At 37.9% G+C, this 115343-nt stretch carries 111 protein-coding genes and 7 tRNA genes (2 of these 118 cut by a window edge); 59 read left to right on the forward strand and 59 right to left on the reverse strand.

Annotated features, from left to right (window positions below; translation table 11 throughout):
- On the reverse strand, positions 1-488 hold the 5' end (the start) of the coding sequence (locus tag G8E00_RS13815) for a lytic transglycosylase domain-containing protein (RefSeq protein WP_406741471.1). Its footprint begins 1417 nt before the window's first position; the window shows 488 of its 1905 coding nt (coding positions 1-488); it begins with the start codon at positions 486-488; its stop codon lies beyond the left edge, outside the window.
- Positions 489-875: 387 nt separating this feature from the next.
- Here G8E00_RS13815 and miaB point away from each other — a divergent pair, with 387 nt between their 5' ends.
- From miaB to G8E00_RS13840, 5 genes are all read left to right on the forward strand, one after another.
- Positions 876-2330 (forward strand): tRNA (N6-isopentenyl adenosine(37)-C2)-methylthiotransferase MiaB, encoded by a 1455-nt coding sequence (gene miaB / locus G8E00_RS13820; protein ID WP_166225487.1) that lies wholly within the window; start codon positions 876-878, stop codon positions 2328-2330.
- A gap of 39 nt (positions 2331-2369) precedes the next feature.
- Positions 2370-3464, forward strand: a complete 1095-nt coding sequence (locus G8E00_RS13825; protein WP_166010999.1) for a PhoH family protein — start codon at positions 2370-2372, stop codon at positions 3462-3464.
- 60 nt (positions 3465-3524) lie between these two features.
- A complete protein-coding gene (ybeY, locus tag G8E00_RS13830; RefSeq protein WP_166225490.1) occupies positions 3525-4007 on the forward strand; it encodes an rRNA maturation RNase YbeY in 483 nt (160 codons plus the stop codon).
- A gap of 194 nt (positions 4008-4201) precedes the next feature.
- Positions 4202-5314 (forward strand): mechanosensitive ion channel family protein, encoded by a 1113-nt coding sequence (locus tag G8E00_RS13835; protein ID WP_166225493.1) that lies wholly within the window; start codon positions 4202-4204, stop codon positions 5312-5314.
- 1 nt (position 5315) lies between these two features.
- Positions 5316-5612 carry an antibiotic biosynthesis monooxygenase family protein gene (locus tag G8E00_RS13840; RefSeq protein WP_166225496.1) on the forward strand — a complete coding sequence of 99 codons (297 nt, stop codon included), beginning with the start codon at positions 5316-5318 and terminating at the stop codon, positions 5610-5612.
- A gap of 24 nt (positions 5613-5636) precedes the next feature.
- Here G8E00_RS13840 and G8E00_RS13845 read toward each other — a convergent pair whose 3' ends face one another.
- Complete coding sequence (locus G8E00_RS13845) at positions 5637-6521, reverse strand: energy transducer TonB (protein ID WP_166225499.1); 885 nt, start codon at positions 6519-6521, stop codon at positions 5637-5639.
- A gap of 231 nt (positions 6522-6752) precedes the next feature.
- Here G8E00_RS13845 and G8E00_RS13850 point away from each other — a divergent pair, with 231 nt between their 5' ends.
- The 3 genes from G8E00_RS13850 (at position 6753) to G8E00_RS13860 (ending at position 8960) form a co-directional block, all read left to right on the forward strand.
- Positions 6753-7427, forward strand: coding sequence for a hypothetical protein (locus G8E00_RS13850; RefSeq protein ID WP_166225502.1), 675 nt, complete (start codon positions 6753-6755; stop codon positions 7425-7427).
- Between the two features lie 147 nt (positions 7428-7574).
- Positions 7575-8291: a DUF3108 domain-containing protein gene (locus tag G8E00_RS13855; protein WP_166225505.1), complete on the forward strand. Its 717-nt coding sequence runs from the start codon at positions 7575-7577 to the stop codon at positions 8289-8291.
- Between the two features lie 93 nt (positions 8292-8384).
- Entirely contained in the window at positions 8385-8960 is a 576-nt protein-coding gene (locus tag G8E00_RS13860; protein ID WP_166225508.1) for a xanthine phosphoribosyltransferase, read from the forward strand.
- Positions 8961-9018: 58 nt separating this feature from the next.
- On the opposite strand, the gene G8E00_RS13865 is transcribed toward G8E00_RS13860, so the two are convergent.
- On the reverse strand, positions 9019-10002 hold the full coding sequence (locus G8E00_RS13865; RefSeq protein WP_166225511.1) for an aliphatic sulfonate ABC transporter substrate-binding protein: 984 nt from the start codon (positions 10000-10002) through the stop codon (positions 9019-9021).
- Positions 10003-10363: 361 nt separating this feature from the next.
- Between G8E00_RS13865 and G8E00_RS13870 the strand changes: the two genes are divergently transcribed.
- Positions 10364-10777, forward strand: a complete 414-nt coding sequence (locus G8E00_RS13870) for a hypothetical protein (RefSeq protein WP_166225514.1) — start codon at positions 10364-10366, stop codon at positions 10775-10777.
- A gap of 48 nt (positions 10778-10825) precedes the next feature.
- Here G8E00_RS13870 and wrbA read toward each other — a convergent pair whose 3' ends face one another.
- Positions 10826-11425: an NAD(P)H:quinone oxidoreductase gene (gene wrbA, locus G8E00_RS13875; protein WP_166225517.1), complete on the reverse strand. Its 600-nt coding sequence runs from the start codon at positions 11423-11425 to the stop codon at positions 10826-10828.
- A 113-nt stretch (positions 11426-11538) separates the two neighbouring features.
- Here wrbA and G8E00_RS13880 point away from each other — a divergent pair, with 113 nt between their 5' ends.
- A complete protein-coding gene (locus tag G8E00_RS13880) occupies positions 11539-12783 on the forward strand; it encodes a YihY family inner membrane protein (RefSeq protein WP_166225520.1) in 1245 nt (414 codons plus the stop codon).
- A 48-nt stretch (positions 12784-12831) separates the two neighbouring features.
- Here G8E00_RS13880 and G8E00_RS13885 read toward each other — a convergent pair whose 3' ends face one another.
- A complete protein-coding gene (locus tag G8E00_RS13885) occupies positions 12832-13470 on the reverse strand; it encodes a fumarylacetoacetate hydrolase family protein (protein ID WP_166225523.1) in 639 nt (212 codons plus the stop codon).
- Positions 13471-13524: 54 nt separating this feature from the next.
- Complete coding sequence (locus G8E00_RS13890; protein ID WP_166225526.1) at positions 13525-14025, reverse strand: YcxB family protein; 501 nt, start codon at positions 14023-14025, stop codon at positions 13525-13527.
- A gap of 259 nt (positions 14026-14284) precedes the next feature.
- Between G8E00_RS13890 and G8E00_RS13895 the strand changes: the two genes are divergently transcribed.
- A complete protein-coding gene (locus G8E00_RS13895; RefSeq protein ID WP_406741440.1) occupies positions 14285-15613 on the forward strand; it encodes an SRPBCC family protein in 1329 nt (442 codons plus the stop codon).
- Positions 15614-15660: 47 nt separating this feature from the next.
- Here G8E00_RS13895 and G8E00_RS13900 read toward each other — a convergent pair whose 3' ends face one another.
- The 6 genes from G8E00_RS13900 to G8E00_RS13925 all read right to left on the reverse strand — a co-directional run bounded on the left by G8E00_RS13900 (position 15661) and on the right by G8E00_RS13925 (position 17590).
- On the reverse strand, positions 15661-16392 hold the full coding sequence (locus G8E00_RS13900) for a hypothetical protein (protein WP_166225529.1): 732 nt from the start codon (positions 16390-16392) through the stop codon (positions 15661-15663).
- Between the two features lie 150 nt (positions 16393-16542).
- Positions 16543-16619 (reverse strand) — tRNA-Arg (locus G8E00_RS13905).
- Positions 16620-16829: 210 nt separating this feature from the next.
- A complete protein-coding gene (locus G8E00_RS13910; RefSeq protein ID WP_166011028.1) occupies positions 16830-17027 on the reverse strand; it encodes a hypothetical protein in 198 nt (65 codons plus the stop codon).
- A 256-nt stretch (positions 17028-17283) separates the two neighbouring features.
- A tRNA-Arg gene (locus G8E00_RS13915) sits at positions 17284-17360 on the reverse strand.
- Positions 17361-17405: 45 nt separating this feature from the next.
- A tRNA-Arg gene (locus G8E00_RS13920) sits at positions 17406-17482 on the reverse strand.
- Positions 17483-17498: 16 nt separating this feature from the next.
- Positions 17499-17590: transfer RNA gene (locus G8E00_RS13925), tRNA-Ser, on the reverse strand.
- A 267-nt stretch (positions 17591-17857) separates the two neighbouring features.
- Here G8E00_RS13925 and rnr point away from each other — a divergent pair.
- The gene (rnr, locus tag G8E00_RS13930) at positions 17858-20380 is read left to right on the forward strand and encodes a ribonuclease R (RefSeq protein WP_166225532.1); all 2523 of its coding nucleotides are present in this window, start codon (positions 17858-17860) and stop codon (positions 20378-20380) included.
- Between the two features lie 85 nt (positions 20381-20465).
- Here the strand turns inward: rnr and G8E00_RS13935 are convergent, their stop codons facing one another.
- Positions 20466-20768: a hypothetical protein gene (locus tag G8E00_RS13935; protein ID WP_166225535.1), complete on the reverse strand. Its 303-nt coding sequence runs from the start codon at positions 20766-20768 to the stop codon at positions 20466-20468.
- Between the two features lie 314 nt (positions 20769-21082).
- On the opposite strand from G8E00_RS13935, the gene G8E00_RS13940 reads away from it, so the two are divergent.
- From G8E00_RS13940 to G8E00_RS13950, 3 genes are read left to right on the forward strand one after another with little or no spacing between them, the layout of a single operon-like run.
- On the forward strand, positions 21083-23137 hold the full coding sequence (locus G8E00_RS13940; protein WP_171522928.1) for a M3 family metallopeptidase: 2055 nt from the start codon (positions 21083-21085) through the stop codon (positions 23135-23137).
- Positions 23138-23176: 39 nt separating this feature from the next.
- A complete protein-coding gene (locus G8E00_RS13945; RefSeq protein WP_166011318.1) occupies positions 23177-23377 on the forward strand; it encodes a YheV family putative zinc ribbon protein in 201 nt (66 codons plus the stop codon).
- A gap of 25 nt (positions 23378-23402) precedes the next feature.
- Positions 23403-23846, forward strand: a complete 444-nt coding sequence (locus G8E00_RS13950; RefSeq protein WP_166225541.1) for a hypothetical protein — start codon at positions 23403-23405, stop codon at positions 23844-23846.
- Between the two features lie 227 nt (positions 23847-24073).
- On the opposite strand, the gene G8E00_RS13955 is transcribed toward G8E00_RS13950, so the two are convergent.
- From G8E00_RS13955 to G8E00_RS13975, 5 genes are all read right to left on the reverse strand, one after another.
- Positions 24074-26269: a TRAP transporter large permease subunit gene (locus tag G8E00_RS13955; RefSeq protein WP_166011039.1), complete on the reverse strand. Its 2196-nt coding sequence runs from the start codon at positions 26267-26269 to the stop codon at positions 24074-24076.
- Between the two features lie 247 nt (positions 26270-26516).
- The gene (gene rrtA / locus G8E00_RS13960; protein WP_166011041.1) at positions 26517-27125 is read right to left on the reverse strand and encodes a rhombosortase; all 609 of its coding nucleotides are present in this window, start codon (positions 27123-27125) and stop codon (positions 26517-26519) included.
- A 91-nt stretch (positions 27126-27216) separates the two neighbouring features.
- Positions 27217-28275 carry a hypothetical protein gene (locus tag G8E00_RS13965; RefSeq protein WP_166225544.1) on the reverse strand — a complete coding sequence of 353 codons (1059 nt, stop codon included), beginning with the start codon at positions 28273-28275 and terminating at the stop codon, positions 27217-27219.
- A gap of 516 nt (positions 28276-28791) precedes the next feature.
- On the reverse strand, positions 28792-29181 hold the full coding sequence (locus G8E00_RS13970; protein WP_166011045.1) for a hypothetical protein: 390 nt from the start codon (positions 29179-29181) through the stop codon (positions 28792-28794).
- Positions 29181-29441 (reverse strand): FAD assembly factor SdhE, encoded by a 261-nt coding sequence (locus G8E00_RS13975; protein WP_166011047.1) that lies wholly within the window; start codon positions 29439-29441, stop codon positions 29181-29183. Before G8E00_RS13975 ends, G8E00_RS13970 begins: the two co-directional genes overlap by 1 nt.
- A gap of 182 nt (positions 29442-29623) precedes the next feature.
- On the opposite strand from G8E00_RS13975, the gene G8E00_RS13980 reads away from it, so the two are divergent.
- Entirely contained in the window at positions 29624-30796 is a 1173-nt protein-coding gene (locus tag G8E00_RS13980; protein WP_166225547.1) for an acyl-CoA dehydrogenase family protein, read from the forward strand.
- Between the two features lie 115 nt (positions 30797-30911).
- Here G8E00_RS13980 and G8E00_RS13985 read toward each other — a convergent pair whose 3' ends face one another.
- The gene (locus G8E00_RS13985; RefSeq protein WP_166225551.1) at positions 30912-31580 is read right to left on the reverse strand and encodes an HAD family hydrolase; all 669 of its coding nucleotides are present in this window, start codon (positions 31578-31580) and stop codon (positions 30912-30914) included.
- Positions 31581-31845: 265 nt separating this feature from the next.
- Positions 31846-32796: an RluA family pseudouridine synthase gene (locus G8E00_RS13990; RefSeq protein WP_166011320.1), complete on the reverse strand. Its 951-nt coding sequence runs from the start codon at positions 32794-32796 to the stop codon at positions 31846-31848.
- 755 nt (positions 32797-33551) lie between these two features.
- Here G8E00_RS13990 and G8E00_RS13995 point away from each other — a divergent pair.
- The 5 genes from G8E00_RS13995 to G8E00_RS14015 all read left to right on the forward strand — a co-directional run bounded on the left by G8E00_RS13995 (position 33552) and on the right by G8E00_RS14015 (position 39694).
- Entirely contained in the window at positions 33552-37034 is a 3483-nt protein-coding gene (locus G8E00_RS13995) for an Rne/Rng family ribonuclease (protein ID WP_166225554.1), read from the forward strand.
- 211 nt (positions 37035-37245) lie between these two features.
- Positions 37246-39087, forward strand: coding sequence for a long-chain-acyl-CoA synthetase (locus G8E00_RS14000; protein WP_166225557.1), 1842 nt, complete (start codon positions 37246-37248; stop codon positions 39085-39087).
- A gap of 130 nt (positions 39088-39217) precedes the next feature.
- A tRNA-Lys gene (locus G8E00_RS14005) sits at positions 39218-39293 on the forward strand.
- 19 nt (positions 39294-39312) lie between these two features.
- Positions 39313-39388, forward strand: a tRNA-Lys gene (locus tag G8E00_RS14010).
- Between the two features lie 230 nt (positions 39389-39618).
- Positions 39619-39694: transfer RNA gene (locus tag G8E00_RS14015), tRNA-Lys, on the forward strand.
- Positions 39695-39792: 98 nt separating this feature from the next.
- Here G8E00_RS14015 and G8E00_RS14020 read toward each other — a convergent pair.
- On the reverse strand, positions 39793-40434 hold the full coding sequence (locus G8E00_RS14020) for a hypothetical protein (protein ID WP_227591374.1): 642 nt from the start codon (positions 40432-40434) through the stop codon (positions 39793-39795).
- Between the two features lie 291 nt (positions 40435-40725).
- Here G8E00_RS14020 and G8E00_RS14025 point away from each other — a divergent pair, with 291 nt between their 5' ends.
- The gene (locus G8E00_RS14025) at positions 40726-40980 is read left to right on the forward strand and encodes a PspC domain-containing protein (RefSeq protein ID WP_166011059.1); all 255 of its coding nucleotides are present in this window, start codon (positions 40726-40728) and stop codon (positions 40978-40980) included.
- Between the two features lie 128 nt (positions 40981-41108).
- On the opposite strand, the gene G8E00_RS14030 is transcribed toward G8E00_RS14025, so the two are convergent.
- Both G8E00_RS14030 and G8E00_RS14035 read right to left on the reverse strand, forming a co-directional pair.
- Positions 41109-41528 (reverse strand): lysozyme inhibitor LprI family protein, encoded by a 420-nt coding sequence (locus G8E00_RS14030; protein ID WP_166011061.1) that lies wholly within the window; start codon positions 41526-41528, stop codon positions 41109-41111.
- A gap of 234 nt (positions 41529-41762) precedes the next feature.
- On the reverse strand, positions 41763-42875 hold the full coding sequence (locus G8E00_RS14035; protein ID WP_406741441.1) for an HPP family protein: 1113 nt from the start codon (positions 42873-42875) through the stop codon (positions 41763-41765).
- Positions 42876-43026: 151 nt separating this feature from the next.
- On the opposite strand from G8E00_RS14035, the gene G8E00_RS14040 reads away from it, so the two are divergent.
- A complete protein-coding gene (locus G8E00_RS14040; RefSeq protein WP_166225562.1) occupies positions 43027-43809 on the forward strand; it encodes a sulfite exporter TauE/SafE family protein in 783 nt (260 codons plus the stop codon).
- A gap of 81 nt (positions 43810-43890) precedes the next feature.
- The gene (locus tag G8E00_RS14045) at positions 43891-45300 is read left to right on the forward strand and encodes an SLC13 family permease (RefSeq protein ID WP_166225565.1); all 1410 of its coding nucleotides are present in this window, start codon (positions 43891-43893) and stop codon (positions 45298-45300) included.
- A 57-nt stretch (positions 45301-45357) separates the two neighbouring features.
- On the opposite strand, the gene G8E00_RS14050 is transcribed toward G8E00_RS14045, so the two are convergent.
- Positions 45358-46605: a glutaminyl-peptide cyclotransferase gene (locus tag G8E00_RS14050; protein WP_166225568.1), complete on the reverse strand. Its 1248-nt coding sequence runs from the start codon at positions 46603-46605 to the stop codon at positions 45358-45360.
- A 283-nt stretch (positions 46606-46888) separates the two neighbouring features.
- On the opposite strand from G8E00_RS14050, the gene G8E00_RS14055 reads away from it, so the two are divergent.
- The gene (locus G8E00_RS14055; RefSeq protein WP_166225571.1) at positions 46889-47179 is read left to right on the forward strand and encodes a hypothetical protein; all 291 of its coding nucleotides are present in this window, start codon (positions 46889-46891) and stop codon (positions 47177-47179) included.
- Positions 47180-47253: 74 nt separating this feature from the next.
- Here the strand turns inward: G8E00_RS14055 and G8E00_RS14060 are convergent, their stop codons facing one another.
- Positions 47254-48033 (reverse strand): tetratricopeptide repeat protein, encoded by a 780-nt coding sequence (locus tag G8E00_RS14060; protein WP_166225574.1) that lies wholly within the window; start codon positions 48031-48033, stop codon positions 47254-47256.
- 1262 nt (positions 48034-49295) lie between these two features.
- Here G8E00_RS14060 and glyQ point away from each other — a divergent pair.
- The 9 genes from glyQ to G8E00_RS14105 all read left to right on the forward strand — a co-directional run bounded on the left by glyQ (position 49296) and on the right by G8E00_RS14105 (position 58709).
- Complete coding sequence (gene glyQ / locus G8E00_RS14065; protein WP_166011077.1) at positions 49296-50279, forward strand: glycine--tRNA ligase subunit alpha; 984 nt, start codon at positions 49296-49298, stop codon at positions 50277-50279.
- The gene (gene glyS, locus G8E00_RS14070) at positions 50279-52378 is read left to right on the forward strand and encodes a glycine--tRNA ligase subunit beta (protein ID WP_166225577.1); all 2100 of its coding nucleotides are present in this window, start codon (positions 50279-50281) and stop codon (positions 52376-52378) included. Before glyQ ends, glyS begins: the two co-directional genes overlap by 1 nt.
- 428 nt (positions 52379-52806) lie before the next feature.
- Complete coding sequence (locus tag G8E00_RS14075) at positions 52807-53472, forward strand: serine acetyltransferase (RefSeq protein WP_166011080.1); 666 nt, start codon at positions 52807-52809, stop codon at positions 53470-53472.
- Positions 53472-54200, forward strand: coding sequence for an alanine--tRNA ligase-related protein (locus G8E00_RS14080; protein ID WP_166225580.1), 729 nt, complete (start codon positions 53472-53474; stop codon positions 54198-54200). The genes G8E00_RS14075 and G8E00_RS14080 overlap by 1 nt, the downstream gene beginning before the upstream one ends.
- Complete coding sequence (locus G8E00_RS14085) at positions 54184-55380, forward strand: MFS transporter (protein WP_166225583.1); 1197 nt, start codon at positions 54184-54186, stop codon at positions 55378-55380. Before G8E00_RS14080 ends, G8E00_RS14085 begins: the two co-directional genes overlap by 17 nt.
- The gene (locus G8E00_RS14090) at positions 55367-56236 is read left to right on the forward strand and encodes a pyridoxal-phosphate dependent enzyme (RefSeq protein ID WP_166225586.1); all 870 of its coding nucleotides are present in this window, start codon (positions 55367-55369) and stop codon (positions 56234-56236) included. The genes G8E00_RS14085 and G8E00_RS14090 overlap by 14 nt, the downstream gene beginning before the upstream one ends.
- Positions 56237-56491: 255 nt before the next feature.
- Entirely contained in the window at positions 56492-56890 is a 399-nt protein-coding gene (locus G8E00_RS14095) for a hypothetical protein (protein ID WP_166225589.1), read from the forward strand.
- 325 nt (positions 56891-57215) lie between these two features.
- On the forward strand, positions 57216-57755 hold the full coding sequence (locus G8E00_RS14100; protein WP_166011090.1) for a hypothetical protein: 540 nt from the start codon (positions 57216-57218) through the stop codon (positions 57753-57755).
- Positions 57756-58103: 348 nt separating this feature from the next.
- Entirely contained in the window at positions 58104-58709 is a 606-nt protein-coding gene (locus G8E00_RS14105) for a hypothetical protein (RefSeq protein ID WP_166221145.1), read from the forward strand.
- Between the two features lie 215 nt (positions 58710-58924).
- Here G8E00_RS14105 and G8E00_RS14110 read toward each other — a convergent pair whose 3' ends face one another.
- The gene (locus G8E00_RS14110; protein WP_166225592.1) at positions 58925-59878 is read right to left on the reverse strand and encodes a 2-hydroxyacid dehydrogenase; all 954 of its coding nucleotides are present in this window, start codon (positions 59876-59878) and stop codon (positions 58925-58927) included.
- Positions 59879-60053: 175 nt separating this feature from the next.
- Positions 60054-60770 (reverse strand): TetR/AcrR family transcriptional regulator, encoded by a 717-nt coding sequence (locus G8E00_RS14115; protein ID WP_227591226.1) that lies wholly within the window; start codon positions 60768-60770, stop codon positions 60054-60056.
- Between the two features lie 80 nt (positions 60771-60850).
- On the opposite strand from G8E00_RS14115, the gene G8E00_RS14120 reads away from it, so the two are divergent.
- Entirely contained in the window at positions 60851-61963 is a 1113-nt protein-coding gene (locus G8E00_RS14120) for a fatty acid desaturase (protein ID WP_166011094.1), read from the forward strand.
- 558 nt (positions 61964-62521) lie between these two features.
- Here the strand turns inward: G8E00_RS14120 and G8E00_RS14125 are convergent.
- A complete protein-coding gene (locus G8E00_RS14125) occupies positions 62522-63784 on the reverse strand; it encodes a hypothetical protein (RefSeq protein ID WP_166225595.1) in 1263 nt (420 codons plus the stop codon).
- Between the two features lie 121 nt (positions 63785-63905).
- Between G8E00_RS14125 and G8E00_RS14130 the strand changes: the two genes are divergently transcribed.
- Together G8E00_RS14130 and G8E00_RS14135 are read left to right on the forward strand one after the other, a co-directional pair.
- Positions 63906-64679, forward strand: a complete 774-nt coding sequence (locus G8E00_RS14130) for a class I SAM-dependent methyltransferase (RefSeq protein ID WP_166225598.1) — start codon at positions 63906-63908, stop codon at positions 64677-64679.
- Positions 64680-64822: 143 nt separating this feature from the next.
- Positions 64823-65377 (forward strand): hypothetical protein, encoded by a 555-nt coding sequence (locus G8E00_RS14135; RefSeq protein WP_166225601.1) that lies wholly within the window; start codon positions 64823-64825, stop codon positions 65375-65377.
- A 73-nt stretch (positions 65378-65450) separates the two neighbouring features.
- On the opposite strand, the gene G8E00_RS14140 is transcribed toward G8E00_RS14135, so the two are convergent.
- The 3 genes from G8E00_RS14140 to G8E00_RS14150 all read right to left on the reverse strand — a co-directional run bounded on the left by G8E00_RS14140 (position 65451) and on the right by G8E00_RS14150 (position 67828).
- Positions 65451-65858: a protease inhibitor I42 family protein gene (locus G8E00_RS14140; protein ID WP_166011103.1), complete on the reverse strand. Its 408-nt coding sequence runs from the start codon at positions 65856-65858 to the stop codon at positions 65451-65453.
- Positions 65859-66311: 453 nt separating this feature from the next.
- Positions 66312-66902: a hypothetical protein gene (locus tag G8E00_RS14145; RefSeq protein ID WP_166011326.1), complete on the reverse strand. Its 591-nt coding sequence runs from the start codon at positions 66900-66902 to the stop codon at positions 66312-66314.
- Between the two features lie 452 nt (positions 66903-67354).
- Positions 67355-67828 (reverse strand): Holliday junction resolvase-like protein, encoded by a 474-nt coding sequence (locus G8E00_RS14150; protein ID WP_166011105.1) that lies wholly within the window; start codon positions 67826-67828, stop codon positions 67355-67357.
- Between the two features lie 158 nt (positions 67829-67986).
- Here G8E00_RS14150 and G8E00_RS14155 point away from each other — a divergent pair, with 158 nt between their 5' ends.
- From G8E00_RS14155 to G8E00_RS14180, 6 genes are all read left to right on the forward strand, one after another.
- On the forward strand, positions 67987-68631 hold the full coding sequence (locus tag G8E00_RS14155) for a ParA family protein (protein WP_166011107.1): 645 nt from the start codon (positions 67987-67989) through the stop codon (positions 68629-68631).
- A gap of 120 nt (positions 68632-68751) precedes the next feature.
- Entirely contained in the window at positions 68752-69876 is a 1125-nt protein-coding gene (locus tag G8E00_RS14160; RefSeq protein WP_166225604.1) for an AI-2E family transporter, read from the forward strand.
- Between the two features lie 112 nt (positions 69877-69988).
- Entirely contained in the window at positions 69989-70552 is a 564-nt protein-coding gene (gene sodC / locus G8E00_RS14165) for a superoxide dismutase family protein (RefSeq protein ID WP_166225608.1), read from the forward strand.
- Between the two features lie 220 nt (positions 70553-70772).
- Positions 70773-71081 (forward strand): DUF3817 domain-containing protein, encoded by a 309-nt coding sequence (locus G8E00_RS14170; protein ID WP_166225611.1) that lies wholly within the window; start codon positions 70773-70775, stop codon positions 71079-71081.
- A 135-nt stretch (positions 71082-71216) separates the two neighbouring features.
- Positions 71217-71741 carry a hypothetical protein gene (locus G8E00_RS14175; RefSeq protein ID WP_166225614.1) on the forward strand — a complete coding sequence of 175 codons (525 nt, stop codon included), beginning with the start codon at positions 71217-71219 and terminating at the stop codon, positions 71739-71741.
- Between the two features lie 67 nt (positions 71742-71808).
- A complete protein-coding gene (locus G8E00_RS14180) occupies positions 71809-72351 on the forward strand; it encodes a hypothetical protein (protein WP_166225617.1) in 543 nt (180 codons plus the stop codon).
- A 111-nt stretch (positions 72352-72462) separates the two neighbouring features.
- Here G8E00_RS14180 and craA read toward each other — a convergent pair whose 3' ends face one another.
- The 3 genes from craA to G8E00_RS14195 form a co-directional block, all read right to left on the reverse strand.
- Positions 72463-73692, reverse strand: a complete 1230-nt coding sequence (gene craA / locus G8E00_RS14185; protein WP_166225620.1) for a chloramphenicol efflux MFS transporter CraA — start codon at positions 73690-73692, stop codon at positions 72463-72465.
- A 129-nt stretch (positions 73693-73821) separates the two neighbouring features.
- Positions 73822-74727, reverse strand: coding sequence for a pirin family protein (locus G8E00_RS14190; protein WP_166225623.1), 906 nt, complete (start codon positions 74725-74727; stop codon positions 73822-73824).
- 88 nt (positions 74728-74815) lie between these two features.
- The gene (locus G8E00_RS14195; protein ID WP_166225626.1) at positions 74816-76081 is read right to left on the reverse strand and encodes an AbiH family protein; all 1266 of its coding nucleotides are present in this window, start codon (positions 76079-76081) and stop codon (positions 74816-74818) included.
- 527 nt (positions 76082-76608) lie between these two features.
- Between G8E00_RS14195 and G8E00_RS14200 the strand changes: the two genes are divergently transcribed.
- Positions 76609-76821 carry a hypothetical protein gene (locus G8E00_RS14200; RefSeq protein WP_166225629.1) on the forward strand — a complete coding sequence of 71 codons (213 nt, stop codon included), beginning with the start codon at positions 76609-76611 and terminating at the stop codon, positions 76819-76821.
- Between the two features lie 303 nt (positions 76822-77124).
- Here G8E00_RS14200 and G8E00_RS14205 read toward each other — a convergent pair whose 3' ends face one another.
- From G8E00_RS14205 to G8E00_RS14215, 3 genes are all read right to left on the reverse strand, one after another.
- Positions 77125-77499, reverse strand: a complete 375-nt coding sequence (locus tag G8E00_RS14205) for a hypothetical protein (protein ID WP_166225632.1) — start codon at positions 77497-77499, stop codon at positions 77125-77127.
- A gap of 108 nt (positions 77500-77607) precedes the next feature.
- Complete coding sequence (locus tag G8E00_RS14210; RefSeq protein ID WP_166225635.1) at positions 77608-78060, reverse strand: hypothetical protein; 453 nt, start codon at positions 78058-78060, stop codon at positions 77608-77610.
- Between the two features lie 103 nt (positions 78061-78163).
- The gene (locus tag G8E00_RS14215) at positions 78164-79576 is read right to left on the reverse strand and encodes an FAD-binding oxidoreductase (protein WP_166225638.1); all 1413 of its coding nucleotides are present in this window, start codon (positions 79574-79576) and stop codon (positions 78164-78166) included.
- Positions 79577-79928: 352 nt separating this feature from the next.
- Here G8E00_RS14215 and serA point away from each other — a divergent pair, with 352 nt between their 5' ends.
- The 3 genes from serA (at position 79929) to G8E00_RS14230 (ending at position 83271) form a co-directional block, all read left to right on the forward strand.
- The gene (serA, locus tag G8E00_RS14220; protein ID WP_166225641.1) at positions 79929-81161 is read left to right on the forward strand and encodes a phosphoglycerate dehydrogenase; all 1233 of its coding nucleotides are present in this window, start codon (positions 79929-79931) and stop codon (positions 81159-81161) included.
- Between the two features lie 142 nt (positions 81162-81303).
- Complete coding sequence (locus G8E00_RS14225; protein WP_166225644.1) at positions 81304-82200, forward strand: EamA family transporter; 897 nt, start codon at positions 81304-81306, stop codon at positions 82198-82200.
- Between the two features lie 192 nt (positions 82201-82392).
- A complete protein-coding gene (locus G8E00_RS14230; RefSeq protein WP_166225647.1) occupies positions 82393-83271 on the forward strand; it encodes an EamA family transporter in 879 nt (292 codons plus the stop codon).
- 85 nt (positions 83272-83356) lie between these two features.
- On the opposite strand, the gene G8E00_RS14235 is transcribed toward G8E00_RS14230, so the two are convergent.
- The 3 genes from G8E00_RS14235 to truB form a co-directional block, all read right to left on the reverse strand.
- Complete coding sequence (locus G8E00_RS14235) at positions 83357-83818, reverse strand: hemerythrin domain-containing protein (protein WP_166011142.1); 462 nt, start codon at positions 83816-83818, stop codon at positions 83357-83359.
- Positions 83819-84000: 182 nt separating this feature from the next.
- Positions 84001-84768, reverse strand: coding sequence for a sulfite exporter TauE/SafE family protein (locus tag G8E00_RS14240; RefSeq protein ID WP_166225650.1), 768 nt, complete (start codon positions 84766-84768; stop codon positions 84001-84003).
- 12 nt (positions 84769-84780) lie between these two features.
- Positions 84781-85686, reverse strand: a complete 906-nt coding sequence (truB, locus tag G8E00_RS14245) for a tRNA pseudouridine(55) synthase TruB (RefSeq protein WP_166225653.1) — start codon at positions 85684-85686, stop codon at positions 84781-84783.
- 144 nt (positions 85687-85830) lie between these two features.
- Here truB and G8E00_RS14250 point away from each other — a divergent pair, with 144 nt between their 5' ends.
- From G8E00_RS14250 to G8E00_RS14275, 6 genes are all read left to right on the forward strand, one after another.
- A complete protein-coding gene (locus tag G8E00_RS14250; RefSeq protein ID WP_166225656.1) occupies positions 85831-86862 on the forward strand; it encodes a lipase secretion chaperone in 1032 nt (343 codons plus the stop codon).
- Between the two features lie 103 nt (positions 86863-86965).
- On the forward strand, positions 86966-87952 hold the full coding sequence (locus G8E00_RS14255) for an esterase/lipase family protein (RefSeq protein WP_166225659.1): 987 nt from the start codon (positions 86966-86968) through the stop codon (positions 87950-87952).
- Between the two features lie 129 nt (positions 87953-88081).
- Positions 88082-89071, forward strand: coding sequence for a lipase family alpha/beta hydrolase (locus tag G8E00_RS14260; RefSeq protein WP_166225662.1), 990 nt, complete (start codon positions 88082-88084; stop codon positions 89069-89071).
- 189 nt (positions 89072-89260) lie between these two features.
- Positions 89261-90232: an esterase/lipase family protein gene (locus G8E00_RS14265; protein WP_166225665.1), complete on the forward strand. Its 972-nt coding sequence runs from the start codon at positions 89261-89263 to the stop codon at positions 90230-90232.
- 197 nt (positions 90233-90429) lie between these two features.
- Positions 90430-91392, forward strand: a complete 963-nt coding sequence (locus G8E00_RS14270; protein ID WP_166011155.1) for a lipase family alpha/beta hydrolase — start codon at positions 90430-90432, stop codon at positions 91390-91392.
- 237 nt (positions 91393-91629) lie between these two features.
- On the forward strand, positions 91630-92613 hold the full coding sequence (locus tag G8E00_RS14275) for an esterase/lipase family protein (RefSeq protein WP_166225668.1): 984 nt from the start codon (positions 91630-91632) through the stop codon (positions 92611-92613).
- 82 nt (positions 92614-92695) lie between these two features.
- On the opposite strand, the gene rplS is transcribed toward G8E00_RS14275, so the two are convergent.
- The 12 genes from rplS to ispH all read right to left on the reverse strand — a co-directional run bounded on the left by rplS (position 92696) and on the right by ispH (position 103696).
- Positions 92696-93070, reverse strand: coding sequence for a 50S ribosomal protein L19 (rplS, locus tag G8E00_RS14280; RefSeq protein WP_166011159.1), 375 nt, complete (start codon positions 93068-93070; stop codon positions 92696-92698).
- Between the two features lie 145 nt (positions 93071-93215).
- Complete coding sequence (trmD, locus tag G8E00_RS14285) at positions 93216-93956, reverse strand: tRNA (guanosine(37)-N1)-methyltransferase TrmD (RefSeq protein WP_166225672.1); 741 nt, start codon at positions 93954-93956, stop codon at positions 93216-93218.
- A gap of 44 nt (positions 93957-94000) precedes the next feature.
- A complete protein-coding gene (gene rimM / locus G8E00_RS14290; RefSeq protein ID WP_166011163.1) occupies positions 94001-94549 on the reverse strand; it encodes a ribosome maturation factor RimM in 549 nt (182 codons plus the stop codon).
- 24 nt (positions 94550-94573) lie between these two features.
- Positions 94574-94831: a 30S ribosomal protein S16 gene (gene rpsP, locus G8E00_RS14295; protein WP_068912833.1), complete on the reverse strand. Its 258-nt coding sequence runs from the start codon at positions 94829-94831 to the stop codon at positions 94574-94576.
- Positions 94832-94979: 148 nt separating this feature from the next.
- On the reverse strand, positions 94980-95429 hold the full coding sequence (locus tag G8E00_RS14300) for a type IV pilin protein (protein ID WP_166225675.1): 450 nt from the start codon (positions 95427-95429) through the stop codon (positions 94980-94982).
- A complete protein-coding gene (locus G8E00_RS14305; RefSeq protein ID WP_166225678.1) occupies positions 95423-95950 on the reverse strand; it encodes a type IV pilin protein in 528 nt (175 codons plus the stop codon). The genes G8E00_RS14300 and G8E00_RS14305 overlap by 7 nt, the downstream gene beginning before the upstream one ends.
- Positions 95934-99872: a PilC/PilY family type IV pilus protein gene (locus G8E00_RS14310; protein WP_166225681.1), complete on the reverse strand. Its 3939-nt coding sequence runs from the start codon at positions 99870-99872 to the stop codon at positions 95934-95936. Before G8E00_RS14310 ends, G8E00_RS14305 begins: the two co-directional genes overlap by 17 nt.
- A 15-nt stretch (positions 99873-99887) precedes the next feature.
- Positions 99888-100682, reverse strand: coding sequence for a PilX N-terminal domain-containing pilus assembly protein (locus tag G8E00_RS14315; protein ID WP_166225684.1), 795 nt, complete (start codon positions 100680-100682; stop codon positions 99888-99890).
- The gene (locus G8E00_RS14320; RefSeq protein ID WP_166225687.1) at positions 100679-101602 is read right to left on the reverse strand and encodes a PilW family protein; all 924 of its coding nucleotides are present in this window, start codon (positions 101600-101602) and stop codon (positions 100679-100681) included. Before G8E00_RS14320 ends, G8E00_RS14315 begins: the two co-directional genes overlap by 4 nt.
- 1 nt (position 101603) lies before the next feature.
- Positions 101604-102116, reverse strand: coding sequence for a type IV pilus modification protein PilV (pilV, locus tag G8E00_RS14325; RefSeq protein WP_320077573.1), 513 nt, complete (start codon positions 102114-102116; stop codon positions 101604-101606).
- Positions 102116-102604 carry a pilus assembly FimT family protein gene (locus tag G8E00_RS14330; protein ID WP_166225693.1) on the reverse strand — a complete coding sequence of 163 codons (489 nt, stop codon included), beginning with the start codon at positions 102602-102604 and terminating at the stop codon, positions 102116-102118. Before G8E00_RS14330 ends, pilV begins: the two co-directional genes overlap by 1 nt.
- A gap of 138 nt (positions 102605-102742) precedes the next feature.
- Positions 102743-103696, reverse strand: a complete 954-nt coding sequence (gene ispH, locus G8E00_RS14335) for a 4-hydroxy-3-methylbut-2-enyl diphosphate reductase (protein WP_166225696.1) — start codon at positions 103694-103696, stop codon at positions 102743-102745.
- A 133-nt stretch (positions 103697-103829) separates the two neighbouring features.
- Between ispH and gmk the strand changes: the two genes are divergently transcribed.
- From gmk to bfr, 6 genes are all read left to right on the forward strand, one after another.
- The gene (gene gmk / locus G8E00_RS14340; protein WP_166011179.1) at positions 103830-104450 is read left to right on the forward strand and encodes a guanylate kinase; all 621 of its coding nucleotides are present in this window, start codon (positions 103830-103832) and stop codon (positions 104448-104450) included.
- Between the two features lie 75 nt (positions 104451-104525).
- On the forward strand, positions 104526-104807 hold the full coding sequence (rpoZ, locus tag G8E00_RS14345; protein WP_166011181.1) for a DNA-directed RNA polymerase subunit omega: 282 nt from the start codon (positions 104526-104528) through the stop codon (positions 104805-104807).
- A gap of 202 nt (positions 104808-105009) precedes the next feature.
- Positions 105010-107112 (forward strand): RelA/SpoT family protein, encoded by a 2103-nt coding sequence (locus G8E00_RS14350; protein WP_166011183.1) that lies wholly within the window; start codon positions 105010-105012, stop codon positions 107110-107112.
- A 73-nt stretch (positions 107113-107185) separates the two neighbouring features.
- Positions 107186-107569 carry a RidA family protein gene (locus G8E00_RS14355; protein ID WP_166011185.1) on the forward strand — a complete coding sequence of 128 codons (384 nt, stop codon included), beginning with the start codon at positions 107186-107188 and terminating at the stop codon, positions 107567-107569.
- A 171-nt stretch (positions 107570-107740) separates the two neighbouring features.
- Positions 107741-107935: a bacterioferritin-associated ferredoxin gene (locus tag G8E00_RS14360; RefSeq protein ID WP_166011187.1), complete on the forward strand. Its 195-nt coding sequence runs from the start codon at positions 107741-107743 to the stop codon at positions 107933-107935.
- A gap of 232 nt (positions 107936-108167) precedes the next feature.
- A complete protein-coding gene (gene bfr / locus G8E00_RS14365) occupies positions 108168-108632 on the forward strand; it encodes a heteropolymeric bacterioferritin subunit Bfr (protein ID WP_166011189.1) in 465 nt (154 codons plus the stop codon).
- Positions 108633-108697: 65 nt separating this feature from the next.
- On the opposite strand, the gene G8E00_RS14370 is transcribed toward bfr, so the two are convergent.
- The 7 genes from G8E00_RS14370 to G8E00_RS14400 all read right to left on the reverse strand — a co-directional run.
- Complete coding sequence (locus G8E00_RS14370) at positions 108698-110350, reverse strand: PglL family O-oligosaccharyltransferase (RefSeq protein WP_166225699.1); 1653 nt, start codon at positions 110348-110350, stop codon at positions 108698-108700.
- Positions 110351-110488: 138 nt separating this feature from the next.
- A complete protein-coding gene (locus G8E00_RS14375) occupies positions 110489-112135 on the reverse strand; it encodes a PglL family O-oligosaccharyltransferase (protein WP_166225702.1) in 1647 nt (548 codons plus the stop codon).
- Positions 112136-112200: 65 nt separating this feature from the next.
- Positions 112201-112551 carry a prepilin-type N-terminal cleavage/methylation domain-containing protein gene (locus tag G8E00_RS16505; RefSeq protein WP_166225705.1) on the reverse strand — a complete coding sequence of 117 codons (351 nt, stop codon included), beginning with the start codon at positions 112549-112551 and terminating at the stop codon, positions 112201-112203.
- 204 nt (positions 112552-112755) lie between these two features.
- Complete coding sequence (locus G8E00_RS14385) at positions 112756-113316, reverse strand: TPM domain-containing protein (RefSeq protein WP_166225708.1); 561 nt, start codon at positions 113314-113316, stop codon at positions 112756-112758.
- Positions 113310-114374 (reverse strand): TPM domain-containing protein, encoded by a 1065-nt coding sequence (locus tag G8E00_RS14390; protein WP_227591430.1) that lies wholly within the window; start codon positions 114372-114374, stop codon positions 113310-113312. Before G8E00_RS14390 ends, G8E00_RS14385 begins: the two co-directional genes overlap by 7 nt.
- 96 nt (positions 114375-114470) lie before the next feature.
- Positions 114471-115061, reverse strand: coding sequence for a LemA family protein (locus tag G8E00_RS14395; RefSeq protein ID WP_166011206.1), 591 nt, complete (start codon positions 115059-115061; stop codon positions 114471-114473).
- 146 nt (positions 115062-115207) lie between these two features.
- Positions 115208-115343: the end of a tetratricopeptide repeat protein gene (locus G8E00_RS14400; protein ID WP_227591375.1), read on the reverse strand. The gene runs 644 nt beyond the window's last position; the window shows 136 of its 780 coding nt (coding positions 645-780); the start codon falls outside the window, past its right edge; the stop codon is at positions 115208-115210.

The following is a 115343-nucleotide window of genomic DNA, read 5'->3' on the forward strand; positions in this document are numbered from 1 at the left end:
CGATCTGCGGTGGTCATCAGCGGACTCGACAACATCATACGTGCTAAACCTGAACACGATTCAGGCTGCGAATCAGTTTTTAACCAAATATCTTTAAACTCAGCGTATACAAGTGGATCGCCAGACTTGGCACGTACTTGTGCGACTGCACAAATTTCTGCTTGGTCAGGATTGGTGACATAAGGCAAAACAGATTGCGCATTGGCAAAATCACCTTGTTTCACCTTTACCTCCACAAAATCTGCAGCCAATTTTTCAGCCATAGCAGATTGAGGATAACGCTGTGCAAAGTTGACAATACTATTCGGTGATTGAAAGGCTAAATTGCTATTTAGAATCCAGTATTCTGGATAGTACCCAAGCGCATCGTTTTGCATAGATGCACGATACTGCTGTAAAAGTGCTGTGTTGCCCGAATTTGCAGCACGTAAAGCATCATTGAATTGCTCCTCTGATGCTTGTGCATGATTCGAGAGGGCTAAAGCCATAAACCCCAACAAATAAGATGTTACGTTTTTTTGCTTCATTAATTTGTCCAACACGCTTTTACTCTCAACTCTAATTCTGTCTTTTACATTAGCTAAAATATGCAGCGTGCATATTTATCTTTTTTTTGTGCAGTTGCAATAATAACTTATAGTTTAAATGACTCTGGTACATACGTCCTGTTCTGTTATGTAACTATATGATTAAACTTCATTAATTTAATGCAATATTTATACACATTTCTAGTTTATCTGTTCTGTATTATTTTTTTCATTATTATTGGTTAAATACTGTAAAATATCGAGCTTTTGTTAAATCTAATGCGCTTAAATGAGCAAATTAGACAGATTACCCGAATTTATTTTCCCTAAAATAGGATAAACGCCTTCATGACGGTTGAAACCTTCATCCCCAATAGTGCCCAAGCTGCCTCAGAAAACACTGTTACCCAGCCACAGCACACCCCAGCCAACGGATCAGTCAAAAAACTGTATATCGAAACGCAAGGGTGTCAGATGAATGAGTATGACAGTCATCGTATGGCAGACTTATTAGGCGACTCTCATGGTTACGTCTTAACCACCGACCCTAAAGAAGCAGATATTCTGCTCATGAATACTTGCTCAATCCGTGAAAAAGCACAAGAAAAAGTGTTTTCTGAGCTGGGTCGCTGGCGCAAACTGAAAGAAAAAAATCCTGACCTCATCATTGGTGTAGGTGGATGTGTTGCCTCTCAAGAAGGTGACAACATTCAAAAACGTGCCAATTATGTTGACATGATTTTTGGTCCTCAAACCTTACATCGTTTACCACAAATGCTCGATCAGCATTTTGATCAAGTGGAAAAACCCAAAAAAGACAAAATCAAACTGGTGGATATTTCTTTCCCAGATATTGAAAAATTTGACTTTTTACCCGAACCCCGTGTTGAAGGCTATAAAGCTTTCGTTTCAATTATGGAAGGGTGTTCAAAGTATTGTTCTTTCTGCGTTGTACCCTACACACGTGGTGAAGAAGTCTCTCGCCCATTGGATGATGTCTTGGCAGAAATTGCAGGGCTTGCTGAAAAAGGCGTGCGTGAAATTTCTTTACTCGGTCAAAACGTGAATGGTTACCGTGGTGAAACCTTTGAGGGCAAAATCTGTACTTTTGCAGATTTACTCCGTTTAGTGGCTGAAATTCCAGGGATTGGTCGTATACGCTACACGACTTCACATCCGCTTGAATTTAACGATGACTTGATCGAATGCTATCGTGACTTGCCACAAATGGTCTCACACCTGCATTTACCTGTTCAAAGTGGTTCAAACGATGTGCTTCAAGCCATGAAGCGTAACCATACCATTGATGTGTATATCGAAAAAATTAAGAAACTTCGTAAGGTGCGTCCTGACATGCATTTATCAAGTGACTTTATCATCGGGTTTCCAGGAGAAACGGATCAACACTTTGAAGAAACCTATCAGTTTATTCAAGATTTAGACTTCGATCATTCATATAGCTTTATCTATTCTAAACGTCCAGGTACGCCTGCATCACTTCTGGAAGATACAACGCCAGAAGACGTGAAAAAAGAGCGTCTTGCCAAAGTTCAACAATGGATTAAGCGTTCAAGTATCGATAAGACAGATGCAATGCTCGGCACAATTCAACGTGTACTGATTGAGAGCGTATCTAAAAACGATCCTAATTTATTGGTTGGAACAGCGGACAATACACGTTTAGTTACATTTGTAGGAGACGTGTCTTGGGTCGGACGCTTTGCAGAGATTGAGATTACAGAGATTAAGACCCTAAATTTAGTTTATGGAGAACTCTTGAATCTTGAGCCTGACGTGGCGTAATGTAAGGGTATAGATTTAACTTACACAAAAGGATATCTCTTGACTGCAGCGATTCGACGTACAGTGGCTTTCCCGGGGATTTCAATGGAGCGTTTAAAAAGCATGCTCGGTGCTTATAACGGTCACTTGAAACAAATCGAACAAGGTATAGATGTCAAAATAGCGCACCGTGGAGATAGTTTTTATCTCGACGGTGGAATTGAAGAAGTCGAGAGAGCTGAAAGTTTATTGCAGCGCCTGCACGCAGAAGCAGAGATCTCTCAACAGATCACAGCCGATGTCATCCATCTGATGATTCAAGGTAGTCAGACAGACCGTGAGTTACAGGAAGATTTTTCTGATAACGAACATAGTGGTTTAGATGATGTCTGGCTACAAACCCGTAAAGGTCGCATTAACCCTCGTGGTGCAAACCAAAAACGTTATGTTCAGCGTATCTTACAAAGTGATATTTCATTTGGTATTGGTCCTGCAGGTACGGGTAAAACCTACCTTGCAGTGGCTGCTGCTGTGGACATGCTAGAACGCAATGAAATTCAGCGCATCCTGTTGGTTCGTCCAGCAGTTGAAGCAGGCGAAAAACTCGGATTCTTACCGGGTGATCTCAGTCAGAAAATCGATCCATATCTAAGACCGCTTTACGATGCCCTGTATGAAATGCTGGGCTTTGAAAAAGTGGCAAAACTCATTGAACGTCAAATTATTGAAGTTGCCCCACTCGCCTATATGCGTGGTCGTACCCTCAATCATTCGTTTGTGATTTTAGATGAAGCACAAAACACCACCCCAGAACAAATGAAAATGTTCCTGACCCGTTTAGGCTTTGGCTCACGTGCCGTGATTACGGGTGATATTACACAAGTTGATTTACCACGTGGTCAACAATCAGGTTTAGCACACGCATTACGCGTCATTGAAAATGTCAAAGAAATTCACATCACACGTTTTCACTCTCGTGATGTGGTTCGTCACCGCTTGGTCCAAAAAATTGTGGAAGCCTATGAAGGCTGGGACAGCGAGCAACACCGTTTAACTGAAGCTGCACGAGCAGAACGCAAAGCACGTCAAGATGCGCTTATTTCTGAGAATGATGCTGCTGCTGATGCTCAACACGAACAAGCTTCACTTCACTAATCTGTTTAACCTCAGTGTGCCAAACAGGCATACTGAGATTTCATCTTTTAAGGACAAGTCTTGAAACTTAGCCTATCGCTACAACAATCGTTTGAAGCACCTGAATTGGTACTCAAACGTGCTTATTTAAAAAAAGTCGTTGAAACTACACTTCGCTATATCGATACTCAAAGTGATTGCGAAATCGGAATCGCTTGTGTCGATGTTGATGAAAGTCATAAACTCAATTTGGAATATCGTCACAAAGACAAACCCACTAACGTTTTATCTTTCCCAAGCGATCTTCCAGACGAAATGGCCGCAGTGCTGGACACCTTCCCTATTGGGGATTTGGTCATTTGTATTCCTGTGGTTTTGCAAGAAGCAATCGAACAACATAAAACCCCGATTGAACACTTCACACATATGTTGGTTCATGGCACCTTGCACCTGATGGGCTATGATCACGAAACATCAGATGAAGATGCAGAAGAAATGGAAGCTTTAGAAATTGAGATTTTAGCAAAACTGGGATTTGCCAATCCTTATACTGAGCAAGATTAAAACTGAAGACGCCTAAACGGCAAAAGACGAAATTAAAAACGAGCTCAGGCTCGTTTTTTTGCTCTGGCATTTGTCAGGGTAGTGTATACGACCAAATCTGAAATAGCGCTATTCATAGGATATCTCTTTCCCGGTCCACATTGTCTATGCTAACGTGGGTTGATACTTATAAGTTTTCAGAGATCTTTAAAATAATGCTAGAAAGCCTTTTTGATGAATTTCTAAACACCCTTAAACGCAGTATTTTTTTAAGTCTGGGTGCACCTGAAGGGCATGAACTCAATTGGAATGCGCTTGCAGCATCAATTCTAAGTAAGCTATTTATTTCTATTCTCTTAATTGGCTTATTTTGGCTAATATCACGCGGGTTACGTTTAGCGATTAATGCCATTTCTAAACGCTTCAATAGTAATCCAGTCATGGTCAACTTGATCAATAACATCATCCAATGCTTTTGGATTTTAGCATCGGCCATTACGGTGTTATCTCAATTTGGTGTATCCGATAAAGTATTACAGGCGATCTCTCGTGCTGCGATTGTCTCATTACTTTTTTATATTATTTGGACTTTATTTACCAAGCTAACCATGCGGTTTCTAGATCGCTTTTATATTGATGACTCTTTAAAACAACTACTGCGTAATATCATTTCAGTGCTGTTGGTGATTCTTGGGATCGCTGCCATTATGGCTCAGTTTGGATTTAATATTATTTCCATTATGGCGGGTCTAGGTATTGTCGGTATTGCTGTGAGTTTCGCAGCGCAATCTACACTATCAAATTTTATTGCAGGCATTACCATTTTGATCGAACGCCCTTTTCAAATTGGCGATTGGGTCAGGATTAATAAATTTGAAGGACAGATCACTCAAATTCTGCTGAGAACGACACAAATTCGCAATCGAGACAATCTCCTGATTATTATTCCAAACTCAACCGTTGCCAATGCTGAGGTAACCAATCTCACGGCACATGAGCGCATGCGGTTTGAAAGTTTTTGTCGTGTATCTTTACATGAAGATATTGAACGTGCTCGCACAGCGATTTTAAACCGACTGGCACTTGAAGATGCATATTTAAAAACCCCAGCACCAAGTGTGGATGTACATGAGTTTGCAGAATCAGGAATCGTTTTGATCGTGCGATATTGGCTTATGCCTTATCAAATGGAGCGTTTACCTCGGATTCAGGAAAAACTTTTAGAGCAGATTAAAGAAGCCTTACGTGATGCTGAGATTGCAGTTCCATTCCCTCATATCAAATTATTAACAGAGCAATCCTCGCCTCAAAACTCCAAAGGTTCATAAAATGCGTTTTGTCGTCATTTTTAAAGCTAAAGTGAATGTCTTGGATGATCAATACATCCAAACCGCTCAAGCGTTACGTGCCAAAGCTCTCAACCAGTTTAATTGCACGAAGTTTGAATCTATTTCTGAAAATGGATTTGAAGTTGCGCTATCATATTGGAATTCATTGGAAGATATTCAAGCTTGGCATCTTGATGCTGAACATCAAAGCGCCCAACAATACGGTAAAAAACAATGGTATTCACACTTCAGTGTTGAAATATGTGAAATCCATCGGTCTTATGAAGCTAATTTGTAGATTTTAGATGATCTATTCAAATGCTTAATGTACTTCAAACTCTGCATCAGCTGGATCGAACTTCCAAGTTCTTACAATACGAAGTTCAGAAATATCTTTTCGCATATTGGCATCAAAAGCACCAAACGGTGCTGCTTTACGCACTGAATTCTTAGCTGCTTCGTCTAAAATACTGTGCCCTGAACTTTCAATTAATCGAATCGCACGTATTCCTCCTGAGGCATTTAAAATCACCATTAAACGAACTTCACCAGCTAAACGCTGTTGTTTTGCTAGTTCTGGATAATAGCGATTCCCATACATTTCGACTTTTTCTCTGAATTTATCTAGATAGCCTGCTGATGCGAGTTTTTTGGCTTGTACTCCATCGACCGTTTGAATTTTTTGTTGGCGACTAAAATTTTGATTCTTTTTTAAATATTGCGCTTCAAGACTTGCCACCATCGCCGCTTTGGCTTCAAATTGGCTTTGTAGTTCATCTAAGGCTTTTTTACGTTCTTTTTCCGATGCCTGTTTTTTCCAGCTCAAAACAGTCATCAGCACTTTTTCTTCAAATTTTAACTCACGCTGTTGTTGAATTTTTTCCAACGCTTCCATTTGTGCATCGCCAGCACTCAGATCTTGAGTTTGCGCAGGCATTTCTGAAGTCATACGGTATTTATGACGATATGCCCCACTGCCTTCTTGATCTTCTTGAGCAAAGAAATCAGCTTCATTAATCTTGGTATTGCTCGGTCTTAAAGTCACCGCAATTTCTTTGTTCTGTAGATCATGTTCGGGTGGCATTTCAAAATGTACAGAGATAAAAAGCACATGAATAATGACAGCTACACCAGCAGCAAGTAAAAAGAGCTGGTCATCCCACCACTGTTGAGTCAACTTGGAAAATTCCATTATTTTTTTTATCATGACATTAATCCGACAAAACACCCCGAGCGAAAGTTTAAAATACGCTAAAATACGTCTACTTATACATTTATTACGATTAAAGAGAACCATTTAACATATTGCAAAGCAAACTTTTAAAACTATGAAAATGGTGCATTTTTATTTGCTAAACTGCAATCTTAAAATGTGTAAATATATAAGTTTTTCACAATATTAATTTCTGACAAATATAGATCTTCTGGAATTCTATTTATGCCATCTTTTTTTTCGAATATCGCAAAACAAATGCGCAAGGTCTATCAAAAGGCGGAAGGCTTTATTGAAGAAGAAAGAGAATTCCCTATTTCTCAAGTCTTTTTGAATGCAACTTTCAAACGCTTTGTGACAGATAACGTTAAAATTTTAGAAGATTTGCATGCAGATTTACATGATGATTGGTTACGCCTTTACGCGACCTTAAACGTCAAAGGTTTATACACAATCCTCTCTGTCGATTTAAAACTTGTTCAAATGGAACTCAATAAAGACATGCAACTCATCGTCTTTGAGCAAATTAGCGATACTCAAGTCATTGAAGCAACATTTAAAAATGTCTGGATGAAAATGGGATTTAATCTTGCGCTGTTTTTCTATCAAAAAGTATTGCGCAAAGATCCATTAGGCATGATTTTAGAACGATTTGAAGTGCTTACCGTCAAAGATGAATTATTACATTTGGATTTGAATCGTTGGTTAGGCAAAAACCGCTCAATTATAGATACCTTAAAAAAAGTGCATGTTAACCATGCTGAATTGCGTGAAACAGAACTGGTGATTATTGGTAACGTCAATCTCATGGCATTATTCAATAAAGTAAACAGTGAAAAAAATGAAACATGGGATGAAGATTTAGTTGATGACCAAGTCAGCCCCATACAACAAAAGTAATGCGACGGTATAAGTGCTTGCTGAGAAAATGATCTAAATCAGATACATATTTTCACAGTAGTTGCAGAAATCTTAATAATTTCTTCTTATTTTAGTCGCATAATAATACTTAAGCTCTTAAAGCATGTTATGCGAAGGATTAAAGTTATGCGCTTGAATACATTTAGAACCGTGGGTTTAGTAACTGGATTAGGCACATCACTCTTGCTCAGTGCATTTGCTAGCTCTGCTTTCGCAATGAGTCCGTTTCAAGCCAGCTATCAATTTGAATACAACGGCAAAAACATGGGGTCAGCAACACGTACCTTAACCAAAACCAGTGCCAATGGATGGAAGTACGTTTTTGCAGCAAAAGCTGGTGTCATTGCGTCTGCAACCGAGACCAGTAATTTCAGCTTAAACGGTCATCAGATCGTTTCTGACAGTTTTAGTCGTACCAGTAAAATTTTGGTGCATAGCAACACCATGAGCATTAAGTTCAATCCTTCTGCTAAAACCATCAACACAGTCAAAGATAAAGAGAAACGCTCGTTTGCTTGGAAATCTGGCGCTTTAGATGAACTCAATGCAGAATTACAAATTCGTGAAGATTTAAAATCATCAGGTTTAAAATCAAGTTACCCTTTAACCGATGCTAAAGAAGTTGAATCTCGTCAATTTGTAAAATCAGGTTCTGAAAAAATCACCACTAAAAATGGTACATATGACACTGTAAAAGTGACGATTAAGCACAAAAAACCAGGTCGAGAAACCATCTTCTGGTTAGCCCCTAAACTGGACTACTTACCAGTTAAAGTAACGCATAAAGATAAGAGTAATTCTTACGGTTTATTGTTAACTGGGTACAAAGGTGCAAGTAATTAATCTTTTTTGATCAAATCTACTTGCATTTTTCAAGATGCTTTTTAAAATACGCCTTTGCTTTAATCAGCATCTTGCCCTTAGAGGATTCTCCCCGTGCACGCACTAGAACAGAAAATCTTGAGTGAAGGTATCGTTCTATCTGATCAAGTTTTGAAAGTCGATTCTTTCCTTAACCATCAAATTGACCCTGTAATGATGCAGCAAATTGGTCAAGAATTCGCGCGTCTTTTTAAAGATGCCGGTATTACCAAAATCATTACAATCGAAGCTTCAGGTATTGCACCTGCGGTTATGGCTGGCTTAGAACTTGGCGTTCCAGTAATTTTTGCACGTAAGTACCAATCTTTAACTTTAAAAGATGATCTTTACCGTTCAAAAGTATTTTCTTTCACAAAACAAATTGAAAGCACAATTGCGATTTCTAAAAAGCATATTGATTCTTCTGACAAAGTTTTAGTGATTGATGACTTCTTGGCAAATGGTCAAGCTGCTTTAGGATTGGCTGATTTAATCCATCAGGCAAATGCGTCTGTTGTAGGGATTGGTATTGTGATTGAAAAATCATTCCAACCAGGTCGTGATTTATTACTTGAAAAAGGTTACCGCGTTGAATCATTGGCTCGTGTGAAGTCTTTGACAAACGGAACTGTTGAATTTGTTCGTGATTAATGCCGAATAATTTTCGTAAAAAAGAGCGCTTGTTGCGCTCTTTTTTATTGCTTTTCCTTTATTGGCCATTCCAAAAGTTGTCTTTAATTTGAACTGCGTTTGGAATCAACTTAAGGTTAAAGAATAAGTCTGCAATTTTTTGCTGTGCATCAACTGTTTCAGCATTCAATAAATTAACTTGTGCTGGATTACGACGTTTTTCAATCACCAGTTTTGCAACTTCCAATTCAATCCCTGTACTTTCAGCCAAAATTTGAGCTGTTTCATCAGGATGTGCATTAATCCATGCATCTGTTTCATTCAAAGTTTCTATAAATTTCTTTGCTTCAGCAGGATGTGATTGAAGAAAATTATCTGTAGAAGAATAGAAACTATATGCCGGTGGTACATGGGTTGCATCTGTGAGCACACGGGTATCCCCTTTTAACGATGCTGCACTTGCATACGGATCCCAAATCGCCCAAGCATCAACAGACTTTTTATCAATCGCTGCGCGTGCATCTGCTGGTGTTAACCAGATGGGCTGAATATCTTGCCAAGTCAACTGTGCCTGATCTAAGACTTGTGATAAGAAAAAATGTGCACTTGAGCCTTGCGTAACAGCTATACGCTTACCCTTCAATTCTTTTACATCTTTGATTGGACTGTCTTTTGGCAACAATAAGCTATGTGCATTTTTTGAATTGATTTCATAACCTAAGTATTTAATGGGTTTATTTGCAGACAAAGCAAAAATTACGGGTGTATCCCCTGTATATCCCACATCAATCGCACCGACATTGAGTGCCTCTAAAGTTTGAGGACCTGCGGGAAATTCTTTCCACTCTACTTTAGTTTCTGGGAAAGCCTGTTCAAAACTTTTATTCTTCTTTGCCACAATAAATTTCAGCGCAGCTTTCTGATAACCAATATTGAATGTTTTTAAAGCTTCTGTTGGTTTCTCTGAGTCTTGTTTTTCAGATTCAACATTTTCAGTTTTAGTACATGAAATCAAACTCAGACTTAAACCTAATGTGACAGCCGCCGCAAATACTTTTTTCATTTTGTTCTCAATATTTAGTATGATTTGGAATTTTCCCTAACATAGCTGAAAGCTTAATATTCGCTAAATATTTATTTCTTAAATATAAATTCGATTAATTGATGAACAATACAGCAACTACCAAATACAGCGTTTTAAAAAATCATTCCTCGCAAAATGATTTGCCAATGACTTCAGTCGCCTTTTATTTTACAAAGATCAAAGACATTCATATGATAGTTTGAACTTGAACTAATATCGATATCTTTAAAATATTGAGCTACAAGGACTTACGTAGTAGCAACATCATCTTCATGCATATAAATTTGTGTAAAGCTATACTTCAGCTTTATATGGACCTTGTCCAAAGTGAGAAAAATCAATGACCGATGTAAATGTAGTATCAGTCCTCTGTCCAAAATGCGGTTCAACAGAAGTGGTGAAGCGTGATCATGAAAAGCATCTCAAAAAAATTGGTGGTGTTCTCGCTAGCACTGCGGGTGTCACTGCTGGAACAGTAGGCGGTGCAGCCTCTGGTGCTTCTGCAGGGGCTGCAATCGGAACACTTGCTGGACCATTGGGCGTGATTGTGGGTGGAACTGTTGGCACATTTGTCGGTGCGATTAGCGTAGCTATTACGGGTGGTGTTGTCGGCAATATGATTGGCAAGAAAGCCGGTATTGCGATTGATCGTAATTTATTTCTAGATTACCAATGCTCAAACTGTAAATTCCGATTTAAAGCAGAAGTAGATGCACAAACCCTTGATCCAGCCAAAGATGATGCTGCTCTTTAAGCATAAAAAAAGTGAGCCCTTTGGCTCACTTTTTTTAATCATCAATTTTCAAATTTGATTGTGCAGTTTTTTAACCATCGAACCTAATCGTTTACCTTGCTCGACACAAAGCACTTTTTCATCTTGGCTTAAACCCAAATCATGACGTGGGCCACTGACATGCGTTGCACCATATGGCGTTCCACCCGACTTAGTATTCGATAAAGCAGGATGCTCATTGGTCAGCCCCATAATCATCATGCCATGATGAAATAAAGGGGGTAGCATGCTGAGCAATGTACTTTCTTGACCACCATGCATTGAACCAGATGCTGTGAATACACAAGCAGGTTTATTGTGTAGTGCACCGTTCAACCAAAGGCTTGTGGTTTGATCCCAAAAATATTTCATTTCGGACGCCATATTGCCAAAACGTGTTGGTGATCCTAAAGCCAAACCTGCACAATTTTGCAAATCATCCAAAGTACAATAAATATCACCTTCTTCTGGAATACTTGGCTCTGCGACAGCCACCACTGATGAAATATTCGGTACAGTCCGAATTTTCGCTGTTAAGCCAGCAGCCTCTACACCATCTGCAATCAAATGCGCCATTTCCTTGGTTGAGCCGTACTTACTGTAATAGAGAACAAGAACATATGGTTGCATATTTTTATCATCGAATGAAAAATGAAAACTATACGGTATTTTATGTATTTTTTGGTTAAGCTATACAATGAAATACCATTAAAGCTAAAGAAAATAATTGAGACCCATACTGTATGATGGAAATACTAAAAAAACTGCCTTTTTACGACAAAAAATGGTTTCAATTCGTTATCTTTGTTATTCGACGTTTTGAATCAAACAACTGTAGAGAACAAGCGGGTTCATTGACCTACACCACTTTATTTGCTGTTGTTCCAATGCTGACTGTATTTTTAGTCATCATCTCTTCCATCAAAGCATTAGAACCCGCAAGACAACAATTGCAACAGCTGATTTATAGCAATTTCCTGCCTAAAACCAGCATCGCTTTTGACAAAGCGCTCAATGCCTTTACAGAGAAATCCAGCAACTTAACCATTATTGGTATTCTTTTCTTGTTTGTCACTACCGTGATGATGTTGACCAGTATTGAAACGGCATTTAACCGGATTTGGCGGGTGAAAGAAACGCGTAATGGCTTGGTCGGTTTTATGCGCTATTGGACCATTATTTCTTTGGGTCCCATTTTACTCGGCAGTGCCTTTGCTATTTCATCAACTTTGGCTTCGATGAATGTTCTTAGCAACAATTTTGCAGGCTATGAGGTAGATGGAACTGCTTTACTTTGGATTATTTCATTTGGACTGACTGTTTTTGGTTTTTTCACCCTGTATTGGACTATTCCAAATCGATCAATTCCCGTTCGTTCGGCCATGTATGCTGCCATATTCAGTGCAGTTGCGTTTGAACTAATCAAGAGTTTATTTGGCTTTGCGATGTCAAACTTTACCAGTTATGAACTGGTTTATGGTGCTTTTGCCGCTGTGCCAATTTTCCTGTTGTGGATTTTTATCTCGTGGAATATTGTACTTTTAGGCGTTGAAGTCAGTTATGCCCTCACTGCCTTTCACACAGATAAAATACAAACCCGCCATCCAGTGCTCATGCTACTCGATATCTTGGAATTGTTTTATAAAAAGCAAAAACTGGGCGAAACAATGAAAGATATTGAAGCTTTAGATATTTTAGGTCGTGGTGAAATTGGTCGCTGGCCTACCTATGTTTTATTGTTGGAAAAACAGAATTTAATCAAACGTACTGATAATGATGAATGGGTCTTGATTCGCAATTTGGATCATATCGACTTTTGGTCATTCTATCAGTCTTTGCCTTACACCCTTCCACGTAAAGACGATATTGGCAACATTCATGAGGATGACGTTTGGATGCAGCGCATCGGACCTGCCTTAATTGAAGCAGATGATTATCTGGCGGCCAAATTATCCATACCGTTATCGACCATACTCGCTGAAAATTAATTCGAAAGATAAAAAAAGACCCTAGAGGTCTTTTTTTATCTTGGATCATCACTTCACAAAGGTAGTCCAAACAAAATCTTGGTGCTGTCCATTTAAAGTCATTTTCAGTTGATCACCTGATTTTAAAGCAGCAACTCCAGCTGGCGTTCCTGTCATGACAACATCGCCCACTTCAAGTGAAAATGCTTGGCTAATATCTGCCAATAAAGAACCAATATCAAAAATTAGAAAAGAGGTATCGCCTTTTTGACGAAGCTGATCATTGACCTCTAAGGTGTAATGCACTTTATCCCAAGCCTCAATCTCCGCAACATCAACCCATTCAGCCAAAACACATGAACCATCAAACGCTTTAGCACGTTCCCAAGGCTGACCTTTTTTCTTTAAGTCATTTTGAAGATCACGTAAAGTCAAATCTAATCCTAAAGTGACGGCACCAATGGCTTCTAATGCTTTTACAGGATCAGTTTCACCTTTTAAAGGACGATCTATACGTAAGCTTAACTCACACTCATGATGACAATTGCCAAGGGCTGTATTCCAAGCAATTCCCTCATCTAATGTTGTCAAACTACTCGGTGGCTTAATGAATAAAACTGGACGATCAGGTACAGCATTTCCAAGCTCTTTGGCATGATCTGCGTAACTACGTCCTACACAGACAATTTTTGATGGACGTGAACTCATGATTTTGACTCTCTTCACTTTATACGGTTACATGATTGATCATGTCGACTTGCATTACTTTTGAAAGGTTTTTTCAAAGAGTTTTTGATCAGCTTCAGACGCAAATGCACGTTTAGGTACAATAATCACTGTCTGATTTTTCATTTCAATCATATACGTCAATTTACCAATAGCGAATCGTTTGGTATCTGCATAGGAATTGACTTGTTTTGGACGTCCACTTGAAAAAAGCTCGAAAGAATCTTGAAACAAGTCGACACCTTGTTCACTTTTACCAAATTGATATTTGTTAAATTGACGCTTAAAAATCATTGGAAGGAACCAAAAACGCATCAATATTTGTAGGAAAATAAAAAATGACCCAAGCGCAACATAATAACGCCCAACCCCATTAAAACCTAAATACAACCCCCAAATCACAATGGCTATACTGACCAACGGTGTCAAAAAACGACTGATTTGTTTTTTCCCAAAAGTCGCAAGTGCAAACCCATCTTGAGATTCTTCAAGATTTAAAAAGTATCGTAATGAGAGCGCAGGGTTCAAGTCCGACATAGATTATTCAACACATTCGTATGCAAGTTGTCAGAATATTACACCAGATTGGCAAAATAATTCACTGTTGTTTTTAGCATTTTTTATCGTAATTTACACAAGCACACTGTTGTCTTCGTACAATTAAAAATTAAAATTAGACATAAAATAGGATGTGATCACCTATTTTCTTAGTCATAAAAAATATGACCAAGTAAATGATTTAAAAAAATTTGAACACTCGGTCAAAACTATAAAAATAGATGAACATAGGATGCTCATGAATATCAATAAGTCAACATTAAATACCAAATACAAACATATTTTTTTCATACTCCATATCTGTATGGGAATGACATCGATCTCACATGCAAAAATTCTCACATGGAAAGACAATATCCCAAGTAGCTTGAGCCAATTTCAAAACAATCCTGAACAACTGGCCCATTTAGCCCAAGATAAAATTGTCATTTATACCCTTCCAGCAACCAAGACTTCCCTTCCCACACTGAAAACCGATCCGAACCCTATCGCAAATTTTACCACAGCAGCAGTAGTTGTTCCTGTCAGTCCTAGCGCTGTGGAAAAAACCATAGGCAACTATGCAGAATATGTTGGGCTTTATCCCACATTAAAATCTGCAAAAATACTTGAACGATCTGGCAACATCACTCAAGTCAAATATAAGGTGTCTATACCCACACCTATTCCTGTGTTGAACTTTAATGAAGATGTGACATTTCAACATCAACTGGATAAAAATAGCTTAGCCAGTATAGTGATTGATGCACCCATTCCTTATGGCGTGGGCAAAATCGAATGGTTTCGCTTAGCTGAAAATAAGACCTTGATTACATTGACCCAATGGGGTGATTTAAACCATCCCAAAGGTTTTGTATTTAGTAAAATTATGAATGCTGTACCTGAAGCCAAATTGGGGATTCCAAGCGGCACCAATACGTTTATTTTAGAATCGCTAAGGAAGCGTTTTTCCGCAAATACTAAAACAACGACATTGTCAGCTGGGGAGTTTCCGCAAGTATATCTCAGTCCTGCCCAGTTAGAGAAAGTCAGCCAACTCAGTCAAAATACACAGCATCCTGTCAGTTTTGTGCATTTACCATCTTCAGTGCCGTATAAGCATAGCAATGAGAACTTACGTTTTGTGACGACTTATCAATACTATAGTCAATCTCCACAACAATTACAGAAATGGACTCAACCCAATGCGTATAAAATGTTATTTCCAAGACAAATAAAAAGTATAAAGACCACAGCGCTTGAACATGGTAGCCAAGATGCTGAGTTTAAAGTCAGCGTTGGCTTAGGGGTCATTAATATTCCATTTCATTTTAAAATGAATTTTAACTATCCAAACGCCACATCAAATGCGTTTTATGCCAATGGCGGTGATTTAAAATATATCAAAGGTACGACTGAATTTAATGCCCATGCAAAAGGTACATTACTTAAAATGGTGACCGCCATGAAGATTGATGAAAAAGCCCCATTTTTAATACGTGCTGCACGTAGCCTGCCTTATCATGATGTATTACCCACCGTTGGCGGTAATGTCGTCTTCGCTGAAAAAATTAAGGCAAAGAATTGAGACTAAAAGACCTCAATTCTTTTATTTAAAGATCCATCCTCAAAAAATTAAAACAGAGTTAATGGCACAAAGACCGCATCAGCCGCCAATGCAAATGGGGTCAGCGCTACTTTTTTCAGGAATAGCCCTTGGTTGACTGTTTTTTTAGTTGATCCCTTTGCATAGATATCAATTGCATAATTCTGACTGAATTTTTCAAATTTTATATTTTTCAATTCATTACTCAGCCCAACCACCTGCCCTTTCAATTGGATATTCTTGACCAACATGGTTGTAGATATTTTATTGCCTACGTCGATTCTTTTTGATTGTGCACCCAATTTTCTAATTTTTTCAATTTCATCATTACTAAGTTTGGTCTTGGTATAATACAGATCGATAGAACCGCTAAAATCTAATGCATGACTATCATTTTTATTTTGCTCCAAATTGATCACCAAACGGCAATCGCATCCTTCATATAGTTTTAATCGCCAATACTCATGCTCAGGCATCGACTGAATGACCTTTAATGCGTCTCGTGCACCTGAGTCAATTTTGTAAGCATATTTTTGACCAATAATCATGAGTTGTGGTGCATTGGTTTTATTTTTAGTTTGAACCTGAACAAAACCAAGCAATAAGTCTTGATGAAGAAGTTCACCTTGCGTTGTTTCTGTTTTGACGGCTTTATCCATAGACAATGGACCACCCGCGTCTGTCCAAACCAGTGCGGTACACCCATTTAAAATCAAACAAGATGTGATTATTGCGATTGAATTTAAGATATTTTTTTGCATTTTCTTGTACTTATAATGAGATAATTAATATAAATAACATAACGTTATTATAAAAATTAATCAATATGCATCTACTACTATAAATGACAGGCACAAAAAAACCGCAACATGTGCGGTTTAATCTAATTTTACATCTCTCGATGATCAAGTTGGTGCGCTCAGAGAGATTCGAACTCCCGACCCCTTAGTTCGTAGCCAAGTGCTCTATCCAGCTGAGCTATGAGCGCGACGTCTTGATGGAACGCATTATACGCATTTTGAAATAGGATGTAAGTCTTTTTTAATAAAACACGAATCAAATGTTTAGTATTTAAACATAATGCGAATAATCGATGAAAAATAAAACAAAACCAACAATAAATATAAATGCTTACAGATGAATTCGCTAAAATGAGACTAAAAATAATACCCATGATTAAAATCAAATGACTTAAAAATTAACTCACAGAAATCAATTGCAATTGAGACATACAATCCGCGCAATAAATCACGTGATCTTCAAAAATATTTTCGATCATTAAAACATAAACAAACCCTGTCAAGGTTCGATTACAGCCGTCACACTGACGTAAATCAATATGACAGGTGAAGTCCACATGGTCATAGATGTAATAGCCATCCGTATACTTATTCATTGTTCCCTTTCTTGTTTTGTTTACTCTTTATAATATACCGCGCGATGCTTTAAATAACTTGAACACAGCTGCGCTGTGCGACAAAACTAGTCGCATATATTTATTGAACTATCCATTAAATTGATGCAATTCACGCATGTCAAAAAACAGATCCATTGAACAATTGATTGAAGCATGTGTTATGAGCAAAATTCAGGCACAAAAAAACCGCAACATGTGCGGTTTAATCTAATTTTACATCTCTCGATGATCAAGTTGGTGCGCTCAGAGAGATTCGAACTCCCGACCCCTTAGTTCGTAGCCAAGTGCTCTATCCAGCTGAGCTATGAGCGCGTACTTGAGTTGTCTTTCGACTTCGTTACAACGATTTAACTTGATTGGTGCGCTCAGAGAGATTCGAACTCCCGACCCCTTAGTTCGTAGCCAAGTGCTCTATCCAGCTGAGCTATGAGCGCATTTCAAGTTTTTCGTTGGCGGTGAGAGAGGGATTCGAACCCTCGGTGGGAGTTAAAGCCCACGCTCCCTTAGCAGGGGAGTACCTTCAGCCACTCGGCCACCTCACCGTAACGAGTCGCCATAATACAAACTTCGACCTCACTCTTCAAGTGAGTTTTCAAAAAATTATAATATTTTTGATCAATCATATATTTTTTATACGATTTTCGGCTTTTTTAAAAAATTTCGTACATTTTCGGCAAAGAAATATAAAATAAGGAATGCACAAAACTATAAAATTGATGCGAAAAACACATTATTGCAATCAATTACGTGCAGTATGCGTCATCATGACTTATGCTAAACCTATCTTCTGACATGAAGCAAAGGACATTATGAAAAATTGGGTCGACCCTGAAGCTAAAGCGGAAGCTGAACGTTACGATAATCCTATTCCAAGCCGTGTTCTTATTTTGGAAACGATTGAGAATAAAAAACAACCTCTCTCCCATTCTGAGTTTGTCGAAATTTTTGAAATTGCCGATCAAAAAAGTATTGAGGCTTTGAGCCATCGTTTAAGCGCAATGGTGCGTGATGGCCAATTGATGAAAGATGGATTTAAATTTCAGCTAATGGCTGATCAACCTACCTTTGATGCGACGGTTTATATCAATTCAAAAGGTTTAGGTTCTGCAAGCTTAGACGGCAAAAAAGATGAAATGCTATTGCCTGAGCGCGAATTGCGCCAAGTGTTTCATGGTGACCGTGTCAAAGTACAACAAACGTCTGTAGACCGTAAAGGAAAAGCTTGGGGCTTTATTACAGAAATCACGCAACGTCGTGTCAAACAAGTGATTGGCAAATTGGCAGAATTTGAAGGTGAATTCTTTATTCAACCAGCAGCACCAAACGCACATCAACCGATTCCACTTGAAAAGGAGTTGGTTGAACATGCAACTGTCAAAGTTGGGGACTTTGTACGTGTTGAAATAGATGACTATCCAACCCGTGATGAATTTGCAACGGCACATATTGTGCAATCTATGGCAGATAAAGCGGATACTGAAATCATTATTCCACAAACGATTTTAGAATTTGGATTGCCTTTTGAGTTTCCAGAAGCAGTTATTAAGGAAGCTGAAAACTTTAAAGAACCGAATGCCAAAGACATTCAAGGTCGAATTGACTTACGTAATTTGCCTTTAGTAACTATTGATGGTGAAGATGCACGTGACTTCGACGATGCTGTATATGCTGAAAAACGTCCAGGTGGTGGTTACCGTGTCGTGGTTGCAATTGCCGATGTCAGCCATTATGTACGCACAGACAAGCCTTTAGATGATGAAGCGCAAGAGCGTGGTACCTCTGTGTACTTCCCTCACTTTGTTTTACCGATGCTTCCTGAAGCACTCTCAAATGGCTTATGTTCTTTAAATCCGAGCGTTGACCGTCTTTGTATGGTCTGTGATTTAAAACTGTCTCGTGCAGGTAAAGTGACCGGTTATGAGTTCTACCCTTCGGTGATGCATTCAAAAGCACGTTTAACCTATGACAAAGTTGCACAGTACTTTGAAGGTGATAGCGCTGCGATTACTGAAGATCGAGATGTTCGAAAATCCTTAAATACATTGTTCCAACTTTATCAAACACTCAAAGGCTTACGTGCTGAACGTCATGCGATGGAGTTTGAAACGGTTGAAACCTATATGACCTTTGATGAGCTTGGCGGTATTAAAGAAATTCTGCCACGTAGCCGTAACGAAGCGCATAAATTGATTGAAGAATGTATGTTGCTTGCTAACGTTGCTGCAGCTGAATATGCACTGAAAAATGATATTCCAATGCTGTACCGTGTGCATGAGCCACCAGAGTTTTCACGCATTCAAAAAGTGCGTGATTTTGTGAAGCTTTTGGGACTCACCTTCCCTGAACAGCCAACGCAAAAAGATTATCAAGCCGTGATTGAAGCAACCAAAGATCGTATTGATGCACCAAGCATTCACTCGGTACTTTTACGTTCAATGATGCAAGCATATTATGGTCCAAATAACGCAGGTCACTTTGGCTTGGCTTATGAAGCCTATACACATTTCACATCACCAATTCGTCGTTACCCTGATCTTTTGTTACATCGTGCAATTAAAGCACATTTGCAACACAAGCCTTCTCCGCTTTCAGGTGGTGCTTTAGAAGAAGCAGGTACACATTTCTCTGCGACTGAGCGTCGTGCAGATGAAGCTTCTCGTTCTGTAACGACATGGTTGAAATGTCACTACATGAAGCAACATATTGGTGAGGAATTTGTTGGTTCAATCAGTGCAACAGCTGAATTTGGCTTATTTGTGACCCTGAAAGATCTCTATGTCGATGGCATGGTTCATGTCAGCCAACTCGGTGATGACTACTTCGTTTATGATCAAGCAAGTCAAAGCTTGGTAGGTCAAAACCGCGGTCAAGTGTTTAGCTTAGGTGATGATGTCCGTATTAAAGTTGCTGGTGTCAATCTTGAAGAGCGTAAAATTGACTTTGAGTTAATTCAACAACTCAGTCATGGTGGTCGCGCAATTCGCAGTCGTGCTCCACGTGTAGCAAAAGAAAGCGTAAAACCAACGGGCAGACCAAATACCTCTCAAGCGAATCCAACAGCGCAAAGACAGAACACCAGAACTGCGACCAAACCGATTACTAAAGAAGAAGTCTTTGACCGTATGTTTAAAGAAGCTTCTGAGATCATTACCATTGAAGATGATCGTCAACCTGTTCGTAAGAAAAAGGCGAAATCTAAACCTGTAAATTCTGCAAAAAAAGCAGAGAAAAAATCGACTGCTAAGTCTGCTGAAGCGAAAGCAAAAGACAAGGCTAAGAAAAAAGCTAAGGCCAAAAAGAAAAAGGCCAATGCAAAATCCAAACTTGATTAAACAAACAAAAAGAGCGCTTCGGCGCTCTTTTTTATTTTGGAATGAAATGTCTAAATCAAAAATGGGTTATATTTATCCAAACTCATTACAGACTGCATTTATTTAAAATTGCTTCTTCTACGAGAGCTTGTAGAAGTGTTTCATATAAATAGTTTTCATCATAATAGCTATTCAATTGGTTTGCATATTCTACGTTTGCAATCACTAAATTTCTTACAGGAATATTAATACTGCAAATATCTGCTTGTTTATGATCAGCGAGTTCCTCATATACTTTTTCATGTGTTTTCAGACCCAAGCGAAAAGCTTCAAAACTTCTCTTTTTTTGATGAGGCAGCTCTCCCAATTCAAGTTGAAATCTTGCCATTTCGGGCGATAAATGATTCAAAATTTGGCTTATATTGTAATCTTGCGTATGTCCTAATGGTGATAATCCGAATATCGCAATGCAGAAAAACTTTCTTATTAAATATCATATTTAAAAATAAAGCCTTATTTTACATTATATAAGCTGTGAAAATCGCATGCTTATTAAGGTGTAATCAATAGTTCATATGTCGTGCTGAACATTAAGTGAATATGAGATTTTGAATAAAACTTAAAACTGTTCATCTCAAATAACATCTTTACTCAGCTTTATTCACCTAACTCCCTTGATTTCATCTCTAAAAACCCCTACATCTAATACTATCTTTAAACATAATTTGGCATAACGAAATGACTTTAGAAAAGGCGACTTTGCCTGTTCCACAATTTGATCAAATCACACTCGATCAGCTAAAACAAAATATCGAAAAAACCATCCAAAGTGGGCAAACATTTTTAGATGAACTCAAAGAAGTTCCACCGACTATTCAAGAACAGCTCAATGCTTTAGAAAAAATTGATACGCTTGAAAATGAAATGAGTGAATCTTGGGGTGTGCTTTCACATCTCAACGCGGTAATGAACAACGCTGAAACACGTGAGGTTTATCAAAGCATATTGCCAAATTTAAGTGAATATTACACCCAGCTTGGTCAACACAACCCGCTCTATCAAACTTATCAGCATGTCCATGATGCATCTATTTTTGACACCTTACCTCCAGCCCAACAAAGTGGCATAAAGCTCGCTTTACGCGATTTCAAACTTTCAGGCGTGGCTTTAGAAGGCGATGCAAAAAAACGCTATGCTGAAATTTCTGCACGTTTATCTCAACTGGGTTCAGACTTCTCTAATCACGTTTTAGATGCAACTCAAGCCTATTTCAAACCTTTGACTGAAGAGCAATTAAAGGGTTTACCGCAAAGCAGTATTGATCTGCTCAAACAGTATGGTCAGCAACGTGAACTTGATCAGCCTGTAGCAACATTAGATTTTCCGTCTTACTTGGCCATCATGACTTATGCAGAAGATCGTGAACTACGTGAAGAGCTTTATAAAGCATATACAACTCGGGCTTCTGATCAGTCAGACAAAACTGAGTTTGACAACACTGAAGTGATGCAAGAAATTCTAAAATTACGCCAAGAAATGGCGAATTTGTTGGGTTTCAACAATTTTGCTGATTATTCACTTGCCAGCAAAATGGCACCAAATGTAGAAGCAGTTGATCAATTCTTAGTTGAGCTTGCTGAACACGCGCGTGCTCCTGCAACCCAAGAAGTTGAAGAATTAAAAGCTTTGGCGAAAGAACAAGGCATTGATGAAATCAAACCTTGGGATACCACCTTCTATTCTGAAAAACTCAAAGTACAGCAATTCAATTTATCGCAAGAATCACTGAAACCATATTTCCCAACACCAAAAGTGGTTCAAGGCTTATTCAGTATTGTAAATCGTCTATACGGTATTCAAGTTGTAGAGCGTGAAGCCCCAGTTTGGCATAAAGATGCGCGTTATTATGAGCTGGAAGATCAAGGCACAGTGATTGGCGGTTTCTACTTTGATCTCTATGCACGCAGTGGAAAACGTGGTGGTGCATGGATGAGCGGGTTTAGATCTCGTATGCAAACCAGTCACGGTTTACAAAAACCAATTTGCTATATGGTCGGCAACTTTACCCCACCTGTCGGTGATCAACCTGCACTTTTGACGCATGATGAAGTGGTCACCTTATTCCATGAATTTGGACATGGTTTGCATCACATGCTGACGGAAGTGGATTATATTTCTGTAGCAGGTACGCACGGCGTTGCTTGGGATGCTGTTGAGCTTCCAAGTCAATTTATGGAATTCTGGACTTGGGACAATGAGAGTCTAGCACTCATTAGCGAGCACATTGAAACCAAAGAATCTCTACCTGCTGATTTACTCAAAGCACTTTTAGATGCACGGTTCTTCCAGTCCGGTATGCAAACACTACGTCAAATCGAGTTTGCATTATTTGACTTATATATCCATCAGCAAACACCTGCTTTAAATGCCGAGCAAATTCAAGAAACATTGAATGATATTCGAAGCAAATATGCCGTTATAGCGACAGCACCATATAACCGTTTCCAACACAGTTTCAGTCATATTTTTGCAGGCGGTTACGCTGCTGGATATTACTCCTATAAATGGGCAGAAGTTTTAGCCAGTGATGCTTTTGATCGATTTGAAAGTGAAGGTATTTTCAATACCGAAACAGGCAGTGAGTTTAGACAGTTCATCCTAGCAGTTGGCGGAAAAGTAACTGCGCGTGATGCATTTATCAATTTCCGTGGTCGTGAACCAAAAATAGATGCATTGTTACGTCATCAAGGTTGGACGAACCAGTCGAAAAACGCTTAAACTAGGTTTACTTTTTGATTATAGGTGAGAGTCATGTCTATTAAACGTCGTTTCATTGCAGGTGCTAAATGTCCTAAATGTGAAGCGATGGACCGAATAGTCATGCTCACCACTGAAGATGCTGAATGGATTGAATGCGTGGAATGTAACTATTCTGAAAATCGACCAACTTATGTAGATCAACCAGAACAAGAAGTTGTACCAGATGAAATCGGCGTCGTTCAATTCAAACCGCGTTAAGAACATTTAAATCGGGACAATAAAAATGACAGAAGATCAAACGAACAATTCTAAATTAATGTGGGTCATTGTTGGGGCATTGGTGGTTATCGTGGCGTTGGGTGCTGCGTATATGTGGTTGAACACTAAAAACACTCAAGATCAAGATAAAGAACTTGAGCAGTTAGTCAACACCACACCTAAGCCAAAACCAAAAGTGAAAGCGCCACCAGTTGCGGAGTCTGTTCAAGCTGCTTCTGAAGCTGTAGATGAACATGCTTTGGTGAATGAAGACATTTTGCGAGAGCAAGTTCCGCAAAATGCGTCCTTAGCCAAGGAGGAACTTGCACGATTGGAAGACATCCAAAAGCAATTAAATGATCAAGATGAAAGCTTAAAGGGTCAACATCAAGATGCTGACAAACTGATTCAGCTCAAAGAAGAGCAAATTAAGTTGTTAGAACAACAGATGAGCGCAAAGAACTCTTAACATGATCATTATATTTCAATAAAAGCCCAGTGATGGGCTTTTATTTTGTCCATGCTATTCAGCTGTTCTTGGTTCTCACCCCCCTGCTGATGGAGAGGTAGATCAACTTTAAGCTTTAAAAATAAAGTCATGATTTCAGTTTAAATAATACATAGGGTTCTGTTAAATAATAAAAAACCAGCAATCGAAATTGCTGGTTTTTTAAATACTGATCTTAATCTAAGCGCTTATTTGTTGGCGTACCAATCAAATAAATTTAACAGATACGGCGCATAAGTCACAATAATCAATGATGTGAACAGCACCATCATTGGCAATAACCAACGTTCATAACGATAATAGAAGCTGGTGTATTTAGACTTAGCTTCAGCATCTGCGGCGGCGACTTCTTCATCCCCCACAGACAACCTCGTCAGTAAGTGATTCAGTGCAACTGGCGGTGTCACATAACCAAACTCGAAGGCAACCAGTACTATCATCCAGAAGTGAATTGGATGTACACCATTCTCATATGCCACTGGTGCAATGGTTGCTGCGACCAAAATCACCGCACCAAATGGGTCGGTACACATACCAATGATTGCTAGCAATATCGCCATAAATCCAAGTGTGATGAGTATGCTACCTAAATGTGTCGGTAACATGGTGACCACTTCAGCTCGTTCAATGAGTCCACCCATACTTGCTGACAATGCCATAAGGATAATAAGTGCACCAATATGCCCAACACTTTCAGAAGTTGAGAACCAAACTGAGCTACGGAAACCGCGTTTTTGCTCAGCAGACGAACCATGAGTACGCATGTATTCAGAGTTTTTCTCATGCTCCAAAACCAAGGCGTTGTTATTTGGTGGTACTGGAACACGATGTCCAAACCACTTATCAAACATAATAAAGCCTAACAACATAAATGGCAGAATGACTGGTGCTGTGAACTCATCCATTTGCGTATCTAAACCATATTTATAGAACGCAACAACCAACAATGTAATCAATACATAAGGAATCACAGGCCATAATGCTTTTAACATGCCTGGTAAAGCGACTTTAGGCGGATTGATACGGAACTTTTCTTCAGCAAGGTATAAAGAAACACCCAAGAAAATCAGTGCTGTTAACCAGAACACGTAAATACCATGATCAAAGAGTTCATCTGATGTCACATGACGGCTATCGAGCATTGAAATCAAAATCACCAACAAACATGGGCGAAGCACAACACCGAGCGAACCAGACATTGCTGAAACGGCAAGTGCATATTGACGACGTGCACCTGAATTCCACACTTCTTTATAAATAATTGCACCTGCAGCGATAACGAAAATACCTGATGCACCGGTATAAGCGGTCGGGATTGCCGCAGCAATCAGAATAATCCAAGTGAGCGTTTCAGGCGCTAAATTCCAAGGACGTAAGATGGCAAGGAACACATCCATGACACGTGTTTGAGTCAGTAACATCCCTGCCCAAATAAACAAAGCAAGATTTAAGAAGATGCCCGAGAACTCAACCAACTGCCCTAAGTAAATCCCTTGCCCCATTGGATAATCCATGAAGAAGGTAAACGCAATACCTGTCAAAATGGCCATAAAGGCATATAACGGTACACTGATGAGAGCTAGACCTATACTTCCACCTGACGGTGCATCTTTTGGAATTCTAAATAATTGATAGAGACTAATAAGACTTAGACTCACAAATAGAATAATCCACAACCAATACACACCTAGGGTTTCATAAGTTGAATTCACCCCAGAATGAATTACAGATTGATACTGGCTCCATACTGAGAAAGCCAACAATGCATTACCCACGACCATACTGATTGAATACACAGCAAAATCGAGCTTGGTCTTTGGTGGTCTTAAACTGATATGATGCATTTTCAATGATGCAGTGATACATGAAATCACAACCATCAACAATAAAATCAATACGCGATTTTCAGTACCAAACTTGAAAATACCAAAGAATGTGGTCTCAATGTTTCGATAAGTACGAATCGTTGGATGTTCATCTAGATATTTATTGGCCTTATCATAGTACGCATATTTTTCCTCACATTGTTGCTTCGCTGCGAGTACAGATTGACGTACATCTTGTTCTGATGTCGTACCAAAAATATCAGCAAACTCATCATTTGCATTGGATTGCATTTGTTGTGTGACCAATGCATCGACGTTCGGATTTCGATCACAGGATGGCTTTTCAGGTTCAGCTCTTAAAAAGGAATATTGCATCCCAATTTTTTCATTACCATATAAGTTTTCACCTATACGCAATAACTGACCATGAATCATCTCACCTGTCCCAATAATCAAGGTGAGCAACAATAAAGCCAAAATAGAAAATGTAGAAATCCATTCTGTCCAAATACGACCTAAAGGACCTAGTCCTGGTTTATTTTCTTTGTATTCACTCATATTAGTTCCATGTTCAGAACATCTTATTCATCAAAAGATATGATTGATATTCTTTTCCTAGAGGGGATTTCCTTCCCCTGTTTATACGTTTTTATAACATCGTATTTATGCAATGTTTTTTTATCTATTTATATGGCAGCATTTGATTTTTTTCTGTTTTTATTACAATACCTTTTTTAAATTCAGCCTAATATAGAATAAAAAAACACCATTTAAACAATTTATATTATTGATATGTTTAAAAATTTTACTCAATCACGTCAATATTCTTTTCAATATAATGATGTTTATCAAAATATAGCCTGTAAAAAATAAACATTAACGATAACAAAGCCCCCCATATAGCACCAATATAATGTGCCTCAATGAGTACTGGACTTCCGATTAATTCACTGGTTGCAAATGAACCTAAAGTTAATTCCCATACAATTTTGATCGCAACAAAACCGAGCACCATCAATGAAAAAATGCGTTCTTCTTTGTATTGGAAAAAGTAAATGGCCAGTGCAACATACATCCCATGCAAAACTCCAGAAAGACCTGCATAGGCTTCTACGTCAGGATGATCAAAGTAGAAACTTAAACTGACCAATGGCGGTAGTAAGAGTAATAAAATAATGAGATAGCGGTTACTTGCACGTGGAAATAAAAAAGGCAAACATGCAAAGGCAACCATATTCAGGACGAAATGCATCCAACCGACATGAACCCAATGCGCTGTCCACCAACGCCAAATTTCTTCAAAAAAACTCGGACGCCAATAGATAAAAAAATGTTGGTAGACTTGAAGACATCCAGAAATACAGACACAAATGGCGAGTAATAATACTTTTTGCACCAAAATTTTTTCGTTCATTTTACACTCTTATTATAATGAGAATATAAGCACCAACTGGGGTACTTATATTCTCTTCAACACTATTCAATACTTTGAATCTAGTAAAAAACTACTGTTTTATGTTGTCATCAGGCGCAGGCAAATCAAATAAATCATCATCTGCTTTATTACCTTGTTCATCCCAGAACTGAGTTAAACCATCATCAGCAGCACGAACACCTGTATGTTCAGTCCAGTAGCGGTCTGCAATCGCTTGAACCATCTGCCCCGCCATTGAGTCAATCAATCTAAATTCTGGATTGACTGGCTTGTCATCTGCGCGTGATGCAGCATATGATTTTAAAGCATCACGAATTTTTGCATCATCACCACTTGCTTGAGCGGCTACAGCATATAAAGCGTGAGACAAACGTACACCTTTTTGTTCACCAATTTGCATAGATTGTTTTAACGTTTGGTATGGATCTGGTTTACCTTCGTTAGCACCTGGTAACAATGTCCAAATCACAGCGCGTGTTGCATTCGGAGCGCCCCAATACTTATTGTTATCTAAACAAACCATACCACGTTCGACAATGGCAGCAATATCTTTAGGAACATTGACCTGACCACCTGAGTTAATGTCATTGGTCATTGCCTGCAAACCACTGAGCATGCCCAATAGATAAACAGTTTGATCAATATCCTTGCGCATTTTTGGACAAGAATCACCTAAAGTATATTTGTTTTTGGCTTGCCAACGCTCTGCGAATAATTGATAACCTGTATATTGACGTTCTGCAGCAACGGCAGCCCAACGTTTTTGTTCAATTCGAGCGTCTTGTGCTTCAGTCACCTGACCCGCTTTTGAAGCGCGCAAATAACGAAGCTCAGCATTTAAAGCACGATTTTCTGCACACATGCCCGCTGCAGAATAAAGCAATACAGCTACACGTGTTGGATCGGCGCCCATATCCTTGGTTGCCATAATGGCTGGCGTTAATGCAGTCCCCTGATTACACACCATATCTGCATCACCCATTGATAAAATAGGTGGTACTAAATGTTTTTCACTGAAACCTATTGCAACGTTTGCACCCGTCTTTACCACCTGAGAACACCCAGATAAAACGCTTGAAACAACTGTTGCGGTAAAGATAACTTGGCTTATTTTTTTAACTGTAGACATCCTAGTCCCCTAATTAATAATTGTGTCTGCCATTTTGTATTGAGAAGTTGCTTTATCAATAAAATTTACAGATTTCTTCTATTACTTTTTCAGTCTGCCATTTATTGAAATATAAGAAATTGACCCAAATCACGCTTCTAAGAAAATTTAGGCAAAAAAAAGTAGCATTGCGACGGTTCAGCACATGCTACTTGTTAAATTGAAAAGCACTAAATGACTTTCTTATTGTTAACCTTCGTTTGCTCGATTCGTTCCCTCAGCACTGTTCCTAGTCTCCCTACTACAATCGCTAAAACAATAGCAATCACTAGAAACAACCATGTATGAACTTCAGACATTTGAAATTCCTCGTTAGCTGTTGGTAGATTTAATGTACATGCTTATTGGTGCGATAGACCCAATAATTGTCTAACAATTGATCAATATTTTATTGTTGGTTTAAAAACCCGACGAATGGTAGATTTTTTCGATAAATATTTGTTTTTAATTATTTTAAATAAACAAAAAGAACCTTAATTAATTCAATTTAGCTCTAGCTAGCAGTCTTTTCCATTGTATTTGATCAATTTGGTCTTTCCAAATCACCAACGATTTTGGATTTTTTTCTTGAAAATAAATCACCATATAGAAGTGATGATCGATGATTTTTCTTAAACTGACGCGATGAATTTTTTGTTGATTTTTTAATTTCAGCGACCATTCCTGATCATCGAGTAACTCTAATACTTCCACTTGATTCGGCTTGAACAACAACCAGACCAGCAGGTATCCAACCAGTGCAATGATCCACCAGATAAGGGGTAATGACACATAAGCAAGCAAAATAATCATACAAAAAAATACACATTGGAACGCAATCGCTAAACGACTCCGCCCCAATTGATAACGATCATTCACTCCATGCATTATTCACCATGCACATAGTTTTTCAGTTTTTGAATAAACGTACGTAGCTCAGGTCTTGGAGGTTCAGAAACCTCCATAAACCAGTCCAACAAATCCGGATCTTCCTGTTCCACTAATTCAGCAAACATCTGTCTTTCAGCTGCATCTGCTTGTAGATAATGTTGCTTCACATAGGGATCAAAATATACATCAATTTCTTTTAAACCACGACGTGCACGGTAAATGACCTTACGCTCTTCAAGCGTTAATTCATCATACATAATGTTCCCCTAAATGTGTTCATCCCTAGTTTAACCGATGGTTTACGATTTTTGTTCGAAAATATGTACGAATGACCAAACACATCATTCATAGTCAACAAATGAGCATTCAACTCATTGAAGGTTTCATCAACATCTTTTATTTTTAAAATATTCTAAAAACACAAATGGATATAATCAAAATGCAATCTGCAGCAATACGCCCTTTGGACAACATGCTACCGCGCAAATTATTAACCCCTGAACATGAAGCATTCAGAGAAACTGCTCGCAAGTTCTACACCAAAGAAGTCGTACCGAATATCGAAAAATATGAACAACAACAGCATGTTGATCGCGATCTTTGGAATAAAGCAGGTGAACTTGGATTATTGTGCACCACGATGCCTGAAGAATATGGTGGTTCAGGCGTCGATCGTCTTTACAGCATGATTATGATTGAAGAACAAGCATATGCAGGCGATTCTGCTTCAGGCTTTTCATTACATTCAGATATTGTCGCAAATTACATCAACAACTTCGGTAATGAAGAGCAAAAGAAACACTGGTTACCCAAAATGGCAACTGGTGAAGTGGTTACAGCCATTGCAATGACTGAGCCTGGTACGGGTTCAGATTTACAAGCGGTGCGTACCAGCGCTGTGCTTGATGGTGATGAATATGTCATTAATGGTTCTAAGATTTTTATCACCAATGGTTATTTGTGTGATATGGCCATTGTGGTGTGTAAAACAGGCAATAGTGAAAAAGGTTCTGCCAATTTGTCATTGCTTATCGTTGAAGCCAATCGCGCTGGTTTTAGCAAAGGCAAACCTTTAAATAAGATTGGGATGAAAGGTCAAGACACTTGCGAATTGTTCTTTGACAATGTTCGTGTACCTAAAGAAAATCTACTGGGCATGGAAGGTATGGGCTTTATTATGCTCATGAAAGAACTGGCTTGGGAACGTATGCTTGTTGCAATTATTTGCCAAGCAGGTGCGGAAGCTTCTTTTGCACACACTGTACAGTACACCAAAGATCGTAAAGCTTTTGGCAAACCGATTGGTGCTTTCCAAAATACACGTTTTAAACTGGCAGAATTACGTACAGAAATTGATTTCTGTCGAACCTATCTAGACCGTTGTATGGAATTACAACTGGAAGGTACGCTTGCTGTAGATGCGGCTGCGGCAGCCAAATATAAAATTTCAGATATGTTCTCAAAAGTCGTCGATGAATGCTTACAACTACACGGTGGTTACGGCTTTATGTTGGAATATCCAATTGCTCGCGCTTATATCGACAACCGTGCAAATCGTATTTATGCAGGAACCAATGAAATCATGAAAGAATTGATTTCTCGCTCTCTATAAAATCCAAATCAAAAGAGCAGCACTTGCTGCTCTTTGTCACTTTTAAATATGCTTATGTCTTTAATCACTTTTAATCACTTCAAAATAAGTGTCCAGTGTATAACGCAGGATTAAATTAGACCGCTTCTTTTAACTGGATTTGCTGATTTAAAATCGTATGTAATTGCGCAACTGTATTTGCAATATCAATAGGTTGATACTGTGCAAGTACATCCACAGTATGCACACCATAACTTACCCCCACGCGAGGCATATCGATATTGCGTGCCATTTCCAAGTCATAAGACGTATCACCAACCATAATGGCATTTTCAGTATCAATACCTGTGACTTCCAAAATTTCAGCGAGCATGAGTGGATCTGGTTTGGACTTGGTTTCACTTGCAGCACGTGTTGCCACAAACAAATCCGTACTCTGGGTTTGTTTCAATACACGGTCCAAACCACGACGACTTTTTCCTGTTGCAACGGCAAGTAAAATCCCTTGAGATTTTAAATCACGAAGCATTTCATCGACGCCATCAAACCATTTATCTTCTTTCGAGTGTTCAACATAGTGATCACCATAAGACTTTAAAATCGCTTCATGAAGTTCTGGTACAGAAGGAAATAACACTTGAGCCACTTCTGGTAAACCCAAGCCAATGATACTTTTCGCAGCTTCATCCGTTAACGGTTGATGAAACTGATCTGCTGCAAATCTTAGACTTTTAACAATTTGACCCACTGAATCAAATAAAGTTCCATCCCAATCGAAAATAATCAGCGCTACAGGTTTTTTCATTTTTCACTCTTAGTTCAACATGCATAAACATCTTATTCAGCATCAAATCTGATACGCGGAAATGTCATCCGCATCTGTTCGAGAAAGGATGCCATTAAATAAGTCATGTTTTTGCGAAATATTCATCAAAAATAGGTAGTGAACGAGTTCTGCGGATGACAATGGTTTTGCCTACTTTTGCCAAAACAAAAGTAGGTCGAACCGAAGGTTATTTCCAATCATAAAAGTTCAATTGAAAAGACTCCGTAGTGCTATTCATTACATTTTACATTACAGGTTTATCCGCCTTCTGCGCTCTTAACTGTGCTACCAAACTCTGCATATCTTCAGGCAATGGCGCTTCAATCGTTTCATACCCTGGAATTTCCAAACGCATCGCATGTAAACATAAACGACGAGGTTTTGGACCTTTATATTCAGTTTCATGACCATATTTATCGTCACCTACCAAAGGATGACCAATACTTAAACCATGCACACGAATCTGATGCGTACGTCCAGATAATGGTGATGCATACACCAATGTGGCGTGCATAAAACGCTCTTCAACGTTCCACTGCGTTTTCGACTCCTTACCTTCTTTAGATACACGTACACGACGCTCACCATTGGCAAGCTCATAACGATGTAGTGGTGCATCAATCAGTTGTCGATCTAAAGTCACTGTGCCTTTAACGACAGCCGCATAAGTTTTTTTAATCTTATGTTCACGAAGCATATCTTGCAGTAATTTTAAAGTACTACGTTTTTTTGAAATCATCACTAAACCAGACGTATCACGGTCAATACGATGAATCAATTCAAGATACTTTTTACCAGAAGCAGCACGTAAACCCTCGATCAAACCATAGGCAACACCGCTTCCGCCATGTACTGCAATGCCTGAAGGTTTATTCACCACCATCAAACCTTCGTCTTCATAGACCACTCGGCTCAATAAACTTTGTGCAACTTTGTCAGAAACAGGGACAGCATTTTCATCTTTTTGTTCATAGCGAATAGGCGCGACACGAATTTGATCGCCAATGTTAAGCTTAGTCTCTGCTTTTATACGTTTTTTGTTAACGCGAACTTGGCCTTCACGAATTAAACGATAGATACGACTTTTCGGCACACCTTTGAGACGAGAAAACAAAAAATTGTCGATGCGCTGACCCAATTGGTGCTCATCCACTTCAAACCAAGTGACGTTTTGCCATTCTTGCGTAGAATTCATACAGTTACGTTGACCTAAAAAAATACTAAAATCGATTAAAAACTGATCATATGGACTATATATTTCACAAGAAATATCAGTATAGCCCATAGGCAGATGATGTAAGGTTTGCTATAGTCAGCGCACGGATACCACCGTAAGTGAACTTTAGTTTAGATATTTCAAAAACTTTGAAATTTAACTAAATTGTTTTGTTCACCATAAACTCGGAATGGTCCCAAAAGAATATGCCGACGCCGAAGGCTTATTATATCGGCAAAAAGGCAAGCTGTTGCGTTTAATTGTGCTTTTGCACATAAATCAGTTTGTTTAAAAAAATATGTCGCCAACGTTAAGTTGGTTTTAAACGTAAACTGATACACATCAGAATAGTCGCAACCTGATAAAGTATTCAGGCAACAACGTTAGATGCATTGGATCTGCACAAAAAGCAATGATACGACGATAATTCCGTATCAAGACGTGCTCTAAAATGAATGAGCCGATCTTCAAGCTACGTGACAGTGAAAGTAACGATCATCCAATGCACCGTATGTCCGCCAGTGAATGTTCAGGTGCCTTTGATCAGTGACAAGATTGAAGCCGTATTGCTTTCATTAATACGTGAATCAAAAAACCGAAGCCCAAAAAAAGGCCGGTTCATAAAGCTTAGATCACAGTGTGTTTTAGAGATCTGAGTTTTGATCCATGATGTTTGATGTTCGCTACGTGAATAGCGATTTTTTGTTTGTGTATCACTATTAGGTGTTACACCCATGAAACGTATGTTGATTAATGCAACACATGCCGAAGAAGTTCGCGTTGCACTCATCACTGGTCACCGCCTTTACGATTTTGACTTAGAAAATCGTACTCGTGAACAAAAGAAAGCAAACATTTATAAAGGTCACGTCACTCGCGTTGAACCTTCTTTAGAAGCAGTATTTGTTGAATATGGTGCAGGTCGTCAAGGTTTCTTGTCGATGCGCGAAATTGCCAACTCTTATTACAAAGCAGACCCTCGCCAAACTTCAAACATTCGTGAACTTATCACCGAAGGTACTGAACTTCTTGTTCAAGTGGAAAAAGAAGAGCGTGGTAATAAAGGTGCTGCGCTTTCAACGTTTATCTCACTTGCAGGTCGTTACCTTGTCTTAATGCCAAACAATCCGAAAGGTGGTGGCATTAGCCGTCAAATTTCAGGTTCAGTTCGTGAAGAATTAAAAGAGATGTTGGCATCACTGAATGTTCCTCGCGGTATGAGCGTAATTGTACGCACTGCGGGTATTGGACGTTCACAAGAAGAACTTCAACTCGACTTACAACATCTACTTGATCTTTGGACTCGTATTCAAAGCCAAGCAAGCTCTGGCCCATCTCCAATGTTGGTTCACCAAGAAGCTGGCGTGGTTACACGTGCAATTCGCGATTACTTACGTGACGATGTTGCAGAAATCCTGATTGATTCTGAGCAAGCGTATAACGAAGCATATAACTTTGTTAAAGCGGTGATGCCGAATCAACTGGATAAGTTAAAAACCTATACATTGAATGAACCTTTGTTCGCTCACTTTGGTATAGAAAGCCAAATTCAAACAGCTTATGAGCGTGAAGTAAAACTTCCTGCTGGTGGTTCAATTGTCATCGACCAAACTGAAGCGTTAGTTTCTATCGATATCAACTCTGCAAAATCAACGCGTGGTCATGATGTTGAAGAAACAGCGCTCAACACGAACTTAGAAGCTGCAGAAGAAATTGCACGCCAATTGCGTCTACGTGATATCGGCGGTTTAGTTGTGATCGACTTCATCGACATGACCAAAGAGCGCAACCAACGTATGGTTGAAGCAAAACTTCGTGAAGCTACGCAAAGCGATCGTGCCCGTATTCAATTCGGTCAATTGTCTCGCTTTGGTTTGATGGAAATGAGCCGTCAACGCTTACGCCCTTCTTTAGAAGAAGCGACTGGTTATGTCTGCCCACGCTGTCATGGCACAGGTATGGTTCGTGACCTACGCTCTTTATCACTTTCGATTATGCGTAAAGTGGAAGAGATTGCGCTGCGTGAACGTCAAGGTGAAGTACAAGTTGAAGTACCTGTTGAAATTGCTGCATTCTTATTGAATGAAAAGCGCCACAGTCTTGTTTACTTAGAACAAACATCGAATGTACGTGTAACTGTATTGCCTCACCCGCATTTAGAAACACCACATTATGAAATTTCGTTCAATCCTGAAGGTTTTGCGCCAACCAGCTATGAACGTACTGAAGCAACGCGCAACAGTGAAAAAGAGTTGGGTTATGAATCTTCTGAATGGCATTTAGAAGAAGAACAACAAGTTCAACATAATCAATCACCTGCTCAACCAAACAAAAATGCTAAACGTAAAAATGGCAATGCTACTGTTCAAGCACCTGCGCAACAAAAGCCAGTTCAAGCAAAAGTAGCGACACCATCGACTAGCCCATGTGCTTGGTTAGAAAACTTGTTTGTACAAAAACAAGCGACCACAATTGATCAATCACGTACTGCAAACAATGCTGCTGCTGCGATTGAACAAATGATCAATGGCGGTGCAGTAAGTCGCGGTCAATTTGGTCAAGTTTTATCAGAGCCAACAGCTGCACCTATTGCTGTAGAAACACGTGCAATTGCAGACACGAATGCGTATATCTCGCATACACCAGCTTTAAAACAAGAGTCTCGTGACAGCAATGAACGTTCAAATGATAAAGACGAGCGTCCTCAACGCAACAACAAGAAAAATCGTAACAAGTCCCGTGAGCCACGCGAGCAAAATCAAGATCAACATGTGATCGAAGAAGTTGTTCAAGTGTCTCGTCAAGAAGCTCGTTCAGAACAACGTTCAGAGCCTCGCAATGAGCAACGCCATGATCGTCAAGACCGTGGTGAACAACGCAATGAGCAACGTGAACAAAAATCACGTCAACCAAAACGTTCAAATCAAAATGAACAACAATTTGATGCTCCAGCAGACCAAGGTGCTTTGCCACGTCGTGACCGCAATACACAGCGTCCACCACGTCCAAACCGCAATCGCGATCAAGCTGTATTAAATGAGCAATCAGTCGCAACTATTGCACCTGCTGTACCTACAGCACCACAAGTAAAAGTGGATTTGGTTGATGTACCTCGTCATGATGACATGACAACAGCACTCATTGTGAACTTAGACAACACTCAAAGTGAAATTGTTGCTTTGAATCCTGTTCAAGCTGTTGATGTCATCGCGAATGAAAAGCCTGCGCATGTTAAAGCGAAAGTTGCACCTGAAGCAGCTGTGGTTAAAACAGCTGAAACTGCTCCTGTAGATACTGTGATTGCAGAGCAAAAGCCAGTTGAAGCGACTCAACAACCGATCGCACGTGCAAGCAATGACCCACGTCAACGTCGCCGCAATAAGCATCGTGATGTGAACAAAGCGAAAACTGAAGCACCAAAAATCAACCCGTCACAAGTGCCTGCATTGGCTCAACACACGGTGATTAGCTTAATCCGCCATGTGTATGGTACAGATTGTTCAGTCCTGATTGAACAGTTTGGTTTAATTCCAACATTTAACCGCGCATTGCAAAAATTCACCAATGAATATATTGCAAGCTTGACTGTTGAAAGCAATGAACCTGTGGCAGAACAAAAACCTGTCACTCGTGATGTTGTCATTCAACCTGTTAAAGTTGAAGCAGAACCTGCACCAGTTCTTGATTTGACACCACCTAAACCTGTGTCAAATCGTGTTGCAAACGATCCACGTGAGCGTCGTCGCTTGGCAAAACTTGCAGCTGAGCAGGCGAAAAAAGCACGTTTAGAAGAAGCTGTTGCCCAAGATGCCGCCGCAGCTGAATCTCAAGTTGCTGAAGCACCTTCTCATACAGAACAACCAACTGAAGCAGAAGTTCAAGCACAGCAAGGTTTGACTGAGCCAGCAGTTGCAGTAAAAACTGAGGCAAAAGTCGAAAATGTAGCTGTAGCCGAAGCGCCATCTGCTCAAGTTGAAGATGTAAAAACTGAACAAGTTAAAGCATCTGAAACACAAGTTCAGCCAACGGATGTGAAGGCTGATGTTGCTACAGCAAAAGCTGAAAAAGCAGTGCCTGCTGAGAAAAAACCAACTGAAACTGTAGCTGAAAAAGCAGAATCTAAGGATGAAGCAGAAGGCGATGAAGAGGACAAGCCAGCTCGCCCTCGTCGTCCACGTGGTCGTCCGCCTAAAAAAGCGAATCCAACAGCTGAATAATTTGCAAAAATAACATGCAAATTCAGAAAACCTAGTCATTACGGTGACTAGGTTTTTTTGTTATGTTGTGTATGACTTTGTCTGATTTCGATAAAAATAAAGTGAGTTTGATTTTTTAATACCATAAAGTGCATATAAAAATGCAAATTCCGATAAAATTAAAGACAAGTCCCCTAATTTTGAATGGAAAATGACAACAAATAGGATTGATATGAGCCAACCCCAACACAGTGATCTGATTCGATTAGTAGATGTTGCCAAACGTTTACCAAAACTTGCCGTTAAACTCCCAAATATCGCGATGGGTTTGTCACAAGCTTATTTAAGAACCCCAAAAACTCCAGCTGGTCTTGCTTTGGCATTTGAACGTGCAGTTAAACGCAATCCAAAAGGTACAGCGTTGCTATTTGAAGAGCAAAAATATAGCTATACTGAACTTAATGAATGGGCAAACCAGATCGCACACCTCTATCTTGATCAAGGTGTAAAAAAGGGTGATGTCATTGCGGTAATTATTGAAAACCGTTCAGAACTTGTAGCAACAACTTTAGCTCTGGCTAAAATTGGGGTGATTGCAGCACTTGTTAATACCTCTCAAACAGGTAAAGTGCTTACACATAGTGTGAATCTAGTTAAACCTGTTGCGGTCATTGTCGGTGAAGAATGTCGAAAAGCTGTAGATACTGTACGAGATAGCCTGTCAGTTGCTCAAGATCAATTCTATTGGTTTGCTGACCAGCAAACACGTCAAGATGCGGGCGAAGAACCCAAACAGTACACTAACCTCGCAAAGAAAATTAAAGAATATTCAAAAGATAACCCTAACGAGACTCATCATGTCGCAGGTCAAGATGGCTTATTCTATATTTATACCTCTGGAACGACAGGTCTGCCGAAAGCCGTTATTTTCTCAAATAGCCGCTGGATGCTTGCATATGGTACGTATGGGCATGTACTCAATCTAAATAAAGACGATGTCATGTATGTCACCCTTCCGCTGTATCATGCAACAGGGATGGTCGTATGTTGGTGTGGTGTCATCGCAGGAAGTAGTGCACTGGCGATTCGCCGTAAATTCTCAACCTCTTGCTTCTGGACAGATGTTCAAAAACATAATGCTTCAGCCATTGGCTATGTGGGTGAACTTTGCCGTTACCTCATGGATGCTCCAGAGAGCCCGAATGACCGTAAACACCGTGTCACCAAGATGATTGGGAATGGTATGCGCCCTAACATTTGGGATGGCTTTAAACAACGATTTGGCATAGAGGAAGTATTAGAGTTATATGCATCGAGTGAAGGCAATGTCGGCTTTTCCAATGTCTTTAACTTTAACAATACTGTCGGCTTCTCCCCTGTTCCATTTTCGATTATTCAATACGATAAAGAAAAAGACCAACCGGTACGTGACAGCAAAGGTCATTGCATCAAAGTCAAAAAAGGTGAAACAGGTTTATTGATTGGGAAAATTACGCACCGGAGCCCATTTGATGGCTATACCGACCCTGAAAAAAATAAATCATCGATTATGCATGACGTGTTTAAAAAAGGTGACTCATACTTCAATACGGGTGACTTAGTCCGTGATATCGGTTTTCGTCATGCTCAATTTGTCGACCGCTTAGGTGATACTTTCCGCTGGAAAGGTGAAAATGTATCCACCACTGAAGTTGAAAACATTTGCAGTGACTATGAAAAAATTTCAGAAGCTGTGGTATATGGTGTAGAAATACCCAACACCAATGGTCGTGCAGGTATGGCTGCGATCACATTAAAAGAAAACACCACACTAGATGATGAAGATTTAGTCAAAATGGCAGCGGCTTTTAAAAGTGAATTGCCGCCGTATGCTGTTCCAGTCTTTTTACGTGTTCAAGAAAAGATCGAAACCACAGGAACTTTTAAATATCAAAAGAGCAAATTGAAAGAAGAAGCATTTTATCCAGACAAAACTTCTGACCGCTTGCTCATTTTATTACCTAATTCAGATCGCTATTGTGACATTACACCTGAAATTTTAAGCAATATTGAACACTACAAATATCGTTTTTAAGGTGAAATAGTACATTTTTTGGCTATAAAACACGAAATCGTGTTATTTCTAGCCAAACGTAACAAAGAATTAGATTTTTTACTTGCGCTCGTCAGATAACTTGCTAAAATACGCAACATCAAAACGAGATGGGTCGTTAGCTCAGCTGGTAGAGCAGCGGACTTTTAATCCGTTGGTCCCGCGTTCGAATCGCGGACGACCCACCACTTATTTTGAAACCCCTATGGGTCGTTAGCTCAGCTGGTAGAGCAGCGGACTTTTAATCCGTTGGTCCCGCGTTCGAATCGCGGACGACCCACCAAATTCTTAAAAAAGCCTGTCAATTTGACAGGCTTTTTTTTATCTTAAAAATAATTGTAGCTTAATGTTTATGAGTTCCCTTTTTAAACATTTTATTGGTTAAAATTAAAGTTCAAGGAAATATGTAAATTTCACGATAGATTTCAATTTGTGTAAATCACTTATGCTCTTGTTTTGAAATAATTAAAATACTTGCTATGCAGGTAAACTATTATTGATTAACAAATATTTGGGTTGTTAGCTCAGTTGGTAGAGCAGTAGACTCTTAATCTATTGGTCGAGGGTTCGATCCCCTCACAACCCACCAGATTTTTACGCATGTCTAACAAAGACAGATGACAAAACAAAACCTAGAAACTGATTACAGATATTCACTGCAAGATTCCTAGCAATGCCCTCAAATGATCATTTCACTTTTTGTAAGGTGTAGTTGTGCAAAGGAATAGGATTACCTTCTGCAAAATAAGCTCGGTTTAATTCATTAAAATCGATGGTCTTTGGAATATTAAAAATTAAATTGTCTTCAGCATCTAAATTGTAAAAAAAGAATAAGCCATTTGAACGATGAATAATAATTTGTTGTTCGGATTCATCATAGGTCCAGTGATCATCAAAATAATCATTGGTTGTCGTAGAAATCTTTCCTAAATGCACAATAGTCCGATGTGCCGTACCATCTTCTAACAAGTTGAGAATAAACTCAGCATCACCTTGAGTACAATTGACGATCGGATCATTACAACTAATTTCAGTATGATATCGACCTACGAAAGGTCTCAAAGACTCTGAAATGGTTGGAACTTCCTCATTTCCCTTCGAGCTTGCTTGATTCGATCTGGATTTGCTGGCTGCATCACTGAGCCTTTGACCTTGTTCTTGCACAGTCAATGAGGAAAGGTTTTGATATTCTTGGTTTTTACGATCTTCTTCAAGGACATCCATGGAAGATTGTTGTGTGCATGAAATTAAAAGTACTGTGCTCAATAGTGTGATTAAAAAAGAAGATAACCTCCAATCTGGAAGAATTAAATTTATCGTCTTGATCAATTTATACATCCTCTCATCACAATCATACACACTCTGAGATGTCACTCCACTCATGTCAATGAAGAAGAGGAATAAGTTTTAATCCAGTGAGTTTCTTTGCCAATATACACGATGTTCTTACTTCAATTTCGTGAACTAGATCACATTAATTCAAGATGTTACATAAAATAACGTGATTTATTTTGCCAGCACTTTAAAAATATTCAATGCATCTCCATAAAATATTCATACAGTTGAGATAAATTAAATACTCAGTGTATGTCCACACTAATTGGTTTTAAGGAGACCTAGATGGCCAATGTTGGTTTATATCGCTCGAACCGCCGTAATATGATTGCTGGGGTAATGGGTGGTATTGCTGAACGCTTTGGTTGGAACGTGACTTTATTACGTATTATTTTCGTTGTCGTATCCTGTATGAGCGCAGCTTTCCCAGGTATTTTAGTATATTTAGTGTTATGGCTTGTCATGCCAAAGAAAGCACTAAATGACGACCCATTATCATCGAATTATGATCATCCAATGCGCACCGTCAATCCAAAATAAAGACCTTCGATCATCTTGGAACTTATTCATTTAAAGCTTTAAAAAAAGCTACGATCTGGATTTCAGTATCGTAGCTTTTTTAATATTTTACTTTTATTTTGGTTTTAAATCATTTTTAAAACGCCTGATTATAAATCAACATATTCACGCAGTTGATCCACACGCTTTCTATATTCTTGCATTGGACAATATGAGTACATAGGTGAACCAATAAATGTACCAGCATTGTCACATTCTTTGTCTACATATGATTTCCATAAGCGTTGAGATTTTAAAATATTCAAATAACGATCAGGCTGGCTCTCTTGCTGACTTTCTTGGCGAATTTTATCCAGAACGGTAATAATCTGTTTTTCATACACCGCTTTGGTCTCATTACTGCATGATTGAACAATGGTGTTATTGATCTTATCTAACTTTAATTTTTGTAGCGTATGATCCACGCACTGATCATAAAGATCACTTTTATCTGAAGTTGTATGAGCAAAAGAAAATTGCGTGAAAAATACAATCAAGAGTGGTATGAGTTTTCTATACAACTGTTTCATGATTTTAATCTCTAAGTCTTTAAATTATGTATTTAAAATTTAGTAAAGGACTGAAATAACATTTGTTTTATAGATCAGCTTCCTTAATCACATGTTTATATGAGATGGTGAATAATCACTTTTTCAATACATGCGTTAACATATTTTATACTGAGCATTTTAGTGATTAAATATTCATATGCAATGGGTTTCTTTGACGCAATTCTCAATTCATTGAATTTAAATCGTATATTGTTAATGCTTTTTATTCTCTAAATAAATAATGTGCTGATTTAACACAGCAATCATATCTGAACGACTCACCATTCCTACCAAGCACGCCCCTTCTACCACAGGAATATAATTAAATGACTTTTCAACAAAATATGGAATCAGATCATGTATCGGCTGTTGGGGTCTTACTGTCACCACCTGTCGCTGCATAATGTGTTTCACTTGATTTTCCCAACTCCCTCTAAGATCAATCGAGCGTTGCAACCATTCCATCACATTATACAGAGCCAATGTTCCCACAAGTTCATCTTGCTCATTAACCACAGGCAAGCTCATTAAATTCATGTGTTTAAAGACATTGAGCGCAACTTGAATATCATCGGTCTGCTTTAACCGAATCACATCTTTACTCATGATCTCTTGGCATGTGAAAGGAACATTGGCTCGTGCATTAACCTTTTCTTGCACGGCTAATATCAGTTTTTGTATGTCGTATTCACTGACATCTAAAAGTTCAGTTTGTTGCTCAAGTACATCTTGAATATCTTGAGGCTGAATCGTGACTCTTTGTGTGGGAGTTGGATCTGTAGTTCGTGTATTGACTTGCGCAACTTGAGGGTAATCCTTACCCAACAAGCGATTATAAATAATCGCAATGGCTAATAATAAAACTGAATTGAGGAGTACTGGGTAAATCACAAACTGGTAACCGAGTTCGTGTACTGAATGGCCACCCAAGACCGCTGTAATCGCTACTGCCCCACTCGGTGGATGTAAGGAATCTGTGCTCATCATCAGAATAATAGACAATGCTACAGCCACACTAAATGCTTCGGTTAAATTGGGCATATACAATGCACATGTAACCCCAATCATCGCAGCGATACTATTGCCGACTACGATATTCCAAGGCTGTGCCAGAGGGCTTGCAGGAACGGCGAATAGCAAAACCGATGAGGCCCCCATCGGAGCGATATACCATGCATTCAAATCACCCAATACCCACCAGCTGATTAGGGATGAAAGTGCCAATCCTAATAAAGCACCGATGCCACACAATAATCTTTCTTTAAACGGAAGTACTTTAAAATTAGGTTTGAGGGTATTGAGCCATTGAGAAGAAAACTGTGACACGAATAAAACCTCATGCATGGTATGTATGTTTTGAAGAATGATATAAAACTTAACCAGAGAAATCTGATTCATTTATGATTGTCAGTTCAACTAATCGGCTTTATATCAGTTATACGATTCGGAATAATAAAATTTACAAGGACTATGCAATATGCTGAAAACTGAATGGATTGCGATTTTCATCTGTGTATTTGCTGCATTATTACATGGTCTAAGTGGTTTCGGTTTTCCAATGATGAGTACCGCCGCATTGTCTACGCAATACAGTTTAAGCCAATCTGTTGCATTTGTAATTCTCCCCTGCCTTGTGCTGAATTTGTTTTTACTGAATGCCGATCCACAACGCTCCATCATCCAAAGCATCGCATATTATGGCCGCAGCTATTACCCGATTATTTCCAGCAGTATTCTGGGTAGCTTCTTGGGTGTTCGTCTTTTACTTTGGCTGAATGAAGGTTATTTAAAATTATTCATGGGTACCATACTTATTTTGTATGTACTCGATCAGTTTCGACGACAACCTTGGCAAGTCAAAACATCGACAATCAATATGATTATATTTGGTTTTTTGGCAGGAATTGTTGGTGGTGCAACCAATGCTATGGCGCCATTTTTAATGATATATTTGCTCAGCAGTCAACTCCCAAAGAAAGATATTATTATCGTTAGCAATTTAAACTTTATGGCTGGGAAACTGATTCAACTGATCATGCTTTTCCCAATTTTAATGAATTTAAATACCCATCAACATGTTTTAATTTTGCTGATCGCGATATTTGCTTTATTGGGTGTATGGACAGGACAAAAACTTCAAGTACATTTATCTCAACAGCATTTCCGTGTTTTAATTTTTGTATTACTTTTCCTTTTAGGTCTACATGCATTGTGGCAAAGTGCAAATTTATTGCAATATACGCATTCGCTCTTAAAATAGTCAATTTTCTTAAACTGTATACATCAAAATCATTTGAAGATTTAAAACGGTTCAAAATAAAAATGTCATAAAGGAATATTTATGAATGAAAATTTAGCTACCACGACAAATGCCATGCCGAAGGGTATTGCAAAAGGTTGGATCATCATTGTCATTGCTGCGCTTATATCATACGGTTTGTTTCACGTGTTGCCATATGATCTCAATGCCAATAAAGGGCTTGCGCTGCTCTGTTTTATTGGCATCTTGTGGTTAACCGAGGCAATTCACATCACTATTACCGCACTTTTAGTTCCAGTTCTGGCAGTGTTAATCGGTATGCCGATGGCCAAGGGTGATGAACTCGTCCCTATCACCACACAAGCAGCCCTGACTACATTTGCAGATCCAACAATCTTCCTATTCTTTGGCGGCTTTGCTTTAGCCACAGCATTGCATATTCAAAAGCTTGATAAGAAAATTGCCATGTGGATTATTTCTATGTCTGGCGGTCATTTGGGTATCTCTGTACTGGCGATTTTTATTGTCACTGCTTTGCTGTCGATGTGGATTTCCAATACTGCAACAGCAGCCATGATGTTGCCTCTGGCTTTAGGTTTATTGGCACATTTGGATGTTACACGTGAACGTAAAACTTTTGTGTTTATTCTGCTTGGTATTGCATATTCAGCCAGTATTGGTGGTCTAGGTACAGTTGTAGGCTCTCCTCCGAATGCTATTGCAGCCAAAGCACTTGGTTACGATTTTGCCGACTGGATGAAAATCGGACTTCCGATGATGCTGATCATTCTGCCTGCAATGCTGATTAGTCTTTATTTGGTATTACGTCCAAAGCTCAATCACAAAGTTGAATTTGTCACGGAAAATATTCCTTGGACACGCACCCGTATTGCAACTATGGCTCTGTTCTTGTCTACCGCTTTAGCATGGATTTTAAGTAAAAAATTAACTGAGTTATTGAACATCAGCCAACCTGATACTTGGATTGCCGTGCTTGCTGCCTGTCTCGTGGTTGTACTAGGCACAGCAACGTGGAAACAAGTATCTGAAAACACCGACTGGGGTGTACTTTATTTGTTTGGTGGTGGATTAACTTTAAGCGCAGTACTCAAAGATTCAGGTACTTCTTTAGTCCTCGGTCAGACTTTGGCAAATACTTTTGGAGATGCCTCTCCATTGGTGATCATTTTTGTTGTTGCGACCTTTATTATCTTCCTGACTGAATTTACCAGTAATACTGCATCTGCTGCACTTTTAGTGCCTGTGTTTGCTGCTATTGCCGATCAGATGGGAATGCCGAAGGAAATCTTGGTGATTGTCATTGGTATTGGTGCATCTTGTGCATTCATGTTACCAGTTGCAACTCCTCCAAATGCGATTGTATTTGGTACAGGACATATTCAACAGTCTGAAATGATGAAGGTCGGATTTGTGCTGAACATCATGTGTATTTTCTTGGTCTCTCTATTTGTCTACTGGTTCTTTATCTAACAACATTATTGAAACCAACTTCTAAAAAGCACGCTAAAGCGTGCTTTTTTCTTTTCATTATTTTGCTTTATTGACACCTAACCAGGTGATTTGAGCAGGAACACTATTCAGTTGAATCCGCTGTTTAACTTCTCCTGTAGCCAAATCAATTTTTAAAATTTCTTTATTTTCTGGATCACTTAAGAACACTTCATCAAGCTGACCATGTGCAATCAATTGAGACTTCGCCAATTGTACTGAATTAATCTTAAGAACTTGAGGATGAGACTTCTCTTGCCAAGTTTTTGCATCAAAAATGTGTAAAGTACCTGAGCCATCTAAGAGCACAAAATATTGACCTGTGGCGCTATAGACTTGTTTCAAACGCTGAACATCGGGTTGCTCAGACCATTTCAATTGGCGAACTGATTTTTGCGTAGCGTCGATAACAAATAAGTCAGGTGTGGTTGATGCAATACCTACTAAATTTGGAGCATTGACATTACCCAATACCGTACCAATGCGTACATTCAATGGGAGTTTAAAATCGACAAATTTTTGCCCCTGTTGTTCCACCAGTAATACACCATCTTCACAACCAAATGCGGTATAACGTTGAATGGACGATGCGCCATGCAAACTAGGGCATTCATTGACTAAAGTTTGCTCTTCATGAAAATGATCACCATGCAACTGGTAGCTTTTCACTAGACTCAGCTTGGTCGCACCGACAGGTAAATAGGTACTTAACACCATTTCTCCGCGCGGTTCTGCTACGCCATGATGCGCTAGCGGTAACTTTTGGCTAGCTACAAGCTTCTTTGTAATATCTGCATCCTTAAACACATCGAACTTTGAACCTTGCTGGTCATCACCATCATAGAAAATGGCAGATTGTCCATTGAATGAACGGTAATGCGTCGGTTTTGCACCGAACAATTGATAATTTAGAAGTTGTGGAGTTTGTTCAGCCACTATACCGTTGTTTAGACTTAATCCTGAATCGTAGAAACTCACTACCCCCTGATCACGCTCCATCAGCACGGCATAGCGATAATCTGGACTGCTATACAATCCAGACACAGCTTGTTTCAGTTGGATGTTATGAATGCTCTTTTCAAGCTTTAAATCATAAAGGTTTAAATTCGGTCGATCAGTGTTGTCATCTACGATTACCAATCGTCCTTCTGTATTTAAGCTTTGTTCAGGTTGTGGCTTAGGTTCAGATGGTGTTGATGTAGATGAATCTGATGATCCATCACCACCACATGCGACCAATACCATACTTGCCATCAATATACTCAAAAGCGGTTGTCTTTTTTTCATGTCATATTTCACTCTTGTTGTTGTGCTTACAGCAAAAAAAGGGTTCAATCAACTTTATCGATTTGATTGTTGTTATGTTATAACATAACAACAATAAGATATCAGATTAGTTTTCCAACAAGTGTGTAATGAAATTAGAAAAGTTTGAAATATGATAAAGTTAACACTTTAGAAACCGATGGATGGTGTAATACTCATTATCATACAGATAAAGAACATACTTACAGACAGCAAAAACAGTTAAAATAATCAGAGATAAGACTAGTAAAATTAATAAAACATTATGAGAAAAATTAAATATGAAGACCATTTAGAAAGTTTAGGTCTGTGCGAATGCCTAATCCCCTTGATCCAATTTGAAGTCAAGCAAGGTAATAAAATTATGGGATATGACACCAATGGAGGCTGGCCTGAAAAAGGGAGCCATTTAATTTATTTAAGACAACAACTACATTTAAAACATCCTGACTTTCCTCAGCACCCAAACGTCAATGCTATGATCAATCGAGACATACACTGCAACTGGAAAACAGATGCGTATTGTAATTTTCATCATCATTTAATTATTGGATGAACTAATGATGAATGCGCCTAAAGAAAACGACTTATTTGAAATTCGGATTTTACTTCGAAGCTACCTCAATACAACTATAAACACGTATTGGGATAAGTCTCTTTAACAGCCAACTTAGAGTCAAATACTGGCTGAATAGGAATTTCATCTGTTCTGAAATAGCACTTCTCTCTCCATTTCATGGCTTCTTCTTCGTCTTTAGGCAATCCATTTAAACCATGATAATAATTTTGAAACATATTCTCTAAGGCATTTGAATATCCTAAATTTGCTGATTTCACATACCATTCCGTAGAAACTTTCCCATTTTTCTCTACACCTAGCCCTCGCTGGTACAACACACCTATATTATTCATAGCAGCTGGATTGCCCTGCTCTACAGCCTTTTCATACCAATATTTAGCTTTTTGATAATCTGTTTCTGTACCTAATCCTGAATGATAATATTCACCAAGTCTAAACTGCGCATCAGCATTACCAAGCTCAGCAGATTCTTTCAGTAGTCTAAAAATTTCAGGGTATAATTCAGGGTTATGCTTATATTGATAAAGTCTTGCTAAATTTAATTTTGCTAAAGGACTTCCTTGCTGAGCAGATTTTTTAAACAACTTTTCAATTTCTAACTCTTTTTTTGAGGGTTGATCATCCTCAGCTAGGTGTCTATCCTTAAAACTGTCATGAATATTCTTATAATACAGTAAGGCAGCATAACGGTTTAGCTCATCACCTTTCAGTTCTTGAGTCTTATAATGATAAGTCGCTAAGAGATAATTCGAGTTGTTCTTTACGTAACTACCAATATAAAAAATGACAAAAGCAAATAGAACCAAAGCATAATATTTTTTGTAATTCATAGCATTCTTAGTTAATTTTTTTTATATTTTATACATTTTCGAAGATTGTAACAGTTTTTATTTTGTTATTTTTATACACTTTTACTCGACAATAAATAAATATAAAATTAGATTCACCTAATAAAATTTATAAGCTATTCGATATGAAAAAAATACATTCAACAATTAAATTTCAACCCAAATTAGCATTAATTATTAGCCCATTAATTCCAATTTCATTATTTATGCTGTATTTCCTACTGAGAGGCTCTTTTGAGTTAGATATTTTACAAATTGTGGGTACATTTGCTGGAATCTATTTCATCATTCTTTTTCCTGCTCTACTCAAATTATGCAATATACTCATAACCAAAAATCTTTTTATATTTCCTTTCATGTGGCTAGGAGCGCATATCACATTAGCACTCATCTACTTTTTTATGACGATTCTCAAGAATATTCATCGTAGCGATCCTATATTTGAATATGTTGGTTCAATTATTTGGCATAATGTTTTTTCAATCTCCATGTTGATTATTAGTTGTATTCTCGCTCTACTTTTTTGGTCGATAGCTTCACTTATACCTAAATTAAAAGCAAAAAAAATATCAAACAACTTAACTTGAGCAATGTAAACACTGCTGAAACTATTGAAGAATTCTCTCCAACGAATTCCCCTAGGTTTCAGCGAAGCGTTTCATATTGAATGATTCTTCATAATAATTTACAAATACCATTAGCCCAAAATACATCTTAACCATTTTATTTTAAATGAAAAATTTTAAAATCACTACATTTCAATTGGGTTCTACCCTCCTAATAGCACCAATACCATATTTAATATTTCTGATTTATTTCTATAAGGAATTTTTTTATGAAGCAAGTGTTCTACAAGCACTTATGAGCTTCGCAAGCATTTTTAGCGTCTTTATCGTGATCTATATTTTAATTTGCTGCCCGATATTTTATATAATTTGCCTAAAACTGATAAAGCACGATAGCTTCAATCCCCTTACAATCCTTATCGTTACTACACTCATCACGGCTTTGTATTATTTGTACGCATTTTTAGTCACAAGTTCAAATACACAATCAGACTTAATCTATTTCCCTCCACTCTATATCTTTAGTGTTCTAAATGTACTAGGTTTCCTTAGCGCGCTACATTTTTTTCATTTTTCAAATCTTAAATTAAACGATAAAAACTAAGTAGAGGCTTTGCCACTCCTCTGTAAAATCCTTATACTTAGAGCCAATTTTTTTCTAATTTTAAGTGGATGACCATGAGTCGCGCCATATCGCATATTGATACCTTCCAAGGCTTAATTCTTGCCTTACAAAACTACTGGGCTGAACAAGGTTGCGTCGTATTGCAACCATACGACATGGAAATGGGCGCAGGGACATTCCACACTGCAACATTCCTACGTGCGCTTGGTCCAGAAACTTGGAATGCCGCTTACGTTCAACCATCACGTCGTCCGAAAGATGGTCGTTATGGCGAAAACCCAAACCGTTTGCAACACTACTACCAATTCCAAGTCGTGCTTAAGCCAAACCCAGACAACATTCAACAGTTGTACCTTGACTCGCTTAAAGCGATTGGTATTGATCCGTTGGTACACGACATTCGTTTCGTAGAAGACAACTGGGAATCTCCAACACTGGGTGCTTGGGGATTAGGTTGGGAAGTTTGGCTCAACGGTATGGAAGTGACTCAGTTCACTTACTTCCAACAAGTGGGCGGTGTTGAATGCTACCCAGTGACAGGTGAAATCACTTACGGTCTTGAACGTCTTGCAATGTACTTGCAAGGTGTAGACTCAGTTTACGATTTGGTTTGGACCAAAGGTCAATTCGGTACTGTGACTTATGGCGATGTGTTCCATCAAAATGAAGTCGAACAATCAACGTATAACTTTGAATATGCACCAGTCGACAAAATGTTTGAACTCTTCGACTTCTACGAAGCTGAAGCGACTCGATTAATTGAAGCTGAGCTTCCACTGCCTGCTTATGAGCAAGTGATCAAAGCTTCACACAGCTTTAACTTGTTAGATGCACGTGGTGCAATCTCGGTAACTGAACGTCAACGTTACATTTTACGTGTACGTACTTTGGCACGTTCGATTGCACAAAGTTACGTGGCTGCTCGTGCGAAACTTGGTTTCCCTATGGCAGAACCAGCTTTACGTGATGAAGTTTTAGCACAGTTAAAAGCACAAGTTGAAGCGGAAGCAAAAGTTGAATCTAAGGAGAGCAAATAATGTCTAAACATACAGTATTGTTCGAATTAGGCTGTGAAGAACTTCCGCCAAAAAGCTTAAAAAAATTACGTGATGCTTTAAAAGTTGAAACTGAAAAAGGCTTAAAAGATGCAGGTCTTGCATTCGACTCAATCGAAGCGTATGCAGCACCTCGTCGTCTTGCGCTTAAAATCGTAAACGTTGATGGTGCGCAAGCAGACACTCAAAAACGTTTCGATGGCCCTGCAAAACAAGCAGCGTTTGATGCGGAAGGTAAACCAACTAAAGCTTTAGAAGGCTTTATGCGTGGTCAAGGTATCACTGTAGATCAAATCTCAACTTTCCAAGCAGGTAAAGTTGAGAAAGTGTGCTACTTAAAAGACGTGAAAGGTCAAAGCCTTGACGTGCTTTTACCACAAATTTTACAAAATGCTTTGGACAACCTTCCAATTGCAAAACGTATGCGTTCTGCGGCAAGCCGTAATGAATTTGTACGTCCTGTAAAATGGATGGTATTACTTAAAGATACAGAAGTGCTTCCTGCCACCATTCAAGGTTTAACTTCAGGTGTTAAAACTGAGCAAGGTTTTGTAACTGGACGATATAGTTTAGGACATCGTTTCCATCATCCAGATATGGTTGAAATTAAGCATCCTGATGAATATCTTGATGCCTTACGTCAAGCATATGTAATTGCTAACTTTGAAGAGCGTCAAGCGATCATTGATGGTCAAGTAAAAGCGTTGGCTGATGAAGTGAATGCCATTGCGATTGTTCCAAGTGACCTTCGTGACGAAGTGACTGCGCTTGTTGAATGGCCTGTTGCGCTTCGTGCAAGCTTTGAAGAACGCTTCCTTGCTGTTCCTCAAGAAGCACTCATCACCACCATGCAGGACAACCAAAAGTACTTCTGTTTAGTGAATAGCGATAACAAACTTCAACCTTACTTCATTACGGTGTCAAACATTGAGTCGAAAGATCCGACACAAATTATTGAAGGTAACGAGAAAGTGGTTCGTCCACGTTTGTCGGATGCTGAATTCTTCTTCTTACAAGACCAAAAACAACCACTTGCTTCTCGTAAAGAGAAATTGGCAAACATGGTCTTCCAAGCAGAACTCGGTACGCTTTGGGACAAATCGACACGTATTGCAAAATTGGCTGTTGCTTTAGCGCCAATTACAGGTGCAAAAGCAGAAGATGCTGAAAAAGCTGCTCTTCTTGCGAAATGTGACTTAACCTCTGAGCTTGTGGGTGAATTCCCAGAACTTCAAGGTATTGCAGGAACTTACTACGCACGTCTTGAAGGCGAAAATGATGAAGTTGCTGAGTCTTTAGGTGAGCAATATTTACCTAAATTCGCAGGTGATGTTTTACCGAAAACCAAAACAGGTACAACCATTGCCCTTGCCGACCGTTTAGACACACTCACAGGTATTTTTGGTATTGGTCAAGCGCCTACAGGTTCTAAAGACCCGTTTGCACTACGTCGTTCTGCCATTGGTATTTTACGTCTTGTGACTGAAAATGAGCTTGATGTGTCGATTGAAGACCTTATTAAGCTTGCACTTGCTGCGTACGGCGATGTATTGAAAGACCACGACAAGACTTTAAACGATGCTGTTGCATTCTTAGAAGGTCGTTACCGTGCCAAATACGAAGACCAGGGCGTTGCGGTTGATGTGATTCAAGCGGTTCAAGCGTTGTCACCAAAATCTCCGCTTGATTTTGACAAGCGTGTAAATGCGGTGAATCACTTCCGTGCATTGCCTGAAGCTGCTGCGCTTGCTGCTGCGAATAAGCGTGTTGCGAATATCTTAGCAAAAGAAGCTGAGCCTACAGGTGATGTAGTTGAAGCAAACTTGGTTGAAGATGCTGAGAAAGCATTATTCGCTGAACTTGCGAAAATCACGCCTGAAGTTGAGCCGTTATTTGCTGCAAAAGACTACACTGCTGCCTTGTCTAAGCTTGCTGCTTTACGTGCACCAGTCGATGCCTTCTTTGAAGGCGTGATGGTCATGGCAGATGATGCTGAACTGAAAGCAAACCGTTTACGTTTACTTGCTCAGCTTCGTGACTTGTTTACCAAAGTGGCTGATATTTCGGTGTTACAGCACTAATTATTAAACATTAAAAAAACCCGCTTTAGAGCGGGTTTTTTATTATGACTATGTAATTAAAAGAATAATGAACTCAAACCTCATTAAGTTAGTTGAAATATCCTTACCCACTATTAAGATCTAAATATATTAAATTGATGTTAAATGGGTATTTTCAGCATAATAATTTATAAAACAAAAACAATTTTAAATCGATATTAATGAAAATTTAATTTTTTTACATGAAATAAGAACATAAATTAAGGTGATTTAAAAAAATATTTATATTTATAAATCAGAATCTTAATAAAGAACATTGATTATATTATGTGAATTTAAGTAATTTTTTTATGTGAATTGTTAAGTTTAAATTAAAGTCATTGTTATATCATCTGTTTATTATTTAATCTCATATCTTTATCTCATTAAGTAAAAAGGGACTACAAAAAATGCTTATCGAGGTCCACGAATTAAAAAAGATAATCAATGCTCAGGTTCAAGCAGCATTATGGGAGTGCTGTCATCCGAACTTTGCAAATGATGTTTCAGATGATGCTAAATATTCTTTATTGATTGATCAAATCTTTGAAGATGCTGCTGCATATTGTAAAAAGGATCCAGCCTCAAGAAATTGTATCGCCAGTATTTTACAAACTTACACATCCTTCAAAGCAATCCTGCACTATCGCATTGCACATTTCATTCATAAACATTCAAATTCTATAGACAAGGAGCATTACGCTCTATTCATATCTAATCGTGGAAAAATACTATCTGGTGCTGAACTTCATTACAAATGTGAAATTGGTAAGAATTTTGTTTTAGACCATGGTTACGGAACAGTGATTGGTGAAACCAGCGTCATTGGAAGTGATTGCTATATTTTAGGTGGGGTAGTTTTAGGTGCAACAGGTATTGCAAATAACGCGATTGGTAGAAGACACCCTAAAGTTGGAAATAATGTCGAAATAGGTGCATTCAGCCGAATTTTTGGAGATGTAGAAATTGGCAATAATGTGTTTATCGGTCCTAATTGTGTCGTTTTAGAAGATGTCCCTACTGGCTACAGAATCATCACCAAAACATCGAATCAAATTATGCGGAGTATAATGTAATGCTTGAAACGATGAATGAGTACTATGACAATTACTTTAAATTTAATGGTAAATCCAAAATAATCCGAATCGAAAATAATAAATTATATTTTGATAAAACAATTTTTTATGCTGAAAGTGGTGGTCAAGAAAGTGATCTTGGACTGGTTAAACTAAATGATGTGGAACTCAATATTAGCAATGTGCAATATGAAAAAGAAAATGGACTTTGGAAAACAGCACACTATGTAGAAACTGAAGAAGATCTGAATCAATATTTTCAAGTTAATGATGAAATCAATTTAGTGTTAAACACAGATCGTAGAAACAATTTATCAGCCTACCATACCGCCTCTCACCTACTTTTCATTGCCGCTGAAAAAGTCAGAAATGGAATTCAAAAGAGTGTCATTGGCTGTCATATCAAAGAAGACAGTGCCCGATTTGATTTCATCACCGATCTCAAATTTACAGAAGATGAATTAAACATCATCGCAAATCATGTAAATAGTATGATTTCCAACCAATTAAATATTCGCACATTTCTCAAAAATGAAGCCACCAATGAAAGAGTCTGGGAATGCGATGGTTTTGAAATTCCTTGTGGTGGTACTCATTTAACCAATACAGGTTTTCTAGAACCCTTAAAAGTAAAAAGAAAAGGAATTGGAAAAGGCAAAGAACGTCTGATTTGCATAAGTAGTCAAGACAATATTATTCATGGAGAACTTGGTGCGCACATTACCTAATTACATTTACTTTTTACTCATTGGTCAGGGGATTAATTTAATTACTGCAGTGCTTTCAGTTACTGTCGCCGCCATTGTAGGTTTAAGCCTTGCTCCAGAATCAAGTTATGCAACCATACCCTATGGTTTGCAGTTTTTTGCGATATTAATCAGTACAATTATTTTTTCTAATTTAATGAAAAAATTTGGACGATATTTTGTTTTTATTATCGGTATCTTTTTTTTGTTTGCATCGGGTATTAGTGGGTTCTTAGCAATTACTCAAAGTCAATTTGTACTTTTATGTTTAAGTCATTTCCTGTTAGGGCTGTTTATATCAACTGCAAATTTTTATCGATTTGCGGCTACCGATGGCTTGGCGTCTGAACTCATCCCTAAAGCAACTTCTATGGTCATTTCTGGTGGTGTGATAGCTGCCATTATTGCTCCTTTACTGGCAATCAAGTTTGAAAAAATTGGGCAATATCCTCACTATTCATTCATCTACTTAATTCTAAGTGCTTTATCAATTATTTTATTCTTTGTGATTTATTTATGGCATAAATCTTCATCTCAAAATCGTCTTCAAGTTGACACCGAAAAACCTAAATCCGTCAGTATTTCTTATACACCTGAAACAAGAAAAATTATTTTGATCGGAATCATTGGTGGCGCATTAGGTTACTACTTAATGAACTTGATGATGATCGTTTCGTCCTTACATTTAAAGGTAAATCACTCATTCCACTACGCTTCATTTGCAATTCAATTGCATGTGTTAGCCATGTTTCTGCCTTCATTTATTGTGCCTAAATTGATTAAACATATCGGCAGTGTTCGAATCATTACGCTAGGATTCTTACTAATTTCTCTTTCATCTTTGCTACCAATTATTTTTGATCGTTCAGTATTTATCAATATTTCGCTCATTATTCTTGGGATTGGTTGGAACTTTGCGTATTCAGGAGGATCAACACTTATTGGAAGCTTGCAAAGTGAAGACAGAATAAAAATTCAGGGACTCAGCGAAACTGCAGTGGCCTTTTTTGCAACATTAGGTGCTTTTCTTCCAGCACCAATTTTAAATCATTTTGGTTGGATCAATACCAATCTAATTTCAATGATTATGTCTTTAAGCATCGTCATTATCATTTTTCTATTGATTTATTATTATGAAAGGAGAAATCATGAAATTCACTGAATTATTGAATGTGACTGAAAATATATTGGTCAAAATGGAAATGAATAATATTTCTGGAAGTCATAAATATAGAGCAGCGAATTATATTATTGAAACAGGCATCAATAATAATTTAATTCATAAAGATACAACTATTATTGAAAAAACTGGAGGCAATTTTGGCTTTGGTTTATTGGCCGCATGTTTAAAAAGAAATATATCGGTTGAATTGGCGATTGGTTTGAATTTTAGTCAAGAAAAGAAAGACAAATTACAAAAGCTAGGTGCACGATTAATCGGTCAAGAAATGCTTGAAGCTGGAAAAACGCCAAAAGAAGTTGTGGAATGGCATCTAAATCACCAACAAAAACTTGGTAAAAATTATTTTTATACAGATCAATTCAATAATTCAGGTAGTTATCTATCTCATTTAGAAACGGGTAATGAAATCTCAATACAACTAAAACAAGATTATCCTCAAGTCAAAGAGTTAATTTTTGTGGGATGTGCTGGAACGGGTGCTAGTTTTACAGGCGTTTCAGAAGCCTTGATTAAAAATGGCTATAAACTTAAAACAGTATTAGTAGAACCCTCTGGCTGTGATAGTAAAAATAATGTATTCACCCCTCATAATTTAGAAGGGATGAGCGTTGGAGTATGCCCTCCATTTTTAAAATGGAATCAGATTGATATGATTTATCATGTTGCTGATCATGAAATCAACGAAGTAAAAAAAGAAATCTTTAGTTCACATGGCGTGCTTGTCGGGAATACATCTGCTGCGTGCTATAAAGCAGCTAGTAGTTTTCAAGATCAGTGCAACCCATCCAGAAAGATCCTCACTTTCTTTTATGATAGTGGCATTTGGTATAAGTAATAATTTCGATTACCCAATTTTCTTTATTCAATATACAACTAGATTAATTTTTGCAAAGATTAATCTATTCTAATTACTTCATCATATTAATAATTTTATATTTGTTTAAATATCATTATCTTGTATTATTTTAAATCTAAATTAAGCATTTGATATCTTTGTTAAAACTGGTTTATTCTATCTGAATATATGTAGTCAAACATTTATGTATTCCATATACTTAACATTCAAATTCATCTAACAGCACAAATTGTTATGAAATTCCAAACCCTCTGCATCATCGCTTTTACAGCACTTTCTCTTAGCGCCTGCACCCTCTCCCCAAAAAACCAATCTACAGATCCTGCTGCATTTGTCATTGAACAGCACAAAGACATAGATGCTGAGCCTAAAACCAAACACAACGTCGCACAATTACTCAAACATGGTGATTATTGCGATATTGAATTCACTGCTTACTTACATACAGGCACAGCAACCGAACACTGGATTTTCAAAGATGAACGTTTACTCTCAGCATTTACCCTAATTGATACTGAAGTGCAGAAAAAACAAATCATTTTTGATCCAAGCCAAGAGCACCCTCAAGCCAACTTCAAAGCACTTAAAAGTAATTTCTCAAATGAAAACCTAGAGCAGTGCAACTTTAAATAAAACCATGTTTATTTAAAAAACTGCAATAACTGAAAAAACGGCATTTGTCGTTTTTTCATGACAAAATTACAAAGCATTAAACTTGTAAAGTACAACAACACCATACTTTTAAAAATTTATATAAAACAAAAATCTATTTAAATCTCTATTTTTACCTTTTTCACAAGACTCACCACTATGTAACATCAACGTTGCATGCCTGTGTAGATTTAATTTCTAAGCCGTATAAAGCCTGAGTATTTCTCTATGATGCGTCACTATCAGTCTCATGAGCCCACACCATGAGCATCCATATTAGGCATAACCCAGATATAGGAAAGTACTCATGAAAATAATTCAAATGACAGTCATTGCCACTGCATTACTCGCTTCAGGTAGCCTATTTGCCAATACAACCAGTACGACTACATCGGCAACTACAGGTGTTGGCACAACGACTGATAGCACTACACAAAACCCGGGTGTCATCAGCAATGTCAAACAAGGGATTAGCAATACAGCGAACAAAGTAGAGAATGGAATTGAAAAAGGTGTCGATAACACCAAAGAATTTACCAAAGAAAACTGGCAAAAAACTAAGAATTTTACAGCTGAAAAATCTGAATCTGTGAAAGAAAAGTCTGGTGAAATTAAGCATTCTGTTGCCAAAGACAGCAAAAAAACCAAAAACTACTTAGGTGAAAAATCGGATGAAGCGAAATCATTCACCAAAGAGAAATGGAAAAAAACCAAAGACGTTTTTAAGCCAGAAAGTAAAGAAGTACAACAGCCAACAACTGAGGCTGGCTTAAACAACAATGCAAATCTTGAGCTCGGAACACCTGCACGTAGCAAAACAGGTACAACAACTGAAAGTACCCAATAACGGTTCAACAGTTTAAATATCAGCTCAACGTTGAATAAATCCAGAGTTTAATCAATTCAAAGTATTCATTATCCGTAAAAGAGCCTCCTAAGGGTTCACTTCAAGTGGGCCTTTAGGATTTTAAGGTTTCGCTATTTTAAATAGCGAAACTTTGAATTCTGATCAAAAAACATGTGTTGTAGCAAAATTACGACTGTTGTATACATCTCTTCACATCAAGTCCTACACTTCTTCTTCATCTCAGATTATGATGGTTTTCAAAGACATTGGTATATGCCCGCTCCATATGGGTCTAAATCCAAGTGAGAGATTTTGCTTCACTTCATCTATTTTGGGATAAAAGCAAGAATGAATATGTTTAAAAAATCAATGATGACTAGCGCTGTTTTGGCAATGTTGAGTACAGCTGTTTTTGCCGAAACGACAAACACCAGTAAAGCTGCACCTGCCTATGGTGATAATCCAAACTTACTGAAAGTCATTGCGGTAAAAACTCAGGAAAAAGTGCAAAACACCGCTGAAAAAGTAGGTGCTGCAACTGAACGTGGTATCGCTAAAATTAAACCTGGGGTCGATAGAACGTGGAACAAAACTAAAAGTGTGACAACAGAAACTGCCGAAACGGCGAAGGAATCAACCCGTAAAGGCATCGACACAACTGTAAAAACAGTGAGAAATACCAAAGAAACTGTTTTAGGTACAAAAGATGCAGGCAGTGTTCCCATAGAACGGGGTGGCTTAAGTGAAAATAATAGCCCTGTTCAACCTGTTCAACCTGTTCAACCTGTTCAACAAAGCATGATTACCCCAGATTCATCACAACAAGTGATAAGTAGTACTCCTGCTACGAATGAAGTTGAACCAGAGATTAATAGACAATCTATCTCAATTGATGCGCCTGCATCGCAACCAACTCAGCAAAATAAAGATGGCTTTGAGGGTGTTCCTCGCTAAGCAATATGATGAATAGATTTCCATTTACACATTTTTTATGATGGTGTAGATCAACAAAAGCCTATTTTTAAATAGGCTTTTTTGTATTCTTGTTTAATAAGTCATTCATAATCATGATAAAAAAATGCGCTCATTGAGCACATTCTTTATTAATGATCATGCTTTGTTTGACAGAACCACAAACAATGAAAATGCTTAATCACTGGTTTAATCCATCAATTCACTTGGCGTATTGGTTGAGCCTTTTGAAATGCTTCTACATTTTCCACCATCTGCTGCACAATACGTTGACGTGCATCCACACTGCCCCATGCACTATGCGGAGTAATAATTAAATTTGGAATATCATTAGCCAGCAGTGCATTCCCTTCAGTGGGTGGCTCAATACTAAGAACATCTGTTGCAGCGCCTGCAATCTGCCCTTGACGTAAAGCATGTGCAAGAGCTTGCTCATTGACGATACCACCTCGAGCACAATTAATTAAAAATGCAGTCGATTTCATTTTTTCAAGTTCCGCCGCATCAATTAAATCACGTGTTTCATCATTCAAAGGACAATGCAAACTTAAGTAATCCACTTGTGCTAACAAATCAGCAAAAGGTACTCGATTTTCTTTGACTGGTCGGTTCGGCAGTGATGCAACCAAGACTTTCATGCCAAATGCTTCCGCCAATTTCGCTACAGCTTGCCCCAACTCACCATAGCCCACAATACCCAGTGTCTTTCCTGTCAATTCAACAATGGGGAAATCCAGTAAGCAAAATTGTTTTGCTTTTTGCCACTCACCTTGTTTTACAGCACGATCATATTGAATCAGTGAAGTGGATAATGCCAGCATAAGTGCCATGGTATGCTGCGCTACAGCAGCTGTGCCATATGCCTGACAGTTACATACCACAATGCCTTGTTCACGTGCCTGTGCTAAATCAACGTTATTGGTGCCCGTAGCAGAAATCAAAATCAGTTTCAGTTTTGCACATTGGCGAATGACATCACCACTGATCATCACTTTATTGGTAATGACCACCTCTGCATCGTGAATGCGGTCGAATACCTCTTCTTCTTGAACTGCAGGATATAAAATCAGATCGCTAAAAACTGCCTTTAATGCGCTGAAATCTAAGTCATCCTGATCTAAAGATTTGTAATCTAAAAAAACAGCTTTCATTGCATTTATCCCTACACATTTTTTACAGACAAAGAAGATCTCGAGTAAATCCCAAGTTTAAGCATTTACCCGATAAATTTGAAAATAATATAAAAAACACAATAATAATGTTGAATGATTGTTTGCTATTTCAAAATCAATCTCAATATTGCGGTCTAAACATTATGTTTAATCATCATGTCTCGTCATCAGCTTTAACGTTGGCATCTTTCATAATAAATGAATTATTTTTCAGTGCGGTGAGATAAGCAATACCAGCGCGATAACCTTCTTGGCAAATGGCTTCTGAGATATAATTTTCAGTGTAATAGCCATGTTTCATACAAGTGAAAATCAGTTCAATCAAAATAGTCAATGTATCTGGTTGTCTTGGGATATAATTGTCAACATTGATTGCCAGTAGCGCTTGACGAATAGCAAAGCTAACTTTTCTGAGTTCAACTTGATATTCCAAATAATTATCTTGCGTTGCACCACCACTTAGAATCAGTAACGTCGCAATTTTAGATTCATTTAAAAATTGTGCTGCAGCTTTAATCATGGCTGAAGTGATTAAACGCCCATAGGCTTCTATGGGTTGATTGGGATTTTCCAAGAAAACACGCATTGCTTCATTACGAAGCTTTTGAATCAAATTATTCAAATGTGAAATTGCAATATAGTTCAACAGATCATATTTGGTTGGGAAAAATTGGTAAATACTGGCGCGAGGGACTTCTGAGGCAATGGCGACCTCTGGAATTGAAATTTTTTCTATCCCTACCTGCAACAATAACTCCTCTGTTGCACGAATCACCTGTTCCATTCGCTTTTGCGTTCTTTCTTGTTTAGGACGATTAAGTTGTTTACTGCTTTTTTTATACTGAAGTGTTGACTCTGTTGATACCATCATATACTCTCACTCAAAATCCGACATTTGTTGGTTTTTTGTACAAATCCTTTGCTATACCAATATCATAGATGAAACTGGATATGAATTTACCCTTAACCGATGCAAAAACAACCAACAAACAAAAAATAAAATTGTTTGCTGATCCTGAAGACGAACTGCGTACCCATCGCATCCGAAAAGGGATCTTGGAAGCGGGTAATCAACTCCGTTCAGAACATCCTTGGTTGGTCAAATATCAAGACCAAATCGGTATGGGCATCCTCATTACATCTGTAACTGGCATTATTTTCAATATTACGCAATATGCGCGTGGCAAAATGCCTTGGTATATTGCAGTTCCCCTATCTGCATTTTGGATGTCTATTTTGCATGAGCTTGAGCATGACCTCATTCACCTCATGTACCATCGAAAAAATAAAAAGATCAATAATGCGATGCTTGCAGCTGTTTATGCATTTAGACCGAGTACGATTAACCCTTGGATTCGTCGTCAAATCCATTTGCATCATCATAAATCATCTGGCACCCCTTCTGATGTAGAAGAACGTGGCATTAACAATGGTGATAAATGGGGAATTAAACGCTTACTCATGACAGGTGATAATTTACTGGCCATTGCACTTCGCCCCATTGAAACACTAAATGCTTCGAATCACTTTATAAAAGCACAAAAAGATTTAAATTTCAAAGACAAGCTGAAATTAAAAACCAAACTGGCATTGGGATATTCACCTTTAGGCAATATTCATTACGGTTTATGGTATAGCTTCTTGTTTATGAGTGTTTCAAAACTGGGCATGAAAGCACTGAAGATTCAAGCGCCCACAAATCGAGTTTGGCGTTGGGTCGACAAAACCACCAAATTTTACGCAGTGAGCATTGCTGCGCCAAATTTCTTACGCACATTGAGCTTACATTTCACCAGTTCAAATTTGCATTATTATGGTGATGTTGAAGATGGCAACACCGTTCAACAGTGTCAAATTTGGACAGACTGGCGTATCAAACCCTTACAGGCTTTCTGTTTTAACTTTGGTGGCACACATGCCTTACATCATTTTGTGGTTCGTGATCCATTCTATATTCGACAAGCGATTGCCAAAAAGTGCTATCCGTTGATGAGTGAAAATGGCGTTCGCTTTAATGATTTTGGAACATTTAAACGTGCCAATCGTCGTTTAGAAAAGGCTTAAACCTCATTCAAAAAATTTACAGTTTATAAGGGGCTAAGACATTGCCCCTTTTTTTATGCATCCATAAAATAAATTAGATATACTTGGTTGAAAATAATAAAAAATAGGTGAAATCTTGCTTAGACATTCTTCAAATTCTTTTTTATTCAAACTGATCACGATGTTTTTAATTTGGTTTGTTTGCAGTTCTGCCTATAGCGCCGAAGTCGTTTTGCAGTCCGTGAGTAATATTGATAATGACGAAATTCATAATTCACATGATGGAAATTCGTTTAAATTAATCAAGCTTGATCAAGGATGTAAAATTGAATCTCATTTTTATCTTTCAGATCAGAATCAGCTGTCACATTATACTTTTATGAAAAAAGATCTGCTAAAGGTCACTCGTAAAACGTTCCGATATCACTATGAAAAAGACTTTGAAGGTTCTTTAGGTCATGTCACAGATATATATTTAGCTTCAAGTACCAATTTAAATATTCACGACCCAGACGTAAAAAAGGACTTTAATCGTTATAAAGCCCTTTTTCCAAATCAATACCTAAAACATTGTGAGCATTAACTGATAGAGAATTTTTCAGCTTCACCTACGGTTTCAGATTCAAATAAACAGTTGCCTGATTCATCACAGCGCATATAGACATTTTTATAGGCTAAGCTATAAAAACCAGAACCCTTCTTGATGACTAAAGGATTCATATCGGATGATAGTTCATCATCCTGCTTAAACAGTTTGGTCACACGGCGATCATTCATACAAATCAAATACGTCTGTTTTTTCACTTCAACCGTAGCTAAACCACTGTGTTCAACATGCAATGGAATAATATATTTTCCATTCACATCAATCACTTTTTGGTCATAGCTTTCAAGTTTTTGAGTAATCACATTAAAAACCAAAACTTTGCCATAACTGTCCAAAAGCTGCGTTTTGTCTTCGAATGGGAGATTAATCGAAATACCGAGCTTTTGTAGATCTTGCTCATCAACACGTTTATTGTTCAGCAAAATACGGGTAATGGTTTGCTTTAAGCTGGCATCAAAAAAGGTGCTGTCCAGTTGCAAATCAATGGTTTTTAGAATTTTACCTAGGGCTTCATTGTGATTTCCTAGCAAATGCGCAATCACACTACGATAGTAAAACTTGCTGTTCTTTTTAACCGCACGAATCTGCTGATAAAAATAAGTCTTATCAAATGGACGTTCAATAAAATCATGTAATAGCGCAGAATTGGCTAGCACCGCAATCGCATCATGCCCAGTATATGGCAAATGCAAAGTATGCAATTGTGGAATCAGAGGCTGAATCTTTTTATAGTGTTCACGATCCAAATCAAAATATGGATCATACACAATAATGTATTCGCAATTTTCCGAAATATCCGCAGCCTGAATACGCATATCACCATTGGTTTCAGCATCGTAGAAATCGGTATAACGGCGGTCTTCGACTTCCTCAGGATTAATCGAATACTGGGGCACCATAGCAACCACACGATTCATCTTGAAGGGTTTAGCATACTTAATGGCTGCATAGCCCCCCATTGAACCGCCATAGCCTACAACACGCTTAAATTCAGCCAGAATCGGCTGTATCGCAGCAAGCACACCAAGCATACTCACAGCAGGAAACCATGACTTCTGCTTGGGCATAATGCCAATCACACTGTATTCGTACTTACTTAATGACTTTTCTGCATTAATGGAATTTCCTTTGGCACGGGTAATTAAGTCGCCAAAAGATAAAACCAAAGTATCAGAAGATCCTTTTAAATAAATTGCTCTGATGTGTTCATCTTCAAATACTATTTGTTTATCCATTGCAATTCCAAAAAAAGGCTCTCATAACGTTTGTTTGCAAAATTAATAACAGTTAACTTGCCTATTCATCGCACCCAGTGTCATATTTTATAGATACTGCTCAGATAAAAAAGCGCAAAATATGACACATTCTTTACATCCTGCTGCTGAGCAAGGGTTTAGTTCTGCGGCAGCACTTTATCAACGAGTACGTCCAAATTATCCAGCAGACATTGTTCATTGGTTGCTAGAAGATTTAAAAATTACACCCCAATCTTACGTGGTAGATCTCGGTGCTGGCACAGGAAAATTTTTAGATTATCTGACGCAAACCACAGCACATGTCATTGCTGTTGAACCCATTGCAGAAATGCTTGAACAGTTGAAAATAGTACATCCTGACGTACAAACTCAACAAGCCTCTAGCGAAGACATTGAACTAAATTCCAACAGTATCGACGCAATTGTCTGTGCACAATCCTTTCATTGGTTTGCAAACCTCAAAAGTTTGACTGAAATACATCGTATTTTAAAAACTCAAGGTCGCTTAGGGCTGGTATGGAATCAACGAGATGAAACGGTAGACTGGGTCAAAGCTTTGGCAGATCTGCTGGCAAAATATGAAGCAGATACTCCGCGTTTTCATAGTTACCAATGGCAAAATGTATTTAAGCAACAAAACTTATTTGAATTTCAAGCAGAGAAAGTATTTGTGCAGTACCAAACGGGAACAGTTGAAGATGTGGTATCCAATCGTTTACTCTCCACGAGCTTTATTGCAGCGATGCCTCCAGAGCAGCAACAGCACATGAAACTTCAATTCGAACAGATCGTGTATCAATACACAGGAAAAACGGCGCAGGATACTATTGATTTTCCTTACGTCACTCATGCTTATCTTTATGTAAAAATTTAACCTCTAAACATTACACATTTAAAGATTTAAACGTTTTAGAAAACAACAATATTCAGCAGCAAATGAAGCACCTCATATTCAATTCAGCTCGCCGAATTAAACTTTTATGTGTTTTATAGCATTCATTTTAAAGGACTGATCTCATGCGATTTACTTTAACCTCTCGACTGTTCATGACTGCATTGATTGCAAGCGTTGTCTGTGTCTCGGCATGTAGCCCTAAAAATGAAAAATCTGAATACGCCAAAACTGATTCAGCGGATGCTTCAGATGAGCTCAAACAACAAATTGAAGCCAAGCCTGTCAAAGTGTTCGCAATAACACCTGAGGATGCAAATGACATTGCCCTTCTTGAACAATACGATCAAAATTTTAATGAGGTCAGTGCTGCATTGGAAAATGATCTTAAAGAATTGGAGGCTCAAGGTAACTTAACTGAGGACATGAAAAATCAACGCAAACGTGATTTGATTCAGTCCTCTTTAAATATGCTCAAAGAGTTGGACCTAAAAACAGAGCAAGGACGCTATATACAAGGTTTGTTCGCCCTATATTGGGAAAATCAAATGGATGTTTATAGCGAATTGGTCAACTCCCCTGAAAATGATTTACAAGATCCAACCGATGCAGTCAAAGGAATGGGAGACTATTACACTGCTGAAGCTCAACTCAAACATTGGAAATCACAGCAGAAATAAAAAACATATGCCATAGAAAAGGGATGTTAATACATCCCTTTCTCATTGCAGATTAATGCAGCATATCGCTGAATCATGAAACACGAATACGGCATAACCACTGTTCAGTGGGTTCTTTATTGGATTCCCAAGAACGCACGTGAACCAACTCAATCAGCTCTTGACCTGGTTGTTCAGCACGAAAACTAAAAGACTTCTCTCCACCCATGCCAAGTACAGGCTTATCGGTCTCTGGTTGCAAGAATGTTTCTTCAGTTTTAAAGAGTTTTAAAGGTTGAACCAATTGCCATGCGTATCCTGTACTTGGATTTTCAGGGGCATTAAATTGTAAAATTTCACCGACCTTCATGACCAATAAAGTTGGACACTTTTGTTTAAGCGTATAGTGGTGAACTTTTTCAATTCGATTTGGCGTAGAACTTTGGCATGCTGATAGCCCAAGAATCACACACAAACCACTCATCCAGAATAACGTTCTCATTTTGTTCTACTCTTTTGCCAAATTTGATTAACTTTAATTCTCGTTCCTGATCATGAACAATTGGCTTGTTGCATGAGTCCACTTTGCATTTCATGTTTATTTACATGCAGTTTATTTAGATGTTGTTTATTACGATGCCACATCACAGCACTTGCGTACACATATTAGACGTGCATCATGGTCCCAGTCTGTGATCAATCCCCAAGCGATCTCGTCTGTACATCATTTTTTATTGTACTGTTTTTTACAAGCGCTGTTCAAAAATAAATCAAGCCAATTTCAGGACTATTTTGAGTGCCTTGAATTAGACCTCGACAAGGAAAATCACCACTGCCTTACTTTAATACCTCATTAGCCTCATTTGTGTTGTTTATAGCCCTTAACACAATGCATGTCTGAACTGTCAACAGACCCTAAATTAGGCTTCAAAGTTTATCGATGTATAGGAATACATCACATATTTTGACGTTCTACCCATTGTATTGATTCAACACGAATCAGCTTACAGGCACCGTCGCCCACACCATTCCAATCCAGTGCAGATTTCCACACCAAATCTTTAGCATTGATTTGTACCAGTTCACCTTTCAGTCGAACCAAATCACCACGTTTTACTTTTTTAATTTCTTTGGCAATTTCTGGATTGGCCGGAATAATATGCATATTGCTGACCAATTGCGTTGCTAATTTTGGAGGTACAGGTGGTCGAGCCATTTTCCAATTTAGAAAACGATCATACTGATTAATACTGATTTGACGTGCGATTTCAGGTTCGGTAAATATGCCTCGGGTCACCGCATAGTCAATCGGGGAAAATTGAGCTTGCGCATCATGGGTATATTCTTTTGATCCTAAAATTCTGAATTCACCAGCAAAGGGTTCTAGCACAGAAATTTTCTGATCTTGAGAGACAGGTGCCAAGCCTTTGGCAATATTGTAATCTGTAGATTGTCTTGCTTGAACTTGTAGACTACTCAATGCCAATAACGCCGCACACAATACTGTTTTTAGCTTCACGGTTTTTAGCTTCACGGTTTTTAGCATCGTTGTCTTACCAAGCGCTGGTGTTAAGATCATTGTTTTAACCATGGTCATCTCCCCTATACATCTCAAATCTATCTTACGCTTCAAATCCCAATTTGTTTATACACATAATTGCTCTATTTACATCAGACGTCTATTCATACTTTTATACAAAGATCATGCTTTTATACAAAGAATTGACTTTAAGTTTTAGCATTGCTTCTTTATAAACCAATGATTGAGACATAAAATTAAGACTTGGTAACCGTTTACTGCCTTTTAGTCACTTTTTTGTTTTCAATACTTGCAGCAGAATTTTCATTTAGCGCTTTAGTGTTTGATGATCTTGTATCTATGCATCTAAAAATTCTTCATCCATCCTCATCAACCGTCATGGTTTTAAACTAAAAAATAAAAATACATATCGCTTTTTAGAAGGTGTAATGAAAAACCTACTCGATGATTTGAGCGTCTTAGCCTTCGTCATTAAAATCTATACGTACAGTTTCAAAGCGTACTCTTCCATCTCGTATGGCATCAGCAATCGCCATTTGACCTTTGGTCAGTCGTGCTCCACCACTTTTAATATCCATGAGTACCACTTCAATATCCTCGGCTGAACCATCCCCATCTCTAAAGTCGGTATAGCCATCAAAAATCACATAATCGACTGGATCACCAAGGAATTTTGCATCACTGGGTAGATAACGAAATTCAGGCATAATCGGTGCAAGTTGTTCAGCCATCTTGCCTTTTAATACTGCACGGCTGGTATTCACACTGCGTTTTTGGGCATGAACTAAAGCTTGTTGATGCTCTAATTCTAGTTCTGCAATGTATTGTTCATATTCAGCTTTGATTTTACCGTTGCGTGTACCAGACAACACAATCGTGGTGATCACAATCCCAATACATGCCCCAATTAACATTGCCATCCATATGGACATGCTTTCTTCCCCTTTTTAACTCAACACAATGTAAACAACATCGAAGCTTTTGTCATGTGGCTTGACCCTTAAACATTCCACCTATTGAAACACGTAGCCGATAAAATGATGCTAAGCTAAGCCTAAATATACCTAGCCAACCGAATATATTGTAGATCATGAAAACGATACTTATTGCGAATCAAAAAGGGGGTTGTGGTAAAACAATGACTGCAATCACCTTAGCAACTGCACTGGCGCAAAAAGGCTATAAAGTGGCATTGGCAGATGCCGACAGTCAAAAATCTGCTTTACACTGGCTCAAACAACGTCCTGACTCCGCAACAGAAATCCAAACGTTAGATTGGCGTCATGAAAAATCCATTGGTGATGCTCCCAAAAAACTCGAATATTTGATTATTGACACACCTGGTGCGCTTAAAGGTGATCACGCAGAGCATCTGATTGCAGAGTGCCATGCCATTGTTACTCCTCTTCAGCCCTCTTTCTTTGATATTGATAGCACCAAACGTTTTCTAAAAAATATCCAAGAGATCAAACGTATACGTAAAGGAAAAGTACAGGTTCATTTACTGGCCAATCGTGTTAAACCTTCTGGAGCAACAGCCAAAGAAATACAGCAGTTTTTTGACAAGATTGAGCAAAAGCCTGTGGCATGGATTACTGAACGTGCAGCATATGGTCAATTGGCAATGCAAGGTTTAAGTATTTTTGATAAGCATCAAAAAATGTATTTATCTATTCAAAATCAATGGCAACCTTTACTCGATGCGCTCATTGAAGATGAGAGTGACTGGTTTTAAAAATCTGATATATATTGAAACGCAATTTCGCTTCATTTTCATATATGATGAACTATGTGCTGGATGATCCAACTTCGTTCAGGTTAATTTTTAAAATATTAAAATAGATCAGAGACATTCGTGCAAGATTCTTACCCAACTTTACAACGTGCTTTACTCTTTGGATTGTTTTTTATCCTACTTTACTTAGGATATGACATCATTAAGTACTTTATTGTTCCAGTTTTATGGGCATGTATTATTGCCTATATGACTTGGCCAATCTATAAGCGCGTGCAACGTTTATGTGGTTTGAATCGTCCTAATTTAAGTGCCACAGTGATGACAGGTATGCTGATTTTAGTGGTAGGCTTACCTTTCACTTTTGCCATTTTCTTACTGCAACACGAAGGTCGAAATCTGTTTATTGACGTACAACGTCAACTCTCTTCAGGTCAACTGAGTGTTCCTGATGTGATTCGCCAACTGCCAATCGTGGGTAAAGAACTGACTCGAATTGTGAATGACATAAACAGTGATCCGAGTATGTTCTTTAGTAATGTCAGTGTGTGGATACAAGGACATTTAAACTACGGTAAGTTCGTTTTGAGTGAAATTACCCGGAATTTAATTAAACTCGGTTTTGCCTTGTTATCACTGTTCTTCTTCTATCGTGATGGTCATACCATTGTTGAGCAAGTCAGTAAGGCCATGGAAAAAGTGATTGGTCCTCGTATTCAACATTACATTGACACCATCTCTGAAACAACTCGTGCGGTAGTCTATGGTGTTGGTTTAACAGCTGTAGCCCAAGCTGCTTTGGCAGGTGTAAGTTATTATGTGGCTGGCGTACCTAATCCGATGGTACTGACCATGGCGACGTTCTTAATGGCGCTTATTCCTTTTGGCCCTCCTGTTGCTTATACAGCGGTTTCACTCTGGTTGTTTTCACAAGGTCAGACTGTCGAAGCGATTGGTGTCATGGCTTGGGGTGTATGTATTGTCAGTACTGCAGATAACGTGATTCGCCCACTGGTGATCTCGGGTGCAACACAAATCCCATTCTTATTGATCATGTTTGGTGTATTGGGTGGCTTGGCAAGTTTTGGGCTTGTTGGCTTATTTATTGGACCCGTGATTTTAGCTGTGCTTTTAGCCATTTGGCGTGAATGGCTGAATGAAACAGTCGAACCAGAGCCTTTGCCTAAAGGAACCTTGGCCTATGATTTGGATAGCGATATTGACAGTCAAAATCAAATGAAATGAGCTTAGCTTGCCCTCTGTTAATAATTTTTATACATTCAAACACTTAATGATTATTGCTTTAAATATATTATTTTGTTTGAATTTTATACACAGAATAAATAAGGGTGCAAAAATGCCGATTCATACATTAAAAATATCTGTTTTATGCGCATTAATCGGTTTTACTACAGTCGCTTGCCGAACAACTCCAAATACCCTTGATAAAAAAAATCATGCACCTATACAAACCATCGTGGTAAATGAGGTTAGTGCAGAAGGTATTGGAAAAAAAATTGGAACAATCACGTTTCAAGACAGCCCTCAGGGCTTAACCATTCATACTCAGTTATCAGACTTGCCTTCGGGTTTCCATGGCTTTCATATTCATGAAAAAGGCTCTTGTCAGCCCGCTGAAAAAGATGGAAAAATGGGTGCTGCAATCGCTGCTGGCGGACACTTTAACCCTTTAAAAGTTGCACATCATGGCACACCAAATGAAGGACATTTAGGTGATTTACCTGTGTTAAATGTTGACTCTACAGGCGCCGCTAAAACGATGGTCATTGCACCACGTTTAAAATTGGCTGATGTACAAGGTCTTGCCATTATGGTTCATGCAGGTGGTGACAACTACTCAGATCATCCTAAACCATTGGGCGGTGGCGGTGACCGTATTGCCTGTGGTGTGATTCTCTAAGCAATTTTTTAGAGTTGTGGATAAGTCTTGATTTATACACAATCGGATTGATCCAAAATCATTTGTAATAAACCGTATTTTCCATAAGAGAGCTCGATTCATTGGGCTCTCTTTATCTATATTTGCTATCTGTACTTGTTATCCATCATTGAACGATTGAGTTTTTCACATTTGAATCGAGATACACTACACTTTGTCTTTTATTTGAATGATAAATTTTATGAATATTCAAAGTTTGCGTGTTGTGGGGACAATTGAAGGCATTTCATTCTTACTTCTTTTATTTGTTGCGATGCCAGTCAAATACTTTTTAGGTAACCCAATTTTGGTGAAATATATCGGTATGGGGCACGGCGTATTATTTGTTTTGTTTTTGCTGGTTCTATTCATCGTCTGCGAACGACAAAAATGGTCCATTCAGATTTTTCTATTGGGTTTATTTGCGTCAGTTTTACCTTTTGCACCATTTTTCTTTGACCGAAAATTGAAAAAATTACAGCAACAGCAAGATCAGACATCATCTCAATAAATAAAATAATCTCCCGAATAGGGAGATTTTTTATGTTCATCAAATCTATCAATAAATTTTTTTACTTATCTACACTTTTCACTCAAGACAAATAATTTTAATTTATGAATACTATTTTTGAAGCCAATATACATCATGCATCAGAATAACAATCCTCATATACACTTACTCGATCAGAATAAATACTCTGAGATCGAGATAAATCATGATGAAATTGTTTTTTATTTCAATCAACTTGATTTATACATTAAAAATACTGCCGAATTCCAACACATTAAAATGGCTTTGCTTCAACACATAAAAGAGGCCAGAAAATATCTCAATAAGAGTATTAAACTTTTGCAAAAAGAATATTCTGAAATTAACTTGTTAAATTTGGATATGAAAGTCTTCAATCAACATGAAAAAAAACAAAGGATTAACAATATTGAGGAAATGGAAAATCAAATTCGAAAACTCATTAGCACAATTGATGAGCGTGTATTTCTGATTAAAACATTTTCATTTTCAGATACTAAAGCTCATGCAAGATTGCTCGCTTCTGCAATGATTGAACTCATGGAAATACAACATCTTTATATTTATCCTTACCGTGAAGATTTAATCCCTGACTTTTTGAAAAATATTGATTTCAAAGAAAAAATTAAATTGAAAAAATAAATGTAATCTAATTTATAGATGATACTTTAATGAAAATCAAAAAAAGATTTAAACTTGGAATAACATTATGAAATTTAAAAAATCTGCTTTAACATTTTTAGGCCTAACCACTCTATTCATCCATCAAAGTTCGTATGCAATTTCGAATGATGAATTAAAAGCAATCATTGAGTGCAAAAGTAACACAGATCATTATCAGGAACTGACCGAAGATTACGAAAAAACTTTAAGTCAATTGGGTTGGAAACGTAATGATGATCCAGAGCACCCCCTTCTTTATATTTATCACCATACAAAAGCCTTAGATGTTTTTGGTCAGCCTACACAAGAAATTGCTTTGGCTGGACAAGCCATTGCTGCGGTTTATAGAAATAAAGACTACAAACCATTTGCTCAAAAATTTGCAATTTCGCAGCAACCTGATTTTGTGAATATCCAGATATTTCGTGGTGAAAAATTAGTACGGACAGAGCCTGCGACCCCAGATCGTTTTACCTTTTACAATAAATTGGTGCTGTCTGAGCTCACAGGAAAATCGCCTATGAGTATTTTAGGATGTAGCTATGAAGCAGATAAAGCTGAAGCCGAGGCTTTATTTAACGATGAATAATTCTAAATAAACTGATTATAAAATGCCTCAAATTCCAAGATAAATGAATGACATTTATATATTTTCTTATCTTGGATATATAAATAAATTCTAACTAATCTATTCGAACGGTTAGAACTCCCCTTTCGCCAAACGTTCTTGCATGATGTTTTTGACAATACGTCTCGGGAAAGTAAACCACAAAGCAATTAACGCAAAGCAGGTTAATGCATATGCCCACATACCATGACTTTCATAGGTGATACGAACCAACTCAATCACAATAAAGAATGCCACCATCATGATCATACCCACTGCGGCTGCAACCGTACCTTGTGACACTGGCGATGAACTTAGCGCAAAACGATATAACACTGAAAAGCTACACCCCTCACCAAAACTGATCAGCGTCATTCCAACAATTAAGCTCCACAGTAAATAGTCTTTCCAAATCACACCTGCGATTAAGATCAATGTGCCCAAAAGCATAAGCGGCAAAGTCAGCATAACTGTTTTACCCAACGGCAAACGATCAATAATATTGATCAGCGCAATATTGCCAATGATTAAACCACCAAGAACAGGCACTTGAGCTAGGCCATATTGCATATTGGTCAGACCCAAATGTTCTACCAATATCACAGGTGACAATGCAATCCATAGAATAAGCGGAATAGATACCATCGGAATGGATAAAGCCAATCCCAGAAAACGACGATTGCGAAACACCGCTTTAAAATCATCCCAAATATAACTTAACGGCTTTTTTGTAACACTCAATTGATAATTCGGCATTTTGGCTTTAAGCCCAAACCAACTTAAAGCCGCCAAAATAGCAATGCCAATAAAGCCCCAATGCCATGACACATGTTCAATCATAAATGCCCCCAAGACAGGGCCAAGCAATGGTGCAATAAGTGAAATATTTGCCATCAGTGCCATAACCTTGATGGCATCTCGTTCTTCAAAAATCTCTTGAATGGCAGCGTAACCGACAGCAGAAATGATGGTTAAGCCAATGCCTTGTAAAAATCGAAAGGCTAGAAATTGATGAATGCTTTGAGTAAAAATAATCAAAAGACAGCAAATGACGAAGAATATCACGCCTGCCAAGAGCATTTTCTTTCGACCAATTCGGTCGGACAATGGACCAAGTAACCATGCCAAGCACGCGCCACCCAATAAGAAAAAAGACATGGAAGAGGGTGCCCACGAACTACTTACTCCAAAATCTTGGGTAATGGCGAGCATGGCAGGTTGGACTAAGTCATTACAGATATAAACTGAAAACTCAAATAGCACCAAAGCCAATGGGAATAAGAGTGTCGTTCGATTCAACTGAACTTTGGGAAGATTTTGCATAAAGACGAAAAAGCTCATTCATCTAGATATTGAATGTCTAGAATTTTGATTTATTTAGATTTGGCACAGTCTAACAGAGTTCTATTTCAAAAGCTTTTTATGCACAGTTATGCTTTAAAGAAACGAATTTTATTCTGTCTCGATGGCTTTATAACGAATAAAATTACCCGTTTTTATATCATCAAAGGCTTCTAAAATTTCGTCATAGGTATTCATCACAAATGGTCCATGTCCATTGATCGGTTCATGAAATGGCGTAGCACTTAAATATAAAATATGGCTATCTCTTAACGCTGTAATTTCAACATCTTCCTGTAGATTCGACATGACCGCTAAGCCATGATCATCCCATTCTTCGTGACTTGTTTCACTCGTCCCATGGTCATCTTGTGGTAGTTTAGCCCGTCCAGAACGCATATACAGCATTGTGGTATCGCCAGATTTTGCAGGAAGTTGAATGGTGTGCCCTTGTTTTACGAACACATCATACACGTGTAATGGAGAATGAACTTTTGCTGGTCCCATATACTCTTTATACCGCCCCGCTATGACTCGAATATAGCCTGCATCATGCTCTAACATCACTTTGGGGATATTGGCATCTTGAAGGCTTTGATAACGTGGTGGATTCATTTTGTCTTTTGCAGGTAAGTTGACCCAGAGTTGTAGCATTTCAAATACACCGCCCTGTTTTGCAAAATTTTGGCTAAAAATTTCTTTGTGTATGACCCCTGATGCTGCTGTCATCCATTGCACATCTCCTGCGGAAATAATACCGCCTCCACCTGATGAATCTCGATGTTCAAGCTCACCTTGAAACATGATGGTCACTGTTTCAAAACCCCGATGTGGATGTTCACTCACGCCTTTTAGAATGCTGTTGGGTTTAAGCCGCCCAGGACCTAAATGGTCTAGTAACAGAAACGGCGAAACGGTGTTGCCCAATTCGTAATGGGAAAATACAGACAGAACAGGTGAAAAGTCACCGACTGAAAAGCGAGTGTCGTTACGATGGATAAATGCGAGGGTTTTCATATTATTTTTGGAATGTTGTTGGATGTTTTGATCATAACCTAGCAAATGCTGAGATTCGATAGGCTAAATGATTTTCTGTGTTGCGGATTTAGGATGCTTCTTGAATTGTAGAAATTTCTCGAATTCCGAAGTTAATTTTTGGGTTAGGAAGAAATTTTAGCCAACCTTTTTTCATCCATTTTTCAATAATTTCATTCCCTAATATATCTAATAAATTATTTAACAATCTCGGTGCATCATTTTCATAGTAATAAACTATTACTGTACATAGCACTCTTTCCTTTCGATTCAAGGAAAAAATTTCACGAATATAGCTTTCATCTGATTCTGCTAAAGAATGTCCCCAAATAAAAATATTAATCTCCCTCCTACCCACATTTGAATTTTCTAACATATTTTTAATATTTTGGTTTTCTTCTAAAAAAAGATAATCTGTATTTTTTAATAATTTTTGATGATATTTAGTAAAACTATAGTTTTTAAATTTTTTAAGAAATTGATTTTTTAAATCCGGTATTCCTAATACTAATTCATTTCCAACTTGTCCATGCACAAACTCTACTTTAGCTGATGCATCATAGAATCTTTTATACGTATTTGTATAATTAAAAGATAAAACTGTTAAATCATTCATAGGGAAATTTAAATTATCTTTAATAATTTCATTCTTTAGATTTAATTTTTCAATAATTTTGATCAAATACCAGTCAAATAAATCAATAAAATAATTTAAGTCTTTTTCAAGATCCTTAATTAAAGAATGAAAATCAAAATCTAAGTTCGTATCTTTATTCCTATAGTATTTTGAATTAATTTGTGATCTATTGATTAGACTTGTATTTGGTAAAGTATTTAAAATATTGAGCAATGATAACTTTTCTAAAGTTTTTTCTTTAAAATTTAAATATTTATAATTAGGATCTTCTTGATCTAATTTACATAGAACTGACTGCTCCAATTTTTCATGCTTATTATAAATTCTTTCTGCTTTTTCAATAAAATTTGCTACTAAATCCAATGCTCTTGAAAATTCAATTTCAAAATCAATCCATGTATCTATTTCATTTACGTGATGATTAAAAAATTGATACCACACATTTCCTTTTAACTTTTCTTTTAATACCTCAATTTCATTGAAGTATATTTCAATTTCATCAGTTCTATACAAAGCTTTTGTTTTTTCAAAGAACCTAGACTCTGACTCATATAGTAAAGAAAATAAGTCATCAAATTTCATATTCTGACTAGACTCTGGCCAATTTTCTATTACAGTCATTACTTTAATAAAGTGATGGTACTTCGTCGGCAAATAATGCGATAAATCAAAACCATTCCCCACAATTAAAATATTCATTAAAAACCCCAAAAAAAACATAAAAGTGCATAAGTCGATAGGTTTTTTTATGAACTAAAATTCTTACTTTTACAATCAAAATAATTAGAAAAACAAGTTTGTATTTTTCTATACCACTGACCTGTCAAATCCCTCACACTAAAATTTCAATTTCTGGTCAAGGCCAAATAATTGTCCGACAATTCAACTTAAAACTGACATTTATCTAAAATTTTCCATCACCATTCCTGTAAAAAAACTAAAATTCTTTACAAAACAAATTTTTATCCATCCTCAAAAGAATGTAAAAAAAATAGTAAGTTAATTTTATTTACCCATTTTGATGTAACTATTAAGTAATTTTTCAATTGTTTCATTACCCAACTTAACCAGCCAATAACCCGACTACATTGAAATATTTTTCACAGATGCAAACATAGCGCTTAAGGTTAGCCATCGGCTTTTCCCCCACTATAAATGAAAAATTATAGTGTTCTCCCAGAAAGCATTATGCAATTAAAGCATGATGAAAAATATTAGGAAAAATGATGAAAAACAATCTAGTAGAATTAAACCAAGACGAAATTCAAACTGTATCTGGTGCTGGTCGTGTATCTGACTTCGTTGGCGACCTTGGTGAACGTTACAACTTCGGTCGTAATGCTGAAAACCGTATCATCAAAGCAAGTGATACCACTCAAGACGTTTTGAACAAAGTAGGCTTACCACTTGTTTCAAATCTTATTAAATTTATTCTCTAATTTGTAATTAAAGAATAATAAACCTAAGGAAAATAATTTTAAGATATTATTTTTCTTAGGTTTTTGTAATTTTGTTTATACCAAGCCTTTCTATATAAAATTTGAGTGGATTCAGAAATAATCTCAAAAAACTCTTACTAAAAATCAAATAATTTGGTGGGTTCTTCAAGTTTAATCATGAGTACTTCTAAAGATCATGTTATAAAAAAAGTGCATCTTATGACGCACTTTTCTAATCGATAGAATTAATTCTGTAAGATTCAGAGCACAATTTACACTGACTCTTGCAATCAATTCATGCGCTTATGAACATAAATTCGTTTGGAATTCTTTAGAACTTCCTCTTTGACATTGATATTCCTTTTTGGTCTCAATCAACACCCAATCATCCTTAAAATTCTTAAAACTATATACGGTACGAATTGAACGAACCGAATCATCCATTAATCCAGTTTCAGTGACTTTTACTTGTGCCACGCTTGGGTTTTCTACACGATTAAAATACTGACGAATTTCAACCGTACTAAGCTTTTTCCTTAAATCTGGGCGCTCTTTCAACACTTGAGCAAGCGGCGTATCACTCGATAAAAAATTCACTTTATGAGCCAACTTCTCTGTGGTTGCACAGCCAGACAACAATGCCAAAGACAAAACAGACATAGATATTAAATTACGCATTGGGGACAGTCCCTGATCAAAAGGCATAGCCCATCATGCTACGCCTTTTCAAATCAATCTGTAGAAACTCTGTTGTTTTAACGAAAGATTATTTAAAACATCTTGTATTTATGGGCAAAGTTTCTTGGTGAAATTTTTAGTATCTGGTCCACGACCACAACGCCATGTGTCTTCTTTACGTATTTCTTTCCACTGCCCATCTATAAATTTAAAATCATATTTCACACGTTCAGCCTCCACCGAATCATCTGCCAGCCCCTCTTTGGTCAAGATCACTGTCGCTTCGTTTTTACTAGATTGAGGCGAATTAAATTCTTGACGAATATCTAAGATTCGAAAGTCATTTAAATCTTTAACCTTCTTAAATACTTGATCAATTGGAGAATTCTCGATCGCACTGGCATCAGGCGTTTCAGTCGGTGGGGTTTCATCTACGATTTGAGCAGCAGAAGCTGTTGAAGATTCTGCGGTATTACTCGTTTTTTGTTCACCACAACCCAATAAAAATGTCGTCGTAAGTGATGTCAAAATGAGTATTGGGAGGAAGTTATTTTTAAACATTTTATTCTCAAGTATAAAAAAACAGCACCCACTAGGATGCTGTATTTTGATAAATAACAATATATTGCGTATGTAACTTAGCTTAATTCACTACGTTAAAACTTTAGTTTAAATCAAACAATTTACCTGGGTTCATAATACCGTTTGGATCGAACACTTGTTTTAAGGCTTTCATGTATTCGATTTCTTCTGCTGAACGTGTGTAATCTAAGTATGGCTTTTTAGTCATACCTACGCCATGTTCCGCGGAAATTGAACCGTCATATTTTTTCACGGTTTCAAACACATATTTATTGACCACCTGACATTTTCCAAAGAACTCATCTTTGCTTAAATCAGCAGGTTTTAAAATATTTAAATGTAAGTTCCCGTCACCAATATGACCAAACCAACAGATTTCAAAGTCAGGATAGTTCTCAGACACAATCGCATCAATTTCTTTAATAAATGCAGGCACGTGTGTGATTAACACTGAAATATCATTTTTGTATGGGGTAAAAGGCGCAATAGATTCAGAAATATCTTCACGTAAACGCCATAAGCTTTCAACTTGCTCCAAACTTTGGCTCAGTACGCCATCAAGCACCCAGCCTTGTTCCATACAGTGCTCAAAAATTTCCATCGCCTTGTCCATAATCGGCTCAAACGGCGCTTCAAATTCAAGCAATACATAAAATGGGCATTCGGTTTCAAATGGACGTTGTACATGACCATTTGCCAAAACCTTTTGCATTGCAAGCTCACCAAAGAACTCAAATGCAGTTAAATCGATTTTTGCTTGAAAGGCATGAAGGACTGGCATCACCGCATCAAAATCTGGAACACCCAATACCATCACTTGTAGATCTTGTGGCTGACGCTCCAACTTAATTTCAGCTTCAGTCACTAAACCTAAAGTCCCTTCACCACCAATAAACAAGTGTTGAAGTGCATAACCAGTTGCGTTCTTGATCATGCCTTTGTTTAAACGAAGGATGTCACCCTTACCAGTCACTACGGTTAGACCGAGTACCCAATTACGTGTCATGCCGTATTTAATGACTTTAATACCGCCAGCGTTGGTCCCGATGTTTCCGCCGATTTGACTAGACCCTGCCGAAGCAAAATCGACTGGATAATACATGCCCTGTTCTTCAGCATAATTTTGCAGTTGTTCAGTCACTACGCCTGCTTGAACACGCACCATACGATCTGCTGGGAAAAATTCCAGAATTTGGTTCATTTTGTCCATGCTGATGACAATTTCACCATTGGCAGCCACTGCACCTGCTGAAAGACCTGTACGACCGCCACTAGGCATAATCGCGACATTAAACTGGTTAGCGAGTTTTACAATCGCTTGCACTTGTTCCGTGGTCGATGGAAAAACAATAACAGATGGGTTTGGATCGAAATGTTTTGTATGATCTCGACCCCAATTTTGGAGACTATCCGCATCAGTTTTAATGCGGTTTTCACCCACAATGGCTGTTAATTGGGTCAATAACTCAGGTGTTAAAGCGACTGGAGCGTTCATCGTTTGCAGACCTAGCAAGAAATATTCAAGTAATGGTGCGTCTATAAAGTGTTCATATTTAATGAATTAAAAATGAGCGTCCCTCAAGACTAAAGTAAATAAATTTCAACATCAATGTTGTTGAAGTTTCCCACGATTCAGCATTATAAGGCATTTTGCCTTGAAACCCTGATAAAAATGGACATTTTGATAATGTAGCTTAAATATTACGAGCTTAATTAGACCAAGCTTGACCTATTTTCACTATATATTGCAAAAATACCTATGCACGATGTCATAAAGGAAATGTATATAGACCGCTCACGTATGGTATCATATCGCGACTAAATTTGGCCTTTGTAGCGGAGCCGTAATGAGCCAACATCTCTCTTTGCCTAAAGATAAAATTCGTTTCTTGTTATTAGAAGGCGTTCATCAAAACGCGATCGACACATTAAACGCTGCTGGGTACACCAACATCGACTATCGTAAAACTGCGCTTGAGGGTGAAGCGCTGAAAGAAGCGATTAAAGATGCTCACTTTATTGGTATTCGTTCACGCACTCAATTGACTGAAGAAGTCTTTGAAGCGGCGAACAAACTCATTGCTGTGGGTTGTTTCTGTATTGGTACCAACCAAGTAAATCTAGATGCAGCGATGCGTCGTGGTATTCCAGTATTCAATGCACCTTACTCAAATACGCGTTCTGTAGCGGAACTTGTATTGGCTGAAGCCATTCTTCTTCTTCGCCGTGTACCTGAAAAATCAACAGATACACATGCAGGTGGTTGGAATAAATCAGCAGTGGGTTCGTTCGAAACACGTGGTAAAACTTTAGGTATCGTCGGTTACGGTTCTATTGGTTCACAACTTTCAGTTTTGGCTGAAGGTTTAGGTATGCATGTCATCTATTATGATGCTGTGACTAAATTGCCTTTGGGTAATGCTCGCCAAGTGGGTTCTTTAAATGAACTTTTGGCAACTGCAGACGTGGTTTCAATTCACGTACCAGATGTACCTTCAACACGTAACTTCATGGGTAAAGAACAATTTGCTCAAATGAAAGAAGGTTCTATCTTCATCAATGCTGCACGTGGTACATGTGTTGTGATTGAAGACCTCGCTGATGCATTGAAATCTGGTCACATTGCTGGTGCTGCGGTTGACGTATTCCCGAAAGAACCTAAAGCAAATGGTGAAGAATTCGTATCACCACTTCGCAACATTCCAAACGTGATCTTAACACCTCACGTCGGTGGTTCGACCATGGAAGCGCAAGCGAACATTGGTTTAGAAGTGGGTGAGAAATTTGTGGCTTACTCAGATAAGGGTATGACTTTATCTGCAGTAAACTTCCCAGAAATTGCGTTGCCATTGACTGAAGGTAAACACCGTTTACTTCATATTCATAAAAACATTCCAGGTGTATTGTCAAAAATCAACAACTTGTTTGCTGAGCACAACATCAACATCTCTGGTCAGTCTTTAATGACTAAAGGTGATGTCGGTTACTTAGTGATGGACGTTGATGCAACTGCATCGAAAGAAGCTTTAGATACACTTCATAACGTTGAAGGTACAATTCGCGTACGCGTATTGTTCTAAAATATCTTAGGTTCTGAAAACCACAGCTTTCGAGCTGTGGTTTTTTATTTGAATTTTTTCATATTCAAATCTCAGCATACCCCATTCTATTTTCTCCGCTCCCTTTCGTGAAAACGAAACAAATTTAGTTCATGTTGTGTTTATGCTGAGTTTAAAAAACAAACCCCATTTACAAGCTTTGCTGTTATTGCTGATCGCCATGATCAGCGTGCAAAGCAGTGGCACACTTGCCAAAGTACTGTTCAATCACTTTCCAGTCTTGACTGTTGCAGCAATGCGTCTGCTCTTAAGCTCGCTCATTTTGGCTGTGATTTTTAAAATTTGGACTATCGACTTTAAACAAGTTCGTTGGAAAGCCATCATCAGTTATGGTCTGGCGCTAGCTGGCATGAATGCTTTATTTTATATGTCAATCCATAGACTTCCTTTAGGTATTGCGGTTTCTTTTGAGTTTATTGGCCCCTTAAGTGTTGCGCTGTTTTATGCACGACAAAAATTTGATTTTGTTTGGGTTGGCTTAGCCATTTTAGGACTGATTTTACTTTTCCCATTTGATCAAGTTTCCCATAGCCTAGACCCCATAGGAATTGCTTTTGCCTTAGGTGCAGGTGCATGTTGGGCACTTTATATTGTGGCAGGACAGAAACCTTCTGGTATTTCAGGCAATCATACCGTGTGCTTGGGTATGTTTATTGGGATGCTGTGCATTCTGCCAATTGCACTATTTACAGGAATGTCTCCGACTGTTTTTGAGCCATCCAACCTCATGTATTTTATTGCTTTGGCTGTGTTGGCAAGTGCATTACCTTTTTCTTTAGAAATGATTGCACTTCGAAATTTAACTGCATTGAGCTTTGGAACACTGATGAGTGTAGAACCTGCCATTGCGGCACTGTCGGGATTTATCGTTTTGGGCGAAGAGTTGTTGTGGAATCAGTGGTTGGCATTGGCAACGATTATTACGGCTTCAATTGGATGCACCTATACCACGCAGAAAGCGCGTAAACAAAAAGAAAAAGTTAATAAAACCACCTCGTAGGGTGGTTTTAATTAGATCCTTATTTTGCTAATGATAAAATGTAATGGATTCATTCGATGAAGATTAGGATATTCCACTACTCAAAATATTTTGAAGCCATAAGGCATAGCGCATACACAATCATTTATTTTAAAGATCAAGGACAGCATTAAAATGCTAAAATTTCGTACAAGTTTTAAGCCTGAATTTTAAATGCCAAACTCCCAATTACTCGCTGTGCTATTCATGGTTTTATCTATGGTGGCTTATCAGATTAGTGCATCATTCGCAAAACAATTAATCTCAGTACTCGATCCATTGACCGTGGTCACACTACGCTTATGTTTTGCTTCAATTCTAATTTTAATCATGTTCCGCTCATGGAAAATCATCAAGCGACTCCCCTATTTAAAATGGCGTAATTTGTTGTTTTATAGCGCTTCTGTTTGCCTGATGAATGCATTATTTTATGCATCTTTAGGACGTTTACCACAAGGGATTGCAGTTGGGTTGGAGTTTCTTGGACCACTCACACTCGCCCTTATTTCGATTCAATATAAAAGTGATTATATTTGGGTTGCCTTAGCGATATTGGGTATTGGGCTGATGGTGCCTTGGCAAGATGCCAATCAAAGTAATTTTTCATATCTAGGCGCAGCCATGGCATTAGGTGCAGGTGTTTTTTGGGCATTTTATATTTATTTTGGTCAAAAAGTTGTACGTCAAAATATTGGCATGCATGCCTTGACTATTGCGATTACGCTTTCAGCATTGGTCATGCTGTCTGTAAGTGTGGTACATAATCCCACAGCACTTATACAGACTCAATATTGGCCTCAAGCATTGGTGATAGCTGTATTGGCCACTGCCATCCCCTATGCTTTAGATCTGATGGCACTGAAAAGTTTAAGTAAAATGACTTATGGTACGCTTTCAAGTTTATCTCCTGCACTGGGTGCAATTGCAGGTTGGTTTTTATTGCATGAACATATTAGCCTGCTTCAAAGTATTGCACTGGTCTGTATTATGATTGCTTCAATTGGGGTGACATACAGAGCCAGTAAACAGAAATCTATCCCTGATATGTCCTAGACAAAGAAAAGTGCATATAAAAATGTAAAAAAAAAGATGGTGATCACCATCTTTTTTATTCACTTTGAATTGAAGACCACTGACATTAAGTCAAACTGTCCTTCTCGATTTTCTTGTACTTGTTATATTCTTTCTGATATTTCTTCGCTAAAGATTCTTTTTCTTTATCGTCTAAAATTTTACCTGCCTGCTGGAAAAAACCGTGCTCTTCTTCTTTTAAATGATGATGAACCGTTTCCGACAGCTTTTTCGCGATTGCTAACCAACCCGGATTGCTAAATTCAGTTTCAGTGAGCTGTTCAAGTAATTCATCCATTTCATGGTGCTCAGCCAAAGCATGACGAGTGATGCTTAGACCAGAGTCTGTCATCATCAGAGGAATATAAAAATAGCGATCCTCAGCGACAGAATGGGCAAACAATTCATTTTTTAATTTTTCAAATAATTCACGGCGTTGTTCAGTATCACCTGAAGTCTGAACCAGTTTTTCAGCAAGATCTCGCTGAATATCATGACTTTCCCTTAAAGCTTCAAAAATGTTCATCATTATTTTCCTTATTCATTTTGCACTATGATTTATCTATGAAAATCTGCCGATAAAAAAGGAAAGTATCTTTAAGCTGATACTTCCCTTTTGAATTTGGGTTGATTCATCTTAGTAAATTTATGAATTTGAAAGTGTGAAACTATGAAGTGTTTTGTATGAAAAAGTTTAGTAATGAGAATGAGTTACATTAGAAATGTTTGATAAGCCAAACGACAAATCAATACACTCACCAATATTAAAAATAAAATACGAATAAAGCCGCTGCCATATTTTAAAGCCATTTTAACGCCGACGAGCGAGCCCATAACATTGGCAACCGCCATCATTAAACCCAAACCAAATAGCACATGTCCGGTAGGAATAAAAAAACTGAGTGCTGCAAAATTGGTCATAAAATTTCCAATTTTGGACAATGCTGAAGCATGTAAAAAATCAACTTTTAAATATCGAATAAAAAAGAAGATGAAAAAACTGCCCGTACCTGGTCCAAAAATTCCATCATAGAAACCAATGAGAATTCCACCAATACCTGCGGTCATCAGCATTTTATTGGTCAATTCTCTTTGAAAATGCACCTGACCAAATTGCTTTTTCATGAAAGTATAAATGGCAATCACAATCAGCATAAACAGTACAAAGGGTCGCAGTACATTTTGTGGAATCATCGATACACAGGCAGCCCCACCAAATGAACTAATACATGCAGTGACTGCAATAACAGCAAGCAATTTCCATTGTAATTTGACCTGACGCATATAAGAATACGCAGCAGATGCTGTACCACAAATAGAGGCAACTTTATTGGTACCAAAGATGGTGGCAGTTGACGAATGTGGTAATGCCCCCATAAGGGCAGGAATTTGAATTAAACCGCCTCCCCCGACGGCTGCATCAATAGCACCTGCACAAAAGGCAAAAAATAATAAACTGAGTATGAGGTCTAGTTCCATGTGCGATCTCGATTACAACTTGAGAACACGTTTAGGTACTAAACGACGCTTATCGGTAATCTCTGCCAGACCTAAGCACTTTTCACCATCGAAAACCAGCACCTGAGCTTCAGCCTCATGTTGGATATTACTTTCTAAGCCATTGCCAAAATGTGTTGCGCGCCCTTCTGGAATTTGTACACGTGGAAAATGTTGCACAGGCGCATAAGTAGGAAGTAATAAGGCTTCACGCTCTTGTTCAGTTAAACTTTCTAAATATTCTATGGTGTATTCAGGAATAATTTCAAAATGACCTGTTTGAATGCGATGCAAAGCTGTTAAATGTCCATAAGTCCCTAATGCTTTGGCAATGTCCTCACCAACCACACGAATATATGTACCTTTGGAACAGGTAATATCTAATGTCAGACTATTTTCAGTAAAGTCTAAAATTTCAATTGCTGACAAATGAATAGGACGAGCCTCACGTTCAATTTCGATTCCTTTACGTGCAAGCTCATATAAAGGACGACCTTCTTTTTTTAGGGCGGAATACATCGGTGGAATTTGCGTGGTATCGCCAATAAATGTTGCAATGACCTGCTGAATTTTATCTAAAGTCAGCGGTGGAACCGCTTTTTCTAATAACACATCACCTTCAACATCACCTGTTGTCGTGCTATGTCCTAAGTGAATGGTGGTTTGATAGCGTTTATTTGAATCGAGTAAATAGTGGGAAAATTTGGTAGCCTCACCTAAACAAATGGGCAATAATCCCGATGCGAGTGGATCCAATGCCCCAGTATGTCCACCTTTTTCAGCTCTAAATAACCAACGGACTTTTTGTAAAGCTGCATTTGAACTAATCCCTAAAGGTTTATTCAACAAAAAAACACCGTTGATTGGGCGACGTACGATTTTGGGCGATTTAGACGACATTATGAGAAAAATTCATCGAGGATTTCACCCTATCTTAGCAAATCCACTCACTATTTTTTACAAAATTCACTGTAGAAATGTGCATGAATATGGCAAATTAGCTGTTCATTAAAACAATAAGTCGAATATTTCAAAGGATTTGAAATGCAAAAACGTAAAATTTTTATTGGCCTTGGTATCGCTATCGTCATTCTTTTGGTGATTGCACTGATTTTATGGCTTAAACCCAATCAAAGCACCAATGATTCAGCTCAAATTAAAAATGCCGATGCCACGATGAGTGCATCCTCTGTTATTGACAGTCCCAACGCTGCAAATAAAAGTCCTTTTGCAAGTACCAGCCAACAAGATATTCAAATTAATTGTCAGCTTAAAGTCGACAGTAGCAACCATTTAATTGTGAATGAAGGCACGAAAAACTGTTTTGAATTTTTCATTACCCAGTATGGTGAAAAAACACTAGATCAAATCAAAGCAGATTTTTTACGTTATTGCGAGGCTACATATAAAGACCCTTTAAAATCACAAGTGATTGATTTATGGACACGATATTTACAATATCGTGAAAAATTGGGTGACATTCAAGAGCCAAGTGCCGATAAAGAAGATCCAAAATATTACAAAGCCGTCTTTGCTGAGATGAAAAATCTACGTAAAAAATTCTTCTCAAATTATGAAATAGACGGCTTATTTGGACCAGAAGATGTCTACAACGACTATACCATCAGCCGTATGGAAGTGATGAATGACAAAAGTTTAACTGCTGAACAAAAAGCAAAAAAACTTAAAGCATTATTTGACGATTTACCAGAAGACTGGAAAGAAAATCTACAACAAATTTCTCAATTAGATGACTTAAGAAAACTGACAGCGGAAATCAAAGCACGTGGTGGTAGCGCCGACGAACTTCGTCAAATGCGAACCAATTTAGTGGGCCCTGCTGCAACTGAACGTTTAGAAAAATTAGATGTACAACGTAGTCAATGGAAAGGTCGTGTCAGCGATTATCTGGCGCAACGTGACACCATTATGAAAAGTAATATGAGTGATTCTGCAAAACAAACAGCCATTGAAAATATGCGTAAACAAAACTTCTCAAATGAGCAAGAACAATTACGTATTCAAACTTTCGAATCCATACATGATCAAGGAGGACAATTACCTTTTGGCGATTAGAGAAATGTAATTTTTTTATAAAATTATCTTTATCCTAACTCGCTGTAAAAATTGGAAATCTAAAAAAATGAAATAAAAAATACTTAGAGCATAAGGAATGCACATGAAAACCGTAATGAAAAAAATAAAAACTGCGACATTTATCGGGGCAACATTACTGGCTACAGGACTCTCCAGTGATGTACAAGCAGCCGCAGGCATTTTACAGATTAAAGAAACTGTAAAATCTGATTATGCAAAAACCCAATATCCTATTGTCATGACACATGGCTGGTTAGGTTGGTCGCGGATTGGCAATGATAGCTTCAATATCGATTACTGGTATCAGATTTTGCCAGATATGGCTCGCAATGGCTCAACAGTATTTGCTGCACAAATCTCACCTGCACATACCACAACTTTCCGAGGAGAACAGTTGATTCAACAGGTTGAAGAAGTGATTGCATTAACTGGAAAATCAAAGGTCAATTTGATAGGTCATAGTCATGGGGGACCCACAGTTCAGTACGTAGCCGCTGTTAAACCGCAATATGTCGCGTCTGTCACTGGTGTAGGTGGAACGTACCGTGGCTCAAAAGTTGCTGATAAAATTCAAAGCAATACAGCCAGTCGTACCCTCTTTAATATTTTAGGTGATTACATCGTCCCACCACTGATTGCTTGGGCTGAAGGTCGTCCAGACATGCCGCTCAGTTTCGATGCGTCTATGACCTCATTGACTGAAGTTGAATCTGCTAAATTTAATGCAAAATATCCAACGACTGCATTGGCCAATGACTGTAAGAAATCTGGAACTAAAGTGGATCGTGGTATTTATTATTATTCATGGGGTGGTGTGGCTCAAACCACGAACCTCTTAGATATAGATACCATCCTCATGCAGCTTGGGCCTTTAGCTTATGGCAATAAAGATAACGATGGTATGGTTGCACGTTGTAGCACACACATCGGGCAAGTGATTCGCGATAATTACAATCTGAATCATACAGATCTCGCCAATATGATGTTTGGCCTTAAAGGCATATTGGCACCTGACCCTGTCGCTTTATTTAGACAACATGCCAACCGTTTAAAATTACAAGGTCTTTAACTCATGATCATTACGAATGCTTCAATCAGCATTCGTAATGAACGTATATAAAATGCCGACCAAAAGATTATATTTTAATCAACAACTTATGTATAATTTTTAGACTATAAAAAAAACGAAGGGAAACGAATGAAAAAAACATTCATCAGTACAGGATTCGTACTTGCTTTAATTATGTTGAGTTTTACTGCTGAAGCGAAGTCAACAGTTCAGACTCATGCGCTACAAGCAAAATCGAGTTTTGTTTTATCAAATTATGCAAAAACCCAATATCCTATTGTATTCAATCACGGGATGTTAGGCTTTAACACGGTTGGAATTGACGGATTTGGCATTGATTATTTTTATCAAGTCCTTCCCAATATCGCAAGAAACGGTGGCAATGTCTGGGCAAGTCGTGTTTCGCCATTCAACAGCAATGAAGTGCGCGGTGAGCAACTCTATCAACAAGTTCAACAAATTTTAGCCATTACTGGGGCTAAAAAAGTGAACCTGATTGGACACTCTCAAGGTGGCCCCACAAGTCGTTATGTTGCAGGTGTTGCTCCTGAGCTTGTCGCATCCATTACTTCTGTAGGATCGCCGCATAAAGGCTCACCCATCTCCGATACAATCTTACAAGTCGAAAATACTGCACTTGAAAAACCCGTTGTCAGTGTTGTGAATTTTATTTCTAAAGCCATTGTATTTGCGCAAACCTTAAATAGTTCAGATTTTCCCCACAATTCACTTGCCACTGCAAAAAGTCTCAGCTTAAGTGGTGCTGCTGAATTTAATCGTAAATTTACAGCAGGTATGCCAACAAACGCATGTGGTGAAGGCAAAGCCGTTGACAATAATATTTACAACTATTCATTTAATGGTGTTGGTGCAACCACTAACCTTTTGGATGTCGATTCAGTATTGGGTGTCACCAGTTTAATGATCAATAACGGTGGTGATAATGACGGTTTAGTTCCTCGTTGCAGTGCTAAATATGGGAAAACAATCCGTGATAATTACAACTGGAACCATTTAGATGAAGTCAATCAGTTGCTGGGTTTAAAAGCAGTTTTCGCTCCAGACCCTGTTGATGTTTATCTACAACATGCAAATCGCTTGAAACAGCAGGGACTGTAATTTTTCAACCTCAATAAATTAAGGGCAATAGAACATTAAATTTATTGCCCTTTTTTTATGAATTCAATCCATCCATTTTGAATAATGGAGTTATTTTCACTCAACGCTATAAATTTATAATTGAAATAAATGAATAGCATTATGTGGACAAATTGAATTGTCCATTCAACACACAAGGAATTAAAAAAAATGAATTACCTTTCAAAAACAATCGCTTTAACTATGCTGCTCAGCATCAGTAGTTCTTCAGTATTTGCTGCTGGCATTGCAAAAGGTACATCTAAATTTGTGATTTCAAACTATGCTAAAACAAAATATCCAATGCTCATGGTACATGGTTTTGCAGGGTTTACTCGCTTAGGTACAGAAAACTTTGGCTTAGACTATTGGTATCAAATTTTGCCAGATTTGGCCACCAATGGTGCAACTGTTTATGCCGCTCAACTCTCTCCAGTTGAATCTACTGAAATTCGTGGTGAACAACTCCTTCGCCAAGTGGATGATGTGATTGCATTAACAGGAAAAAATAAAGTAAACCTTATTGGTCATAGCCATGGTGGTCCTACCATTCAATATATTGAAGCCATTGCACCTGAAAAAGTCGCATCCTTAACTGCTGTTGCAGGCGCGATGAAAGGTTCAACTATTGCCAATACCATCTCTGAAAATAATTTATTGCTTCCGGTTGCCAAAGCACTTTTTAATATTTTAGGTCCTACACTGACTTTCTTAGAAGGCAATACAGAACTTTCAATCAATCCGAAAAATGCTTTGAATTCATTAACCACACAAGGCTTAGACAAGTTTAATCAAACATATCCAACAGCCGCTATTCCTAAAAACTGCAACGACAAAGGGCAAAAAATTACAGCCAATGGGGTTTATCATTACTCATGGATGGGAAATAAACAAATTACCAATCCACTAGATATTATTGATACTGCGGTTATTGGCTTAAGTGCTTCACTCATGCAAGAAAAAAATCATGATGGTTTTGTTTCAGTATGTAGTGGCAATTATGGTCAAGTCATTCGAAATGACTACAACCTAAACCACTTAGATGAAATTAATCAAATTTTAGGTCTTAAAGGTATTTTTGCACCAGATCCAGTTTCAATTTATCGTCAGCATGCTAATCGATTGAAACTTGAAGGTTTATAAGTTCTATACTTGATCAGCATTTGAGTCCAATCATCTATCTAATGATTGGACTTTTTATTAATACATCTAAAAATGCATTTAATCTAAATTTACAAATTAATATTGGTTATTTTTCTCTCTTTTATTCATATTTATTTTGATGGTGATAAGGAATATCACGATCTGTCTTAAATACAACAAAAAAAGAGTAAATCGCAATGAAAACTGGAATTTTAAAAGCTGGACTTTGCCTTGGTTTAATATTTTCAACCCTGAATACCAACGCTGAAGTTCATGAAGTCACTGGAAAAGCCACAAGTGATTATGCACAAACCAAGTACCCTCTGTTTTTTATACATGGGATGTTTGGCTTTAGTAAATTAGGTCTTGAAAAATTCGGTGTAGATTATTGGTATCAGATTCTTCCAGATTTGAAGAGAAATGGTGCTCAAGTGTTCGCATCACAACTTTCCCCACTACACACCACAGAGTTCCGTGGAGAGCAAGCCCTCATTCAACTTGAAGAAGTTCTTGCAATTTCTGGAAGCCCAAAAGTGAATTTGATTGGGCATAGTCAAGGTGGACCAACTGCACGTTACATTAGTGGTGTAGCACCTGAAAAAGTCGCGTCAGTGACTGGTGTTAGTGGCACCAATTTAGGCTCCCCTGTAGCTGACTTAGTGGAAGGAAAAAAGCCGTTAAATAATATTTTAGCGCCACTGGTCAATGGGGTTGTTTCGCCAATTATCAGTTTTGCCCAATTAATCAAAAATCTTCCAAGCGATTTTAAAGGCTCAATCAATAGCCTAACGCTTGCGGGTAGTCTTAAGTTTAATGAACGATTTCCAATGGGCATGCCTGCAAATCAGGCATGTACAGATGGACCGCATCAACAACAAGGCATTTACTTTTATTCTTGGATTGGTAATGCCAATAGAACAAATTTCTTAGATCCGGATACCATTTTCACTGCGCTTGGACCATATGCTTTTGATAAGCAGGAAAATGATGGTCTTGTCAGTGTTTGTAGCAGTAAGTTTGGTAAAACTATTCGAGATGATTATAAGCTCAATCATTTCGATGCAATTAACCAAGTCCTTGGTCTTAAAAGTAAATCAGCACCTGACCCTGTGGCTTTATACCGTCAACATGCAAATCGATTAAAACTTCAAGGTCTATAAAGTTCTCAACTCTATTCAAGTCAGACTTACAGGGGACACCCTGTAAGTCGCGCATCTATTTAAATCTATTCAACAATTATTCAACAAATCTCAATTCTAAATTGATTCTGTTTTCTCTCTTTTATTTTTACAACGATCACTGTGTTTTTTTATCTCAAGACTCCAAACTTTTAACATGGCTAGTTTTAACATTCATTAATTCCAACAATATTAATGATGATTATTTAAGGATGAAAAATGAAAATCAAAATGTACATTCACTACGCTATTACTCTCAGTAGCTTTATTTTATGCACTATTTCCAATGCATCTGGATTGATTCATGTCAAATCATCACAAGTTAATTCTGATTATGCAAAGACCAAATACCCTATTGTAATGGCGCACGGGTTTGCTTTAGGTTTCAGTCGAATTGGTACTGAAAAATTTGGTCTTGATCAGTTCTATCAAATTACCCCAGATCTTGTTCGCAATGGAGCAAATGTTTTTGTTGCACAAATGTCCCCTGTAGAATCCACGATAGTCCGTGGTGAACAATTACTACAACAAGTTGATCAGGTACTAGCATTATCTGGAGCACAAAAAGTTAATCTCATCGGACATAGTCATGGTGGACCAACCGTTCGTTATATAGAAGCAGTAGCACCACAGAAGGTCGCATCTCTGACAGCTGTAGCAGGTAGTATGAAAGGCACTCCATTGAGTGCAGGTTTAACCAATAGCAATTTTTTGAGTAAAGCTGGAAAGATCGTTATTGGAAATCTTCTTGCACCCGCAATTACAATTTTAGAAGGTAATCCTAAGCTTTCTATCAATTATGAGGCTGCAATGTATGATTTATCAGAACAAGGAGCCTTAGCATTCAACCAAAAATTTCCATCTGCTGCACTTCCTAAGGACTGCAATTCAAATGGTGTACCACGTACAGAAAATGGCATTTACCATTACTCCTGGATTGGCTCATCTAAAGTAACGAATGTTTTAGATGTATTAGATACCGCTATAGTCGCAACAGGTGTTGTGCTTATGCCGAATGAAAAAAATCATGATGGCTTAGTTCCTATTTGTAGCGCCAAATACGGTAAAGTGATTCGTGACAATTATAATTTGAATCATTTTGATGAGGTTAATCAAGTCTTGGGGTTAAAAAGTGTTTTTGCTCCTGACCCTATTTCTATTTTTAGACAACACGCCAATCGATTAAAACTTCAAGGCTTATAACTTTCAATACAATATTTTCAAAACAGCAGACATAAAAAATGCGCCTAAAGGCGCATTTTTTAACTCAAAGTAAAACCCAAAATTAAGCTTTAACTTTACGAGCAGGTAATTTTTCACGAATACGAGCAGCTTTACCAGACAATTCACGTAGGTAGTAAAGTTTAGCACGACGAACGTCACCACGACGTTTCACTTCGATTTTAGCAACGATTGGAGAGTGAGTTTGGAATACACGCTCAACACCAACACCGCTAGAGATTTTGCGAACTGTGAACGCAGAGTTCAAGCCACGGTTTTTAATCGCAATAACAACACCTTCAAATGCTTGAAGACGTTCGCGATCACCCTCTTTAACTTTTACTTGGACAACTACTGTGTCACCTGGTGCAAAAGCAGGGATGTCTTGTTTAAGCTGAGCATTTTCTACAGCTTGTACTAAAGGATGCTTACCGCTCATGGGGTATCTCCGATTAGTGCGGGTCAGAAGAGGTCTGATATCCGCCGGGTATAGAGGCTAAAGCGCATGTTACCCATTTAACTTTCCCTTTATGCTTGACCACTTCAATGCATAAAGAGCCTATGTAAAATACTTAAAGTTACCTTTAAATATTTGAATCCTTGAGCCATTTTTTTTGCTGCTTGGTCAACTCTACTTTTTCAACCAACTCTGGTCGACGTTCTAGTGTCCGTTGAAATCGCTGCAAAAAGCGCCATTTTTCAATATTGGCATGATGCCCTGATTTTAATACTTCAGGAACATCCAAACCTTGAAAATGGTCTGGCTTTGTATATTGTGGGCAGTCTAAAAGACCATCCACAAATGAGTCTTGCACGTGTGATTGCTCATCAGACATTGCCCCCGGAAGTCTCCGAATAATACTGTCCAATAAAACCATCGCAGGAAGTTCCCCGCCTGATAAAACGTAATCCCCAATGGACCATTCCTGATCGACAAACTTTTGGATCAAACGTTCATCAACCCCTTCATAACGTCCACACAGTACAATCAATCCATCATATTCGACAAACTGTTTCACTGCAGGTTCATTTAAGGTTTTGCCTTGCGGTGACATATACACCACAGGAACATTGGCACAACCTGCTTGCGTTGCAAGCGCTTTGGCATGTTCAATTGCTTGAGACAATGGCTCAGCCATCATCACCATACCTGGACCACCACCAAATGGACGTTCATCCACTCTTTTATAGTTACCCGTTGCAAAATCACGTGGATTAATACAAGTGACTTGTACTAATTCCGCTTTTGCTGCACGCCCGCTAATACCGTAGGCTGTAATCGCTTCAAACATTTCAGGAAAAAGCGTAATGACTGCAAAAAACATCGCAGACTCCTCTATTTTCCTGCTGCGCCTAAGCTCTTTCGAGTTTAGTAATCTACGCCCCAATTCACGTAAATACGACCAGCTTCAAGATCAACACGCTGTACCACATCTTTATGCCATGGAATCATACGCTCTTCAGTATCAACGCTATCTGGTGTTGCGTGAACCACCATCACATCGTTAGCACCAGTCTCAAACATTTCATGGATTTTACCAAGATTTACTTCTTGTTCAGCATCATCCAAACCTAACACCGTTAAGCCTTTCAAATCTGACCAGTAAAACTCATCCATTCCTGCTTTTGGAAGTTGCGATTTTGAAATCCAAACATTGCTACCAACCAAGCCGTCTGCCGCAGTGCGATCACTCACACCTTTTAAGCTTACAACCAAGCCTTTGCCATGAGGTTTCCAACGTTTTACATCGACACTTTGCCAACCTGCTTTGGTCTCAATGTACCAAGGAAGATAGTCAAAGATATTGCTCATAGGTTCTGTATTGGAATAGATCCAGAGCCACCCATTTAATCCATAGGCTGAACGTAACTGTCCAATCTGAATACGATCTTCGGGAACATTCTGTACTGGTGTCATGGGCTTCTACTACTTAATTTAAAATTACGCAGCAGCTGCAGCTTTCTTAGCTTGAGCAGCTAAAGAAGCAACACGTTCAGACGGTTGAGCGCCTTGAGCAACCCAATGAGCAAAACGGTCAGCATCTAAACGAAGTTTTTCTGCTTTACCTTGAGCTGTAGGGTTAAAGAAACCAATACGTTCGATGAAACGACCGTCACGCGCATTGCGGCTATCAGTAACGATTACTTGATAGAAAGGACGTTTTTTAGCACCACCGCGTGCTAGACGAATTACAACCATGATAGAACCTTATAGTTTTTACGGATTATCCACGAACCGACCATCGGAACATTTCAAACCCCTTTCATAGAGGGCGATATTTTACGTCATCTTTGACTCGAAAGAAAGATCAAATTTTAGTTATCCACAATTTTGAATTTGGATTTAATTAATCCCATTTAGATGAGACCGATAAAGCACAAGTGTTGGCCTTTTCTATCCAACACTTGTATCCATTAGAATCAAGCATAATTACACCATTACCATCCGTTTTTGTTTTTTTAATTGGTGTTGCTTTAAGCACCCAAGATGAAGAGTTTGGAATCTCTAAACTCAATGTATAAAGTTGATCACCATCGACTTCCCTAGGAAAAGTCAGTGGCGCTCCATATATATTTTTATTTGATAAACTGGCGTCGGTATAATTTCCATTAGCAATTTTATAGTTTGCTAGATTACGGCCTATTTGAACCATCTGAGCCTGTACATCTATTCTATGTGTTTTCATTACATATTTTGTATAAGCAGGATAGCCTACCGCTGCCAAAATACCAATAATTGCAACAACGATTAAAAGCTCTATGAGAGTAAAACCAGATTCATTACTTTTCGCTACCATGTCTCCACCGTATCCCCATTCCCACAATTATTAAACTCAATATTAGATACTGTTGCGCATCTCAATCCTGTGCTATTCATAAGCAAATTATAATTAAGCTTGTCCGTCGATTGAGCACGTATTACCCATCCTAAACCACGAGCTTGATCTGAAGTTAAAGCTAAATTTGCATTATTTAAGTCTCGAATATCGATCACATATTTTATACGACTTTCTTCCGCTCCTATCGGAAATTTAATCTGAGACATATCGCCTGTTTGACCATAAAGGAAAGAAGGATTAAACCCCTGATAGGTGTAATTTTTAACCCGATGCCTTTCCAATTGCTCTGCTAACTTTAAAATTTCTTGTTGAGCTTGTGCACGAGCAGCCTTACGTGTATAGGACTGGTATGCTGGTAAAGTAATCGCCATTAAAATGGCAATCACAAAAGTTACTATCATCAATTCGACTAATGTGAAGCCTTTAAGGCTCACATTAGTCATGATTTTATTATGGATCTGATTAATTTGCTTTGACATATTTTTCGTACCAACGCGTAGGGTTCAAAACACGACTACAATTCCACTCTCCGCTTCCTTCAGTATTGCCTAACAGGGTTAAGCTACCGCAACTATTTTTTTCATTATTATTCACTTGGTTTTTCGGTCCAAGGGTGATGCCACGAATACCAGTTCCAAGTACATTTTGGTTCTTTCCATCAATAATGACTAACCCAGTACCCTTTTCTGCCTCAAGATCTTTAACGTTCCTCGACTTAAAACAGACTCCATAAGGCAAGCAGAATTTTTGGCTATCACTCTCCCCAACAATACGCGGTTGACATGCATCACCTGGTTCTACACCTGTTCCCTCTGGATCATAAACAGGAATGATCAAGTTATTTGTAATCGCAATAGGTTCCTCTTCAAATGCTTTAATACCACCAGCAGTACGATTTACATTTTCAGCTCCTGTATAATCACTAGACAATGAACGATACCAGCCTTGTTTTTTGGTCGTACTATATGGAAAGAAAGTAGGAACTACTTGTATACCCTCTAAAGTTTGTGGATTTTTTTGTAATTTACTTAAATTAATATCCTTAGATTTAAGTTCCACATTACTACTCATTAATGAACGATTAATAAAATCATGATCCATTAATCCATAAACTTTATTGGTAGGTCTATTTGACAATGCAGTTGAAGGAAGCATACCTTCACGCCCACGACTTGGAGATACATCTAATGGTGTACTTCTATCTCCAGAAGCAATTGCAACGAGAATAAACGTATTTTGTCCTTCATCATGTATTGTTAGAGTAGGCGGTTGATAAAAACGTGGAGCATCGCCGTTCGTTATATTATTGCCATTTTCGTCAGTTGCTAGATTTGCCAATCTTACTGCTCTGACACCAAATCCAGACGTTGAGGTTGCATTATTATTTAAATCAACTCTGAATACTTGACCACCTAAATCACCGAAGTACAAATGATCTATAAGACCATCAGCATTTCTATCTAATGTACTCACACGTGAAACAATGCTGTGCTTCATGTCTGCATTATTTGTATCTGCACCACTGTTGCTCGCCCACCATAAACGTTTACCAGTTTCAGCATCGATGATATAAACAGCATTACCATCTGCTCTGGTTTTATTACAACCACCACCGTACTCAGCAGAATTCGCTGTACCAAGTTTGAAACGTGGATTTTCATAACACATGTCATATCCACCGCCTACTATAAGGACACGTTTAATTTTTCCATCGTAACGGATATTTGCAATAACTGGCTTAGACCATGATTGCCCCATTCGGCTAAAATATGATTGATCTGCACCAATTCTAAATAGTAATTTTGGACTTTGTGGATTCATTACATCTAATGCATAATAACTTTTCCCTCCCATCCTCATACCGCCATATACTTTCATCGCTTTCGCTTCAACAGCAGAAGCCCCTTCTTTTGAACCTCTTTTTAACTCATATGATGGATCAGCAACCCAAGCCCCACCCATACCATAAGCAATTGAACCACCTGATGTTGTCCGTAATGCGCGAGATGCTTCTTGATCTGCTAATATTTCATGAGGAACGAAAACCATTTGTTCTAGCCCAGTTGAAGCATCTACAATGTGTAAACCACCCTCCATACTGCCAAACAATACTGATTGCTTGCGAATTGTTGTTAAATCTCCTCTTTCATCCAACTCACCTGAATAAGTCAACTGGACAGGGAATGAATGAATACTTCCACCCAAATTGACGAAAGGCTTGGATGGAACTGGCAAAGTTGAAGGTAGTTCTGTCGTCGAAGTTAAATCTAAGTCATAACCTAAATAATTTAAAATTTTAATTTTCAATGGAATAGGGAAATCTTTCAAAACATTTTGGGTTCTCATTTGAGACAGAACATAAGCACCATTTGCAGAATTTGAGTAAGTAGGTAAAGCCAAAAGAGTTCCCGTATCTTTACCAATCAACTCTCCATCTACATTCACCGAATCCACATTCGTATATAAATGTCGCAATGCATTCGGTCTAGCTTTAATTGCGGGGACCGCTCTGATATTATTTGCAGCATTTCCTGATATAGCCGCTACATCATTTGTTGGAACTGGAATATTCCAATATACACCACCTTGGTTGACCACCCCCCCATCAGCTACAGATGTAGGATTCCAGATATCTTTGGTGGTTAAATCAAATTCACCTTTTTTATCAAATATTGTTTTGCTATTAACATCAATAACATCATTACTTGCATCAACAAGAGCCCCCCCATTAATATGATATTTCTTTAAGTTGCCAGCCCAGCTCTTAACCATCTGTCCTGGATTCGGTGACAAAGCTCGCAAGTAACCGAATGGTTGAAATCCATTGGGATTTAAATCATCTTGCGGTACAGAAATAGCACCTGTAGGTACTGGATCAATAACACCATCACCTAAGTTTTTAATAAACTGAATAACGCTGTTTGTAACATCTTGGGCTTGGTTAGCAATAAAGAAACCTCCATTACCATATCCTGGATTGGAATGTGTAGATGTTGGTGAGCAACTATCATCACTTTTACGATCTACTTGTGTCCTTGAACTCATTTGACATGCATTTTTTGCATCTTGAGTGTTTAAATTATTAAGTGCAGCTCCAAATCCAACAAAGGCGGTTTGAATTGAAACACCAGCAGGGTTTGTATTTCTGTCAAAAAGCTTTTTGGCAAAAATACTCATACAATTCCAATTTGTCCCCCCAGTTAGACCATTAGAGCAACTAAATGATGTATCATTCAGAGCTTGCGCAAGAACATCGGTATTCACGGTATCAGTAGGAACACCATCTGATAAAATATAAACTCCTTGACCATCACAACTTTGACGGTCCTCAGCAGCCGGTAAGGGTGAGATATAATTATTTGTTGTTCTTATTTTCGCACCAGAACTTGAGTCCGCTTGCAAAAAGCCACTTTCATTAACATCTACTTGAACCATATGAGTGTAATAGGTTGTATTACCGACCGTATTCTGATCATAGTTTGTTACATTAGGTGCGGAACTAAGATTAGACCAAGAGTAACAATCTCGAGTACGAGTATTAAAATTGACACCGTAATAAGTTGAACACTGACTATAAGTGTAGGTTGAGTTATTATTTAATATTCGCCTAAATTGTTGCTGGCGCACTGCTATGAGAGTACTTGTTCCCATTAAATAAGCAGCTGCTTCAGCGAAAGCATTTGCTGTTGGTGTACCATTATATGCTGATAAATTCGCTACCTGTGTTCTAAGTCTATTCCGCTGTGTAGAATTCACATCTCCTAATTCTTCAGCTGCAACAAGTATTTTTCCTGCCATAGCATCAGCCAAACCATCACCATTTTTATCTGCAGAATAGTTTCCCAATCCGATTTTTGTACTTGGTAAATAAGGATCAGTACTATTCAGTAGTGCGAACATACCATCCTTTAAACGTGTTATACGGTCATAACAACGATATGCACTATTTGTTGTGTTACTAATTTTTTCACAACCTGTTCCTGTCTGTGCACCAGAAGCATCTAAACCTTTTACTCTGTTTGTTGCACTATTGGCTGCCACATAACAGAAGTTTCTTCTATAGACAGGTGTTGTAGTGGAGTTAACATAGTAAACCCCATTATTTGAATAAGAAGTGCTACTACTAGGAGAAGCCGTTTGAGATGAAGTACCACAATTCGTCAAACCATAATCATCATAATAACTAAAGCCACTTCCCTTCATCGAGCCCATACTACCTGAAGTATCAAGCATCATAATAATGGTTTTTTTACCTGCTGTTGGAGTCGCATATATTTGCAAATCACTGGCTTGAACAACAGAACTCGTAAAAATATAGGTAACAAGAGTGCTACTCAAAGCAACCAAGAATTTAAGTTGATAATTGTTTTTATTTGTAGTTTCTTTGGAATTAAATTTCATTAGATTTCCCCTAACTTAAGGTGCTTCAATTTGTTCATAAAATGTTTGTAAGTTAAATTCTTGCGTTTGACTATTTACAGGTATACCTAAACCAGCCAAACAACTTGCAACTGTTTTAAAGTCTGCTTGTTCTGGATCGGTATTATCATTTATATAACCAGGTTTTGAAGCATCTACACCTATACATGCTTGAGCTTTAGCAAGATCTGTTGCATATGATGGAACGATTGATGTTGTTGTGATTCGTACACGCTGTTGGTCTGCAATATTTATTTGAGAACTAGTACCTGAACTCAAATTGGTTCCTCTTGGCAAAGAACCACCTGGTGCAATTTCATCCATTTCTGTTTGAGGAATTTTGATTGCAACTTGGGTTACAATCGCCTTTCGACTACTACCGAAATCTTTTTCTAAATTACAAAATCCATCTGCTCCACCAGTCGCGACTGTAGCCAAGCCATCTTTACTAGATGGCACTCTTAAAGTTGTTACACCGAGTGAAGCTCCAAATTTTTCACTTGATGTAGGTCTATAACAAAATATATATTCTTTACCTGGCTCTTTTTTATTTTCTTGCAAGGCATAGCCAATTACTCCACTAATATCATAAACTTTAGATACATCACTCGTATAAAACTGATTCAATGGTGTATCTGCCGTTTGACCTAAAAGTTGACCTAACTGAGCATTTGTTGAAATATTTAAGGAAGTTAATGCAACACGTATAGCAAGCACCCCTACTATCGTAATCATTAGGAGTACAACTAAAACAACAATGAGAGTTGCACCTTTTTGAGATTTTTTAATCATAGTGTTTCCCCCAAAGCATTACGTAAGGCTACTGTCGTCACATATAATCGACGCAAATATGGTGTCTTTGAATCAGTTGAACTCAGATTTGAATCATCTGTTGCTTCAGTTCCTACTGAAGGGTCGACCATTTTACTTGCTGTACTATCTTTGGATCGAACAATCACTTCAATTTTCACGGAGACAATTCTTGGAGGCTCATTGGAAGCAGATCGGGCATTATTTGCCACTTCAATATATTTAGGAATTGTGTAATAACCTAAATTTTCGCCTTTATTTGATTGTGCACCTAAATAAAATTTTAAATGGTCGACACGTGGCATAATGATCTCACCCTGATCATCACCACCGAAATTCTCAATAGAAGCAGCCGTTGTTCCATTAGGTTTATTTGCATCACATGCCAATGCAAGATCATTAGCTTGCCCATTGGCATCTGGTCTCAAAAAATATCTTTGAATAACATACTGATCTTTTTCTACAAGTTGACCTTCACAATTCACCATATCATTAGGTGCAATAAATTGAATGGTTAGTTGATCGCTTTTGATGTTTACGTTACTCGGCAAATCGGACTTAGTAATATCATCATCACCTACGGCAGAACTGATTACATTGAAATTGCCATCAGTTGTTGATCTTGATAAAACAATACCACCTGAAGTTGTTTCATCATTTAAATTGGGGCGGGTAATATTTCCAAAATTAACCAATCGAACATCTCTGGCAATATATTCAAGACCAAATAAACCACTATCTTGTAATTCAGCACTCGCTTGTTGCATACGAGTAGAAATCAATCCTCCCATAAACAATTGCAAAGCTGCAGCACTAATAATAATTCCTAGTCCCAACGCAACCAGTAACTCAACCAATGTAAAACCTTGGGTATTTTTAATATTTATTATTTTAATTTTCATATTAATAAGCTTCCATCATTATGCAATTTGCAAGCGGTTTATAAACACCATTGGAACTCATACAATCGCTATAATTTGTTTTATCGGTTATTTTTGTATCTTTCCAAACTGCAAACAAACACTTTCTTTCAATGGATTGAACACCTGGGCAATTCGTCATCGTAATATTTATGCCAAGCTGATAAGCAGTTTTCCCAACCAAATATGCATCGTAAGCAGCCATATTTTTCGCACTACAACTCGTATTTAAACATTTAGTTTGTATTGTTGGTTTAGTGGTCATATTGGAATATTTTTGAACTTCCTCAGCGTAGAATTCTTGTCCAGATTTATTCGCTCTTATACTTTCAGTTAAGCCTCTTAAAAGCGTCGTAGCCTGTGATCGAGCCAAGGATTCACCACTCGCCTCCACCGCCCGGAATTGAAGGGCTGCAAAACCTAAAACACCAACGGCAAGAATGATTAAAGCCACTAAAACCTCAACCATTCCAACCCCAGTCTGATTGGAATTCATTAACATGCCCCCCCTTTGACTTGTTCAACACCACCAATAATTGAAATATTGATATTCTTAGATTCCGCTTCACCACAAAAACTGAAGGTTTTCTTCTCTTTTGCAGTTCCATCAGCATTAAATGAAGCACCAATAGCTGAACTACTTGATAACGTAATGGCTTTGGGAATGTTTGCAATAAAAACTCTATTTTGTTGAATTAGTTCAGATGCAGAACTTGTCGATCCCAACTCATTTTCAACACATTTTTCTTTGGTGATCTCTTTATCTGCAGTATCTTTATTTGGACAAACAACAACAAAATTTCTTACCAATGAGGCTTTCGATCTTGCTTCATTTAATACAACTGACATTTCCCTAGCAGCATCATCCAAACTCTTGGTCTGCATCATGGTATTAAATCTTGGAAGAGCCATTGAAGCCACAATGGCTAATATAGCCAGTGTAATCATCAGCTCTATTAAGGTAAAAGCTTTATTTTTATTCATTTTATCCAGAAATCACAAAAAAATACGCTATTAAAAATAATAAACGTTTTGCATACAAATCCAATACAACATAGATAAAAGGTAAAAAAAATCAGATAACTGCAAATTACAGTTATCTGATTCTATAGTTTTGTGATTTTATTCAGCTTGTACGACTTGTATTCTTAACTCTTTTGGAAGACTAAAAGTAATATTCTCCTCAGTACCTTTAAGCTCCTGCGGTGCGATCGCACCCCAATCTTGTAAACGCTGAATCACTTGTTTGATTAAAATTTCAGGCGCTGAAGCCCCAGCAGTCACACCAACTTTAGCATGAGCAGCAAACCATTCCTGCTTCAATTCATCTGCATTATCGATCAAATACGCATGTTTCCCCATGCGCTCAGCCAGTTCACGTAATCGGTTTGAATTTGACGAATTTGGTGATCCAACCACTAAAACCACATCACATTGCGTTGCCAAATCACGAACCGCATCTTGCCGATTTTGCGTTGCATAGCAAATGTCGTCTTTACGAGGACCCTGAATCTGAGGGAATTTACGACGCAAGGCATCAATGACTTTTGCTGTGTCATCAATAGACAACGTTGTTTGTGTGACAAAAGCCAGTTTTTCAGGGTGACGAACTTTTAGCGCATTAACATCATCTTCATCTTCAACCAGATAAATATCTCCGCCTTTGTTTTTGTCATATTGACCCATGGTGCCTTCAACTTCAGGATGACCTTCGTGACCAATTAGAATTGCCTCTGTACCTTCACGGGCATATTTTGTCACCTCAATATGCACTTTGGTGACCAAAGGACATGTTGCATCAAAGACTTTAAGACCACGGCGTTCAGCTTCTTGTTGTACCGCTTTCGATACACCATGCGCACTGAAAATCACAATGTTGTCATCCGGAACTTCATCGAGTTCATCGACAAAAATCGCACCACGCTGACGTAAGTCATCAACCACAAATTTGTTATGCACCACTTCATGTCTGACATAAATGGGTGGACTAAAACATTCGAGGGCACGGTTTACGATCGCAATAGCACGGTCCACCCCTGCACAAAAACCACGCGGATTAGCCAATACAATTTCCATAGAGTCCTCAATGTTCATTTAAATTCATGGACGATTCACAATAAATTTTCAAACAAAATGCGAATTGCTATTTAGTTTGAATCTCGTCTGCTCTAAAATAGAGAAGATATTTTATCATATCAGGAAAAATATCATGTCGGGTCTCTTGTTTGTCGTTTCGGCTGCATCCGGAACAGGCAAAACATCTTTAGTGAAAGCCCTACTTGAGCGTGTCAGCAACTTACACGTTTCTGTTTCTCACACTACCCGTGGTCAACGCCCTGGCGAACTTGATGGCGTTCACTATCACTTTACCGCTAAAGAAACCTTTCTCGAACAAGTGCAACAAGGTGGTTTTATCGAATACGCTGAAGTATTTGGTAACTACTATGGTACATCTCAAGCTACTGTAAAAAAACAGTTAGCTAAAGGTCATGATGTTTTGCTTGAAATTGATTGGCAAGGTGCTGAGCAGGTACGTAAGCTTTTTCCTGAATCGAAACAAATTTTTATTTTGCCACCGACTCAGTTTGATTTACGTCAGCGTTTGTCAAACCGTGGCACAGACTCAGTAGAAGTGATCGAGCATCGTTTAAGCTGTGCAGTTGAAGACATGCAACAGTATGTCAACTTTGACTACATTATTTTAAATGATGACTTTAACAAAGCGCTTCATGATTTAGAGTCTGTTATTAATGCCAATCGTCTCTCATTGCAACAGCAAGCGATTCGTCATCGTGATTTGATTCAAAAATTAATTACCCCGAAGCACTGATTAAACTTGAGTCTACAGCGAAAGCATTTTATACTGTTTAGTCTGTTAAAAATTTATATACAAACGAGAACTCTTATGGCACGCGTAACCGTTGAAGATTGTTTAGACCATGTAGACAACCGCTTTGAGCTTGTACTAGTGGCAAGCAAACGCGCGCGTCAACTTGCTCGCCAAGGTATTGAGCCGACTGTAGAATGGGATAACGACAAACCAACAGTAGTTGCTTTACGTGAAATCGCTGAAGGTCACGTGACTAAAGATATTCTTAAGCAACGTGATCAAGACTACCAAACATCTAGTCTTGACCTTGCTCTTTCAGCAAACAGCTTAAACTTGGATGGTTTCTCTTTCCAATAATTGTCAGCTGTATAAAAAAGCCTAGTTTTTGCACTAGGCTTTTTTATTCCTTTTTTTCAGAGAATCAGTCGACAAATAACTAAAAATTTGTTAAATAAAATGAATAGTTATTTTATTTAGCAAATTGACAAGTAGCGCAATTATGTTTTTTGATAAAAACATAGAATATATAGTGTTTTATTAACGAGTTAAAAGGTGCAATATGCCAGGCCCAATGGTCAGCCAAGCCAAGCAACAATTAAAAAGTATCATCGACGCGTATTTAGATGTAGGCGATGTCGATCGAGTTCTTGTTGCTTGTGATTATGCCGATATTGCACACGATGGTATAACTCGTAAAAGTGGTGAACCTTATATTCTTCATCCCATTGCTGTTAGTTGCATTTTGGCGCATATGCGTCTAGATGCAGAAACACTTATGGCTGCCCTGCTCCATGATGTCATTGAAGATACAGAATTTAGCAAAGAAGACATTAGCCAAAAATTTGGGCGAATTGTTGCTGAACTAGTCGATGGTGTGACAAAACTCAGCCATTCCAGCGATAAAGAATATAATAAAGCCGCATCCTTCCGAAAAATCCTGCAAGCCACGCTTCACGATCCGCGAGTGATTATTGTTAAACTTGCAGATCGGTATCACAACATGACTACTCTCGGTGCACTTCGACCTGATAAACGTGCCCGTATTGCTCAAGAAACCTTTGATATTTTTGTACCCATGGCACGACTAGTGGGTATGAATGAAATGGCTGATAATCTTGAATTGCTCTGCTATCAAAATCTTGACTTAGATATGTTTAACAACGTGCAAGAAGCGTTATTAAAAACCAAACCTGAACGTTGTAAATATCAAGCCACGTGGGAACAAAAGCTTGGTCAGCTACTCAACGAACATAATTTCCCAGGTCGCATCAAAAAGAAAAATAACAATATCGAACTCCTTCGCCACTTTGTCAAAAATGAAATTGATCTTCAAGAATTGACGCATAGTCATGCTTTTGAAATTATTTTACAAAGCATTGCTGACTGTGACAGTCTGGTTGAAGCACTCAAAGAAAATTTCCAAGTTTTACATTATGAAGATCACATTCGTCGCCCGCTTCCTGGTGGCAACCAATCTTTAATGATTCGTTTAAAAGGTGAAAAAACCACTTTATCTTTAACCATACAAACTGAGTTGATGCGTAAAGCAGCACGATTTGGTTTAGTGTTAGGTGAAAATGCCCCTCAAGCGTGTCGCTCAGCGATTCAGGCATCCATGCAAAATCTGAATTTGTTGGTTGGTGGCGATTGTGCCAAAACCACATTCAATGATCTTTTAGACTATTTGCATCAAGAAAAAATTTGGGTCTATACCCCACATGGTCAGCTACATGAATTGCCTCAAGGCGCAACAGTTGTTGATTTTGCCTACTCTGCGAGCCTATTTCTTGGCAATCATGCTGTAGGGGCAAAAATTAATGGTGAAATGAAGCCATTGTCGACCCCACTTACCAGTGGTCAAGTGATTGAAGTGATTACGGATGTGTTGGCCTCACCAAATCCAGATTGGCTTAGCTTTATTAATACACAAAAAGCGCGCCGTTCTATTCAAAACATTTTAAAAGACCAAGATATTGAAGAACAACGTTTAGTTGGACAACAAGCCTTGAATCGTGCGTTAAAACTTTATAATGTTTCAATCAAAGATCTGTCTGAAGATGATTGGATTGAGCTTTTACAGTGGCGTCATTTACCCACTAAAAATGCCTTATTTGAAAAGATTGCAGTCGGTGATTTACTGCCACAATTGGTGGCAAACCATTTATTTGCACAAAGCAGTGATGAAAGTGTTACGTCTAATCGCTTGATCATTGGGACAGAAGGTATTGATGTTAAATATGCACATTGTTGTAATCCAGTTCTAGATGACCCGATTCAAGGACATTTGTCTCGTCGTGGTTTGATTGTGCATCGTGAACGCTGTCATAACCTACTCAATGAACAGCATCTTCATCCAGAAAACATCATGCCGTTACAGTGGACGACAGAAAAAGATGCTGAAATCAATTTCAATGCGTATTTGAGTATAGATTTAATGCTCAATGATGAACAAGTTTCTGAACTCATCTATGTCTGTCGCAAAGCCAAAATCGGGATTGAGTCAGTACGTAAACATGATGCGAAAACCTATTTAAATATTGTGGTGCATAATCGTAAAGAAATTGCTCAAATTATTCGTGAGTTACGCATGCAATTTGGTTTTCCACGCATCTCTCGCATGGCCATGCCTTTAGCTGTACCCGAGGTATCTAAAGCTGGTTAATCTTTTACGATTTAGCTTTCATGATCACCATGCATGCCTTATGATAATTTCATACGAACTATAGGAGAAAGCGATGTCCCGCCAAGTGATTCATACTGAAAATGCTCCAGCAGCTATTGGCACTTACTCTCAAGCTATTTTAGTAGGTGATACTCTTTATCTTTCAGGTCAAATTGGCTTAGACCCATACAGTATGGAATTGGTTACGGGAATTGAAGCGCAAATCCGTCGTGTTTTTGACAATGTAAAAGCAGTCTGCGAAGCAGCTGGTGGCAGTTTAACCGATATCGTAAAACTCAATATCTTTCTTACTGATCTTTCACACTTCCAGCTCGTAAACCAAATTATGGGTGAATACTTTGCTCAACCCTACCCAGCTCGCGCAGCATTGGGCGTGGCAAGCTTGCCAAAAGGGGCTTTAGTCGAGATGGATGGCATTGTAGTTATCTCAAAATAAAATCAATAAATTCAAAAACTTAACAGTTTTTAATTAATACCACCGATAAGGTGGTATTTTTTTATTAAAAAAGCCAATCAAGATAATCAGTATTTTAAATGAATGTCATTGACAAACGATAATAATTATCAATAATATCAACTATCGCATTTAACTTTGTGGTTGAGTCTTATGTACGTTTGTTTATGTCGTGGTATCACTGATCAAGATATTAAAGATGCCGTGGCTGAAGGTGCTGAATCATATCGTGAAATTCGTGAAATGTTAGATTTAGGGACCTGCTGTGGTCGCTGTGCCCCTGAAGCTCGCAGCATTATTAATGAAGAACTGTCATTAATCGCTGCACGCATTTCTATCGCCGCATAATAATTCGAATACCCCAACATAACCATAATAAGACAATGAATCTCAACTATTTCTCCTCCCGCTTTGACTCAAGCGGGATTATTTTTTTATAAAAACCCAATTTCACTGTATTTGATTGCGATTTTCATTTGCTGTTCCATAAATTACTCGTATCCCCAATTGAAGTTGTTTAAGATAAGGAAATAAATTGTCTTAAGTTGATTTAAGACAGACTGTTTTTGGGAGTTTTACAATGAAAGGCAATCGCGAAGTTATTAATCAACTCAATCAAGTGCTCTATCATCATTTGACTGCCATTAACCAATATTTTCTACATTCTCGTATGTTTAATGATTGGGGCATTGAAAAACTAGGCTCAGCAGAATACAAAGAATCTATTCGCCAGATGAAACATGCCGATAAAATTATTGAGCGTATTTTATTTTTAGAAGGTTTACCAAATCTACAACACCTTGGCAAACTGTATATTGGTCAACATACCGAAGAAGTGTTGAAATGTGATGTGCGTAAAGTTAAAGAAAACATTGAAGCATTACAACAAGCCGTAAGCCTTGCTGAAAAACAGTTAGACTATGTTACACGTGACTTAGTCCAAGAAATTTTAGAGAAAGAAGAAGAGTATTGGGATTGGACTACAACGCAACTTGACCTCATTGAAACTGTGAGCGTTGAAAACTATATTCAAAGCCAAATTTAATATTCAAATCGAATCTAAAAAAATCCCCGAATTCGGGGATTTTTTTATTATGACTAGAATTGCACTTACTTCTTGGCATCTACTCCTGATGGCTTAAGTAAATCTGCATAGCGATGCTCCTCTTTATGCAGTTCTTTTAAGATCCAAAGTTGATGTTCCGCCTCTTGTCGATGACCATTGAAAGCCAAAACTTGTGCGTATTTTAATAGGTCATATTTTGAAGCTAAGTTGGCGACCATTTTTCCAATATGTGCTAACTGCTCATTCGACATCTGTGTTTGTGAATCCAGCTGAATCCACCAAATTCGCTCTTTAAACTGTGTTAAAAGTAAAATATCTTGATCTAATATTTTTTGCTGAGTCGGATTAATTGGCGTTTTTTGTGCAACGATCGCACTCTGTTGTTTATATAAAATATAATCTTTCACCGAAATGATTGCACCAGCAATACTCAATGCGCCCACCAACCACAACCATTTTGCATGAATCGTGACTGAAGGCAATCTTGTATACTGCCCCTGAATAATTCCGAGTAATACGCCCACAGGTAATAAAAAATAAGCATAATGAAGTGGATACTCAAGCATGCCGTGTATAAGCACAGCACAGACCATGAGTGTAGCGACAATCGATATATGTTCTTTTACACCTTTATTTAACCAATATAACCATGCTACAAAATAAAATATTATGAGTAGACCCAATGGAATCCCGTTCCAAACCAACAGGTCTAAAACCATATTGTGTGCGCTTTTGTACCATTCATGCGTTGGGTATATATCAAAAGCGGCAATTTGTGCCATCCCTGTTTGGTTCCATCCATACCCCAACCAAGGATGTTCACCAATCGCAATCAGTACTTGTGTCCACATCTCTAGCCGCATAAAACCGGATGTTGCACGATTTACTACTGATGTGGTTTCCGTAACTTGCTGACCAAATACAGCACTGACGCCCTGATTTAAATAAGGTAAAAAGAAAATACACACGATAAAAAAACCGATCCACATTGCCAATTTCGGGAAATGCATGAGGTGAGGTCTTTTAAATTGTTTAATTGACCAATATCCCAAAACAAATAGGCACATGATCCAAGAAGTACGCGATTGTGTCAGTGCTAAACTAAAAACTAGCAGTAGTGCGATTGGGAATAGATATTGGGTTTTTATTTTTTGGGTTTCATAGAAATATAGACATGCCATCAATGACAGGCTAAATAATGTCGCTAAATTATTCGGTTGAGCCAAATTTGCATACGGACGGTTGCCTTTGAGTGGGTACATTAAGCCTGAAAAATATGAACTTATACTTAACCACTGGCAAAATGCGATTACACTTGAGGCTAGTCCAATGACAATAAAAAATGCACAAATCGCGCTAAACAGTTGCTCTCGATTTTTTGGTGTATCTGACAGATTATAGCCAACAACAATCATTGCCCAGAATAATATTGCGTAATTCAAACATGCCAATGCATTGCTCAAATAGAGAATTTGTCCAAATAAGAACTGCACAGCTGGTATCAACATCAATGGCAATAATAATATTTGCGGCTTTTCAATTTTGATCATTTTTTGATGAGATGCGAAAAGCAATGTTGCAGCCGCAATGAGGCTTAGTATTTCAGATCCGAAAGTTGGCCAAGGGGTCTGATGGTAAGGCAACAGGTAGGCTAATCCCAAAGCCAACGCTGAAATTAACAAAAAGACTTTGTTCATATACGCATAAGGTGAATTACTTTGAAGCTATTATAGGGCTTTGTTGTTTTCTATCTAAAATTATTTAGGATGAATAACTCCGAGCTTTGTAATTAATTCAACACCCAACCTTTAGGTCAGGTGCTGAATATGAATAAATTACTGTAAAGTGGCCTGCAAATTTTGCATTGAATAATCGGATTTAAAAAATTTATTTAAAATCAGAAGTTGATGTTCTGCTTCATTTTTTTGTCCATTGTATAAATAGATTTGCGCGAGTTTAACTAAATTAAATTGTGATGGATTGAGCTCAACAAACTTATGCATTTGTTCTAAATGCTCTTGGGTAAACTTTTGCTTTGGATCTATTGCAACCCACTCTGCATGATATTGCATCTCTGTCAAAACCCAATATTTATGCTCTAACTTAAAACTTTGATCATTTGGATTTTCCATTTTTGCCATTCGATTTAATGCAACAATTTTTGCTTTGGACTGATCTGCAAGCACATTAACATATTCTGTCCATACCAAATAAAGCCCTAGAGCATAAGCTATCACAATAAAATAACTCAATAGATTGGATACATTTACCGTTTTTAATTTTTTGAATTCGGAAAGTATAATTCCCAATAAAAATCCAACAGGCAGAAGGAAGTAAGAATATTGTAACGGATATTCTAACATAGCATGAATAAGCACCACACCTATCATTAACAATGCGTATATTGATGTCTTTGTTCTAGATTTAATAGATAATAAGAGGATTAAATAAGCAAAATAAATGACAATAATCCCACCAATAATGAGACCACACCATGTCAATATGTCCAAAATAATATTATGTGTACTTGAATACCAATAAGAAAAGCTTACTCTGTCTATATTTTGAATCAAGCTTAGACTTGTTTGATCCCATCCATAGCCAAAAACAGGTCGTTGCAATATCATTTCAATTGCTTGTTTCCATAGATCAAGGCGTTCATGCTGAGTTGTAGCTCTTGTCATAACATCCATTGTTTCTACAGTTTTTAAACCCAATAGTTTTTCGCTTAGATTAGATATTTTATCTTGTAAAACAATGCAAAGAATTAAGAAAACAGAGCAAATTGGTAAAAAATGATTTTTTAAGTTTAGATCTGCATGTGTTTTTTTGATCAAATAAAATACCACTATAAAAGCAATAGCGATCCAAGAAGTGCGCGATTGAGTCAATGCAATGCTAAACAAAAGAGTCAAAATAAATGAATAAGCCAAGTATGTTTTGATTTTTTTTATTTCTAATAAATAGAGTGTCGCAATAAAGCCCATAAATAAAAATGTTGATAAATGATTAGGCTGACCAAAATTGGCATATGGTCGTACACCTTTCAGTTCTATGACTGGAACATAAATATAAAGATCGAGCCACTGCGATATTGCAAAGACACAGCTGACCATAGCGCCAAACACCGTGGCGTAGCAGAACCAACTCAGAATGTCTTGTTCTTTGGATAAATTGTAGGCATATATAATAAGTGCAAAAAAAACAAAAATATAAAAAAAACTTAAATATGCTGTCGATATAAAATGAATCTGTCCCAACACATACTGAACAAAAGGAATCATCGAGATTAATGCAATGGGTAAGATAATCCGAGGGACTTGAATGCTTTTAATATAAAGACATGCAAGTAAAAAAAAGAATGCACTTAAAAATGCCAAGTATTCACTTACAAAAGATACCCATGAGGTTGCATCGTTTGGAAATAACCAAGCAACCGACGACACCACCAAAGCCAGCAAAATAAATGTTTTTTTAATCATCAATATCCCCATAAAAACCATAAAAAAAAGCCACCAAAAGGCGGCTTTTTTTTAATAAATTAAATTTATTCTTTCACTAGTTTACAAGTTGCACCATTGTTAAGGTCACAACTTACAGTAGCATGGTTACCTTTGTTGATAGTACCTGTAACACCAGAACTGATATCTTCTGGTTTAGTAATTTCAGTACAAGCACCACCTGATGGAGGCTCAGGAATATCAGCAGTTGTTTTATTAGGATCTAAAAATTCAACCAATGCAACATTTGCATATGCTTTAGTTTCACCTAAACACGCTTTGTCAGAAGCATTACGTGTGTAGTTTTGGTAAGCAGGAATCGCAATCGCAGCAAGAATACCGATAATCGCAACAACGATCATTAATTCAATAAGTGTAAAACCTTTTTGAACGTTCATAACATTTCTCCAATATTTTATGTATTTGGCTTTTAGTAGCCTTTATATGTCTGACTGATATGAGATAAATTTAAAAGTTCATAATCAGTTAACTGTTTTGTATTTTATTTTTTCTGTATATATTTACAACATATTTTTATAAGTTTGTTTTTTGTTGTAATTTTAGGTAAAAAAGTGACATTTTTTGTCAGTTTAAATCACAAATTAGTTCAATATTATCGGTTCATTTGTGATTTCATTCTCAATATCGTCAAATTCGTTGTTATAGAACGTATTTAAAATGTCACCTATCTGCTGAACTCCCAAAATCACTGCTTGACGATAATTTTTATTTTTCAATTCAGCCACCATAGCATCACAAATAGCCTGCCATTCTTGTTGTGTGGTTGCCTTATTAATACCTCGATCAATCACAATCTCAACTTTTTGCTCACATAAGTTGAGATACAACAGCACCCCACTGTTTCTCTCGGTGTCCCACACCCCAAGTTCCGCAAAGAGTTGTTGCGCGCGACATCGGGTATTTTGCATATAGGCCTGTGAACTTGGAATATGACCTTCAATCACCACTTGAATTTCACCCACATGCCCATGTTCAGCCTCTGTCACTGCTTGAGCAATGGCAAACTGATCTTGTTTATTAAAATAACGCTTCGATGCAGGCATGTAAAAAAAGTGCTTTAACCAACGTTTAAAGCTAGGCTGAACGTCTTGTTGCAATTTAGGTTGCGTAATAATTTCTGTTGTTTCTGTAGTCGTTACCATGAGCCTGATGCTCCTCCCCCGCCAAAACCACCACCGCCACCACTGTAGCCACCACCACCGCCAAATCCTCCACCACCAGAGCCCCCACGGCCTCCACCAGATAGAAACATTTGAAACAGCAATTGACCAATAGAGGTGATGAGTAATATAAAAATTCCCCCGCCCAAGATCAAACTCATGATCAAACCTGAACCATAAATCATACTTGCAGCAAAAGCAGTGACACCTGCAACAGAAGCACTTAAGCGATTTCCAATGATAAATGAAGCCACAATACCTGCAATCAAAATGAAGAACACTGTACTTAAAGTTCTTTGCTTGGCTTGTTGTTCGTGTATTGCCTGTGCTTGACGTTCTTTTAATTCATCCGCAGCTTTTTGGGCAATTTCAGGATCTAAATTTAAGATGCGTTCAATCTCATTTACCCCTGAAATCAAACCCTGCCCAAATGCATTTTGTTTAAAATACGGTGTAATTTGCTCACGGATAATCCGATTTGCCACAATATCTGGAATTACACCTTCCAAACCATAGCCTGTCGCTATATGCAGTCGGTGATCATTGATTGCAACCGCAATCAGTAAACCATTGTCTTGTTTTGCTGAACCCAGTTTCCACGTTTCAGCAGCACGCATAGCGTAGTCGAAAATGCTTTCCTGACCCGTGGTTGGCACAATAATAATGCCAATTTGCGCCTTGCCTTGATTATTTAAATTTCTGATTTTTTGATCAAGTTGTTGCTTTTCATCCGCAGATAAAATATTGGCCTGATCAATGACTGGCGCATTTAGACTTGGCAATTGGCGAATAGACTCACCCTCTGCCATATCATTTTCAACAGTCGCCGCAGGTACTTGTGGTGTTTGCTCAGCCTTTTGTGCGTTAGGATTGCTTGGCTGATTGACGGATGGAAGAACAGAACCGCCTTGCTGATCTGGCTGTATGATTTTTTTCAAAACCACAGCATCTTCAGCTTCAGCATCATTTGCTACCGCTGTTTCAGCCAATGCATTTTGAACACACAACACTGAGAGTGAAAGCAACCCAGCCAGCATCATCAGATTGAGTTGTTTCAACACCCATGTTTTGAATTCGACAACCATACAAGCACCTACTTCAAACCAAGTGAAATATTCAGAAAATCGACTTTAAACTTAGTTAAATTCGACCGTTGGTGCTTTTTGAGCACCAGCTTCAGCACTGAAATTTTCTTTGGTTTTCATACCAATCACTTTTGCGGTCAACGCTTGAGGGAACTGACGAACATAAGTATTGTAGTCTTGAACTGTTGAAATATAACGGTTACGTGCGACTGCAATACGGTTTTCTGTTCCTTCCAACTGTACTTGTAAGTCTTTGAACTGTTCATTGGCTTTCAAGTCTGGATAGTTTTCAGTCACAGCAAGTAAGCGTGAAAGTGCTCCCGTCATTTGCGATTGTGCTTCTTGGTATTTCTTAAACAATTCTGGATTTTCTAAAACTTCTTTATCAACTTTTAGACCCGCAACATTGGCACGTGCTTCAGTCACTTCTGTGAGTACTTTTTCTTCATGCTTAGCATAGCCTTTCACGACATTGACTAAGTTTGGCACGAGATCGGCACGACGTTGATATTGGTTTTGTACTTCTGACCAAGATGCCACAACAGACTCATCTTTTGCTTGTAGCGTGTTATAGCCACAACCAGACAAAGTTAGGGTACTGGTTAATGCAATTGCAAGTAAGCCTTTTTTCAACATATTCATATACATCGCCTCAAGTATTTATTTGTATTTCTTGATATAGCTCTATCTTAACGACATTTAATGACGATATTGTGTTTTTTCTTTAATAAACAAGAGACAAGATATTAAATTCAAAAATATCAATACACATAAACTTAATTTCAGTGTCAAATCATGCCAAATAATCTTTTGAAAGAATAAATGATCTTGTGTTTAAAGGCATACCACTTCGATGTATTTAAATAATTGACTCTTTTTCTTAAAAAATCAGGATCTGCATAGCCCGACATATCTGCAACATCA

It is taken from the genome of Acinetobacter shaoyimingii, assembly GCF_011578045.1.
Taxonomy (GTDB): Bacteria; Pseudomonadota; Gammaproteobacteria; order Pseudomonadales; family Moraxellaceae; genus Acinetobacter; species Acinetobacter shaoyimingii.

Coding starts and splice junctions, on each gene's coding strand:
- G8E00_RS14330 (WP_166225693.1), bottom strand. CDS start 102,604: ATGAATAAAAATAAAGCTTTTACCTTAATAGAGCTGATGATTACACTG.
- G8E00_RS13990 (WP_166011320.1), bottom strand. CDS start 32,796: ATGAATTCTACGCAAGAATGGCAAAACGTCACTTGGTTTGAAGTGGAT.
- G8E00_RS14230 (WP_166225647.1), top strand. CDS start 82,393: ATGCCAAACTCCCAATTACTCGCTGTGCTATTCATGGTTTTATCTATG.
- G8E00_RS14025 (WP_166011059.1), top strand. CDS start 40,726: ATGGCCAATGTTGGTTTATATCGCTCGAACCGCCGTAATATGATTGCT.
- G8E00_RS14265 (WP_166225665.1), top strand. CDS start 89,261: ATGAATTACCTTTCAAAAACAATCGCTTTAACTATGCTGCTCAGCATC.
- G8E00_RS14360 (WP_166011187.1), top strand. CDS start 107,741: ATGTACGTTTGTTTATGTCGTGGTATCACTGATCAAGATATTAAAGAT.
- rnr (WP_166225532.1), top strand. CDS start 17,858: ATGAAAAATTGGGTCGACCCTGAAGCTAAAGCGGAAGCTGAACGTTAC.
- G8E00_RS14075 (WP_166011080.1), top strand. CDS start 52,807: ATGCTTATCGAGGTCCACGAATTAAAAAAGATAATCAATGCTCAGGTT.
- trmD (WP_166225672.1), bottom strand. CDS start 93,956: ATGTTTTTTGCAGTCATTACGCTTTTTCCTGAAATGTTTGAAGCGATT.
- G8E00_RS14370 (WP_166225699.1), bottom strand. CDS start 110,350: ATGAACAAAGTCTTTTTGTTAATTTCAGCGTTGGCTTTGGGATTAGCC.
- G8E00_RS14250 (WP_166225656.1), top strand. CDS start 85,831: ATGCAAAAACGTAAAATTTTTATTGGCCTTGGTATCGCTATCGTCATT.
- G8E00_RS13955 (WP_166011039.1), bottom strand. CDS start 26,269: ATGAGTGAATACAAAGAAAATAAACCAGGACTAGGTCCTTTAGGTCGT.
- G8E00_RS14055 (WP_166225571.1), top strand. CDS start 46,889: ATGAGAAAAATTAAATATGAAGACCATTTAGAAAGTTTAGGTCTGTGC.
- G8E00_RS14170 (WP_166225611.1), top strand. CDS start 70,773: ATGAATATTCAAAGTTTGCGTGTTGTGGGGACAATTGAAGGCATTTCA.
- G8E00_RS13870 (WP_166225514.1), top strand. CDS start 10,364: ATGACCGATGTAAATGTAGTATCAGTCCTCTGTCCAAAATGCGGTTCA.
- G8E00_RS14090 (WP_166225586.1), top strand. CDS start 55,367: ATGAAATTCACTGAATTATTGAATGTGACTGAAAATATATTGGTCAAA.
- G8E00_RS14200 (WP_166225629.1), top strand. CDS start 76,609: ATGAAAAACAATCTAGTAGAATTAAACCAAGACGAAATTCAAACTGTA.
- G8E00_RS13890 (WP_166225526.1), bottom strand. CDS start 14,025: ATGTCGGACTTGAACCCTGCGCTCTCATTACGATACTTTTTAAATCTT.
- G8E00_RS14225 (WP_166225644.1), top strand. CDS start 81,304: ATGCTGAGTTTAAAAAACAAACCCCATTTACAAGCTTTGCTGTTATTG.
- rplS (WP_166011159.1), bottom strand. CDS start 93,070: ATGAGCGGTAAGCATCCTTTAGTACAAGCTGTAGAAAATGCTCAGCTT.
- G8E00_RS14135 (WP_166225601.1), top strand. CDS start 64,823: ATGCGATTTACTTTAACCTCTCGACTGTTCATGACTGCATTGATTGCA.
- sodC (WP_166225608.1), top strand. CDS start 69,989: ATGCCGATTCATACATTAAAAATATCTGTTTTATGCGCATTAATCGGT.
- G8E00_RS14270 (WP_166011155.1), top strand. CDS start 90,430: ATGAAAACTGGAATTTTAAAAGCTGGACTTTGCCTTGGTTTAATATTT.
- G8E00_RS13950 (WP_166225541.1), top strand. CDS start 23,403: ATGACAGAAGATCAAACGAACAATTCTAAATTAATGTGGGTCATTGTT.
- G8E00_RS13885 (WP_166225523.1), bottom strand. CDS start 13,470: ATGAGTTCACGTCCATCAAAAATTGTCTGTGTAGGACGTAGTTACGCA.
- G8E00_RS14095 (WP_166225589.1), top strand. CDS start 56,492: ATGAAATTCCAAACCCTCTGCATCATCGCTTTTACAGCACTTTCTCTT.
- glyQ (WP_166011077.1), top strand. CDS start 49,296: ATGAGTCGCGCCATATCGCATATTGATACCTTCCAAGGCTTAATTCTT.
- G8E00_RS14060 (WP_166225574.1), bottom strand. CDS start 48,033: ATGAATTACAAAAAATATTATGCTTTGGTTCTATTTGCTTTTGTCATT.
- G8E00_RS14130 (WP_166225598.1), top strand. CDS start 63,906: ATGACACATTCTTTACATCCTGCTGCTGAGCAAGGGTTTAGTTCTGCG.
- G8E00_RS14190 (WP_166225623.1), bottom strand. CDS start 74,727: ATGAAAACCCTCGCATTTATCCATCGTAACGACACTCGCTTTTCAGTC.
- G8E00_RS14040 (WP_166225562.1), top strand. CDS start 43,027: ATGCTGAAAACTGAATGGATTGCGATTTTCATCTGTGTATTTGCTGCA.
- craA (WP_166225620.1), bottom strand. CDS start 73,692: ATGCAAAATCTTCCCAAAGTTCAGTTGAATCGAACGACACTCTTATTC.
- G8E00_RS14275 (WP_166225668.1), top strand. CDS start 91,630: ATGAAAATCAAAATGTACATTCACTACGCTATTACTCTCAGTAGCTTT.
- bfr (WP_166011189.1), top strand. CDS start 108,168: ATGAAAGGCAATCGCGAAGTTATTAATCAACTCAATCAAGTGCTCTAT.
- rpsP (WP_068912833.1), bottom strand. CDS start 94,831: ATGGTTGTAATTCGTCTAGCACGCGGTGGTGCTAAAAAACGTCCTTTC.
- G8E00_RS14395 (WP_166011206.1), bottom strand. CDS start 115,061: ATGAATATGTTGAAAAAAGGCTTACTTGCAATTGCATTAACCAGTACC.
- G8E00_RS14150 (WP_166011105.1), bottom strand. CDS start 67,828: ATGTCCATATGGATGGCAATGTTAATTGGGGCATGTATTGGGATTGTG.
- G8E00_RS13985 (WP_166225551.1), bottom strand. CDS start 31,580: ATGAAAAAACCTGTAGCGCTGATTATTTTCGATTGGGATGGAACTTTA.
- G8E00_RS14315 (WP_166225684.1), bottom strand. CDS start 100,682: ATGATTAAAAAATCTCAAAAAGGTGCAACTCTCATTGTTGTTTTAGTT.
- G8E00_RS14385 (WP_166225708.1), bottom strand. CDS start 113,316: ATGGTAACGACTACAGAAACAACAGAAATTATTACGCAACCTAAATTG.
- G8E00_RS13850 (WP_166225502.1), top strand. CDS start 6,753: ATGCCATCTTTTTTTTCGAATATCGCAAAACAAATGCGCAAGGTCTAT.
- G8E00_RS13895 (WP_406741440.1), top strand. CDS start 14,285: ATGAATATCAATAAGTCAACATTAAATACCAAATACAAACATATTTTT.
- G8E00_RS14175 (WP_166225614.1), top strand. CDS start 71,217: ATGCATCAGAATAACAATCCTCATATACACTTACTCGATCAGAATAAA.
- G8E00_RS14105 (WP_166221145.1), top strand. CDS start 58,104: ATGAATATGTTTAAAAAATCAATGATGACTAGCGCTGTTTTGGCAATG.
- G8E00_RS14125 (WP_166225595.1), bottom strand. CDS start 63,784: ATGGATAAACAAATAGTATTTGAAGATGAACACATCAGAGCAATTTAT.
- G8E00_RS14205 (WP_166225632.1), bottom strand. CDS start 77,499: ATGCGTAATTTAATATCTATGTCTGTTTTGTCTTTGGCATTGTTGTCT.
- G8E00_RS14320 (WP_166225687.1), bottom strand. CDS start 101,602: ATGAAAATTAAAATAATAAATATTAAAAATACCCAAGGTTTTACATTG.
- G8E00_RS13910 (WP_166011028.1), bottom strand. CDS start 17,027: ATGAATAAGTATACGGATGGCTATTACATCTATGACCATGTGGACTTC.
- G8E00_RS13900 (WP_166225529.1), bottom strand. CDS start 16,392: ATGCAAAAAAATATCTTAAATTCAATCGCAATAATCACATCTTGTTTG.
- G8E00_RS14375 (WP_166225702.1), bottom strand. CDS start 112,135: ATGATTAAAAAAACATTTATTTTGCTGGCTTTGGTGGTGTCGTCGGTT.
- gmk (WP_166011179.1), top strand. CDS start 103,830: ATGTCGGGTCTCTTGTTTGTCGTTTCGGCTGCATCCGGAACAGGCAAA.
- G8E00_RS14355 (WP_166011185.1), top strand. CDS start 107,186: ATGTCCCGCCAAGTGATTCATACTGAAAATGCTCCAGCAGCTATTGGC.
- G8E00_RS14120 (WP_166011094.1), top strand. CDS start 60,851: ATGAATTTACCCTTAACCGATGCAAAAACAACCAACAAACAAAAAATA.
- G8E00_RS13880 (WP_166225520.1), top strand. CDS start 11,539: ATGATGGAAATACTAAAAAAACTGCCTTTTTACGACAAAAAATGGTTT.
- G8E00_RS14305 (WP_166225678.1), bottom strand. CDS start 95,950: ATGTCAAAGCAAATTAATCAGATCCATAATAAAATCATGACTAATGTG.
- G8E00_RS14110 (WP_166225592.1), bottom strand. CDS start 59,878: ATGAAAGCTGTTTTTTTAGATTACAAATCTTTAGATCAGGATGACTTA.
- G8E00_RS14260 (WP_166225662.1), top strand. CDS start 88,082: ATGAAAAAAACATTCATCAGTACAGGATTCGTACTTGCTTTAATTATG.
- G8E00_RS14030 (WP_166011061.1), bottom strand. CDS start 41,528: ATGAAACAGTTGTATAGAAAACTCATACCACTCTTGATTGTATTTTTC.
- wrbA (WP_166225517.1), bottom strand. CDS start 11,425: ATGCAACCATATGTTCTTGTTCTCTATTACAGTAAGTACGGCTCAACC.
- G8E00_RS13855 (WP_166225505.1), top strand. CDS start 7,575: ATGCGCTTGAATACATTTAGAACCGTGGGTTTAGTAACTGGATTAGGC.
- G8E00_RS14100 (WP_166011090.1), top strand. CDS start 57,216: ATGAAAATAATTCAAATGACAGTCATTGCCACTGCATTACTCGCTTCA.
- truB (WP_166225653.1), bottom strand. CDS start 85,686: ATGTCGTCTAAATCGCCCAAAATCGTACGTCGCCCAATCAACGGTGTT.
- G8E00_RS14080 (WP_166225580.1), top strand. CDS start 53,472: ATGCTTGAAACGATGAATGAGTACTATGACAATTACTTTAAATTTAAT.
- G8E00_RS13845 (WP_166225499.1), bottom strand. CDS start 6,521: ATGATAAAAAAAATAATGGAATTTTCCAAGTTGACTCAACAGTGGTGG.
- G8E00_RS14045 (WP_166225565.1), top strand. CDS start 43,891: ATGAATGAAAATTTAGCTACCACGACAAATGCCATGCCGAAGGGTATT.
- G8E00_RS13965 (WP_166225544.1), bottom strand. CDS start 28,275: ATGTCTACAGTTAAAAAAATAAGCCAAGTTATCTTTACCGCAACAGTT.
- rimM (WP_166011163.1), bottom strand. CDS start 94,549: ATGACACCAGTACAGAATGTTCCCGAAGATCGTATTCAGATTGGACAG.
- G8E00_RS14155 (WP_166011107.1), top strand. CDS start 67,987: ATGAAAACGATACTTATTGCGAATCAAAAAGGGGGTTGTGGTAAAACA.
- pilV (WP_320077573.1), bottom strand. CDS start 102,116: ATGAATTCCAATCAGACTGGGGTTGGAATGGTTGAGGTTTTAGTGGCT.
- G8E00_RS14145 (WP_166011326.1), bottom strand. CDS start 66,902: ATGCTAAAAACCGTGAAGCTAAAAACCGTGAAGCTAAAAACAGTATTG.
- G8E00_RS13995 (WP_166225554.1), top strand. CDS start 33,552: ATGAAACGTATGTTGATTAATGCAACACATGCCGAAGAAGTTCGCGTT.
- G8E00_RS14000 (WP_166225557.1), top strand. CDS start 37,246: ATGAGCCAACCCCAACACAGTGATCTGATTCGATTAGTAGATGTTGCC.
- rpoZ (WP_166011181.1), top strand. CDS start 104,526: ATGGCACGCGTAACCGTTGAAGATTGTTTAGACCATGTAGACAACCGC.
- G8E00_RS14195 (WP_166225626.1), bottom strand. CDS start 76,081: ATGAATATTTTAATTGTGGGGAATGGTTTTGATTTATCGCATTATTTG.
- serA (WP_166225641.1), top strand. CDS start 79,929: ATGAGCCAACATCTCTCTTTGCCTAAAGATAAAATTCGTTTCTTGTTA.
- G8E00_RS14050 (WP_166225568.1), bottom strand. CDS start 46,605: ATGAAAAAAAGACAACCGCTTTTGAGTATATTGATGGCAAGTATGGTA.
- G8E00_RS13835 (WP_166225493.1), top strand. CDS start 4,202: ATGCTAGAAAGCCTTTTTGATGAATTTCTAAACACCCTTAAACGCAGT.
- G8E00_RS14140 (WP_166011103.1), bottom strand. CDS start 65,858: ATGAGAACGTTATTCTGGATGAGTGGTTTGTGTGTGATTCTTGGGCTA.
- G8E00_RS14300 (WP_166225675.1), bottom strand. CDS start 95,429: ATGGTAGCGAAAAGTAATGAATCTGGTTTTACTCTCATAGAGCTTTTA.
- G8E00_RS14180 (WP_166225617.1), top strand. CDS start 71,809: ATGAAATTTAAAAAATCTGCTTTAACATTTTTAGGCCTAACCACTCTA.
- miaB (WP_166225487.1), top strand. CDS start 876: ATGACGGTTGAAACCTTCATCCCCAATAGTGCCCAAGCTGCCTCAGAA.
- G8E00_RS14390 (WP_227591430.1), bottom strand. CDS start 114,374: ATGATGCTGGCTGGGTTGCTTTCACTCTCAGTGTTGTGTGTTCAAAAT.
- G8E00_RS14310 (WP_166225681.1), bottom strand. CDS start 99,872: ATGAAATTTAATTCCAAAGAAACTACAAATAAAAACAATTATCAACTT.
- glyS (WP_166225577.1), top strand. CDS start 50,279: ATGTCTAAACATACAGTATTGTTCGAATTAGGCTGTGAAGAACTTCCG.
- G8E00_RS13840 (WP_166225496.1), top strand. CDS start 5,316: ATGCGTTTTGTCGTCATTTTTAAAGCTAAAGTGAATGTCTTGGATGAT.
- G8E00_RS14255 (WP_166225659.1), top strand. CDS start 86,966: ATGAAAACCGTAATGAAAAAAATAAAAACTGCGACATTTATCGGGGCA.
- G8E00_RS14350 (WP_166011183.1), top strand. CDS start 105,010: ATGCCAGGCCCAATGGTCAGCCAAGCCAAGCAACAATTAAAAAGTATC.
- G8E00_RS14235 (WP_166011142.1), bottom strand. CDS start 83,818: ATGATGAACATTTTTGAAGCTTTAAGGGAAAGTCATGATATTCAGCGA.
- ispH (WP_166225696.1), bottom strand. CDS start 103,696: ATGGAAATTGTATTGGCTAATCCGCGTGGTTTTTGTGCAGGGGTGGAC.
- G8E00_RS16505 (WP_166225705.1), bottom strand. CDS start 112,551: ATGAACGTTCAAAAAGGTTTTACACTTATTGAATTAATGATCGTTGTT.
- G8E00_RS14240 (WP_166225650.1), bottom strand. CDS start 84,768: ATGGAACTAGACCTCATACTCAGTTTATTATTTTTTGCCTTTTGTGCA.
- rrtA (WP_166011041.1), bottom strand. CDS start 27,125: ATGAACGAAAAAATTTTGGTGCAAAAAGTATTATTACTCGCCATTTGT.
- G8E00_RS13970 (WP_166011045.1), bottom strand. CDS start 29,181: ATGCATGGAGTGAATGATCGTTATCAATTGGGGCGGAGTCGTTTAGCG.
- G8E00_RS13980 (WP_166225547.1), top strand. CDS start 29,624: ATGCAATCTGCAGCAATACGCCCTTTGGACAACATGCTACCGCGCAAA.
- G8E00_RS13865 (WP_166225511.1), bottom strand. CDS start 10,002: ATGAAAAAAGTATTTGCGGCGGCTGTCACATTAGGTTTAAGTCTGAGT.
- G8E00_RS14215 (WP_166225638.1), bottom strand. CDS start 79,576: ATGAACGCTCCAGTCGCTTTAACACCTGAGTTATTGACCCAATTAACA.
- G8E00_RS13975 (WP_166011047.1), bottom strand. CDS start 29,441: ATGTATGATGAATTAACGCTTGAAGAGCGTAAGGTCATTTACCGTGCA.
- G8E00_RS14115 (WP_227591226.1), bottom strand. CDS start 60,770: ATGATGGTATCAACAGAGTCAACACTTCAGTATAAAAAAAGCAGTAAA.
- G8E00_RS14210 (WP_166225635.1), bottom strand. CDS start 78,060: ATGTTTAAAAATAACTTCCTCCCAATACTCATTTTGACATCACTTACG.